This is a genomic window from Candidatus Limnocylindrus sp. (genome assembly GCF_040397215.1).
In the GTDB taxonomy this organism is placed as follows: domain Bacteria; phylum Chloroflexota; class Limnocylindria; order Limnocylindrales; family Limnocylindraceae; genus Limnocylindrus.
Genome location: NZ_JBBAWK010000004.1, coordinates 1 through 111,378, shown reverse-complemented (window position 1 = coordinate 111,378; position 111,378 = coordinate 1). Strand labels below are relative to the sequence as shown.

Genomic DNA, 111,378 nt, shown 5'->3' with positions numbered 1-111,378 from the left:
AAGGACGGCGGCATCAGCGGACCGCTGTGATCTATGAGTGACGAGCAGCGCCCAGTGACCTCCCTGCCGGTAGATCCGTCGCGCCAGACTGAGATTGACAAGCAGCGCGTGCCGATGGCTGCGCGACCGTACCGACTCCTCGCACTCGTGAAGCAAGACGCCGTCGTGCGCGTACAGAAGGAGCCAGATGACACGGTCTTGACCTGGCCACACCTCCTGACGATCGAGTTCTTGTCGGCGGTGGCGATGAGCATCTTTCTTCTGCTGCTTGGCCTCTTCATTAATGCCCCACTCGAAGAGCTCGCGAACCCGAACGTCACACCGGCCGTGGCGAAGGCGCCGTGGTACTTCTTGGGCCTGCAGGAGTTGCTCGCCTACTTCCACCCGACAGTTGCCGGTGCGCTTACCCCCGCCGCAGTGCTCATTGGCTCCGCCCTTATTCCGTATCTTGACCGCCGCAACATTCACAGCACGAAGCCATCAGAGCGCAAGCTTGAGGTCACCCTCTTCTCCGTGCTCTGGGCGGTTGGCCTTGCGGTGACCTTCATCGGCATCTTTTTCCGCGGCCCTGGCTACTCCTTCATCTTGCCGTGGTCGACCGGCTTCTTCTTCAGCTTGTGATCGGAGTGGCGCAGTGAGCCATTACAGCGTTGAGCCGAGCGACACGCCTAAGGCCCTCACCGCGCAAACTATCAAGGCGTTGCGCCACGAAGAGGTGAAGGGGATCTCGCGACGGCGACTCCTTCGAACATCGATTGGCGCAGGCTTCGGGCTCTGGTTACTGCAGGTGACCGCCGGCACACTAGGCTTCCTCTGGCCAAACCTTGAGGGTGGCTTTGGCGGCAAGATTCGCGTCGGGACACTGAAGTCGCTGATTGACGCCAACGCCGGACTCCCCATCAAAGATGGCTTCCCGGCTTACGTGCAGGATGCGCGCGCCTTCATCATGCTCGTCGATCCGAATCGCCAGGAGTTCGTCGCAGGGGAAGATCCAACAGGCGATGGCACCTCGTTGAATGTGCGTGCGTTGTATCAGCGCTGCCCACACCTCGGCTGCAAACCAAATCCCTGCATCAAGACCTATTGGCTCGAGTGCGCCTGCCACGGCAGTCGCTACGACCGACTCGGCACCAAGGCGCAGGGCCTCGGGCCCGCTCCACGTGGCATGGACCGCTTCGCATCGGTCGTCGATAAGGACGGCGTGCTCACCCTCGACACAGGCAAGATCAGCCTTGGCACGGTGCCGCTCGCGATTGGCACGCCAGGGATCGAGGCGCCACGCGCCGCTACGGGGTGCATCTAAATGAGCGAAGAGCAGCAGCTGCCAGTGCCGAGCGAAAAGGTGAGCACGCCGGTGCCACGCCTTTCGAGCCCGAGCCAGATTCAAGCGCATGGCCTCACCGCTGAGCGCGCCACCAAGATCGTCAACCAGAGCGGCTCCTCGCGCATGGCAGCCCTCCTCGGAATCGGCATCGTCACCCTCTTCATCATCGTCTATGCCTTCTACGACCAGGGCCTCCCCGGCGCCACGGGCTCATCGCGACTCGATACGGCGAAGCGCGAGCAGTACCTTGAAACGGTCAAGCGCGGCTACAACCTCTTTGAAGCGAACTGCGCCCGCTGCCACGGCGCACAGGGCCAGGGCGGGATTGGGCCAGTCCTCAACGACCAGGGGAAGCTGCTCGCCCACCTGACGCCGCAGTACCTCATGAATGTGCTCACCGTTGGCGGCCGCTACGTGTGTGGTAACGCCAACTCGCTCATGGGTGTGTGGGCCAACACCAATGGTGGCCCGCTGAACTACCGCGAGATTGAAGAGCTGATCGCGTGGGTCCGGGCAACTAATACCGACACCATCGAAGTGCGTGATCCAGCTACTGGCGAGATGGTCGAAGTCACGGGATGGCGAGATGCGGCCTACGCCCCCGCAGCCGACGCTACTCCCGTACCAGCCTGCTGGTCTGATGCGTTCGCGGTCTCACCAACGCCGACCGGGCCAGCGACCCCAACACCATCAATGGTCCCAGGCAGTAGCTACACGATCGTTGCGATGGGGGTGAAGTACGACCTCTCGGCCCTGGCGGTGGCGGCGGGTAAGGCATTCAGCATCGTGTTCGATAACCAAGATGCTGGCATCCCACACAACGTTGCCATCCACCAGGGCACCGCCATGGGGACCGAGGTCTTCAAGGGCGAGATTTTCCCTGGCATTGGCACGCGCACCTACAGCGTGCCAGCCCTCACTGCTGGAACGTACGTCTTTGTCTGCACCGTGCACCCAAACATGGTCGGCACGTTGACGGTGAAGTGATGAGCGGCAGCAACGATCCACGAGCACTCGGCCCAGGTGCTGTCCCGCCACGCCGCGTGCTCTTCGGCCTGCTCGATGCGAACGGTTGGGGCTGGGCCGGTGTGCGCTCCGTGCTCTGGACCCTCGTGATCATCTTGATGCTCGGCTACATCCCCGACCGCGCCTACTACCTGACAGTGTCACCGACGGTAGAACTCGGTCTGAACCTCGCGTCGCTGGTGAATATTTGCCCAGCCGAGGACGAGGGGCTCCCATGCCCAGCGCCCGCCGGCGCCCTGATCCCATGGAAGAGCGCCACCGAGGCCGATCTGCCAGGGGACGGCGTGGATGGTTCGCTCCTCCAGGCTGGCGCACACATTTACTACATCGGTGGCACGACGGGCACGGCGACGCGTGTGGCCAGCACCACCGTCTCTGTTGCGACGGTTGACGCTGCTGGGCTGAGTGCCTGGTCCGCCGGCACTCAACTTCCAGAGGCTCGCGCACATGCTGGCGTCGCCTTCTTCGCGGGCAAGGCGTACGTAATTGGCGGCGCATCAGACACCACAACTGCAACCGCATCTGTCTACGTGGGAACACCGGACGCAACCACAGGGCTTATCACAGCATGGGTGCGCCTCGACGCACTCGAGCTGCCAGCTGCGCGCGCTGGCGCATCGGTCACCGTTGTCTCTGACGGAATCGTTGTGCTTGGTGGCGAGGGGACTGACGGCTCACCAACCACAACCGTCTGGAAGGCGAAGCTCGGCGCCAGTGGCGAACTTGAGCCCTGGGCAACCTTCATGGAACTTTCAGCACCGCGTAGCTTTGCCGCGGCGGCGGTTGTTGGCGATTCGATCTATGTCTGGGGCGGGAAAGATGCGAGCGGCCCTGCCGCTGGTTCACTCCGCGGCGACATCGCCGTTGCGCCTCCGGCCCCAACTGGCCACAGCGCCCCAGTGGTGAACCCCGACGCCGAGGCGCAAGGCGACGCGGAGATCGGCACGATCTTCCGCTGGCGCGCAACGGAGGGTGACGGCAACCTGCCAACGCCACGTGACGGCGCCGCGATGTGGAGTGCCAACGGCACCCTCTACATTGCGGGTGGCACCACAGGCGGCACAGCAACTTCTAGTGTCCTCTGGGCGGCACCAGTTGCCGCAACGGGCATCACCGCCTGGACATCTGTTGAAATGAGCAACCTCCCAGCCGATGGTGCGCGCGTTGGCGCGAGCGGTGTCGTGATCGGCGCACACGCAATGCTGCTTGGCGGTGCTGATGCTACGGGCGTGTACAGCGCGGGCGCACTCACCGCTGGGACCTCACCGAAGGCACCGGTCTTCCGCGCGGGCCTCTTCGGTCTCACCGTTCCTGGCTTGGCACTCCAGGGCGAGATCGGCCAGCAGATCGGCTTCCTCTCGGCCGCTGGCGCCTGGACTCTCAACTTCGTGATCATGCTTGGGGCTGCCGTGGCGTATAGCCAGCGTGAGCGCTTCCGTGCGTGGGTCGGTGCAAAGCTTGGCCGCAAGGGCGCATCCGCTCGCTAGCCGCGCCCGCCACCGCCGTATACTTCCGCGAAACACCTGCCCGGGTGTGAAGTAGGAGGAAACATGAATACAGCAACCGCAAAGCGCCTCTTTGGTATCAACGCCCTGTTCGCATGGTTTGGTTATCTCGTGGCCGAGATCACCAATGTGCTTCAGCTCGTGCCACCAGAAGAGCGCTACGTCCCAGGCTCACACGCGTTCGGCGGCAGTGCCGATGGTCTGGCCGGTGCGATCGGTCGCGTCTTCGACTCGCACGGCTACTTCACCACCTGGTCCAACCTACTGGTGGCAGTCATCCTGACGATGCTCTACCGGAATCCACAGCGGGTTGGGCGCGTCTTTGATTGGTTGCGCAATACCGGGCTCCTCATGATCACCATGTCGATGGTGCTCTATCACCTGCTCCTTGCGGGCGGGGCGCACCCACAGGGCCCATACGCCGTCTCAAATCTCTTTGAGCACTACTTGACCCCGATCATCACGATTCTTGTCTGGGGTATTGCTGGGCCACGCGGTCGCTTCCCATTCGGCGACACGTTCCGCGTCTTTATCATTCCGATCGCCTACCTGGTCTACACCCTGGTGCATGGCGCACTCGCTTCGGTCTACCCATATCCGTTCTTTAACGTGGCTGAGCACGGTTATGAATTTGTACTTACTCAGATGGTCAAGATTATTGTGGAAGGGTACGTGGTCGCGCTGATCTTCTTCGGCGTTGGGAAGCTGCGCAGCCGCTGATCTGACCCGAAACGTTTGGTGAGCCGAGCGGGGTTCGAACCCGCGACCAAGGGTTTAAAAGACCCCTGCTCTACCGCTGAGCTACCGGCCCGCGCAGATTCTCCCACGGCGGCGCACGTTACGAGCCCCGGGCGTGGGAGAATAGGGTCATGAGGCGCTCATGGACGATTGACGCGGCGACAAAGGAGCTGGCCGGGCTGCGCCCGATCATCAGCCTCCTCCGTGACCAGCGCATCGAACTTGAACGCATGAAGGATGACCTGCTGCGCCTCCGCCGCCTTGAGCGCATGGGCGCCCTGCCTGGTGGCGCCGACCAGAATCAGCTGCAGCCGGTCGATCTCGACCCGGCCCTTCGCGACAAACTCGCGAGTAGCTCCGTGGTTGAGATGCGCATTCGGGCGGCGGTAGATCAGATGCAGGCGAGCGTCGATCGGGTCACCGGCCGCGGCGTTGAGCTGCGCGATATTGATCGCGGCCTCGTTGACTTTCCAGCGATCGCCTTCGGCCATCCGTTCCTGCTCTGCTGGGAGGAGGGGGATGGTGACGAGGTGCTCTTCGCCCACAACATGGGCGACGGATACGGTTCTCGCCTGCCGGTCGCGGAGTTCCTGCGCCGCCTCGCCGCATCCGCCGAATCCGAGCGCTAGTGAGCGATCTCCCGTTGACGCTCGCCCCCGCAGAGGCGGCAGCACTCCTCGAAGGACCCGACGCTCCGTTGATGATCGATGTTCGTGAAGAGTCGGAGTGGAACGAGATGCGCATCCCTGGTGCACTGCTGATTCCGCTCTCGCAGTTTGTGGCACGGCAAGACGAGATCCCCGCAGGTCGGGCGCTGATCATGCAGTGCCGCTCGGGGGGCCGCTCAGGTCAGGCGGCGCTGGCGCTACGCACCGCCGGCCGCGCCAACGTTGCGAACCTTGCGGGCGGCATTACCGATTGGGAGGCTGCAGGGCTCCCGATTGAATATGGGGAATAACCTGCGCATTTGACGGTTTGCCCCGCGCTGCCGATACTTCGCGAGCGGGGTGGAGCAGTGGCAGCTCGTCGGGCTCATAACCCGAAGGTCGGTGGTTCGAATCCATCCCCCGCAACCAACACAACACCAACCCCGTATCGGGGCACGCCCGCCTATGGACCGTCGGCGAAGGCGGCAATCTCTGCGACGCTGGTGAACGGCCCAACGCGGTAGTCGAGTACCACCCCGTTTGCGTCAAGGAGCAGGGTGAGGGGCGCGGCTCTCACTGGCACCTGCGCGGCAATGGCGCCATCGGCATCAATCAGCGTTACCCAGGTTGCGCCGAGCTCTGCCGCAGTGGCTGCTGCCGGCCCAATCGAATCCTTATAGAGAACACCGAGCACCGTGGCGCCAGGGGCGAAGCTTGCGGTGTAGTCGAAGAGGAGCGGAATCTCATCGCGGCAGGGGATGCACCAGCTCGCCCAGAAGTTCAGCAGGATGCGCTGGTCACCACTCGCCACGTCTGGCCAAGCGGTGATCGTGGTCGTCGGGTCGCTGAGGGGGTGTGCCTCACCGATGCGCATGGTACGGCCAAGCAGCGTGTCGCTGCTGGTAGCAGAGCCGCTGCAGCCGGCGATCAGGCTCGCAATGAGAAGGGCAAAAGCGGCGCGGCGGATGCGCGCCAGGCTGATCACTGAACGACGATCGCCCCGAGCATGTTGGGGTGCACCGTGCAAACGTAGACATACGTCGTGCCGGCGGTGAGGGCGGGCACGTCGTAGGTGCGCTCATCAAAACCGTTGAAGATCTCGCCCTGGTAGACCTCTGGACCAGCACCGGTGCCCTCGTGGATCGCGACGTTGTGCGGGATCCCCTCGTCCTTGTTGACGAAGCGAATCGTGAATGGCGCACCAGCTGGCACGGTGATTGTCGCTGTCTCATAGGCGACGAGCTTTGCGCAGATCGTGACAGTCGCCGTGCCGCCTTCGGCGCAGGCAACGGGCTCGCCGCTCGGCGAAGGGCTTGCGTCACTCCCACCGATGATGCCGACCTGGGAGCCAGCGAAGAAGAGGAAGGTAAAGCTGAAGAGGGCGATCGCAACTCGCGGTGTCTTTTGCGGAGTTGGATTAACAAGATGCCCCGTGCTGTCGGCTTCGGCGGTGGCACGATATTCGCGAGCTGCGTCAAGGAGCCAACCGACAAGCGCGAGCGCCGTCATGAGCATACCGAGGAGGGCAAACTCGAGTCCAATCGCAACACCGAAGAGCATTACCGCAGCGCCGGCGCTCACCAGGAGTGGTAGAAGTGATGGCGGCGGCAGATGGACACCCTCTGGTGGCCCGATCGGCGCCGCAGTGACTGGAAGTTCGTCAACGCGCAGCGCCATCGCTGAGCCTGCGCCAAGTGCGTCGTACTCGCGAACCGCTTCGCGGCCCCAGGCAACGAGTGCCAGGACGAAGAGGATCCCAGCGCCGGCGAGTGCTGGGCCGCCCAGTGCGACGGAGAAGAAGAGTGCGGCAGAGGCTGCGGAGATGAGGAACGGCGCGAGGCTTGGCCCTGGTAGGTGAACTCCCGCTGGCGCCTGCGGCTTACGAATCGGTATGCCGATACGACGCGGCCCTGCGCGACGGAAGCGCCAGAAGACCCAGCCGTAGAAGGCAACAACAAGGAAAAGAACGCCGAGCGGGATGAGCTTGATGAGTGCGCCCCAGTCAGGAGCGACGAATGGCCCAAGAAGTGAGATCACCCACTCAAGAAGGGAGCGGAGAAACTCCATGTCGAGGGGGTTCCCTTATCCGTCGGTGTTCATCGCGTGGATCAGGATCAGCGTCATCGTCGCCATGGCAATCCCGAGGGCGAATAGGAGCACGGCGCCCTGTAGGTCGTTGGAGACGAAGAGGTAGACGGCGCCGAGGAGCACGAAGAGGAGACCAAATGCGTAGGCGAACCTGTTCATTGTGCTCCCCCCTAACGCCCAAGTGGGCTGGTCGTACATGCTTGTGCGATTGTAGCGCCGCCCAAAAAACTACGAACTGGACGAAGATGCGGGTATGACGCACCTGTTGCTGGTCCCGACTCATGGGCCGACTCCGCCTGAGCTCTCACTCGGGGCGCTCCTCTATTGGGCCTGGCCACCAGTCGTTACGGTCGCAATCGCCGTGATTGGTCTGCTTTGGGCCCGTGCGATCCGCCAGGTGGCACGCGCACATCCCGGGAACCCGTATCCACGTCGCCGCACGCTCAGCCTGATCGCCGCCTTCGTCCTTATTCTCCTCGCGCTGCAGTCAGGTATCGAGCGCTACGACACCACCCTCTTCTCGGTGCACATGGTTCAGCACCTCATCCTGCTCTTCCCGGTGCCGATCCTGCTGCTGCAGGCCGGGCCAATGACACTCCTCCTGCGGGTCGCCTCGCCGCGATGGCGCGTGCGGATCCTCGCCATTTTGCAGAGCCGCGCCGTTGGGGTGATCAGCCACCCGCTCGTCGGCTGGACGCTCTTGGTTGCGGTGATGTGGGGGACGCACCTCTCCATGCTGTTTGAGGCGGCACTTGAGGAGCCACTTATTCACGATTTGGAGCATTCACTTTATTTAGGAACCGCCCTCCTCTTCTGGGCGCCGATCTTCTCGGTTGACCCGATCCGGCACCCCCTGCGCGGCGCTGGCGCACTGGTCTACCTCATTGCACAGATGCCGCAGAACAGCTTCCTCGGCGTGGCGATCATGTGGTCAACGACGCCGCTCTATCCGCACTACGTCACGCTGCAGCGCGCCTGGGGGCCATCGCCACTCGAGGATCAGCAGCTCGCCGGCGCGATCATGTGGCTCGTTGGCGACGGGCTTTTCTTGTTTGCGATCTTCGTCGTATTGGCCGCGCTGGCGAAGTTAGAGGATCGCCCCGAATCGCGATACGATGAGGCGCAGACGGCGGCTGCAATCGCGGAGATCCGTCGGCGAGAGGTGCTCCTGGCGGAGCGGAAGAGGAGTGAAGGGTGAGCGTGGCAATCGATCCGGTCTGCGGCATGGAGGTGACGATCGCCCCTGACGCCCTCACCGCCTCAATTGAAGTCGCGGGGCTCGCCGTTGCCGGCCAGGCCGACCGCCATCGCGGAGCACTCGACGTGAGCGCCCCTGGGCAGGAGCGCTTCTACTTTTGTGGGCGTGGCTGCCTCCTCGACTTCCAGGACGACCCCGCTCCGTTCCTTGACGCGGGATATCAGCCCTCGGGGATGTAGGGCAAGTCGGGCGGGAAGTGGTACCTTCTCGCGCACAGGTCTCCAGCAGGAGATAAGAGAGAGAGGAGCTCGCGACCATGACCTACGTTATTGCAGAACCGTGCATTGATGTACTTGACCAGTCGTGCGTCGCCGTCTGCCCCGTGGACTGCATCCACTTCGAAGAGGGGAACGATCGCAAGCTCTTCATCGACCCAGATGAGTGCATCGACTGCGGCGCCTGCGAGCCAGAGTGCCCAGTGAACTCAATCTTCCCGGCCGAGTCGGTACCGGCGCAGTGGTCTGGCTACATTCAGATCGACGCCGATTGGTACAAGGACAAGGCTGGCGCGCGCAGCGCCGTCGACACCGCCAAGCCGCGCTGAGGCGGGCGCCTTGAGCGCCGTCGCACCATTCTCCTGTTCGTGGTGCGGCCTCCCCGTATCCGCAACAACGCTTGAGGATCTCTCGGCGTGGACACTCCTCTGTGCCGCCTGCCTTGAGCGCGCACCCGGCCAGCCATACCTCAAAGCAAAACTAAAAGAGGGCTTGCGCCGACGCGCCGAAGGTTCACAGCCACCCGTCGGCATTCCACTCGCGTCGACACCGACACCAGCAGCGCCTGCAGTGAGCGGCGCACCCGATGCTGGTGAGAGCGGCGTGCCCGCGCGACTCGGACTCTTGCCACCACCACAGCACCCAGACGAACTGGAGGCGTGGTACCTGAATCGTGCGCCGTACGATCGCGGACCGCTCGGCGGTGCAACCTGGCAGGGGGAACTCGATCGCGCAGTGCTCTGGCTTGATGCACTCCCGTATGAAGGACGAATTGTGGAGCTTGGTGCCGGGATCGGATTCTGGACGGTGCTACTCGCCTCGCGCGGCGACACGAGCGCCTATGACGCGCGGGAGGATCGCCTAGAGCGCGCGCGCCGGCGACTGATCGCGCACGGCCTCACTGCGCATTTGCATCCCCGTGCGATCGACGCGGGCCCTGAGGGGGCTCCCGCCGGGCTCGTCGTGGTGCCGTTCGTGTTGAGCCAACTGGCCGCCGAACCGCGAGCGCGCATGATCGATGTGGCGTATGCGTGGTTAGCGCCAGGTGGACGAATTGCCGTGATCGATTTGGCCCCGCCGAACTTTGACCCGGCAACGTTGGAGCAGGCGGCGGGGGAGATTCTCGGCGCTCGATTTACTGATCGCAGCGCCGAAGTGCTCGGTCGACACCTCGTGCTGATCGAGGCGACGGCGCGTTAGCAGCCCTTACGGGTGCAGCGTGTGCGAGTCGAGGAGTCGGTTCAGGAGTTCCGGTAGCGCGCCCTTTGTGAGGCCCGCGGGGCGAATCGGTTCCCCATCTCCAATCGCGACTCCAATGATCGGGTCGTCGCTGTTGGCGCCTGTAGGAATCTCGAGCACAGCCGCGGCGGCAAGTTCCGCCAACTGTTCGGCTGGGAGCGTGACACGCTCGGTGTGCTCGCCGTGCGTCATGACGATGCGTCCATCGGCATAGATAAGCCCCTGCTCTTCCATGCCGTTCGACCAGCTGCGGGTGATGGTGTAGGCGGGGGTTCCTGTTGGCTCGGTCGCGCTGCTGCACGCCGCCAGGCTGGTGACGGCAACGAGGGTCAGGAGCAGCACGGTGGATCGCCTCATCATGCGATCATACCCGAAGGCAATTAGTCAAGGAGGAGACGATGGCAGGACGACGTGGTGGGGCAGAAGAGCTCCGCATCCTTGAGGCGCAGCTCGACCGCATGCGCGGCATGCTGGGCGCGTATTCGGAGCTCTTCTTTCGGCAGATCACCATCTGGGGTGTCGTGAGCCTGGTGCTCCTTGCGATCTCAGCGCTCAGCGATGGAGCACCTGTCGCAGTGCTCCTGCTCTTTGTCGTTCCCTTCACCTTTCTCGAGGCGGGCTACACCTTCTACTACACGGTGTTTGCGCGACGGCACGCAGAATTTTTAGAGCGCACCATCAACGCGCGGCTCGGTCGTGAAGTACTGGCGGTCCATCGGCTAGAGGCGGCCTACTTCTATGAACCCGACGCACCGAAGCTCTCGTTTCTCTCGTTTGGTCGGCTGAGCGGCTATGGCAGCGTCATGACGATCGGCTACTCCATCGCGGCGGCGCTTCTCTGGGGGGCGGGACTCGACGAGGGCCTCATCCAGGTGACAGCTGGGGGGATGCCCGTCGGCGTGCTTCTCGCCGGGGCGCTCTGGACCATCGGCGTCACCCTCTATCTGCTCTGGCACTTCCTCTCCCGCCGTGACGAGGAGCGCCTCTTGGCCGCCCTACGGGTCGCTTACCCAGATGCGGTAGTCTCGCGTGGACGCGCCCGGTCTGGGCGCTAACCGACCCACGGGCAGAGGAGTACGAGCGACGTGACCACCCCCGATTCGGGAGCGCAGCACGGCACGGTTACCGAGCTCGACCGCGTCACGATTCGCTTCGCCGGCGACTCCGGCGACGGGATGCAGTTGACCGGCTCGCAGTTCACCGCCACCACCGCGCTCTTCGGCAACGACGTCTCGACCCTCCCCGATTACCCCGCCGAGATCCGTGCACCAGCCGGCTCGCTGCCAGGTGTCTCAGGATTCCAGATCAGCTTCTCCAGCGGTGACATTCACACCCCGGGTGACCGCCCCGACGTGCTCGTCGCCATGAACCCAGCCGCGCTCAAGGTGAACCTTGGCGACCTGGTTCCAGGCGGCGCAATCATCGTGAACACGGACGCCTTCAATGAGATCAACCTGCGCAAGGCGGGCTTCACCGAAGATCCGCTGAAGAACCAGAGCCTGCAAGGGTTCAACCTCTACGAGATTCCAATGTCAACGATGGTTGCTGGTGTCTGCGAGGGTCTCGGCCTCAGCAGCAAGCAGGTTGAGCTCACCAAGAACTTCTTCGCCCTCGGCGTGATGTTCTGGCTCTACGAGCGTTCGATGGCGGGCACCGAGAAGTGGATCGCCGAGAAGTTCGCCGGCAAGGATGCGATCGCCGAGGCGAACCGTCGCGCACTGCATGCGGGCTACGCCTTCGGCGAAACGACCGAGATCTTCCACACGCACTACCGCGTCGCCGCAGCGCACCTACCACCAGGAACGTACCGCAACATCACCGGCAATGAGGCGACCGCCCTCGGCTTCGTCATGGCATCAAAGCTCGCCGAGCGCGACCTTTTCTTAGCCAGCTACCCGATCACGCCCGCCTCCGACATCCTGCATCAACTCTCGTCGTACAAGCACCTCGGCATTAAGACGGTGCAGTCCGAAGATGAGATTGCAGCGATCGGTGCCGCGGTTGGTGCGGCGTACGGCGGTGCGATGGGCATGACCACCACCTCGGGGCCAGGCATGGCGTTGAAGGCTGAGATGCTCGGCCTCGCCGTGATGGTTGAACTGCCACTCGTCGTCGTTGATGTGCAGCGCGCTGGTCCGTCGACAGGAATGCCAACGAAGACCGAGCAGGGCGACCTGCTGATGAGCATGTTCGGCCGCAATTCTGATTCGCCGATCCCAGTGGTAGCACCAGCAACTCCTGCCGAGTGCTTCACGATGGCGATTGAGGCGTGGCGCATCGCGCTGCACCACATGACGCCGGTCGTCTTCTTGAGTGATGCCTTCCTGGCCACGGGCGCCGAGCCGTGGAGCATTCCAAATGTCGCCGACCTGCCACCGATCAAGGTTGAGAACGCACCTGCCTCAGATAAGCCAGGCTTCCGCCCGTATCAGCGCGATCCTGAAACGCTGGCGCGCCCGTGGGCGGTGCCAGGAACCCCAGGCCTTGAGCACCGAATTGGTGGGCTCGAGAAGCTCGACGAGTTGGGCACCGTCAGCTACGACCCCGACAACCATCACCGCATGAACCTGCTGCGCGCCGAGAAGGTGGCGCGCGTCGCCCGCGACGCTCCGCCGACCGAAATCTACGGCGAGGCCACGGGCGATTTGCTGATCTTGGGCTGGGGCTCAACCTATGGGGCGATTCGTTCGGCGGTCGAGCGCCTGCAGTCGCGCGGCAAGCGCGTTAGCCACGCCCACCTGCGATACCTGAACCCACTCCCGAACGATCTCGATGCGATGCTGAAGAACTTCAAGCACGTGCTGATGCCCGAGCTCAATGCCGGCCAGCTACGCATGCTCATTCGCGCCAAGTACCTGGTCGACGCCGTGGGCTTCAACCTGGTGCGCGGCAAACCGTTCCAGATCGGTGAGATTGAGGCGAAGGCCGAGTCGATCCTCGGCGAGAGTGTGGAGGCCGCAAAGTGACCCAGTCTGTGCTCCCTGTGCTGACAAAGAAGGATTTCGAGTCCGATCAGGATGTTCGCTGGTGCCCAGGGTGCGGCGACTATTCGATCTTGGCGCAGACCCAGAAGACGATGCCCGACTTCGGCGTCGCCAAGGAGAAGATCGTCTTCATCTCTGGGATCGGCTGCTCGGGTCGCCTCCCGTACTACATGAACACCTACGGCTTCCATACGATCCACGGCCGTGCAGCAACCATCGCCACCGGCCTCAAGGCGGCGCGACCTGACCTGATGGTCTGGGTGATCACCGGTGATGGTGACGCTCTCTCCATCGGCGGCAACCACCTGATCCACGCCATGCGCCGCAACGTCGACATGAAGATGATCATGTTCAACAACCGCATCTACGGTCTCACTAAGGGTCAGGCCTCGCCAACCTCGCCGATGGGGAAGAAGACGAAGTCGACGCCGCTCGGCACCATCGAGACGCCGATCATTCCGCTCAACCTCGTCGCCGCCGCCGAGGCAAGCTTCATCGCGCGGTCGGTCGACACGCACTCCGAGCACCTGCAAGAGATGATGCATCGTGCTGGCGAGCACTCGGGTGCCGCCTTCCTCGAGGTGCTGCAGAACTGCAACATCTTCAACGATGGCGCATGGCGCGACTTCACCGACAAGTTGGTAAAAGAGGATCGCATGCTGGTGCTGAAGCACGGTGAGCCGATGATCTTCGGCGCGGAGAAGAACAAGGGGATTCGCCTCAACGGTCTACGACCAGAGGTCGTGACCATTGGCGAGAACGGCGTGAGCGTTGCCGACCTCTGGGTTCATGACGAGACCGACCCTGATGCCACACGCACGCAGATCTTGAGCCGCATGTGGTGGCCCGACTTCCCCGTACCGGTCGGCGTCTTCCGTCGCGTGCCACGCCCAACGCATGACCAGCTCCTCGTTGAGCAGATCGATGGAGCGAAGGCGGCGCGTGCCGCGAAGGGCCCCGTTGATCTGCAGAAGCTCCTCGCCTCAGGGGAGACCTGGACGGTCGAGTGACCGCGCCGCGCCTCTTGGTGCTGGCCGACGATCTGATCTGGTCGACTCGACTCGAAGGGCAGGGGCGCACCCTCGGCGCTGATGTCCAGCGATTTACAACGCCAGCACCCCTCCTTGCCGCCCTCGCCGCTCACCCCGCCACCCCCACCGACCTAGTGACAATCGACGCTACCGCCCGCGCCTACGACGCCGAGGCGGCGGTTCGGGAGGTGTCTACAACTGGGGCACGGGTCCTCGCCCTCGTGCAGCACGACGATCCTGAGGGTCGGGCGAGCCTGATCGCCGCAGGGGCGGTGCGCGCCATGCCGTACCGCGCCCTCTTTGAGCGCGGGCATGCGATCCTCGCAGGGCTACTCGATCTGCCGGTGCCACCGGCAACGAGTCCAGCGAGAGCAACTGAGGAGGGTGCATGAGCAACCGAAGCGCCGAGATTGACGCCGCCTACGCCGCCGCCACCCCAGGGCTTGGCGCCGGTCACGCCCTCGAGGCGAAGCTCATCGGCCCCGCCGCTTACGCTGCGCGACTCTCCGCCGCGTGTGACGCGGTGAACGACGCCGGCCTCGATGCGGTGCTGCTCGGCTTCGGCGCCGACATGCGCTATCTCACCGGCTACGCCGCACCGGCCCTCGAGCGACTCACCATGCTGGTGATTCCAGCGAACGGCGCTCCGACCCTGATCGTGCCGCGACTCGAAACAGGCATGGCTGGTGACGCCCCTGCGATGCGCGGTGGCCACGTGGCCCGCGTCCCCTTCGGCGAGACCGACGATCCGTTTGCACTTGTCGCAACAGCGGTGAAGGCTGGCGGCCGACCTGGCTCTGCTGCGCGCGGCGTGGCCGTCTCAGACCGACTCTGGTCAACCTTCTTGATCCGCATTGAGGCGGCACTGCGTGCCCACGGCGCCATCACCCAGACACAGCTGGCGTCGCATGTGATTGGCAAGTTGCGCATGGTGAAGTCGGCTGAAGAGGCGTCTCTGCTCCGCGGCGCAGGTCGCGCTGTGGACACCGTCGTGATGGCGATCACGAGCGGCAAGCTGCTTGGTCGCACCGAGAACGATGTGGCGCGCGAAGTGCGCGAGCGACTCACCGGTGCAGGGCACGAGGTCTCATCGTTCGCCATCGTTGGCTCGGGTCCGAACTCTGCCTCCCCACATCACGAGGCCTCGTCACGCGTAATCAACGCCGGCGACGCGATCGTGCTCGACATTGGTGGCGTCTTCGGCGGCTATGGCAGTGATACCACCCGAACTATTTGGGTCACCGGCCCGAACGGTGCGGTGCCGCCAACCGACGATTTCTTGCGCCGTTACGAGATCTTGAAGCGTTCCCACCAGGCGGCGATGGATCATGTTCGCCCAGGGGTGAGCTGCGAATCGGTCGACGCCGCCGCTCGCGCCGTGATTGACGCGGCAGGGGAGGGGGCTCGCTTCTTCCACCGCACCGGGCACGGGATCGGCCTCGAGGAGCACGAAGATCCGTACATCGTCGCGGGGAACACCACGAAGCTCGTCCCAGGCCACGCTTTCTCGATTGAGCCTGGTATCTACGTCGAGGGCGTCAACGGCGCCCGCATCGAAGACATCGTCCTCTGTGGCGACAGCGCAGTTGATGCACTAAATCACACGAAGCGTGATCTCTACGTGGTGGCCGGATGAGCGACGGTCCAGTCGCAAGCGCGCAGCAGCAGGTTCGCCAGGCGACGCCGGCGCAGGTGCGCCGCATCGCCAAGGCACGACCGTATGTGCCGCTGCATGACTTGCGAAGAACCTACGGACTCCCGGGTCATGAAGAGATCACCACGCGCATCGAGACGCCCGAAGGTCCGGCATGGATCGGCCTCCCAGAGCGCGAGGCACGCATCATCGAGAGCCTGGTGCGCGAAGGTGAGATCGCGCTGATCTTTGCCGACTCACCGCGAGCCCGCGTGGTGCTCGGCTTCCACAGCCTCACGCTGCACGCCTAAGCGTCGACCCCTTCGCCGCGCAACAGCGCGCGCTTGAAGGCAATCGGATCCGTTGCCCCAGGGCGCCAGCTGCTCCCCGCGCCACCACCGAATCCGCCAATGCCGGCCGAGGCCAGCACGCGATGGCAGGGGATCAGCACTGGCACACGGTTCTTGCCGAGCGCACCACCAACTGCGCGTGCGGCACGTGGCGACCCACTCGCTGCTGCTAGTTCGCCGTAGGTCACCGTTCTGCCGAGGCGCACTCCGGCGAGTGCGCGCAAGACGCGCTGCTCAAACTCGGTTGCCCACGAAAGGTCGGTTGCGGCAAGCCGCTCACGCGCACTGAGCTGCCCACGTAGCGCGGCGTTCAGGATGCGGTTCACCTCACGTGCACTGGTGATCGGCCCCGCTGCTCGGCGGCTCACCCCCGCGTCGGCGATAGGCGCAAATGGCGCTCGTGGGTCAAGGGCGATGGCGTAGATACGGCCGTTCTCCACCGCAACGGGGAGCGCTCCCCAGGGGCTAGACCACGCGTAAATCTGCATGCGCGCAGCCTAGCCGCAGGCACTTACCAATCAAATGAGGCGTATACTCCCCCTGAGTATGTTGACTGAGCCTGTTCCTGCGGCGCCAACCACCCCCGTGGCGGAGATTGCCCTCCCCGTCACCGGCATGACCTGCGCCTCGTGCGTGAACCGCGTGGAGCGATTCCTGAAGAAGGCCGACGGCGTGAGCGGGGCGAGCGTGAACCTTGCGACCTCGATGGCCACCATTCAATACGCGCCAGAGGCAACGGGCGTTGCCGATCTTGTTGCGGTCATTACCGCTGCGGGATACGAAGTGCCCGCCGCGGCACTCGCTCTCGCCGGACGCGAAGGGGATGCCGATGCACAGGAGGCGCGCGAGGCACTCGATGCTGAGCTTGTTGCCGCGCGCACCAAAGAGACGCGCGGACTGCTTCGTGACGGAATCATTGCCACCGCCTTTGGCTTCGGCGCAATGGTGCTGATGTTGCAGCCGTGGTTCTTCATCAGCATGGAGCGCATCAACTGGATCCTGATCGTGCCCTCCACCATCATTCAGTTCGCCGTTGGCTGGCGTTTCCACTCGCGCGCAGTGCGCGCACTGCGCCACGGCTCACTCACCATGGAGACACTCGTCAGCCTTGGCACCACAGCGGCATGGGGTTGGTCGGTGGCGATTACCCTCTTCCATTCGCAGCTGATGCGCGTTGGCATTCCCGCGCACGCAACGTGGGATGCGGCAGCACTCATTCTCGGCTTTGTCGCACTCGGTCGCTGGATGGAGGCACGCGCCAAGGAGCAGACAACCAGCGCGGTGCGCGGGATCCTGGCGCTGCAGCCAAAAGAGGCTGAACTACTTGCAACCGCCGACGCCCCAACCGCAATCACCATCGCCGTGAACAAGATCATTGCCGGTGACCTACTGCGGATTCGGCCTGGTGGTCGCATTCCCGTTGACGGCATCATCGTGAGTGGCCGCGCCGCCGTCGATGAATCGGCAATCACCGGTGAGTCACTCCCAGTGGAGCGCGGCCCAGGGAGCCGACTTGCCGCGGGCACGCTGCTGACCGATGCGTCAATCGTTATGCGCGCCACACAGGTTGGCGCCAACACCACGCTGGCACGCATCGTGGCCATGGTCGAGCGGGCGCAGGGGTCGAAGCCTGCGATTGCTCGTCTTGCTGATCGCATCTCCGAGGTGTTCGTTCCGGCCATCCTGTTGATCGCCGTGGCGACCTTTGTCGGCTGGTATCTGCTCGGAGCAGAGCCGCGCCTGGTGCGCGCCGTAGCCACCGCCATCGCCGTGCTCGTGGTCGCCTGCCCCTGCGCCATGGGCCTCGCCACCCCAACCGCCGTGATCGCCGGCACTGGTCGAGGCGCCGAGGCGGGAATCCTCGTGCGCGACGCCGCCATCCTCGAGGCGGCGGGGAAGCTGCGCGCCGTGGTCTGGGATAAGACCGGCACCCTCACCCTCGGCCAGCACGCCCTCGTCGGCCGACTCGCCCTCGCCACCGGTCCACTCGCTGGCGACACCGATCGCCTCTTGCAGATTGCCGCCGCAGTGGAGAGTCCATCGGAGCACCCACTCGCCCGCGCGATCGTGCGCGCCGCCGGCACGGTCGCAGCAAAGGCCACCGACTTTGTCATGCATGCCGGTCACGGCGTAAGCGCCAGCGTTGATGGCGCAGCTGTACGCATCGGCACTGAGGCATTCACCGCTACTACCAATCCTGAGCTGACCAGCTGGGCAACAGCAGAGGCGGCCGCTGGTCGCACACCGCTCTTCATCTCAATCAACGAAGAATCAGCCGGCGCACTTAGCCTCGCCGACACCGTTCGACCAGAGAGTGCCGCAGCGATTCGGGCCCTTACCGCGCGCGGCATTGAGTCGTGGATCATCAGCGGCGATCGCCAAGAGGTGGTGAACGTCATCGCCCGCGATCTCAACATTCCATCAGAGCGCGCCCGCGGCGGCATTCTCCCTGGCGGTAAGGGCGAGGCGATCGCTGAGATTCGACGCAGCGGCAGTGGACCCGTGGCAATGATTGGGGACGGCGTCAACGACGCCCCAGCGCTCGCCGCCGCTGACGTGGGCATCTCCATGGGTGGCGGCACCGAGATCGCCATTGACGCCTCAGCTGCAACGCTGAGCGGCGCCGACCCGCGCGGTGTGCCGCTCCTTGTGGACCTCGCACGCGCCACCACGCGCATCATCAAGCAGAACCTTGCCTGGGCCTTTGGCTACAACATCTTCCTGGTGCCACTCGCCGCCGGCCTCCTGCTTCCAACATTCGGAATTGGCCTTGACCCAGCACTCGCCGCTGCCGCAATGGGCGGATCGAGCGTGACGGTGGTGTTGAATGCCCTAAGGCTGCGAAGACTGCCGCTCGAGCGAGATCGGCTGAACTAGCACCCCCTGCTAGGATTTCTCGAGTTACTGATTGGCGCAAGTTTGGTCGGCAAACTGTCGTCTCTGCCGCAGGTGCACGTGACAGCCGAGTCAAAGCAAGGAGGTTCTCCGCCATGGGATACACCCTGATCACGGGGGGCTCTCGAGGTCTTGGTTTTGAGTGCGCCAAGGCGCTGCGGGCGAACGGCCAAACGGTGTTGCTGCTCGCAAAGGATGAACCGCGCCTGGCCGCAGCTGCCCAAAGCCTAGGGTGTGAGTACCAGAGTGTGGACCTCGCGGATCTCCAGGCTACCGAGCAAGCATTCACGGCGATCCTCGCCACGCGCGGTGCCCCCGACGTTCTGATCCTTGCGCACGGGGTGATGAGTGAAAAGTCCTCCAAAACCTTTGCCACCAACACTAGCGAGTGGCGCCGAGTGCTCTCAATTAATTTGGATTCTGTCTTTTGTACACTCAATATTCTTGCGAAGCCAATGGCTGAGGCGCGCCAGGGGCGAGTGGTTGTCTTCTCGGCGTGTCTTGGTCGCATGTCAGGACCAGGCAATGCAGGGGGATTGGTGCCGTACCGTGTGAGCAAGGCGGGGGTCAATGCACTCGTGCGCAACCTTGCGCATGAAACGCTCCATGGCAAGCGCGGCTTCCTGATCGACGCTGTCTGCCCGAATCACTCCCGAACCGATATGGGCGGGCCAACTGCACCACTCTCTGCCGAAGAGGGCGCAGATACGGCGATCTGGTTGGCAACCCGACCGTTCAACAGTGATGGCGCGTCCGATCAAGAGAGGTTGACCGGAGTGCTGTGGGAGGAGCGCCAGGTAATCCCATGGTGACCCCCCTCGGCCTAAAGAAGATCGATGCGACCGAGGACCCCCTCAAACTACTGGCCGAACACTTCGAGGGCCTCTATTCAGGGACGCTTGGCCTGAGCTCAATCAGCGGCGGGCAACAGGCGGCCGACAGGGCGCTCCAGCAGCTTGATATCAGGGGGTACGCCGACCGCCGCTCGCAAGTGCTTCCACGGGCGAATCGAGGCGCGAGCGTGCTCTCTCCATACATTCGTCACAACATGATCACGCTGCGCCAGGTCTATGACGCCGTACAGGGTGCACCAGCCAAAGATCGTGAGAAGTTTCGCGATGAGCTCTGGTGGCAGGAGTATGCGCGGCACCTCTACGCCCGCATTGGAGTGCGCCTCTTCGAGAACCTGCGCTTTGCCGCCAACTGGAGTGGCGAGGGGAACGGCTGGAATCGGGAGATGCTCTGCATCGACGAAGTTGTCTCTGAGCTCGAGGGGGATGGCTGGCTCGTCAATCAGACTCGCATGTGGCTGGCATCCCATTGGACGGTTCGCAATGGTGTTGGCTGGATCTCGGGCCAGGAGCGCATGCACCAAGAGCTCATCGATGGCTCCAGGGCCGCCAACCTGCTTGGATGGCAGTGGACGGTCGGTGCAGGCACTGGTAAGCCCTACGGCTTTGCAAAGTGGCAGGTGGACAAGCGAGCGCCAGGCATCTGTTCACGATGTCCGCTCAAGGCCAACTGCCCGATCGAGGAATTCCCGCGCGAGGTCCAACTAGAACAGCTCGAGCGAGATTCGCAGCTCGACAACGACCCTGACGTGCAGCGCACCACTGGGCCGATCACGCCCAGAATCCAACGCCCCGCAACGCATGTGCTCCTGACGATTGACTCTCTCGGACTGCAGGATCCAGCGCTTGTGGCCAATCCAACCTTGCCCGCGCTCTTTGTCTTCAATGAGAGTGCGCTGAGGAAGCTACAGCTGAGCGCGCGGCGAATTGGTTTCTATCTGCAGGCCCTTGGCGAGCTCAGTGCGCAGCGAGGTGTAGAGGCATACATCGGTGATCCCTATCAGTTTGCACAGGAGCACTCGGTAGCCGTGACCTTTGCGCCCGTTCCTTCGTTTAGGAAGTTCACGTCACTCGCTGAGGTGCACCCATATCCATGGCTGAGGCTGCCGGCTGCAGGATCAGTTCGGAGTTTCTCTTCATGGCGGCAGCAACTGCCGGCGTAGTTTGGAAGGTGCAATCACAGCCGATCTATAGGTGGGGGCACCGAGATCCCCATCGACGCGACAGCTGCAACGATGAGCGGCGCAGACTCGCGCGGCGTGCCGCTCCTTGTTGATCTCGCGCGTGCCACCACGCGCATCATCAAGCAGAACCTTGGCTGGGCCTTTGGTTACAACATCCTCCTCGTGCCACTCGCCGCGGGCCTCGCCCTCCCGGCCTTCGGCATTGGATTGGGTCCTGTTTTGGCCGCCGCCATGGACCTTTCCAGCGTCACTGTGGTAACAAACGCCCTGCGCCTTCGGCGCTTGAGGCTCACCGCTTAGCGTGTCCGAGGGCGGCGCCGCCCGCGGTCTTGGGGTATCTCCTCCACCCGTGTCGGAGCCCTATTGGAAGATTCCCTCACATTTGGTACCTTCCCACTACGCTGGATCGTGAAGGGGCAAGTTGCCACTAGGTCACAGCAGTAAGCGGACCTCCGCCCGCCGGGTTCGCCAGGAGGCGAACGAATGCGTACCTTACTGACCCGCAGCGTCACGCTGCTCGCGGTCCTCACCCTTGTCGCGGCGGGCTCGACTTCTGCTGTTGCCGCAAGTGGCAATCGTTATGTGCAAATCACGACTAGCGGAGACCACACCTGTGCCCTCACGGCACGAGGCCAGGCCTACTGCTGGGGATCTCAAGGTTCTTACAATGGCGACTTCGTTATGGTTCCGGCTGGCGCCCTTGGTGATGGCACCTTGAACAACTCCCTTGAGAACGGCCCGCAGGCGGTGATCGGTGGACTCAAGTTTGCCAGCATCAGTGCCGGCCAAGACCACACGTGCGCTCTGACCACCAAAGGGCGCGCCTACTGTTGGGGTGCTAACGGCGGTGCTAACGGCGACGGTCGGCTTGGGGATGGCACCACGACCGCATCCGGCGTCAATGGCCCACAGGCGGTGATCGGCGGACTCAAGTTTGTCAGCATCAGCGCCGGCGATCTGTTTACCTGCGCCGTCACAGCGCGGGGTAAGGCGTACTGTTGGGGTGCTAACGGCGGTGCTGACGGCGACGGTCGGCTTGGGGATGGCACCACGACCGCATCCGGCGTCAATGGCCCACAGGCGGTGATCGGCGGACTCAAGTTTGTCAGCATCAGCGCCGGCGACGATCATGCCTGCGCTTTGACTGCACATGGTGAGGCCTACTGCTGGGGCGCAAACAGCCAGGGTGAGCTCGGTGATGGCACCACGAACGACTCGTATGAGAACGGCCCGCAGAAAGTGATTGGCAACCATACGTTCGCCAGTCTGAACGTGAGCCGTGACGGGGGACACAATTTCACCTGCGCCTTGACTGTGAATGGTGAGGCCTACTGCTGGGGAGACAACGAAGACGGTCAGCTCGGTGATGGCACCACGAACGACTCGCATGAGAACGGCCCACAGGCGGTCATCGGTGGACTACGCTTTGCCAGCATCAACCCTGGCGAATCTCACACTTGTGCTCTTACCGCAAAGGGACGCGCCTACTGCTGGGGCTACAACGTCGACGGTCAGCTCGGTGATGGCACCACGAACGACTCCGATGAGAACGGCCCACAGGCGGTGATTGGTGGACTCAAGTTTGCCAGCGTTCGGGGCGGGGAGTCCCACACCTGTGCCCTCACGGCACGAGGCAAGGCCTACTGCTGGGGCTACAACAACGACGGTCAGCTCGGAGATGGCACCACGGACGCCTCCGACGAGAAGGGTCCGCAGGCTGTGCAATAGCGGCTAGATGGTTAACTCGTTCGGCCCGATTCGCCTTGTGCGGGTCGGGCCGAACTGTTTACTGTGTTCCGCGTCGAGAAGTTCGAAACGTTATGCGTGACGACGTGGCGGTGTGTGCACAGGGGTTGCTCTGTTGCGCCGTGGCTTATTAGCGAAGCTTTCCGAATAGCGCAGAGGCGTTCTGGCCGCCGAAGCCGAAGCCGTTGATCAGCACGCGGTCTTGGGGTATCTCCCCCACCCGCGTCGCAACCCCATTGGGAGACTCCCTCACATCTGGTGCCCTTCACGCACGCTGGACCGTAAGGGGCACGTTGCCGCCAGGTTCCAGCAAGTAGCGGACCTCCGCCCGCCGGGTTCGCCAGGAGGCGAACGAATGCGTACCTTACTGACCCGCAGCGTCACGCTGCTCGCGGTCCTCACCCTTGTCGCGGCTGGCGCGACTTCTGCTGATGCCGCCAGTCGGCGCTATGTGGCGCTTTCAGTGGGCTTTCAATTCTCTTGCGCGCTGACCGCGCGAGGAGACGCCTACTGCTGGGGTCACAATAACCGGGGCGAGCTTGGCAACGGGTCAACGAGTGCACATGTCTTGACCCCCGTCGCTGTCGCCGGAGGCCTGAAGTTCGCGAGCATTGGGGCGGGCGAGTCTCACACCTGCGGCCTCACCACTAATGGTCAAGCCTACTGCTGGGGAGATGGCCCTTACGGTGCGCTCGGCAATGGCTCAGCCCTCGAAGATCCAGATTCTGAAAGTTCTGTCCCCGTCGCCGTTGCTGGCGGCCTGAAGTTCGCGAGCCTTGAGGTAGGCGGCCAACACAGCTGCGGCCTTACTGCCCAGGGGCGTGCCTATTGCTGGGGCCGGAACCAATATGGACAACTCGGCGATAATGATGCAGAACTCGATGACAGCTCGGTGCCTGTCGCCGTTGCCGGCGGCCTGAAGTTCAGGGATCTCTCGCTCGGTTTCGGTCACACTAGCGCCCTATCGACACAAGGAAAAGCCTACGGCTGGGGCGAAAACTTTTACGGCACCTTCGGGAACGGCAATTTTACTAATTCCTCCGTTCCGACCCTCGCCATGGGTGGCGCGAAATACACCTCAATTGCTGGCAGTAGCCCCGAGTCATTCTCGCAGTGCTACGGGATGAGTTCCGGGAAGATGCAGTGCGTGGGGTACACCTCTGATGGGATGTTCCCAGAAAGCGTCTCAGCAACCCCTTGGCGAAATTTCACTCCGCAGACGATGGCGGTGCGTGGGGCGGTCTCCTATACGACAGGGGACTACCATATCTGTGCGCTCACCGATAGGGGCACAATCTATTGTTGGGGCGATAACGGCAACGGCAACCTTGGCAACGGCCAAGGCCCGACCGACAGCTCAGTCCCGGTGGCTGTGCAGTAACGGTTAGCTAGTTCAATCGTTCGGCCCGATCCGCCTCGTGCGGGTCGGGCCGAACTGTTTCCCGCGTGCTTAAAAGGCCGCTCTGTTGTGTGGTGAGTTACTAGCGGAGCTTCCCGAAGAGCGCTGAGGCGTTCTGGCCACCGAAGCCAAATCCGTTGATCAGCACGCGGTCCACTGGCTGATTCGTGCGCGCGGTGTGCGGCACATAGTCGAGGTCGCACTCTGGGTCTGGGGTGTCGAGGTTGATCGTTGGTGGCACGGTGCCCGTCTCGATTGCCTTGATGGCGGCGAGCCCGGCAACGGCGCCAGCGCCACCCAAGAGGTGGCCGACCATGCTCTTTGGGGAGCTGATCGGAATCTTGTAGGCGTGATCGCCAAGGGCGCGCTTGATCGCCTTCGTCTCGGTGAGGTCGTTGAGTGGGGTGCTGGTGCCGTGCGCCACGATGTAGCTGATATCGTCGATCACGGCGCCGCCATCGAGGATCGCCTTGGTCATGGAGCCTGCCGCGCCGCGGCCGGTTGGCTCCGGGGCGCTGATATGGAATGCGTCGGCGGTTGCACCGGCACCGAGCAGCTCGGCGCGAATCGTGGCGCCGCGCGCCTTGGCGTGGGCGAGCGACTCGACCACGAAGACTGCGCCACCCTCGCCGAAGACGAAGCCGTCGCGGTTCTTGTCGAACGGTCGGCTGGCGTGCGTTGGGTCATCGTTGCGCTTGCTGAGGGCGCCCATGTTGCTGAGGGCGGCGAAGGCCATCGGCAGGAGTGGTGCCTCGACGCCGCCGGCAACGACCACGTCGGCCTCGCCGCTGCGGATCAGGCGGAGTGCATCTTGAAAGGCGAGCACGCCCGTGGCGCAGGCGGCGGCCTGCGTGATCGCGGCGCCGGTGAGGCCGTACTTCATGCTGACCATGCAGGCGCCCATGCTTGGGCTGAGGGCGGGAATGGCGAAGGCGCTCACGAAGCGGCCACCCTTCTCGCGATACGCATCGCTCCCCATGGTGACCTGCTCGATGCCACCACCGCCGGTGTTGATGACCGTGGCGACGCGGTCGCGGCGCTCCGGCTCCCAGCTGGCGATGTCGGCGAGGCCAGCATGTTCGATGGCTTCGGTCGCGGCGGCGATCGCGAACTGCACGAAGCGGCTCATGCGGCGCGCCATCTTCATATCCATGGTGAGGAGCGGATCGAAGCCCTTCACCTCGGCGGCGATGCGCACGTCGTTTGGTGAGGCGTCGAAGTGGGTGATGAGGCCTGCACCTGAGCGTCCTGCGATCAGGCTCTCCCAGTACTCGCCGGCGCTATTGCCGATTGGCGTGATGGCGCCGTAGCCGGTGATGACCGCGCGCTGGGCATCGGTTCGTACTGGGGTGGTGCTCATGGCTCCTCCTACTTTCCGGTCCAGCGTCGCAACACGATGGCGCCATTATGCCCACCGAGCCCGACGTTGTTGCTCACCGCGGCGCGAATCTCGGCCGGGCGTGTTTCGAGGTTGACGTTCAGGTTACAGGCGGGATCGACGTTCTTCGTATGGAGCGTTCCCGGAATCACCTGGTGATGCAGCGAGAGGGTCGTGAATACCGCCTCAACCGCACCCGCGGCACCCATGAGGTGGCCGGTCAACGACTTCGTTGCTGAGATGGGAATCTCTGCCGCACGTGGCCCGAAGGAGGCGTGGAAGGCGAGCGCCTCGCGCTCATCGCCCACCGGCGTGCTGGTGCCGTGCGGATTGATCAGGTCAATCTCCGTTGAGTCGATCTTGCCGCGCTGCAGCGCCCACTTGATGGAGCGCGCCGAACCGGCGCCGCCCTCGATCGGCTGGATCATGTCGTGTGCATCGGCGGAGCTGCCGTAGCCAACAACCTCGGCGTAGATCGTGGCGCCGCGCGCTGTGGCTGATGCGAGATCCTCGACGATGAAGGCGCCCGCCCCTTCGCCAAGAACGAAGCCCGCGCGATCCACGTCGTACGGTCGGCAGGCCGATGCTGGCCCTTCGCCGTCGCGCGGGCTGGCAAGTCCGCGCATGTTCATGAAGCCAATGTGGGCCACCTCGATGAGGGGGTTCTCGGTGGAGCCGGCGATGACGGCGGTCACGTCGCCGCGCTTGATCGCCTCAGCCGCCTCGCCCAAGGCGTGCGTGCCGGTGGCGCAGGCGGAGACGACCGCCAGGTTGTGCCCCACGGCACCCGATTCGATAGCGATCATTCCTGAGGTGCTGTCAACGAGACCGTGGGCGATGAAGGTCGGGGCAACGGCGCGCGGCCCCTTCTCCTTCCAGCTCATCTGGTTCTCAATGAAGAGGCCCTGCCCACCGGCGCCCGAGCCGAAGACCACGCCGACCTCTTCGCGGTTCGCGTCGGTGATCTCGAGCCCCGAGTCGCGCAGGGCGGCCTTCGCCGCTGCAACGCCCCAATGGATCTCGGGGCCGGTGCGGCGAATCTGCTTGGCGTCGAGGAACTGGGTGACGTCAAAGTTCTTCACCTCGCCAGCAACCACGTATGGCGCGTAAGGGGTTGGGTCCCAGTGGGTGATCTGCGCGATGCCGCTGCGACCTTCGGTGAGTGATGTCCACACGTCGCCAACGGTGTTGCCGATCGGTGAGACGATGCCGAGTCCGGTGATAACGACGCGTCGGGTGTGATCTGGCTCGCGCATGCTGCTGCTCCTTCCCTCTTAGGCTGCTGGGGTTAATTCTTCAATGGAGAGGATCTCGGCGCCGTCGGCCGATGGGATGCGCTTGACGAGTCCGGCGAGCACACGACCCGAGCCGACCTCGATGTAGCGCTTCGTGCCAGCGGCCGCCATCGCATTCACCGCGGCGATCCAGTCAACACCACCGGTGAGGTGATTCGAGAGTTCGTCGCGTAGCTGCGCGGCGGTGGTGATGCGCGCGGCGGTGGCGTTGGCGAGCATCGGGGTCTTCGGATCGGCAATGGTCACGGCGGCGAGCGCCTCGCGCATGCCGGCGGCGGCCTCCTCCATCAGTGGTGAGTGGCTGGCGATGCTGACCTGCAGTCGCACGGCGCGCTTTGCGCCGGCGGCGCTTGCTGCGGCAACGGCCGCTTCGATGGCGGCGACTTCACCGGAGAGCACGATCTGCCCCGGCGAGTTGCGATTGGCGAAGACCAAGATGCCGAGCTTTGCGCCAGCGGCGATCACGTCGGCCTCGGCCCTCTCAGGAAGACCGAGGATGGCGGCCATGGCGCCGGGTCGTCCGCCACCCGATGCCTGCATCAGCTCGCCGCGTCGGCGCGCGAGTCGGACACCATCAGCAACGGAGAGTGCGCCCGCGGCGACCGCGGCGGCGTACTGGCCGGCCGAGTGTCCGGCGATCAGGATCGGCTCGTCGAGTGGGGTGTCTGCGGCTGCGGCGCGTTCGCGCGCGGCGGCAAGCATGGCGATGGAGATGGTGAGGATGGCGGGCTGTGCGACCTCGGTACGCTCGAGGGCCTCGACCGGGCCGGTCGCCATCAGCTGGCCGAGCGGCTGGCCAAGGGCGGCTTCAGCCTCAGCGAGCACGGCCCGCGCGGCGGGGGAGGCTGCGAGGGCGGCGGCACCCATGCCGACGCTCTGCGAGCCCTGCCCAGGGAAGATCCACGAGGTATTCGGTGACATGCGGGGAATCGTAGCCGCCCTGTTGGACCCGCTGCGCTAATGTATGCGCATATGCATACACCTCGCCGTAACCGAATTGCCGAGATAGCCAAGGCCGCCGAGGGGCTGCGCAGCCGTCTCCCCGCCGCAGTCCGCGTCGCCCGCGGTGAGATGGGGGAGAGCCCGCTCGACGAGGTGTCGCGACGCCGGCAGAGTCTCGGTGAGATCGGCGGTCGCATCGTCTCCATCCGTCGCCTCTGGCGCGAACTGGTGCTGTCTACAGCACAGCAACTTGCACCGAGCGAACTCTCGCTCGCGCAGGTCGCCGCGCTCTATCTACTCGCTGACGGGAAGCCGCGATCGGTAGGGGAGATCGCTCGAGACCTCGGCCGCTCGCATTCGGCGACCAGTCGCCTGGTCAGCTTCTTGCATGAGCGTCGCTATCTGCGCGCCGCGCCAACGAGTGATGCCCGCGTGCGTCGATCGCAGCTTGCTCCAAGCGGCGAAGCGCTCCTCACCTCCATTGATCGCGGTCGCGCGGAACAGTTTGTGGATCTGGTGCGACGACTACCGAAGGCGGAGCGTGGTCTGGTTGCTGCTGCTGTTGCCGCACTGGCAACGCGCGCGCCGGTTACTCCCCTGCGTACCCCATAGCCACGTCGTACAGCACCTCAACGCCCCAGGCGAGGGCCTCTTGTGAGACGCGCTCGTCGATGCCGTGGAATCGCTCCATGAAGCGCTCCTTCGGATCCAGCAGATACGGTGAGAATCCGTAGGTTGGAATCCCAGCTGGCACAGTGATCTTCGCGTCGGTCGCATACGGCGCGACGGCGGGCATCATGATCGCCTCACTGTCGCGTGTGCGAATCGCGGCGCTCGCAATGCCAAGGATCTCGTGATCCATCGGGTTGCTTACCGCGCCACCATATTCGATGAGGTCAAGCTTCACGAACGGTGCAAGGTCAGCACCGATGCGGTCGAGCATGTTGCGCTCTGCAGCTTCGCGCGTTGTCCCTGGCAGGATGCGGCTGTCAACGGTGAGGGTTGCTAATCCTGGCAACACGTTGGAGCGAATGCCTGAGGCAAGGATCGTTGGCGCGAACGTGTCGCGCAACACGGCGCGCAGCGCGCGCAGGAGCTCAGGGGCGCAGCCCGCGGCCGACGCTTCGGCATTGAGCTCCTTGGCGTCGTCAAAGGTCTTCTCGCTGAGGAGGCGCTCGAGGCGACCCATCGCCCCAGCTGGGAGGGCGGCACGCAGGGCGGTGAGGAGCGCCTCGTTCTCGGGCACGATCTGGACGGGGCCAGGCACTGAGACGCGCTCCACCACCTGGGCGGCGCGGAGCAGGGCGTTGTCGCTGTCGGGCATCGAGGCATGGCCCCAGCGCCCGCTGACGGTGATGGTGAATCGGGCGAAGCCCTTCTCGGCAACCTGCAGCGGGTAGATGCGCCGGCCGGCGGCGGTGATCGTCATGCCACCCGCCTCGGTGAGGCCAACCGCGGCGTCGAGCCAGTGCTTGCGGTCTTGGAGGACGAGGGCGATCCCCTCTAGGCCGCCCGTCTCTTCGTCGGCGGTGGCGGTGAGGATGATGTCGCGACGCAGGCCAGGGATCACATCCTTCGCCGGATTAAGTCCGGCGGCGCGAGCGCGCTCGCAGAGGAGTCGGATCACGCCGACCTGCACCGCTAAGGCGCCCTTCATGTCAACGGCGCCACGGCCCCAGATGTAGCCGTCCTTCACGACGCCTTCAAACGGATCAACTGTCCAGCCATCCTGGTTGGCGGGCACCACGTCGAGGTGGGCGAAGAGGAGGAGCGCGCCATCTTTTGGATCGCGTGGGTCGAGCTTCGGATTTGCAGCGGAGGCGCTGCCGCGCAGTCGCACGCTGACATTGCCGCGGTCGGGGATTGGCTCGAAGAACTCAGGCTCGAGGCCCTCACGGCGGAGCAGCTCAATCAGCACCTTGGCGGCGCGCGTCTCATTGCCTGGAGGGTTCACGCTCTCGGCGCGAATTAGCTTCACCAGATCGTCACCCGCCTCGGCGCCGATGCGCTTCAGTAGTGCGGCATCAACGGAGGCGGAGGGGAGGCCCTGCGGGAAGTGATCCGCGGCGGTTGCGGTGAAGCGCGAGGTGCCGCTCACTGGCCAACACCGGCGATCGTGAGGATGAGCTGCAAGATGAGTGCTCCAAGCGTGATGCCGACGATGGCGCCGACGATGAGTTTCACGCCGCGCCTACCGCTGCGCTCGTCGGCATCAGCCTTCGTCTGTTGTGCCTGCGTGAGTTGGTCGCCCCCCGGAATTGCTGGGGCGTCAAGGCCACGCAGGCCACCACGTGGGTCTCTCGGATCGATCGCCTTCGCTGCGCTCATCGGTCGGTTGATCCTTTCAGCGCCTTGGCGAGGCGCACCCCTGTGGTGATGGCGCCATCTGACGCACTGCTCACCAAGGCAGCGTACTTCGCCCAGACTCCGCCAGCGTAGTGTGGCGCGGGGGCGCGCCATACTGCGCGACGGGCCGCTAGCTCGCTCTCGGCGACCTCAATGCGCAGCTCGTGCGAGTCAACATCGATGGTGACGGTGTCGCCTTCATGAACGAGGGCGATCGGTCCGCCGAGCGCCGCCTCAGGAGCAATATGCGCCACCATAAAGCCGTGGGTTGCGCCAGAGAAGCGGCCGTCCGTAATGAGTGCGACCTCGTCGCCGAGCCCTTGCCCCACGAGTGCAGCGGTCACGGCGAGCATCTCGCGCATCCCTGGTCCGCCGACTGGCCCTTCGTAGCGAATCACCACGACGTCGCCCGCAACGATGCCGTTGGCGCGGATCGCGGCGAAGGCCGCCTCCTCGGAATCGAAGACGCGCGCCGGTCCGCTGTGATGTCGGCGCTCGTGTCCGGCGAGCTTCACGATCGCACCCTCAGGTGCGAGGCTGCCGCGCAGCACGGTGAGGCCACCCGTCTTTTTGATTGGGTTGTTGATCGGGCGAATCACATCTTGTCCGGCGCGCTCGTTCGCCTGCGATGCGATCTCGCCCATCGTTCGTCCGTCGACGCCCTGCTCGTTGAGGTGCAGCAGGCCGCCAGCGGCCAGTTCACGCAACACGAGCGCGATGCCACCAGCCTTATACAGATCGAGTGCGGCGTATGAGCCGCCTGGGATCAGGTTGCCGATGACGGGCGTTGATTCACCGAGTCGCTCAAAGGCTTCGATCTCGAGCGGCAGATCGAACTCGCGGGCGATGGCGAGTAGGTGCAGCACTGCGTTCGTTGAGCCGGCGGTTGCACCGACCGCGCGAATCGCATTCTCGAGCGCCTTGCCGGTGACGATGTCGCGCGGCTTTAGGTTCTTGCGCACCAGCTCCACGGCGATCTCGCCTGAGCGCTCGGCTGCGGCGATCTTGTCGGGGTCGGTGGCGGGGATGCCGTTGAGGCCGGCGGGGGAGAGGCCGATCACCTCGAGCGCCATGCTCATCGTGTTCGCGGTGAACTGGCCGCCACAGGCGCCCGCCCCTGGGCAGGCGGCGTTCTCGAGATCCCAGAGCTCCTCGGCGCTGATCTTCCCGGCGTTGTACGAGCCGACCGCTTCAAAGACGCTCTGCACCGTCACATCCTTCCCCTTATAGGTGCCTGGAAGGATCGTGCCGTTATATAGGACGAGTCCAGGAATATTCAGGCGGCCGAGCGCCATCGCGGCGCCAGGGCTGGTCTTATCGCAGCCAGTGAGGCAGACGATGCCGTCGAAGCTGTGCCCCGCAGAAACGAGCTCGATGGAGTCGGCGATGATCTCGCGCGAGATGAGCGAGGCCTTCATCCCCTCGGTGCCCATTGCCACGCCGTCGGAGACGGAGATGGTGCCGAACTCCATCGGCGTGCCACCGGCGCGCCGGATACCACGTTTCACCGCCTCGGCCAGCTCGCGCTGATTCAAGTTGCACGGCATCGTCTCGATCCAGGTGGTGGCAACGCCAATGATCGGCTTGGCGAGATCTTCGTCGGTGAAGCCGACCGCCTTCAACATTGCGCGCGCCGGTGCGCGGTCTGGGCCGTCGGTCATTGCGGCGGAGTGCCGCTTCGCTGGATCGCTCGCGCGGTCGTACGGGCTCTTGCTCATCGCGGTGCGTTTGGCTGCAGTGTGTTGATCGTTCCTGGGTGCCCCGTCTCGTGCGCCTCAATCTTGCCGCTCTGCGTGCGGATGTAGTCCAACTCATCAAGTCCGTCGAGCAGCATCTTCTGGCTGAAGGCGTCAATTGGGAACTGATGTGCAGTGCCATCGGGGGTCGTCAACGTCGCGGTTGCAAGTTCAATGGTCACCGTCGCCGCGAGGTCGTCCTTGGCGATCTGCATCAGCGTGCCGTGCAGCTCGGCGGGCAAGATGATCGGCAGGATTCCGTTCTTCAGTGCATTCGACTTAAAGATGTCGGCGAAGCTTGTTGCGAGGATCGCCTTTATGCCGAAGGCGCCAAGGGCCCACGGCGCATGCTCACGGCTGGAGCCGCCGCCGAAGTTGTCGCCCGCAACCAGGATGCCGTGGCCGGCGTAGCGCGGCTCGTCAATCACAAAGGGTGGGCTCTTCTTACTGCCGTCGGCCTCAAAGCGCCAGTCGTGGAAGAGGGCATCGGCGAGGCCCGCCTTGTCGATGACCTTCAGGTAGCGGGCGGGCACGATCTGGTCGGTGTCGACATTCTCGGCGGGGAGTGGCACGAGCCCGGTGGTGAGGGTGCCGACCCTTGGGGCGGCCATCAGCGGCTCATCCCTGGAAGCGTGCGTGGATCGGCGACGACGCCGGTGAGCGCGGTGGCCGCGGCGGTGAGTGGTGAAGCCAAGAAGGTGCGACCCCCCTTCCCCTGGCGCCCCTCAAAGTTGCGGTTCGAGGTGCTGATCGCGTACTCGCCTGGGGCGAGTTGGTCGCCATTCATGGCGATGCACATCGAGCAGCCCGCCTCGCGCCAATCGGCACCCGCGTCGCGGAAGATCTTGTCGAGCCCTTCGCGCTCCGCCTGTCGCTTCACGTCGGCAGATCCTGGCACCACCATCACACGCACCCCCTTCGCAATGGTCTGACCTTTCAGCACATTCGCGGCGAGGCGCAGGTCGCTGATGCGACCGTTGGTGCAGCTGCCAATAAAGACGGTGTTCACCGGTCGTCCGATGATGCTGTCGCCCGCGCGCAGATCCATGTACTCCAGCGCGCGGGTGAGTGCGCGTGCCGCGGCGGGGTCAGACTCGTCGGCCGGATTCGGAATCGTGCCGCTAATCGGCAGTCCCATCCCTGGGTTTGTGCCGTAGGTCACCATCGGCTCAAGGGTGTCAGCGTCGATGACGATCTCCTTGTCGTACGTTGCGCCATCGTCGCTCGTAAGTGTGCGCCAGCGCGCGACGGCGGCATCCCAATCGGCACCCTGTGGCGCGTGGCGTCGACCCTTCAAATAGGCGAAGGTCGTCTCGTCAGGGGCAACGAGACCGGCGCGAGCACCGCCCTCGATGCTCATGTTGCAGATCGTCATGCGCTCCTCCATGGAGAGAGCGCGAATCGCCGAGCCTGCATATTCAAAGACGTGCCCGGTGCCGCCGCCGACGCCGATGCGGGCGATCAGCGCCAGGATGATGTCCTTCGCCGATACCCCTGGTCGCAGCGTTCCATTGACGCGCACGAGATAGGTCTTCGGCTTGCGCTGCAAGAGGCATTGGGTGGCGAGGACCATCTCGACTTCACTGGTGCCGATACCAAAGGCCAGCGCGCCGAACGCACCGTGGGTCGCCGTGTGCGAGTCGCCACAGACGATGGTTGCGCCAGGCTGCGTCAGGCCGAGCTCTGGCCCAATAACGTGCACGATCCCCTGGTTCGGCGACTCCCAGCCGTGCAGGGGGACGCCGAACTCGGCGCAGTTCGCCTCGAGCTGCTTCACCTGGGCGGCGGCCATCTCATCGGCGATCGGCAGGTTGCGCGGGGTGGTTGGAATGGAGTGGTCGGCGGTGGCCACCGTGCGGTCAGGGCGGCGAACCTTCAGCCCGCGGGCGCGAAGGCCGGTAAAGGCCTGGGGGCTGGTGACCTCGTGCACGAGGTGTAGGTCGATCGCGAGGATGGCGGGCGCCCCCTCCTGCTCATCGACAACGTGCTCGTTCCAGATCTTCTCAATGATGGTCTTCGGCATAGAGCGAGCCTACCAGAGGGCGAAACTCACCCTAGCCCCGCGAGCCACCACTGAAGGAGAGGGTGAATGCGTGCCGACCAGGCGCGGGCAGCGTGGGATACTGCCGCCATGGAAGCGAAGGTATTTGGCCCACTCTTCTCGCGCGTCGGAATCCTTCCGGCGGTCGCCGCACAGGATGCCGCGGTCTTGTCGGCATGGGCTGACGCTGCGCTCGATGCCGGTGTGCCAGCGCTTGAACTCTTCCTGCGTGGCGAGGGGGCGGAGGCCGCGGTGACCGCAGCGATCGCCTCCCTACGCTCCAGCCACCCAACCCTCGCAGTGGGCGCGGGTAGCGTGTACGACGCCGCGACGGCGCAGCGCATGATCGATGCCGGTGCACGATTCCTCGTCTCGCCAATCACCGACCCCGCAACGGGCGCCGCCGCCACCGCCGCCGGGGTCGATTGGCTCCCCGGTGCCTTCACGCCAACCGAGATCGCCCTCGCCGAACGATCTGGCGCCACCTACGTGAAGCTCTTCCCCGCGGCGGCGATCAACGCTCCGGCATTTATTCGCGCAGCGTTGGCACCGAGCCCAACCAGCAAGATCGTGCCAACGAACGTAGGGCTCGACGAGATCGCCGCACTGGTGGCCGCTGGCGCCGCTGGATTCGGCGTTGGGCCGCGACTGCTCGACGGCGCTGATCCGCGCAGCGCAGCGGCGATCGCAGCTCGGTTGCGTGCCGCTCGCGTGGCCGCCGGACACCCCGCGTGATCGTCGACAACAGCGCTCTCCCAACCTACGACCGTAATGACGGAGCACTTCCCGCAAGTGTCGACCTCGTCGTTATTGGAGCAGGCGTTGCAGGTGCCGCGACCGCGTACTTTGCAGCACGCGCCGGACTCAAGGTGTTGGTGATTGAGCGCCGCAGCAGCATCGCATCGCTCACGACCGCCGCATCAACGGGCGCGTTTCGCTTGCAGCACGACAACGCCGATGAGCTTGCACTCGTACAAGAGGGCTTGGCCCTCTATCTGAACTTTGCCGAAGAGTCGGGGCTCACGGGATGGAACCTCGACATTCGTCAGCAGGGGTATCTCTTCTGCAGCCGCACCGAGGCGAGTGCTGCGAAGGGGCGAGAACTCGTTGCTCTGCAACGAACATTCGGCCTCACCGATGTGGAGCTGTTGAGCGGTGACGAGGCGCGTGCTCGCTGGACATATCTCTCTCCTGAGATTCGACAGGTGCGCTTCCGCGCGGGTGACGGATTCATTGATCAGGTGGCACTCACCCACGGATATGCGGCGGCGTCGTCACACGCGTCACACATTAGTGGCGCCAGTGGCTCTGGCCATGCCACCTATGCACTGGAGACAACCGTCACCGGATTCGTGCGGGATGCGAGCGGTGGCGTGACGGGGGTCACGACAAACCGGGGTGCGGTACATGCGCCGCAAACGGTGATCGCCGCCGGTCCGTGGAGTGGCGTCGTCGCCAAGCTCGCCGCTCTCGATCTGCCGATCGCGCCAACGATTCGCCAGAAGCTGGTCATGCCAAACCTGCCGGTGATCGATCAGTCGGGGCCGATGACGATCGATGATGAGACGGGATCGCACTGGCGACCGGCCCTCGCTGGGGCATTCGCGTTGCGCACCGACCCGACAACGCCCGTCGGTGAGCCGCTCCTTGAGGTGCCGACCGACGAGGCGATGGCTCACGCACTTCTCGATCCAGCATCACCAACATCGCTCGCCCTGCTGGCGCCCTTCTGGCGCGATGTCTGGCGCGACGGTCCGCCGGCGTGGCGCCTTCAGGCGGGACAATATGAATACACCCCAGATCATCGACCCTTCCTTGGGCCAACCGATCAGGCGGGGCTCTTCGTGAACACGGGCTACTCGGGTCACGGGGTCATGTGTAGCGCTGGCGGGGCCCGCCGCACTGTCGACCTGCTGCTAGGGCGCGCCGCAGCAGCCGAAGAGCCGCTCCGTGTGGGCCGACCGATGGCCTCGCGATCACGCGACGTTCTTTGATCGCCTACACAGGCTCTGGTAGGCTGCACCCATGACAAATGGCGCACTGCTCTTGACTCCAGTCTTCGGTACTCTCTTTGTGCTCTTCGGGGCCCTTATTGGGGGCATTAGCAACCTACTCGGGCTGCTTATTCAGCCCCGGCGGGGCTGAGGAGACCAGAGGCGCGGAGATACCGCCCGAAGGAAACTTCAGAGCCCCGCCAAAGAGGCGGGGTTTTTTATTAACGAAGTGAAGGGGGATCGATGACACAGGCAGGTCACGTACCAGGCGCAGGAACTCCGGCCGCGAGTGCTGCAGAGCGCGCGCGACGTGACATGTTGCGCGATGCCCGCATCACCGCTCGTGACGGCGTACGCCCACGCATCGGCGCCGACGCACTCTGCGAGGCGATCCTGCTGCAGGGGAGCGACACCATCTGGGGCTATCCAGGTGGCGTGATCCTGCCGCTCTATGACGTGCTCGTTGACCACCCCGAGCTGCGCCACATCTTGGTCCGTCACGAGCAGGCGGCCTCGCACGCTGCTGATGGCTACGCACGCGCCTCTGGCAACGTTGGAGTGTGCCTGGGCACCTCTGGCCCTGGTGCCACCAACCTCGTCACCGGCATTGGCACCGCAATGCTCGACTCCGTGCCGCTCGTGGTGATCACAGGGAACGTTCCAAACGCCCTCATCGGCAAGGACGCCTTCCAAGAGATCGACATCACCGGCATCACGCTGCCAATGACGAAGCACAACTATCTGGTGCGCAGCGCCGATGAGATTCCGCACGTGATTGCTGAGGCATTCCACCTTGCGCGTAGCGGACGACCTGGGCCGGTGCACGTTGACATCACCAAGGATGCGCTGATGGGCCAGACCACGGCAACGCACCCCTCGGCCGCCGATGTTGAGGCGGGGCTCCCTGGCTATAAGCCGAAGCTCGATGGTCATCCACGTCAGATCAAGCTGCTCGCGGGGGAGATCGCTGGTGCAAAGCGTCCGGTCATCCTTGCGGGGCATGGTGTGCTGATCGCTCATGCAGAACGCGAGCTGCTCGAGTTGGCCCGCGCGGCGCAGATTCCAATCACCTGGACTCTGCTCGGCATCGGCGTCATTGATGAAACCGACCCGCTCGCCTACGGCTACATGGGGATGCACGGCTGGAAGCATGTGAACCGTGCGATCCAGTCGGCTGATCTTCTGATCGGCATCGGCATGCGCTTCGATGACCGCGTGACGGGGAACGTGCGCACCTATGCGCCGAAGGCGAAGATCGTGCACATCGATATTGATCCGGCGGAGATCGGAAAGAACGTGGTTGCCGATCTGCCAATCGTGGGCGATGCGAAGCACGTGCTCGACGCGCTCCTCCCACTCATCACCAAGGTGGATCCAACCAATCGAGTCGACTACTTTGCCGAACTTGCAACGTGGCGCACCGAGAGCGAAGCCTCGTCGTGGCACGGCTCTGGCGGGTTCCGTGACGGGGTGCTCTCAGCCGACTTCGTTGTTGAGCGCGTTGCAGCAGGCTCAAACTTCGATGCCAACCTCACCGCCGACGTGGGCCAGAACCAGATGTGGGTCGCTCGCTACGGCGGATTCCGCCGTGCCAACTCGCACCTCTCATCGGGTGGACTCGGCACCATGGGCTTCGCCCTCCCCGCGGCAATGGGCGCCGCCGTTGCGGTACCAGACAAGGTCTCGTGGGCAATCGCTGGCGATGGTGGGTTCCAGATGACTTTGCAGGAGTTGGCAACCATCGTGCAAGAGCGCATCCCCGTAAAGATCGCGCTGATGGACAACAAGAAGCTCGGCATGATTCGCCAGTGGCAAGAGATCGTGTATGGCGGTAACTACCACTCCGAGGAGTTGGCGGGACCTGATTACCTGAAGTTGTGTGAGGCGTACGGCCTCCCTGCGTGGAAGGTCGCTAAGCCTGAGGAGGTTGATGCTGCGGTTGCCGCAGCGCTAGCCGCTGATGGCCCAGCGCTGATCTGGTTCGAGATCGCCGAGCGACAGAACGTTTACCCGATGATGCCGGCGGGGAAGGGTCTCTCCGACCTGATCGACAAGTGGGGCGATGACGGCGAAGACGCGACGGACGGGGCCAGCGGCCCGCGTGTGGACCCCACAGATCCGCAGAGCAGAGGCGCGAGGTGAGCACTGGCTCAACGGCGCGGTCTCTTCCAGGCTCGGGTGAGGAGCGTCGCCACCTGATCGTGGCAATCGTCAACAACAAGCCGGGTGTGCTGAACCGCGTGGCGAGCCTGATGCGCGCGCGTAACTTCAACATTGAGTCGCTCGCCGTCTCGGTGACGGAGCGCAGCGACACGTCGCGCATGACCCTCACGATCGTCGGCGATGAGGTGCACGTGGAGCAGGCTGCGAAGCAGCTCTACAAGCTGATCGATGTGCTGAAGGTGCAGGATGTGACCGACGAGTCGATCGTCGAGCACGAATTCGCCCTGATCAAGGTGCGCGCAACCAAGCGGACGCGTCCCGAGATTGTGAGCGTGGCGGAGATGCATCGCTCCAAGGTGGTCGACCTTGGTGATGAGGCGGTGATCGTCGAGGCGGTTGGGGACCCAACCGAGATCGACACGTTGGTCGAGCTCCTTCGGGAGTTCGGAATCAAGGAGCTGGTGCGAACCGGCTCAGTAGTGATGTCCCGCGGCAGCGGGTCAATTGAGGAGCAGGTGAAGCGATGAGCGTGAAGATGTACTACAGCGCCGAGGCGCCACTCGAGGCCCTGAAGGGTCAGGTCATCGCCGTGATCGGGTACGGCAGCCAGGGGCACGCCCACGCTCGCAACCTGAAGGAGTCGGGGCTCACCGTCATCATCGGTCTCAAGGAAGGCTCGAAGAGCCGCGCCGTTGCCGCCGCTGACGGCTTTGAGGTCTTCACCGCCGCCGAGGCGACGAAGCGTGCCGATGTGGTGATGATCGCCGCGCCAGACACGGCGCAGAAGGCTCTTTATGACAGCGAAATCGCAGGCAACTTGAAGAAGGGTGCACTGCTGCTGTTTGCTCACGGCTTCAATATTCATTTCGGTCGCATCAAGCCAGCCGAGGGAACCGATGTCGGCATGATCGCGCCGAAGGGGCCAGGCCACCTCGTGCGCTCCGTCTACGTATCCGGCGGCGGTGTGCCTGCGCTCTTCGCCGTTGGGCAAGAGGCGAGCGGCACTGCACGTGCTCGAGTCATGGCGTACGCCAACGGACTCGGCTGCACGCGCGCCGGAATCATGGAGACGACCTTCAAGGATGAGACCGAGAGCGATCTCTTCGGCGAACAGGCTGTGCTCTGCGGCGGCACCGCGCAACTCGTGAAGAGTGCGTGGGAGACGCTGGTTGAGGCTGGCTACGACCCAGAGCTCGCCTACTTCGAGACGATGCATGAGTTGAAGCTCATCGTCGACCTGATGTATCGCGGCGGACTCGACTTTATGCGCTTCTCTGTTTCTGACACCGCAGAGTGGGGCGACTACACGTCGGGCCCGCGCATCATTGATGCGTCGGTGAAGGCGCGCATGAAGGAGGTGCTCACCGAGATTCAGGATGGCACCTTCGCCAAGCGTTGGATTGCTGAAGATGAGGCGGGCCGTCCAGAGTACAAGCGCTTGCGCGCCGCAAACTCGGGCCACCCAATTGAGAAGGTCGGCAAGGCGCTGCGCCACCAGATGACCTTCTTGAATCCAGTCGAGGTCGACATGGATGGCGCACAGGGCGCCGCGGAGAAGGGCGCTGGCAAGTGAACGGGGCACCGGGCCCTGGCGTCGCCACCGGCGCCGTTCGCATCTTCGACACAACCCTGCGCGACGGTGAGCAGGCGCCTGGCGCCGGCCTCACCGTTGCCGAGAAACTGGAGGTTGCTCGACAACTCGCCAAGCTGAAGGTTGACGTCATTGAGGCGGGCTTCCCCGCAGCCTCTGAGGGCGACTTTGAGGCGGTGCGACAGATCGCCCTCGCCACGAAGGGGATCGGCATCGCCGCTCTTGCCCGCTGCAAGGATGGCGATCCGCAGCGTGCCATCGACGCGATCAAGGTGTCGGATCGACCACACCTGCATCTCTTTATCGCCACCTCCGACATTCACCTCACCTACAAGCTGCGCACCACGCGCGAGGCGGCACTCGCCGAAGCGGTGAAGTGGGTGAAGTACGCGCGCGAGAAGCTCGGTCGCGATGCTGAGGTGGAGTTCTCCGCCGAAGATGCGAGCCGCACCGATCACGACTACCTGCTGCAGGTATATGAGGCCGTGGTCGAGGCGGGCGCCTCAACGGTCAACATCCCTGACACGGTCGGCTACGCCATTCCGTCGGAGTACGCCGCGCTCACGAAGTTGGTGGTGGATCGCGTTGGACGCGATGCCACGATCAGCGTTCACTGCCACAACGATCTCGGCCTTGCGACCGCCAATACGTTGGCGGCGGTGCAGGCTGGTGCTCGTCAGGTTGAGGTAACGATCAACGGACTCGGCGAGCGTGCCGGCAACGCCTCACTCGAAGAGGTCGTGATGGCGCTGCGCACCCGACCAGGGCAGTTTGAGTCGCACAACATTCAAGTGCAGACGGAGCAGTTGACGTCGGCAAGCCGGCTCGTCTCGTATCTGACCGGATTTGCCGTGCAGCCGAACAAGGCGATCGTTGGCGCGAATGCATTCGCCCACGAGTCGGGAATCCATCAGGATGGTGTGCTGAAGAATCCGTTGACCTACGAGATCATGACGCCGCAGTCGGTTGGGCTGCTCGGCTCAAGCCTCACCATCGGCAAGCTCTCAGGTCGCCGTGGCCTGCAGGCAAAGTTTGCCGAGCTCGGTCACGACCTCAGCGGCGAGGCGCTCGATGCCCTCTACCGCGAGGCGATCGCCCTAGCCGATGTGAAGAAGGAGCTGACCGACGCCGACCTCCTTGCGCTCGTCGACAAGCGCGCCGCTACCGGTAGCGCCGCAACGATTGAGCTCCTGGACTGGAGCGTTGCCAGCTCGCGCGGCGGCGGTTCGTCGGGTCGCGTCGAGGTACGTGTGAACGGGGTCGAGGCTACGGCCGAGTCCACCGGCAACGGACCGGTAGATGCGCTCTATGAGGCGCTTGATAAGGCGGTGACCCCAACCCTCGGCTGGCGACCAATCCTCGCCGAGTACGAGATTCGTGCGGTCAGCGAGGGGGAGGATGCCCAGGGTCAGGTGACGGCGAAGTGTCGCCGCTCTACCGATCTTGATGCAGAGGGGAAGCCACTTCCGAACGTGCCGATCGTCACGGGGCAGGGCCTCTCCACGAACATCATCGATGCGTCACTCGTCGCCTACGTCTCTGCAGCGAACAAGCTCGCTGCGCTTGAGTCGGGGTCGGCAAGCGCGCCAACGAAGGGATCGCGCGAGGCGATGCAGTGAGCGAGACTCTAACGGCACCACTCTTCTCGGCGCTGCGCGACGGTGCTGCAGATCACCTGATCGTCACCATTCCAGGGGATGGAGTTGGCCCTGATGTGGTCGCAGCGGCGCGGCGCGTGCTCGATGCGGCAGGATCGAAGTTTGGCTTCAAGCTCGCCTGGCGCGAGATCTTGGCCGGTGGCTGCGCCATTGACGCGTACGGCGTTGCCGTTCGCGAAGAGGACCTGCTGGTTGCCGATACAGCCGACGCGCTGCTCCTTGGCGCCGTCGGCGGACCGAAGTGGGACAACCCGAACGGTACCGTCCGACCGGAGCAGGCGCTCTTCGCCTTCCGCACGCGCTACGAACTCTTCGCCAACCTGCGCCCAGTCACGATCTACCCAGAGCTCGCCGACGCTTCGCCGCTGAAGGCCGAGCGCCTGAAGGGCGTTGACATGCTGATGGTGCGCGAGCTCACCGGCGGTCTCTACTTCGGCAAGCCGTCGGGTGAAGAGGTAACGCCAACAGGGCGCCGCGCCGTCGACACGCTGCCGTATCACGAAGATGAGATTCACCGTGTCGCCGTGATCGCGTTTGAGTTGGCACGCACGCGACGAAAGTCGGTCACCTCAGTCGACAAGGCGAACGTCCTCTCCACCAGCCGACTCTGGCGCAAGGTCGTGACCGAGGTTGGCGCCGACTACCCAGACGTGAAGTTGGAGCATCGCCTTGTCGACTCCACCGCGATGCTGCTCGCCACCTGGCCAGCCACCTTTGATGTAGTTGTCACCGAGAACCTCTTCGGCGACATCCTCTCTGATGAGGCCGCCGTCCTCGCCGGCTCACTCGGCATGCTCCCCTCCGCCGCACTCGGTGCGCGACGTACCGCTCACGGCACCTTCGGCCTCTACGAGCCGATCCACGGATCCGCCCCCGACATTGCGGGGAAGAATCTGGCGAATCCGATCGGCACGATCCTCTCGGGGGCGATGCTGCTGCGCGAGTCGCTCGGCCGCGCCGATGCCGCCGCCGCCGTTGAGCAGGCGGTCGCCAACACCATCCGTATGGGCGTGCGCACCGCAGACCTTGCCTCAGGGCTCGACGCCGCTGGTGCCCGCGCCGCCGGCTTCACCCTTGCAGGCACCCGCGAGGCGACCGACGCCATCGTGGAGCAGCTGCTGAGCCTCAAGTGACAACCAGCGCCAGCGCCGCCGATCGGGAGCCGGTCCTCCTCTACGACACGACCCTTCGCGACGGCGTCCAGCGCGAGGGGCTGATCCTTTCACTGCAAGACAAGCTGCGCATCGCTCGTGCGCTCGACGAGTTCGGAATGCTGGCGATCGAAGGCGGTTGGCCAGGCTCCAATCCGAAGGACATTGAGTTCTTCGCCGCAGCGAAGAAGATTCGATGGGAGCGTGCACGACTCGCCGCGTTCGGCAGCACGCGCCACAAGTCGAATAAGCCTGGCGACGACGCCAACCTCAATGCACTCCTTGATGCCGAGACGCCGATCGTCACGATCTTCGGCAAGAGCTGGACGCTGCATGTGGAGGCGGTCCTCGAAGCGTCGCGCGTCGAGAACCTTGCGATGATCTCTGAGAGCGTCGCCTACATCGCTGAACGCGGGCGCGAGATGGTCTACGACGCCGAGCACTTCTTCGACGGCTTTGAGGCAGATCGTGACTACGCGCTCGATACCCTGCGCGCCGCACGCGACGCTGGTGCCTCAACGCTCGTCCTCTGTGACACCAATGGCGGCACACTCACCGGTCGCATGTCTGAGATCGTGAAGGATGCGCGCGCGACCCTTGCCGCCGACGCGGCGGCGAAAGAGATCGTGTGGGGGATCCACACGCATAACGACGCCGAGCTCGCGGTGGCGAATGCCCTTGCGGCGGTGGATGCTGGCGTGCGACACGTGCAGGCGACGATCAATGGCTACGGCGAGCGCGCCGGGAACGCCAATATGGTTTCCCTGCTCGCCAACCTCGCCCTAAAGACGCAGCACACCGTCGCCGGCGCCGGTCGTCTCGCCGATCTCTCGCACCTCTCCCACGAGGTGGCGGAGATTGCGAACCTCGCCCCCGACGATCATCAGCCGTACGTTGGCCGCTCTGCGTTCGCCCACAAGGGGGGTGTGCACGGTGCGGCACAGGTAAAGACGCCGCGTGCCTATCAACACATTGATCCAGCCCTGGTCGGCAACCGCGGGCGCCTCGTCGTCTCGGAGCTAGGCGGCAAGGCGAACACGGGGAGCCGCGCCGCCGAGCTTGGCGTGGAGCTCGCGAACTCGGGACTCGACTCAAAGACGCTCTCCACGCTCGTCAAGGAGATGGAGGCCGCTGGCGCAAGCTACGAGGGCGCCGAGGCATCGTTCCAATTGCTCGTGGAGCGCCACCGCCCCACCTACGTTGCCCCGTTCACCATCGTCGACTTTACCGTGATCGTGGAGCAGCGTGAAGGTGCGCCCGGGCGTGCCGAGGCCACCGTGCGCGTCGAGGTTGCGGGGGAGCGCCTCCACACCGCCGCCGACGGCAACGGCCCGGTGAACGCACTCGATCGCGCACTGCGCAAGGCGCTCGGCGCCTTCTATCCGCAGCTCGATGCGGTACATCTCGTTGACTACAAGGTGCGCATCCTCGACGGCTCGTCGGCGACTGGGGCGAAGACGCGTGTCGTCATTGACTCTGTCGCTGATGGCGAGTCGTGGTCGACCATGGGCGTCGGCGAGAACATCATCTCGGCGTCAGCGGCGGCCCTTGCCGACTCGCTGGAGTACGCACTGCGCCTGCAGGGCGGCGAGGTGTCACGTCGCTCAGAGCGCGACACGGTGAACGAGCAACCTTCATGAGCGAGGCGATCGCCTACGCCGGTGAGCCTGGCGCGTTCGCCGAGGATGCACTCCTCGCCTATTTCGGCGCTGCAGCCCCGTCGCTGGGCGTCTCTTCATTTGGTGACGTTCGCGGAGCCGTCCTTGGTGGGCGAGCGATCTACGGCGTGCTGCCAATTGAGAACCTGATCAATGGCACCGTGCGCGAGACGCTCGATCTTCTGCGCGACGGCGCACTCGAGATCGTTGGCGAAGTGGTGGTGCCCGTTTCGCTCGTCCTCGCCGCCCTTCCTGGTGTGATCCTTGAGCAAGTTGATCGCGTCTACAGTCACGCGCAGGCACTTGCTCAAGCCGAGGAGTTTCTGCGCAGTCGGCCCTGGGCACTCCTCACGACCTACAACACGGCGGGGGCCGGAGCGATGATTCACGAGCGGAGTGAGCGCGATGCCGCCGCTGTGCTCTCGCCACGCGCCGCAGTGATCCACGGACTCACCCCACTCACCGGTCCAATCGAAGGGGTGCAGGGGAATCGCACGCGCTTCTGGATCGTGCAGCGCGCGGGTGGGCCAGCACGACACGCCGAGGCCGGCCCAGCGCGCACCACACTCCTCGTCGGCCTGCGCAACGAGCCAGGCACGCTCCTCGCCGCACTGGCAGTGATTGCCAAGGCGGGCGTCAACATCAGCAAGTTGGAGTCACGCCCAAATCGGGTCGGGGAGTGGGAGTACATCTTCTGGCTTGACCTCGACGGCGCGGCCGACTCACCCGAGATATTTGGCGTGATGCAGGGGCTCGCCGACGTGACGCTGGAGCGCCGCATCCTCGGCAGTTACCCACGAGGCGAGGCGCTCTAATCACGCTGCGGCGCACGCCGCTAGACTCGCCCCATATGGAGCCGCAGAAGATCCTCGTCGCAGGCGCATGGGAGAGCTCGCCGAACCTCGTCGAGATTCGGTCGCCCTTCGACGGTCATCTGGTCGGTACGACCTACCTCGCCACGCCGGAACAGGTCGAACGCGCCGCCGCCGGGAGCGTCACCGGATTTACCGCGATGCGAGCGCTTGGCGCCTGGGAGCGTGGGGCAATCTTGCGCACCACCGCAGCAAAGATCACCGAGCGTCGCGAAGAACTGGCAGCCCTTCTCTCCGCCGAGGCGGGGAAGCCGATCCGCGATGCACGCGCAGAGATCGATCGTGGTGCGCTGACCTTCCGACTCGCTGCCGAAGAGGCGGAACGGATGATCGGCGAGACGATCCCGCTCGATCTGGCACCGGCGAGCAAGGGCCGCCTCGGCATCACGCAGCGATTTCCCGTTGGTCCAGTGCTTGGAATCAGCCCGTTCAACTTCCCGCTGAACCTTGCCGCCCATAAGGTTGCACCCGCCATTGCCGTTGGCTGCAGCATGGTGCTGAAGCCGCCGAGCGCCGACCCGTTGATCATGCTGAAGGTCGCGGAGATCCTCGTCGATGCTGGCCTCCCAGCTGGCGGGCTTAGTGTGATTCCAACCTCGCGTCCCGACGCGGATCGCCTGATTGAAGACGAGCGCTTCAAGGTGCTCTCGTTCACTGGGTCACCCACCGTTGGCTGGGCGCTGAAAGGGCGTGCGGGCAAGAAGCGCGTCATCCTTGAGCTCGGTGGCAATGCCGCCTGCATCGTAGATGCCACTGCAGATCTCTCGTGGGCGGTGAAGCGCTCGCTTGTTGGCTCATTCGCCTACGCCGGTCAGGTCTGCATCAGCGTGCAGCGCATCTTTGTACACGAGTCTGTGGCCGATGCCTTTGAGGAGCAGTTCGCCGCCGGTGCTGCGAAGCTGGTGCTCGGTGACCCGGCGAACGAGAAGACCAACCTCGGACCGCTCATCGATGATGGCGCCGCGGCGCGCACCGCGGAGTGGGTGAGCGAAGCGGTTGCATCTGGTGCGAAGGTGATTGCCGGCGGTGCCGCAGCAGACCCAAAGACCCCAAGACTCTTCGCCCCAACGATCTTGACGAACGTGCCGCGCGACGCGCGCATCTGCAGCGAAGAGGCCTTCGCCCCCGTAGTGATCATCGAACGCTTCAGCGACTTCTCAGCGGCCATTGCCGCGGTGAATGAGAGCCGCTTCGGACTGCAGTGCGGACTCTTCTCAAATGACCTGGCGCATGTTCGCGCTGCATTCGATCAGTTGGAGGTTGGTGGCGTCATAGTTAATGATGTGCCGACCTACCGCATCGACAACATGCCGTACGGCGGCGTGAAGGATTCCGGACTTGGTCGAGAGGGCGTGCGCTGGACGATGGACGAGATGACTGAGATCAAGCTGCTCGTTCTCGCCGACCCGCAGTAGCGGGGTTACCCGCCGAGTTCGTCGCCCCCTAGCGTTGAGATGCGGGCGAGCGCCTCACGTACCGCCCGTCGAGCGCGCTTGGCGCGCCGCTTCACGCGATCAATCTCTTGTGCGGCGAGCCGGATCAGGTCGCTGTGCTCGCCCTCCACGAGAATCTCGTGGTCGCGCAGGCCGTCGATGGGCGCCTGAACTTCGGGCGCTGACGTCGGTGTCGGGGGTGGAGTTGCCGCACGCCGCTCAGGGCGGAGCGGGGCAGCCGCTCGGCCGAGGAGTGCGGCAATCGCTCGCACCGCCTCTGGCGGCGCAGGCGTCTCCGTCGTCAGGAGTCGTGGGTCGGCGATTGACCTTATCGCAGCCTCTTTACGTTCGGCCATACACGTCCTCCTCGTTACTGTCGTACCTGTTGTCTCTCCATTCTCGCCGAAAGTGCCTTGGCGTGACGACGTCAACCATAGGTGGCGGATACGTGGGTGGAACGGGTGGTAGGCTCCAATCATGCCTGTTGAGTCTGTTGCGCGTTCACTCTCGTTCATCAACTGGGTGGTGGTGAGTAGCCTCGCAGGCGGGAGCCTGGCAGCCATCCTCCTCCTGACCCGCCGATCAGAGTCGACGCGCGGCTATCGGGGGTTCACTGTTTTTGCCGCCGGTGGCTGGTCCTTCCTTGCTTGGCTCGCAGACGGAGCACTTCCGATCCCCGCGGCAGATGCGCCGATCCATGCTGCTACCGCCGAGGTAGATGCGCTTCGAAGACTACTTTTGATCCTGGTCGCGTGCCTCGCCACACTCTGGATGCTTCGAATAGCGCGCGGTGGTGACGGTCGGCATGTCGGATTGATCACCGTTCTCACGGCGATCGCCGCGCAGCTAGTGGCGGCTGTTGGTTGGGCGCCATCGCCGCTAATGGCGGCGGCACTCGCGCTGCAACTACTCATCCTCTCCGTGGTCACTGGTGGCGCATTTGCGGCGATGATTCTTGCGCACTGGTATCTCGTCACACCGAAACTAGCGGAGGCGCCACTCCTTCTCCTGAGCCGAACGCTCGGTGTGGGGATCTCCGTGCAGATCGCCCTCTTTCTCGCCTGGCAGGCACTTGGATTGGGCGGCTTTGGTGCCGGGTGGGACTTCTTCGCCACCCTCCGGCTTGTGATCGGCCTGGTCTTTCCAGCGCTTCTCACGTATGCCGGCTGGCGCACTGCGAAGGCTCGGTCGATGGAGTCCGCGACGGGACTCCTCTACATCGATCTTGGTGCAGTCACGACGGGAACGATCCTTGCCGCGGGGCTCTTCTTCGGCGCTGGCATTCTCGTCTAACTCGGCACCCGCGCGCGGGGTGCGCTCGTGCGCTTCAGGAGTTAGGAGATCTTCTTGATGGTGTAGTTGATCTCGTTGCCGTTCGGCAGGGTAACGACGACCTTGTCGTTGACCTTGCGTCCGATCAGTGCCTTGCCGAGCGGGCTCTCGTTGGAGATCTTCGGCGGCTCACCACTCGGATCGGCCTCGGTAGAGCCAACGATCAGGTAGTCGTGGCTCTTGCGCTCGGCGGTCACGGTGACGGTGGAGCCGAGGGCAACCTCGTCGGTGCCGGCATGCTCGTCGATGATCTCGGCATTGCGCAGCTTCTCTTCGATCTCCAAGACCTTCCCCTCGATGAACGACTGCTCGTTCCGGGCGATCTCATAGTCGGCATTTTCGCGCAGGTCGCCCAACTCTTTCGCCGCCTTGATGCGCGCGATCACCGCTGGGCGCTGCGAATGGATCAGGTCATGCAGCTCGGCCTCGAGCGCAGCCTTCCCTGATTCCGTGAGGTAGACGGGTCCAACCATGCGGGGGAGTCTAGCCGTTCGCCGCCTGCGTGGCACCCTCGAGGCGCAGTGCGAGGGCCAGGATCGTCGTGAGCACGAGCATGGCCACCTGCGGGGCCAAAGGTCCCCCCGCCAGGATTAGGAGCACGGAGAGCCCCAGGCTCACGAGGATCTGGGCACGTGGGGTCCGACCCCCACCGACGGCTCGCACCACGATCGCCCCGATGAGGAGGAGGTCGAGCGCCCCGAGGGCGATTGTTGCGAACGAGGCGAAGGCCACGAGACGGTCGTACGTCCCCTCGGCTGGGATCGCCCCGCCCAGGAGGCCATAGGTCAGCGCCCCAGAGGCGATCAGGCCGACACCGCGAACGAACTCAGCGGTCGCCAAGGCGGCGTAGGTCACCAGCACCGATCCTCTCAACATGCAGAGGAGGGTAGCGCGAACGCGGCGGAGGCGACGCCGAGGGCGCATACTCGCCCCATGAGCAGATCGACACAACGCACAGCAACAGGGTCGCCCTAAAAGCTTGATGTTGTCATCTCTTCGCTCCTGCTGAACGCCGGCATCCTCCTCGCCCTGGTCACCTGGATCACGGCTAATCGGCTGGACCTCTTCTACTGGATCGGCAACGAGCAGCTGCGCACCGCCGCATCCATCTTGGCTGTGGGTGCCCCGGTCGCGGCTGTCGCCGCAGCTGCAGGTCGACTGAGTTCGCGCCTCCCCGTGGACCTTGGCACCGGCACACTCCTCGCGCTCATCGCGGCGCTCAGCACGGTGTTCACTGCAGCGGCCGTGCTGCGTTCAGTACTGCCGCTAGATGCAAGCTTCCTCGTGCGCCTGCTCCAAGAGGTTATCAACGCTGGAACAATTTTCCTGATGGCGCGCATCTTCGCTCGTCGCGCGCGACGGCTTCCCGACTGGATCAGCATTACTGGAGCGATCTTTGCTGTTGGGCTACTCCCTCTCGGTCTGCTCTCTCTCGGCGTCGAAACGCTTTCAACGTGGATCGGCGAGCCGCTCTCTCAAGAGGTGAATCCTCTCGCCGTTGTTTCCGCTGCAATGTACCTTGCAGCACTTCTGCCCGCGCTCTTCTTTGGGCGAGAGCTACTTCGCGCTGAATCGCCACGATTTCGCCCCGTCGAGCGCCGCTTCGTTGAGGTCTTCGCAGCTTTTGGTGTTGGTTCGCTCGCCGCGGTCTTAGTCCCGCGCGCAACAGCACAGCTCTATGACACGCTGCAGACCTGCACTGTCGAACCCTATGCCTGCGACCGCCTACCAGCGGAGTGGGTCATCATCGGCCTCCTGACTGGCTTTACCGCCTGGCGGCTTATTCGCAGCGCCGAACGCGCCAAGCAGCCGCTCCTCTGGATCGGTGCGCTCCCTCCCGTGTTGACGACCGCTATCGCGATCAACTGGTATCTCCCCGCAGGGCTCGGTGGGCTCCCGATCGCGGGGGCGCTGATCTCGATCGGCGGGATGCTCCTCTTGCGACGCGCTACGATGGCGACAGCGCCGCGCCCGCGGCGAGCATCGAGAGGGAGGTAGTACCCATGAGCGACGCCAAGAAGATCACCCTGTATGGCGCGGCCTGGTGCAGCGACTGCACGCGCTCCAAGGGCTACCTCGACGCACATCAGGTTCCCTATACCTATGTAGATGTGGACGCCGATGCGGCCGCCAAGGAGATGATTGAGACGTTGACCGGCGCGAAGTCAATCCCCGTGATCATCTTTGAGGATGGCTCGTACCTGATTGAGCCCTCCAATGCGGAGCTTGGCGCGAAGGCGGGCGTCCCTCAGAGCTAGCGCGCGGCGAGCGGTAGCTCGTCGAGGCTCGTTAGCACCAGGTCCGCAATCTCGGCTGCGCCCGTTGATGACGGCGCGCCAGGGAGCGGCACCACCACTACGCTCATCCCCGCCGCTTTGCCGGCGCGCGCGCCAGCCAGCGAATCTTCAATGGCGAGCGATCGCTCAGGCGCAATGTTGATGCGGCGACACGCCTCAAGGTAGACGTCGGGGAGCGGCTTGCCGCCAGCAACCTCATCGCAGCTGACGTACGTGTGCACGATGTCGGCAAGGCCGAGGAGTTCGATCAGCGTGGCGATGATGCTGCGCGGGCTCCCCGACGCAATCGCAACAGGGCCACGTGCGGCGGCGCGTCGCACAGCGGCAACTCCAGCTGGAATGACTTGTACGCGCCCGGAGCGATAAAGCCCCTCAAGGTGGTTGATGGTGCGCGTCGCAATCTCGTTGGCATCCGGATGACCAAGGATCTCGGCCATGGCGCCGCCCCACTGCTGCGTGTTCGCTCCATAGAAGCGATGGAAGTCCTCTTCGACGAGCCGACCGCCGACTTCGGCGGCGATGGCGAAGCGCGCCTCAGCCCAGAGTGGCTCGGTATCGCAGAGCACCCCGTCCAAATCGAAGACGACCCCGTCGGGGTTCAACACGTACGGCGGGAGGGTCTGATCTGCAGGCATAGGCGCAAGGGTAGCGGGGCGCGTACCCTACGCGCATGAGTCCTGTTATGCGAGAAGAGCCAAGCGCCTGGGGGGCACGCATTCGCGCCGCCGCCGCTAGTGGTGAACTTTCCGACCTCCCCTTTGTGCAACAGCCAGCCTGGGCCGCATCGAAAGCGCTCACCGGCTGGGAGTCGGTTCGCCTCGTGGCACAAGACGGTGCTGCATGGGCTGGCGCGCAGTTCCTGATCCAGCGACTCCCTGCCGGACTTGGCCGCATCGCCTACGCGCCACGCGGACCCATTGTTGTTGCGCCGAACGCGGAGCAGGCCGCGGCACTGCGCGCCGAACTCCTCGGTGGACTCTCCGAGCTGCGTAGTGACGGCGTCACGCTGGTACGCCTAGAGCCAGGTGAGAGTGCGCCGCTCCCCGATGAGGCCGATCAGGTCAACCCTGCCGATGCGCTGAGCGCCGACCTACGCGCGCCGTGGCTCGCTGCAGCATCAACCGCGCAAATCACACTGCATCGCGCACGACCGGTGCAGCCATCGACCAGTCGGCGAATTGATCTGACCACTGGAATGGAGAGCGTTCGCGCCGCCTGGCGCAGCAAGTGGCGGCAGTACGCGCGACATGCAACCGAGTCTGGCGTCACCGTGCGCGCCGTTGGCGCTGACGGTGCTGAGGCGCTCCACACGGCGATGTCATCAATTGCTGGGCGCACCGGGGTGAAGACGCGCAGCAGTGCTGCATTCGCGCACATCGTGAGTGCCTTCAACGGCGAGGCGGAGATCCTCATCGCCGAATCACCGTCGGGCGAAACGCTCGGCGCGCTCCTCGTAATCACCACGCCAACAACAACGACCGAGCTCTTCGGTGGCGCAACGAATGCTGGCAACGAGCTGCGCGCGCCAAATGCGCTCAAGGTCACCGCGATGGAGCGTGCCGTGGCGCGAGGGAGCGCCACCTACGACATGTGGGGGATCTCAACGCCGGGGATCGCGCACTTCAAGGCCGGTTGGGGTGGGGCACCGGTTGTCTACCCAGGTGCACTCGATGTGGATCTTGATCCGATTCGTGGGCCGCTCGTGCGCCTGGCGCTACGCCTGCGCGGATTCGGCGCTTAAGCTGAAGGGCGAGCCGTTCGGCTCGCCACCAGGGTGAGCAGGCCATTGGCCAGCACCAGACCCCAGATCAACTGCGGTGCTCCCGTCACGAGGAGGCCAAAGGCGCCGATAGCGCTAAGGAGCACCCCAAAAAGGAGCACCGCGCGACTCGAGCGTCGTGACCAGAGTGCTCGTGCAACCCAGAGCGGCGCGGCCCCTGCCAACCCGAGGGCAACCGTCGCAACCATGAGAAGGGCGAGGATCTGTCGCACCCACGCACCAAATTCCGGGAGGTTGTTCTGGTCGGCCAGGGTGGTGAGGATGACGGCGAAATCAATCTGGAACGTCTCCAAGATTGTGGCAACGTCGCTTCCGAGTTGGGCCGTAATCTGCGCACCGAGCGAGACCCAGGTTTGATCCGCGATATCAAAGGCTGCAATAGCAATGGCCACGAGACCAGCGAGGCCGGCGGCAATCAGCACAACTCCGAGCAGCGCATTACTGACGGCGGCGGCAATTTGCGCGATCCCGCGCGGAGTTTCCTTCGGCTCGTCCAACATGTAGCTCACTCGCCCCCCTTATACGGATAGGTGATCCAGCCATCGGCGAGCGCCGCGAAGAGGTCGGGGGCGCCAGGCACCTCGCTCTTGCTCGGCTTGTGATGAACGACGGCGGTGCGCACCGTAGCGCCTGCAGCGCGCGCGCGTTCCGCCACGAGGGCGAGGGTGCGGCCACTCTCCCAGACCTCATCCACGATCAGAATCGAGCGCCCCTTCAGTGATTCATCTGGTGGCATGCGTGTAATGGTCGGTTCTGGTCGCCGACCGGCGGCATCGTAGTGTTCGGCGACGGCAATGAGGAGGTCGCGAATGCCGAGCCGATAGGCGAGCATCGCTCCAGGCACCAGGCCGCCGCGGCTTATGGCAAGGATCGCTTCGGGGCGTTGATCTGCGGGGAGGGCTTGAATCTGCAGTGCGAGCGCCTCAACATGCCCGTTGAGCTCCTCCCATGTGAGGGCGACCGTCTCAGTGCTCACCTCAGCGGACGTGGTCGAGCGCCTGGCTGAAGTCGGCGATGATGTCGTTCACCGATTCAATACCGATGCTGATACGGAAGATTCCGCCGCGCTTTGGCATTGGGTAGACGAGTGTGTCGACCTCGCCGAGGCTCACACCCACGGCGCACATCTGCACGTGATCGCTGAAGGCGCGCATCGCGTCGAGCGGATCAACGCCGGCCGCCGCGCGTGGCTTGAATGAGAGCATGCCGCCCCACCCGTTGGTGAGCAGACGATCGGCGACCGCGCGATCTGGATGTGATGCGAGGCTCGGATGACGTACCCACTCGACCTTTTCGTGCCCCTCCAAGAACGCGGCAACTGCAGTGCCATTCGCCGAGGCGCGCTCCATGCGCAGTGGTAGGGTGCGCGCGCCGCGCGCGATCAGCCAGGAGTTAAATGGCGACGCCGCACCGCCGAGAAGATCGGTCTGGCGTCGGATCGGATCCACGAGTGCCTTGGAGCCAGCGGCAACGCCACCGAGCGCATCACCGTGGCCCGAGACCCACTTCGTGGTTGTCTGTAGCACCAGGTCCGCACCATGTTCCAGTGGGCGGAAGAGCACGGGGCTCAGGAAGGTGTTGTCGACCACCACAAGTGCACCGCCCGCGTGGGCAATCTTCGCGATTGCCGGGATGTCGGTGATGCGCATCCACGGGTTGGAGAGCCCCTCGCAGAAGATGATCTTGGTATTCGGCTTCATCGCCGCCTGTACCGCAGCGTGATCGGTGATGGGCACCGGTGTCACCTCAATGCCGCGGGAGGGGAAGTCTTCGGCGAAGAGGATCTGGCTGATGATGAAGAGGTCATCCGCAACAATGATGTGATCGCCGGACTTCAGGTGGGCGAGGAGCCCCGCGGCAATCGCCGACATGCCGGACGCAGAGGCGACCGCACTCTCGGCACCTTCGAGCTCGGCGAGCTTCTCTTCAAGTGCTGCCGTGGTGGGGTTATTGGTGCGCGTATAGAAGTAGCGTTTCGGCTCCCAAGCGAGCGCCCCGTCGACCGCTGCCTCCTTCTCGTCGGCCGTCTCGAAGGTGAAGGTCGCGGTCTGATAGATGGGGAGATTGTGGGCACGGGTCGTGGGGTCAGCGCTCTCACCGGCGTGGACCGCCAGGGTGTCAAGCGATGCGTTCTTGAGGGGCTTCTTGCCGTCTTTCGCCATGGCGAGATTGTAGGGGCTTGGAGCGGGAGACGAGGTTCGAACTCGCGACCTTCTGCTTGGGAAGCAGACGCTCTACCAACTGAGCTACTCCCGCGTGGGGGGTGAGGATAGCGTATGGGCCCGCCGTGCTGGCTCCGACAGGAAGGCGATACTCAAGCACCACGAGCCATGGGGGTGCCTCGCACGGGGGATCAGGTTCGCGTGGCGATCCGTTCGAGCTGCTGGGCAACAAAGAGGGTCGCCTCCAATGGTGCCGTGGTGTTTGCAGCGCCCTCTGTGATCAGAGCGAAGTCCTCGATCATGAGTTGGAAGGGGTCAACGGGTGCGAAAGTTTCCTCGACGCCAGCCAGGGTCAGAGCGCTCGGTGCGTGCCACGAGGTGAATGCCTCGCCCGTGGTGAAGTCAATCGTGGTGTCCGCGCCACTCACCTTAATGTGCTGCTCAGGAGATCGAGTGAAGGAGACGACCGACGTTGCGCTGATTGTTTTGTTGATCCGCGCCGTGAAGGAGGTCGTCATGTCAACGCCGCGTGCGCCAAGCTCCCGCTCGATCGTGTCGTAGTCGATCTGCGCCGTGTTTCCAGTCAGCGCCGACCAGAGATGCAGCTGATACGGGCCAAGGTCGAGCAGACTGCCACCACCCATCGCGGGGTCAAGGCGGTAGTTGTCGGGTGCATCCAGGACGAAGGAGAAGCCGGAGTCAATCGTGGTGATTGGACCGATTGCGCCACGTGCAACAAGCTCCGTGAGGCGGCGCATGCGGGGGTGCCACTTGAACCAGATCGCCTCCATCAACGTGCGCTGGCATTCGGTGGCGGTGGCGATCATGGCCTGGGCTTCACTTGCGGATGTGGCGAATGGCTTTTCGCAGAGCACGTGCTTGCCGGCTTTGAGCGCAGCGATCACCCACGCAGCGTGCAGGTGGTTCGGAAGGCTGATGTAGACCGCATCGACCTTTGGGTCGGCGAGGAGGGCGGTGTAGTCAGAGTAGGAAGTCGTGGCATTCAACGCTCGGGCTTTAGTGAGGTCGCGAGACGCCGCTGCCTGAAGGTGTGCACCTGGGCTGGTGTGAACGGCGGGAGCGAGCGCACGGGAGGCTACATAACCCGCGCCAATGAACCCCCAGCGAAGCGGTGCCATCTAGCGGCTGATGAGCGCGGGCCGAATAAGTGCACCGGAGGTCAGTGCGGACTCCTCGGCCGCCTGCATGATCGCAACGACATCGCGTGACTGCTCAGCGGTAACGGGCATTACTGTTCCGCTCTGCAGGTATGCGCCAACGCTTGTGTGGAATGACGTGGCTGGCCGATCCATGAGGGGAATTTGAGTGGCTGCACCATCCCTGTGCATCGTGATGATCGCTGGCAGATCGGCAACCGCGCCAGTCCCCGAAGTGTCCCAGTCGCCAACGATCGCCCCCTTGGTTCCAAGGACGTAGAACTTGGGCTTGCGCGCAGCGGCAAGGTCAGAATTGATGAAGGTTGCCTGCGCGTTTCCCTCGAAGTTGATGGTCACCTGCGCGTGGTCCGCATTCGTCGTGTGGTGCCAGACCCGCTTCTGATTGAGACCCGAAACGCTCTGAATCTTCGCAGGCACCACCGCCATGATCTGATCAATGAAGTGACTCCCCCAATCGAAGATCGCGCCACCTGAAACATCGGTCATCGAGTGCCATAGGGCGCACGGCTCGGAGTAACCGCCAACAAAACTTTCATAGGAGAACACCTCACCGATCTCTCCACGGTCAATCAGCGACTTCAAGGTGATGAAATCTCGGTCGTAGCGCCGATTCTGATAGACGACGAGCAGGAGTTGTTTGGCCTTGGCCAGAGCCATCAACTCATCGCACTGGTTAGTAGTTAGTGCCATCGGCTTCTCAAGAATGACGTTCAGGCCAAGCGTCAAGGCGCGCTGTGCCCACTTAAAGTGACTGTTTGGAGGCGTGGAGATCACGACAAGCTCGATCCCGGACCGTTCAAGCATCAGTTCGGCGTCGGTGAAGGTTTGAAGGTCGGGAGAGATTGCGAGGGCGGCGCTGATGCGATCCGGATTGGTGTCACAGACGGCGGTGAGGGTCAGCCCAGGCGCCGAGCGGATCGCGCGGTGATGCTCATCTCCGATCGCGCCGTAGGCGAGGAGCCCGACCTTGAATGTGGAGTCTGCCATTTGATGCTCCTTTCAGTGTTTGCGCAATTGTAGAGAAAGTGGGTTCTAGACGTGCGGTGGAGGGGTTGAAGGGAGCCAAGCGCGGGTAAATGTGAGTGCGAGACGCTACGCTCTGGGCATGGAGTTTGAGCACCGCTGGCTCGGAAGAATCGGCTACGACGAGGCGCATGCCCTGCAGCGCACACTGCTGGCCGAGCGGGCTGCGGGTCGCGGTCGCGACACCCTGCTCACGTTGGAACACGATCCCGTGATGACCCTGGGGCGTAACGCCGATCCGAGCCATCTACTGCTCTCTGAAGCCGACTACGTCGCGCGCGGCATCGCCGTGCGACACGTAGAGCGCGGTGGCGAGGTGACCTATCACGGCCCTGGGCATCTGGTGATGTATCCGGTCGTAGCGCTGCGCCAGAACGGAATTTCGCTGCGTGTGCACATTCGTGCACTCGAGGCTGCGCTGATTGCGGCGTGTGCGGCGTTCGATATCGCCGCAGAGCGCCGTGATGGCGCGCCCGGCTGCTGGGTGGGCGAGCGCAAGATTGGTGCGGTCGGCGTGCGCGTAGAGCGTGGTGTGGCCTGGCACGGCCTTGCGCTCAATGTTGGGCGGGACCTCGCGCCATTTGATTTGATCAATCCGTGTGGTCACGCCGGCATAGTTTCGACCTCGATTGCCCTGGAGCAAGATTGGGCGGCGACGGCGCGCGGCGAGCGTGATTCCATCGGTACCACGGCCCCTGATCTGCAAAGCGTTGCCGATCTCGTTGCCGCGGCGTACGACAGCGAACTTGCCGCGTACGGCACGAGCGCTAGCGTTCATGTGAACAGCGCAGTTCCTGCAGCTGCCGGGGGTTCACGATGAGCGGTGGTATCTGGGAGCTGCGTCGCGACGAGATCACCGGCTGGTGGTCGGCAACCGTCGTTGATCGCGAGTTTGAGCCGAAACGATTCCATGAGGCGCGCACATCTGGCGCTCGCGAAGCGGAGTGCACGAACTGTGCGCAGTCTGATGCCGCAGCGGTAACGCGACGCGTGCTGCGCCAAGGTGCATTCCACTCTGTGGGCACGCGCATGGATGCCGCCGCTGGGGAATCTGGATTCCTCACGCTGAGCGATGTGGACCGCGCGGGCTCGTGGTCAACCCTTATTGCGCCAGGCCGTGAACATGGCGAGCTCGATGAGGTGCCGGTGGCTGTGGTGTCGGCATTCTTGATGGCGATCCGAGATCACCTGCGCAGCGCGCGTGATCTTGGCGCAACCGCCTACATTCAATATGTTCGCAACGCAGGGGGTCAGGCGGGGGCGATGACCGATCACCTCTGCTTTGAGGCCTACGACCTGCCGCAGGTGCCGCACCGACTCGCCGAAGAGATTGGTGGCGCGGCGCGCCTCTCCATTCGCGCCGGCGGTTGCGCCTACTGTCACCTCGTTGCCGATGAGTCGCACGGCGGACGACGCATGCTCCATCGCGATCCGTTCGGCTTGGTCGTTGCCCCCTTTGCCAGCCGTTCGGCGTTTGAGACGTGGATCGTTCCGAACAACCACAGTGCCGACTTCGCCGACACCGATGCGGCGACGATCGCCGGATTCGCCAGCACCCTGCAGACCGCGGTCCGGGCACTACGGGCGATCGGCATGCCGCCATACAACCTGATTCTGCATACGGCGCCCCTGCGCGAGCGCGTCGATGGCACCTATCACTGGCACTGGGAGCTCCACCCGCGCCTCCGCCCGATCGGCGGGCTGGAACTCGCCTCAGGCATCCCCGTGGTGCCGATCTCCCCTGAGGAGGCGGTTGTGGAACTGCGCCGCGCCCTCGCCTAGCCACCCTGCTATCGTTCCGCAGCACCCGCAACGTGGTCGGCAGAGATCGGCCGGCGGGGCAAAGGAGTGGACCATGGCACGACAGGTGATGAACGCCGAAGAGATCCGCAGGGCACTGACCCGCATCTCCCATGAAATCATTGAGAAAGAGGGGACCGAAGGTCTCGTCGTCGTTGGCATTCAGCGCCGCGGCGTACCGCTTGCCAAGGTCATCGTTGAGGCGATCAAAGAGCACGAAGGCGTCACCGTTGAGTCGGGCACCCTCGACATCAGCTTCTATCGCGATGATCTTTCGACGATCGCCGTTGCCCCAGTGCACCGCGGCACATCGATCCCTGGAGACATCACTGGCAAGACGATCATATTGGTTGATGACGTGCTCTATACGGGTCGCACGATTCGCGCCGGCCTCGACGCACTTATCGACTACGGCCGACCGAAGGCGATCCGCCTCGTGGCGCTCATCGATCGCGGCCATCGCGAACTGCCTATTCGTGCCGATTATGTTGGAAAGAACATTCCAACGACGAGCGGAGAGGTCGTGCGCGTCTGCGTGCAGGAGATCGATGGTGAAGCGCTCGTTAAGGTGGAGTTGCTTGCGGAGCATCTCGCTGCGAACGATGCGGCCGCCAAGGAGAAGGGCTGAGCTGATCGCGTGACAAACAATCCGACGAGCCCGGAGACGATGCCTGAGTACAAGGGCGGCCCGTTGAATGCGGGTCGCGGCCCTGGCCTCGGCTGCTTCTGGATTCAGGCGGTGGCGCTCGTCATCGCAATGATCATGGCGCCGCTCTCTGCGGTGCTGAACTGGCCCGCCCCAATCGCGATTGGGCTCCTCTTCCTTGTGGTGATCCTCCTCCTCCTCGTGGGGCAGACCTCAATCTTCCTGCTGCGCCTCGTGGCCGCCGACCGGAAGGGGCGCCGCGCACCGATGCGGAGCACCACGAAGACGGTCGGGCAGATTGAGGATGATTCCAAGGGCGACACGGAGAGCAGCGGCGTGGGAGAATCCCGCTAATGCCAGTACTTGCCACCTACTTCTCGATTCGACGGGGGCGCGACCCCTTTTTTAAATTTTTCATGCGGACCCTCTTTCCGCGCACAGTGAAGGATTATGAGAAGAAGTTCGGCATCAAGTTCCTCGGCTGGTACAACGTGGCGCACGGCTGGGACTTCGACAACGTGATCATGTTTGATCTTCCCGACTACGGCACTCTCGACAAGCTCGAGGCCGACGAATCGTCACGCGCCCTCGGCCATCGCGCGGGCGAGTGGATGTTTGAGCGCCACCACTCAATGTTCCTTCGCGAGCGACTCTCTTCGGATCTGGAGTACACGGGCTGATGATCTTCGGTCGAAAGCCAAAGGTTGAAGTCGCTCCTGTTGAAGGGGTGCCCGTAATCTCGCAAGATGCCGTGCGCCGCTACGCCGATGCTGCTGAGGCGGCCGGATCCGAACGACTTCTCGCCATTGAGCACGCAACCGAGCGGCTAAGCCGCTACCTACGTGATCACCGCAACGTGCTTCAGACCGCGGGCCCACTAATCCTCGCGGGCACGGTTGACGCCGCAGAGCTCGTGTTGGAGCAGGAGGGTGGTTTCACCATGAGCTCAACCGATGCCGAGGGTGTGGCGTCAATGGACCGCATGAGCATCTCTGAAGTGGTGGAGCTCTGGGGCGCCGCTGATCTCTACGACCGAATCGAAGCGGCACTGCGTGCAGCTGCTGGACTCGCGCCACGACCAACCGGTGCGATCGTGGCGGGCCTCGGCGTGGCCGGGGACGACCGCGCGTCGGTCTGATTCGCGATGGGCAGCACGCCCGTCGCCGGTGAACTTCTCGCGATTGGCGAACTAGCCCCCGGACGCATCGCCCTTGAGTTTCGCGCCCCAAACCTGATCGCTGCACTGCGCCCAGGCCACGCGCTGCACCTTGTACGTCCAGAGTCTGGAGGCTACCGCGTGCGGCGCGTTGCCCCTGTCTCTCGCGTCGACCTCATTCGTGGGAGCGTTGAGGTTGCGCTGCAGCCACGAGCTGATGGCGGCCAAGACGCACTCGCAGGGCTGCGCGTCGGCGACGTGATCGAGCTGATCGGACCGATCGGGCAGCCGATCCTCCTTAACAAGGCCACGATGCGGCTGCTGCTCATTGCTGACGGCGAAGGGTTCGCCTGGGTGCGCGCGCTAGCGATCGCCGCAACGAGTGCCGGCATCAGTGTGACGATGCTCCAGCAGGCGGAGACGGCGGCTGACCTGCCGCCAGCCAGCCTCCTCCCCGACGTCGTGGAGATTGTGGTCGCCACGAGCGATGGCAGCATCGGCCACCGCGGCACCGTCGCTGACCTGCTCTCCGAGTACGTCTCCTGGGCGGATCAGGCGGTCGTCGCAGGTGCCACCGACATTCGATCCGCTGCAACATCTGCCGCCCTTCGCCGACGCACCGCAGATCGCACAACGGCAAGTGGCAAGCCTGCGCGCGCACGCATCGCGCCCGCTGGTGATCGTGCGCCGTGGCTCCAGGCGCTGCTGGCACACGAGATTGGCTGTGGCATTGGCGCCTGTGGTGGCTGCACCGTTGCAACGCGCACTGGCCAGGTGCGCCTCTGCCGCGAAGGGCCAGCAGTGGACGCAACTGGCTACGCATCAAAGGGTGGTGCATAAGTGCCTCCACGCAAGCGCACAAAGGTGGCCGCGCCGCGCGCGACCCGAACCGCGCAGGTGGCGGAGCAGGTGAACGAGCGGATCAATCCGCTCACCGTTGACCTTGCCGTCACCCTTAGCACCGAGCACCCGCTACGACTGGAGCGACCGATCGTTGTCGCCAGTGGTCCTCTCGGCTTTGGCAACGAGGCAGGCGGCGCGATTGATCTACGAGAAGTTGGCCTCTTCGTTGTGCGCGGTATCTCGCTGCGGCCACGATTTGGCGGCTTGATGCCGCGACTAGTGGAGGTTCCTGGCGGCGTGATGCATGCGGTGAACCGTGAAAACCCCGGTGCTGATGAGGTGATCGATCGACACGGTGCAAGTTGGCGCTCGGCGCCGTGCGCGGTTGCCCTTTCCCTCGTCGCCACGTCGGTAAAGGAGCTTGCGCAGCTGATCGCGCGGGTTGAGCGGCGCGCCGACGAGCTCGGCATTGCTGCGCTTGAGATTGATCTCACCGCCCCGTGTGATGGCCTTGATGGCGCCCGATGGGAGTCGTCGGCGGATGAGGCGCTGCGCCTGATTGATACGGCGCGCGGTGCGACCGATCGACCCCTCATCGCGAAAGTCTCGTCAGCGGCGAGTGAGCTCCGCCGTTTGGCAAGCGAGTCGATCGATGCGGGGATTGATGTTCTCTCGGTGAGTGGATCACCGCATGGCTTTCTCCCCGATCGCGCACGTCGTGGCCCAGCCTTGGCGGCAGGTATCGGTGAGCTCTCTGGGCCGCTGGTACGCCCGGCCGCACTCGCAGCGATCGCTGAGGCGGCGAGTGGTGCGGGCGCACCGATCATTGGCGGGGGAGGCATCGGCTCGCCAGCCGACGCCCTCGATACCTTCGCCGCTGGCGCAAGCGCGGTGAGTCTCGGGACCGCACTCTGGGCAGATCCACGACTCCCTGGAGCGGTGGGCGATTCGCTCCGACGTGCGGTGGCTGCCCGTGGCGAGACCAACGTTCTCGCGCTGCGTGGCAGCGCGCTAGGCTCTCGCCATGAGTGAACCACTTCGCCCACTGCGCGAGTTGCTGACGCCGCCCTCCGGCTACCCCGCCGCCCCAGTCGATCCGCGCGATCGCGCAGCAACAGCCCAGCGCATTGAGGGCCTGCTGCTCGCCACTGGCGCGCTGCAGCGTGGCCACTTCCTGCTTAGGAGCGGACGGCACGGCGACCAGTACCTCGAAAAGTGGTCGCTCTTACAACATCCATCTGCCGCTGCAGAGATCACGCACGCACTCGCCGTGCAGAGCCTCGAGAGCGTTGAGGCGCTTGGTGGCGACATCGACCTCGTCGTTGGGCCAGCCACTGGCGGAGTACTACTGGCGTATGAGGTTGGCCGGCTCCTCGGGGTGCGCGGACTCTTCGCTGAGGAGGTGCGTGGCACAGTCGGAGCTACACGACGCGAGTTCCGTCGCGGCTTTCAGATTCCACCGCGCGCACGCGTGCTCTTGGTTGACGACATTCTGACCACTGGCGGATCGCTACAAGCACTTCTTCCGCCGCTCTACGCCGCGGGTGCCCATCCGATCGCCGCCGCTGTTATTGCGAGTCGCACGCCGGGGCTCACGCAAATCGACGCTGAGGGACGTGAACCGATTCCGCTGATCGCCGGGATCACGCTGAACCTGCCGACGTATGAGCCAGTCGACTGCCCACTTTGTGCGTCGGGAGAGCCGATCGGCGCCCCTGGGAATAGCGGCCGCTAGCTAGTTCGCGGCGAGTTCGGCAAGCGCCGCGTCGATCTCTGCGGGGCTAATGATTCCCTCATAGGAGCGGAGGATGCGCCCGTCGCGTCCGACGGTGAAGATCCACGGCTCGACCGGAAGCTGCCATGCGTCTACAACGCTGGTTGGCTGCAGTCCACCTCCGGTTGCAAGGACCGGAATCAAGCGCGTGCCGTTCCAACTCATCTGATATGGCTCCACATGAATGACCACGACCCCTGGGTGTCGATCTGCCGCGGCTTTCAAGATCGTGAGCGTTGGCCCGCACGCCTGCGACACACAGAATGCTGGCGAGGCGAAGGCGATCAGGAAGGGAGTCCCCGTTGCGAGAAGCTCAGCTGCGGAGTGCGAATAGAAGGCGGCACGCGGATCGGGGTCGGTGGAGATCCCCGCCACTCCGTGTGGGTCGGTGGCAGCAATCGGTGTTGCGACGGTTGGCGCCTTGTTGCCAGGGCGCGGCGCAATGCTGGCTGACTGCACGATTGAGGTGACGCGGATCAGCACGGCTGCTCCACCGGCGTCGGTGCCGCTGATGACGAGGCCGATCTCACGCGCGCCAACGGGGATCTCGGTGGTGCCGATAAAGAAGCCGCGAACGTTGGTGATCGCCCAGGCGAAGGGGAGCGGCGACGCAGCTGCCAGTGGCGTGCAACCGTCGGTGGTGATGTCAAAGACTTCGCTCTTGAGCGTCCAGGCCGGAGAGCCGAGCGGGAAGCTGGCGCTGTCGACGAGACCGAGGATGAGTCGCGTCGCACCAGGGGCGAGGTCACTGTTCGCCAACAGGGGGAGTGGTCCAGTGGAGGTCGCCTGACCGGCAGCGGGCCAGGCATCGGTGCAGCCGTTCCTGGCGCTATCGCCCGCGCTGGCGCTTGGGGTGGGGGTTGACCCGCCGCACGCAACAAGAGCGGCGCAGAGGGAGGCGAGAACGGCGCTTCGCAATACCTTCTTCACACACCCACTCTATCCCACGTTTCCGAGGGTCGGCGTACCATCTGCGTATGAAGAGTTTCCGCACAACGCTGCGTCTACTACTTGGCGCGACTATTGGCCTCGTGGTCGTCGGCGTCATCGTTCGGGCAACTGAGTCTGGAATGGGCTGCCCAGACTGGCCCCTCTGCTACGGGCAGATCATTCCGCCAACCACTGACTCGGGAGACGTCATCGCCTATAAGGCGTGGCTCGAGTGGATCCACCGCACGATCGCGGCGGTGATCGGCCTAATCGCCTTGGCATTGGTGTTCTTCGCGCTGCGCAACCTCAAGGGTCGCCGATCACTCCAGGGGGCCTCGGTCGCCCTGCTCGCACTCGTTCTCTTCCAGGCATGGCTCGGGCGCCAAACGGTCCTGGAGTCCAACTCGGGCGTCTCTGTGACTGCACACCTCGCCACGGCGATGGCATTCGTCGGGTTGCAAGTCTGGGTGCTCGCTCGAAGCGGGTACGCCGAGACCCTCGCCGGTATCCGTCGCGCAAGCGGGAGCGTTGTGGCGCCGATCGTTGCCGCGGGGGGTATCTACGCGCTGCTCCTCTTCGGCTCGAACGTGACGGGCACCGATACTGGCCTGCTCTACCCCGATTGGCCACTCATGGGCGGCACCCTCTTCCCGCCAATCACTGCACTCTCAACACCGATGATTGCGCACCGGTACGCGACCGCGATCGTTGCGCTCATCCTGGTCTCAGCGCTCTGGATCGTGCTCCGCGAGAAGGGGAGCTCGGTGCGCGTGCGTCAATTACTGACCTACGCCACAGCCACATTTGCCATGCAATGCCTCATCGGCGCGGCGCAAATCTTCACCAAGCTCGCACCATGGACGCAGACGCTGCATGTCGCACTGGCCACCATGATCTGGATTTTGACCGTCGGCGCCGCATCGATTGCACTGCTTGAGGGGCGTTCCGCAGGGGGTGGCTTGGCGAGTCAATCAACACGCAGGCCACAAACCAGCCGGGAGACAGTTTCTGCCTATATCGCGCTGATCAAACCGCGCATCGTTGAGCTGCTGCTGATCACCACGATTCCCGCGATGCTCCTTGCAGCACATGGCTTTCCACCACTGACGATGATCGCCGCCACGCTCGTTGGCGGCACGCTCAGTGCCGCGAGCGCCAACGTCTTTAACTGCATCATTGACGCGGACATCGATGCGCAGATGGCGCGTACCGCTGCACGCCCGCTCGTCACCGGCCGAATCAGCGTTGGGGCGGCGCTCCTCTTTGCAAGCATCCTTGGCGTCGCAAGCTTCATCTTCCTGGCACTCACGACAACGATCATGGCGGCGTTTATTTCGCTCCTCGCGATCGCCTTCTACGTGCTGATCTATACGCTGATCCTGAAGCGCTCAACCCCGCAGAACATCGTGATCGGTGGAGCGGCGGGTGCCCTTCCGCCGGTGATCGGCTGGGCCGCAGTCACGGGTGATATCTCGCTGGTACCGATCCTCCTCTTCGCCCTCGTCTTCTACTGGACGCCGCCACACTTCTGGGCGCTCGCACTCCGAATTGGTCCCGACTACGCCGCCGCAGGGGTGCCGATGCTCCCCGTTACCGCCGGACCAGTGGAGACGGCGCGGCAGATTTGGCTCTATACGATCCTTCTCGTGGCAATGAGCCTGATGCTCTGGGCGGTGGCCGGGATGGGTCTCGTCTACCTAGCGGTTGCCGTCGTCGGCGGCGGGATCTTCTTGCTCCGCGCTTGGCGCCTGCGTAGTGATGTGCTCGGCGACGGACTACTGCGTGGCGCAACGCGCCTCTATCGCTTCTCGATCAGCTACCTCACCCTGATCTTCGCCGCGATCGCGATCGACTCAATCCTGCCGCGCTAGCGGCGCGACCTTAGCGTCGATCGGCCGCCGCAGCCTGTCGCTTCGCGCGACCGCCGCGATCGAGTCTGCCGAGCCAGAACTGCACCTGCGGCCCAATGGTGAAGGCGAACCAGATCGTGCCGAAGCCGAAGGTGCCACCGAGCACGATCCCCAAGATGCCCACGACGACCTCGATGGCGGTGCGCATCTTCCAGATCGGCTGGCCGGTGCGGTGGTGGAGCCCGGTCATCAGGCCATCGCGTGGCCCAGGGCCGTTGCCGCTGCCGATGTAAATACCTGAGCCGATGCCAACGATGGCTGTGCCGGCGATCGCCAGCGCGCCAGCGAGCAGTGGTTGCGCGGCGACCTCTGCGGCCGAAGGGAGGCCAGCGAGGGCGAGGAGGGCAATCTCCACGTTCATCACCCAGCCGATGATCACGATGTTGCTCAGGGTTCCCAGGCCAGGGCGCTGGCGGAGTGGAATCCAGAGCAGCAGCACGAAGATGCCGCTCAACTGCGCAGCGGTGCCGATCTGAATGCCGAGCTGCTTGCTCAGCCCTTGGTGCAGGATCTCCCACGATGGAAGGCCGACCCCGGCGGCGAGCATCATGACGAGGCCCGTGGCGAAGACCACCTGACCGGCGATGGATTGAGGGAAGCGCTTCAGCGCATCGGCGGTGATCGCCTGCGAGAGCCAGTTGCTGCGCGGTGTGGTCATGCGGTTCCCCTTACTGCGGCGTGGCTGCCGCGCGGCGAAGGCGGTCCGCGATTGCCGAACCGAGGCCGCCCTCAGGATAGGGGGCGGCGATGATTCTCGCGGCGGGTGCTGCACGGCTGACCAATACGGCCTCAAGTTCATGCAGTCGCTCGAAGAGGTGGGCGGCGGCGGCGACCGGATCCAGCGTCTCAGAGAGCGCAGCGCTCGCATGAACGGTTGCCCCTGCAGCCGCGGCGAGCGCCTCCAGGCGCGTGAGGGTCGCGCGATCTGGTGCGAGGAGTGCGCACGCCGTAACGCCAGCAGGGAACGTCGTTGTTATCAAAAGAAGCGGGACCATCGGCGCGTAGTGCGACTCAGTCATACCGGGCGCCTGGAGTGGCACGCCAGGTTGTGCCGTTGGTGCCGCAGCGGCGATGCCGCCGTGATCGGCGAGCACGCGTGTGAGTTCTTCAAGCGGGATGCCGCCGTGTCGCAGGAGTCGTGCCGGCCCATCGGCATCAAGCGCGACCACGCTCGACTCAACGCCAATCTCCGTTGCCTCGCCGAGCAGCACGGCGTCAATGCGTCCATCGAGCTGTTCGAGCACATGGTCGGCGGTGGTGGGCGAGAGGCGACCGAAGCGATTCGCGCTTGGTGCAGCAATCGGCGTTCCCGCCGCGCGAATCAGTGCCAGCGCCGTCTCGTGTCGCGGCAGGCGCACGCCAACGGTATCGAGCCCGGCGCGCGTCAGGCCAGGAACCTCAGGTCGCGCCGCGGCAACGATCGTGAGTGCTCCTGGCCAGAAGGCATCTGCAAGAAGTGTGATGCGCGGATCGGCGAGCGCAGCGTCGGTGAAGAGGTGGGTTAGATCGGCGCGATCGGCGATGTGCACGATGAGCGGGTCAAAGGTTGGGCGACCCTTCGCCTCAAAGATGCGCGCGACCGCTGGCGCATCAAACGCGCTCGCTCCGAGTCCGTAGACCGTCTCGGTGGGGAAGGCGACGAGGCCGCCAGCCCAAATGATCGCCGCGGCACGCGGCATTGACTCGGCGGCGGAGTGTGGCGTTCGTGCGCGCAGGCGTTCGGTGATCACGCCGGTCGCGCCACGTCAATCATCAGCGCGGCGTGATCCGATGGCGACTCACCCTTGCGTCCGTCACGGTCCACACCGCTGCTCACGATCGCACCAGCGCGTGGCTCAACGAGCAGGTGATCGATGCGCATGCCCCAGCCGCGATGGAAGGCGCCGCCGCGGTAGTCCCACCAGGTGAACGGTGCGCGCTCCCCATCTGGGGCGACGTCTTGCGCCGCGTCAACCAGGCCCAAGTCAACCAGAGCGTTCCAGGCGTCGCGTTCCCGTGGGGTGACATGCGTCGCGCCAACGAGCGCCGCTGGATCCCACACGTCAGCATCGGTTGGAGCCACATTGAAATCACCACCCAGGAGTAGCGGAGCAGGCTCGGCGATGCGCTCTGCCGACCAGGCGCGCAGTGCGCCGTACCAGTGCAGCTTGGCGTAGAAGTGTGGCGCGTCGACCTCGCGACCGTTTGGCGCGTAGACCGATGCAACGCGAAGGCCACCACAGACGGCGCTGATGAGTCGTGGCTCACTGAGAAGGTCGGGGAGTGTGGCGTCGCCTCCCTGCGGCGCATAGTCGGCGATGCTCTCCTGCACCTCACTGAGGCCATGTCGCGATGCGATCAGCACCCCGTTGCGCCCGCCGGCACCGAGGGCGGCAACTTGGTAGGAACGCGTCGAGAAGAGCCCTTCTGGAATCTGGGATGGGTCGCACTTCGTCTCCTGCAGCAGCACGATGTCTGGCTGTGTTGCATCGAGCCAGGCGGCGACCCGCTCAGCGCGGGCGCGAAGGCCGTTGACGTTCCAGGTGGCGATGCGCAGGGTGGGCGCTGTCATGGGTGTCCCAGACGTTAGGAGCGAGGCCCGCGCAAGATCGCGCCGATGATCCCCGCGTCGAGTGGCGCACCCGCCTCGCCGGTGGGATCTGACTCTTCGGTGATGGGCTGCAGCCCGAGTGTGGTGAGCGCTGCGATCGCAGCTGGTAGCTGCGCGTCGGGGACGCCGAGATGGAGTGAACCATCTGACTCTGGTGCTCCCATTATCCCGTCAACGGCGATACCGGCCGCGGCAAGCGCGGAGGTAACGGCGGCAAGGCTGCCGACCTTCGGGGAGACTGCAACGGTAAACCAGGCGCTCATGCGCCAATCATAGGGGTGGAGCTGCGCCGACGGGTGCGATCCGGGCGCACCCCCAGAGGGGTACGCCCGGAGCCATTTACAGTTCGGCTGGTGCGGCCTGTGCTCCGCTACGGAGTGGGATCTCCTCGATCAGCGCTGCGGCAACCAACGCCACGAGGCTGGCCGCCGCGGAGAGCCAGAAGATTGAGCCGATCGCATCGGCAATGCCCGCCTTAATCGCCGTGAAGAAGGCGTCAAGGTACTGCACAGGGATCAGGCTGATCAGGGCCTGGTCAAACTTCCCACCAACATTGGTCAGCTGCGAAAGATTGCCACCGATGGCAGTGAAGAACGGGGTAAAGGTGCCCGCCGGAGCCGCCTTCGCCAACTCTGCTGGGATGGTGGTCGTAAGCTGCCCTCCGAAGTAGGAGCCAACCAGCGCCAAGCCTACCGACCCGCCGACCTGGCGGAAGAAGGTGAGGTTTGACGTTGCTACGCCGAGGAACTTAAATGGCACGGCGTTCTGCACCACGATCGTGAATACCGACAGGGTTGGCCCAACGCCGAGTCCGGCGAGGAACATCCAGAGGCGCAGAAGCCATGGATCGGTATCCGCCTTGATGTTCGTCAGCAGCACAGATGCTGCGGCAACGAGCACAATGGCTCCAAGGATCAGCGTCTTATACCGTCCACTTCGCGCAACGATTAATCCAGCCGCGACCGAGCTGACGATTACTCCCAACAGGAGTGGCAGCGTGGCGTAGCCCGAATTCGTTGCAGTTTCGCCGAGCACTGTCTGGAAATAGCGCGGCAAGAAGATGATTGAGGCGAAGAATCCGATAGAGGCGAAGAACGAGGCCGCAGCGGCAGCCGCAAATGTGCGGTTTCGGAAGAGCTCGAGCGGAATGATCGGCTCTTCGACCTTTGCCTCAATGAAGAAGAACAGGCCAAGGAGTGCGAGTCCAAGCGAGATCAGACCTGCAACCTCTGGGGTTGCGAAGGCGTTGGTCTGTACGTTAGTTAGGCCAATGAGCACCGGGATTATGCCGGCGGCAAAGACTAGGGCGCCCAAGAAGTCGATCTTCTGGTTCGCGCGACCCTTGATCGTTGGCAGCTCGATTAAAATGATCGCGATGCTGATTAGGCCGATCGGCAGGTTCACGTAGAAGATCAGGTGCCAGCTGAATGTATCGGTGAGCCATCCACCGAGCGCTGGACCAATGAGGCTTGCGATTCCAAAGACTGCGCCGAAGAGCCCCTGGTAGCGACCACGCTCCTTTGCCGAGTAGAGGTCACCAATTGTGGCAAGGGCAATTGGGAAGAGCGCACCGGCGCCGAGTCCCTGGATTCCGCGGAAGATGATCAGCTGCTCAATGTTCTGCGAAAGGCCGGAGAGCGCCGAGCCGACAAGGAAGAGGCTAACTCCAATAAGGAGGAGCGGCTTGCGGCCATACATGTCGGAGAGCTTGCCGTAGATCGGCACCGTGACGGTGCTGGCCAGTAGGTAGATCGTGACGACCCAGGTGTAGAGGTTTGCACCGCTCAAGTCGGTGATGATCCTAGGCAGGGCGGTGCCGACGATCGTCTGGTCGAGCGCACCCAAGAAGAGGGCGAGCATGATTGCGACGACAATCCCTTGCTTGGCGCGCTTGGAAAGATCTGCTCCCGCTGGTGCAGGTGCCGGTTTCGCGGCTGTGCTTATCTTCGCCGCGACAGGGCGACGAGACTTTGCTGTGGCCATTGAGTAACCCTCCATGACGCGCCGTCAGGTTTCCGACGATATTTCGCGTTGCAACTATCCTACCCCGCACCGCATTTACCTGCTGAGCGCTAGGGTTCCCCTATGCAGATTGCCGTGGTCATTGAGGGGCAGATGAACCTGTCGTACGCGCAGCAGCTCGCTGCCGCCCAGCGCGCGGAGGTGGTCGGCATCAGCGGCTTCTTCCGCACCGATCATTACCAGTCATTTCCAGGTTCCGACGACCAGGCAACCACCGACGCCTGGAGCGTGTTGGCGGGGATCGCACGCGAAACGAAATCAATCACCCTCGGCACACTGGTCAGCCCCGTCACCTTCCGGGCGCCGGGCGAGTTCGCCAAGGTGGTCGCCACGGTGCAAGAGATGGCGGGGCGACAAATCCATGCCGGCCTCGGTACCGGCTGGCATGAGTCGGAACACCGCCGCTACGGCTTCCCGTTCCCTGAGATGCCCAGACGTGCGGAGATGCTCGAAGAGCAGCTCGAAATTGTGCGCGGCCTCTGGGCCGGGTCTGACGGTTGGTCGTTCAGCGGCAAACACTACAACGTGAGTGACGCCCTCTTCCGTCCGAAGCCCTCACCAGTGCCATGGATAATCACGGGCGGCGAAGGCTCGCCGCGCGGCATGCGCATTGCCGCGAAGTTCTCCGACGAGTTCAACCTCACCTCGTCTACCCCTGAGACTGCCCGCGAGAAGTTCGCGCAACTTGATGCCACGTGTGTCGCAGCAGGCCGAGCGCCAGAGAGCCTCGCGCGCTCCGCGATGACGGGGGCGATGATCGGCCGAACCGAGCCTGAATATCTCGAGAAGTTGCGCGGCTTCATGTCGCGCATTGGCGCTGCTGGTGATCCCGAGGAGTATCTCGCACCACGTCGTGCGCGATGGCTGGTTGGCACCCCAGATCAGGCGTTGCTGCAGATGCGCGCCTTCCGCGACACGGGTGCGAGCCGGCTCATGGTGCAGCACATGGATCCCACCGAAACGGCCTCACTCGATCTTTTGGCAGAGCTGCACGCGCAGCTCTAGCGCGGGCGCTTAGCGCGCAGCGGGAATTAGCCCCCTGCGGCCGCGCGGCCCAATGCGATAGACCACCCTGCCGCGGAGTGCGCTGAGCGGCTGTGCGCCGTCATGACGAGAGTCGCGTGAGAGCGCTGCATTATCACCTAGGAGCCAGAGACCCGATACGCCCGGGGGCGGGGGTGCGACGCGCTTCACTTCAAAACGACCCACGCGTGCAACGATCACCACGCTGCCGATCGGCGGTGCACCGCGGAGGCCAGGGAGGCCCTTGGGGCCTGCTGGAAGCACAAGGAGCCGGTCCCCCGGACGGAGGGCCGGCTCCATTGAGCATTCAGCAACATCAGCGACCCAGATCCGTCCGGGTCGATCAAGCACAGTGGCGCGTTACGCTTTTGACGCGACGAACGTAGCGGCGAATGCCTCGGTCGCAGCGACAAGCTCTGCCGCTGCAGCCGCATCAACGTTCTGCTTATTCTTGGATGCCAACTTCAGCAGCTTCCAGACCTGATCGTGCAGGTCTGGGAACTTTGCCAAGTGCTCAGGCTTGAAGTAGTCGGACCAGATGACCTGGACCTCGCGCTTCACCTTCTCGGAGTGCTCCTCTTTGATGGTGATGCAGCGCACGAGCTTGTTACGCGTGGCGCTGTCGGTCACCTCGATCTGGCCGATCAGCTCGACCATGCGTGCGACCGTCTTGGCGGCAACCACCGCACTTGACGGGTCGTAGATGCCACACGGCACATCGCAGTGCGCATGGACGGTGACGGGAGTGAACTCGGCGAATAGGTTACGCATGAAACTCTCCTCTCTACTTAACAAATACGGAAACGGCCACGTTGAGTAGCGCCAGCACGCCGATCGCATGATAGGTGCTCGCTGCAATGGATACGTCCTTACGACGTGGCCACGCAAGCAGCAAGATCACCGCCGCTACGGCAATCTTAATGCCGTACTTCGTGTGATTCACTGGATCAGTACCCATCTCGGCGATCCCAATCAGCAGTACGCCAGTCAGGAACTGGAGCAGGGTGCCATGGGTAATGCCCGCCGAAAGGCGCTTCGGTGAGTTTGATAAGCCGGCGAAGTAGCCGCCCACGATTGCGGCCATCCCGAGTAGGTGAATGAAGACGAGGACGAGCTGGGCGGTCTCCATGGATTCCCCTTTCTGCTGAGCGGCCATGGTAGCCGCCCCTCTGTACGGTAGCGGACTGTGCGGCGCGCGACGAGCCTCGGTCGTGGGGGGTGGGAGCGTGTAGGGTTTCACGATATGAGTGAACGAAAGGTCCGGGCGTACAGCTCGTACAGCCGAGACGCCCTGATCCCACCTGCAGCGGGTGAGGGGGTTGCGTGGCTTGGGCGTCAGCCTTGGGCCCATGCGAGTCTTGCCTACCGCGCCCTGCGCCTCACCCTGCGCGTGGTGCTCGGTGCGTTTGGGATGCGCGTTCGAGCCGTGGGGCTAGACCGCCTCGCCACCTCTGGGCCGCGCATCCTCGTTGGCGCCCCGCATCGTCGCTACTACGAAGCGTTCGCGCTAGGCATCGTCGCCCCCGCAGCGCCGCGGATCTGGTGGCTCGGCCTCGGCCCATTCATCGTTGGTCGCGGTCGCGTCCGCTCCGCGCTGCTGCGGCGACTCGGTGGCCTCCTCCCGGTGTGGCGTGGCACGAGTGGTATCGAGACGCACCTGAATGCGGCGACTGCCGTCTTCGCCGCTGGCGCCCACTATGGCGTGATGCCCGAGGGTGGAACCGGCGGGCCGACAGATCGCTTCGCCGAGTTTCGCCCAGGGGCGGCGATTATCGCCATGCGGACCAGGGTGCTGGTCGTGCCTGTGATCTTTCGATTCCACAATCGCAGGTTCGGCCTCCCGAGCGTTGAGGTGATCGCACTCGACGACACCTCGCCATGCACTGATCAACCGGCCCCAGAGGCGGGGAGCCGAGAGGAGTTGACCTTCGCTGCAGCTTGGAGCGAAGCGCTTGCCGACCGTATGGAGAAGATCTGGCGCGACGGGGTAGGATCGCCGTCATGAGCGCTGCCGTTTGCCCCTTTATTGCGACGGGTGCAGACTCCTCCAAGCGATCGTCAGGGCCGAGTGCGGCGCACTCTTGTTTCGCAACGCGCCCCGCAGAGCCGATTAACCTGCAGCGGCAGAGTGAGATCTGCCTCACCCCAACATTTACCGCCTGCCCAATCTTTCTCGCGTGGGCCTCGCGCGAGGCGGCGCAAACGATCGATGCCCCCGCCCCCCAGCCACTCCCGTTCGGTACCCCCGCGGCAAGTGCGCCAGTTGATCTCGCTGCGGCGGCCCTCGGCATCGATGAAGTAAGCGGCGCGTACGACGAACTCCCTGAGGGGAGCATCTGGTCAACGGCGCCGGTCGCTGGTGCGCCAAACTTCGCACTGAGCCCCACCGAAGAGGAGCGCGTCCGGGTCGTTCCGCTGTACAAGCGCCGCTCGATGGATGACGAAGCACCACGTGCCGCACTGCGGCTCCCGAAGATCCTGGGGGGAACACGCGGCGCCGCTGCGCTGCTCATTCTTGCTGCGGCGATCCTCTTCACGCTACCGACGATGCTGAAGGGGGTGAATGGTTTCATCGCCGGTGTCACCGCAACGCCAACGCCGAGCGCCGCACCGTCCAGTAACGTCAGCCCATCGACGACGCCAACACCGACACCAGAGTCGCTGATATATCGTGTGAAATCGGGCGACTCTCTCAGCAAAATCGCGGGGGTCTATCAGATTAGTATTGACGTGATTTTAAGCGCAAATCCGGCGATTGATCGCAAGAAACTCACGATATTTGTGGGGCAAGAGCTGATCATCTCGCAGGTAATTCCCGACGTGGTGTCGTCACCGAGCCCGTAACGGGCGAGGGTATTAGCGGTCGCGCGGCGAGAAGTTGATCGCGGTGATCTTGCCAGCTTCAACCTTGATCGTCGCGTCAATCTTGCTGCTCTTGGATCCGGGTCGAACGACCAAGATGTCGCACTCAACCTGATGGCCAGTATCCTTGACTTCGCCTGGGATCATGCGCAGCCCCTTGTCGGCGCGCAGGAACCAGCCGCCAACGCGTTCGTGTCCCTTCAACAGTTGAACGCTGTCGGCGACGTGCACGCGCATCTCGACGCGTTCGTCCATGAGCTTGAGAGCACCTACGCGGTCATCCGCGTTCAGCAGCTCAAAGAAGGCGTCGGTTGTGTCTTCTGCACCCATGTGCTGATGGTACCCTGCCGACGATGATTGATGCCCTCGACGCCGCCGGCCTCCTCGCCCGCTTCGCGGCGCTGCACCCCGTTGCCGCAACGGGGATGGGGATCCATGACTACGACGGATCGTGGGGTGAGCATGGCCCTGCGGGTCGCGCGGCGCGGCTGGACTGGTGTGACCGCGAAGAGGGGCGTCTGGTTGCCATCCCGGCAGCAAACCTCAGCGCCGACGATCTCTGCGATCGCGACCTGGCCCTTGGCACGATTCGCGCGATCCGGTTCGAGCTACAGGAGGTGCAGCCTGAGGCGTGGGATCCCCTCCATACCGTCTCGGTCATTGGCGGTGGGCTCTTCCCACTGATCGCTCGTGGCTTCGGTACGGCAGAGCGCCGCGCTGAGGATCTTGCGGGTCGACTCACGCAGATACCCGCCCTGCTCGATGCCGCCGTTGCTAACCTCACTGGCCTCCCTGAACTGCGGGTGCCCGCCGACGACGGCGCGCCGCGCCGTGGGGGAGATCTCCCACCTACGGGCACGGTTACGCTCCCAGCGCGGCCAGTCAGTCGCCTCCATACCGAAACGGCGATCGCACAGGCACCGGGCATCGCCGAGCTCGCCGAGCTCGGGGTAACGACCTACGGCGAGGCGCTCCGTGGCCCAGCCGATGCGGCCATCGCGGCCACAAGCCGGTTCATTGAGCGACTGCAGCGCGAGGTCCTCCCGAAGAGCTCTGGCGAGGGGCGTTACGGCGCCGCACTCTACGACCGTGCCTTGCGCCACACCCTCTTCGGATCACACGACCGTGCCGCAATTGCAGCAAAGGGGGAGCAGGAGTTCGCCGCGGTGCGCGCGCGCATGATCTCGATCGCCCAGCGCATTGCATCAGAGTGGCTCGGCGACAGAGCGACCGCAGCACGCAGCGGTGATCGCTCAACCCTCGTCGCGGAGGTGCTCCACGCGATTGGTGGCGATCACTGCGCCCCCGAAGAGATGTTGGATCGATCGCGCGCCGAAACCGCACGCTGTGAGGCATTCATTCAACGCACGGGGCTGGTTGACCTACCGAGAGAGCCGCTCGAGATCATGTGGACGCCGCTCTTCTTGCGCGCCTATGCCGGAGCCTTCCTTGATGCGCCAGGCCCACTCGATCGCGGTGAGAAGAGCTTCTTCTACGTAACGCCAGCCCCCGATGATGCGACGCCCGAACAGGTTGAGTCGAAGATGCGCGAAGACAACAACCGTATGTTGGCGCTACTTGCCATCCATGAAGCGATCCCAGGTCACTACCTACAACTTGCCGCTGCGAATCAGACGCCGCGCCCGCTGCGCGCCGCCTTCGGCTCTGGCGTCTTCGCCGAAGGGTGGGCGGTCTACGTCACGCAGGTGATGATTGATGAGGGGTTCGGTGACGGCGACCTGGCGCTTGAGCTGGTGCACTGGAAGTTCTATCTCCGTTGTATTGCCAATGCGCTCCTTGACGCGGGCATTCATGCCGATGACCGAGATGAGGCGTGGGCGCTCAACTTGATGGTTGACCAGAGCTGGCAAGAGGAGGCGGAGGCGAAGGCGAAGTATCTGCGCGCGCGTCTCACCTCTACGCAGCTCCCAACCTACTTTGTCGGGTCAATGGGGTGCTGGGAGGTTGAGGATCGCGCACGGCGTGCCGCGGGCGGCCCAGTCGCGCATGTTGACGGCGCAGACCTGCCAGGGAGCCGCGTTGAGACGCCAGGCTTCTCGCGGCCGAAGCATTTGCGCGCGGTGCTCTCGCACGGCACGCCACCGATCCAGCTCCTCGAACGACTCCTCGGCCTCGCCGAGTACTAGCGCCCGCCGCGCCCCTGTCGCTCGGCATCGGTCTCGGGGTACGAGACTGGTGCGGAGAGCGCTGCGGTTGCCGCCGCTGAGTAGGCCGTATCGGCTGGGCTCGACGAGCCCTTGACCGTGACCGACTTCGCGCCAACTGGCGGCTGCTCCGTTGCTGGCAGGATCGAGCGGCCGGGAAGCCGATGCTCAAGCTTCACCGTCACGTCGTAGTCCTCGCAGATGTCGAGGAATGGATCTGGATCCATCATGTCGGGCGACTTGACTCCAGCGCCACCCCAGACGCCTTCGGCGATCAGCTCCATTGCCATGATGGGCATCACGCCGGTCTGCCAGGCGACTGGCTGCAGGTTGTAGCGACCCATCGTCTCCGCGGCATCACACACCTGATAGTGGAACGTTTCGCGTGGGCGGCCATCCTTTGTGCCGCTGACCAGCGTTCCAACGATCGCACGACCGATCATGCTCTTACCGAGCGTTGATGGGTCAGGCGAGAGAGCGGCGATCACGTCGCGCGGTGCAACTTGGACGCCCTTCACGTTAATTGGGTTCTTGCCGTCGAGCCCGAGTCGGTGCAGCAGCTGCAGCGTCTCAATGAAGTCGGCGCCGAGCGCGTACTTAAACGTGATCACGTCGGCCTTCATGCTGCGTGGCAGCTGCACGATCTCTTCATGCTCGACGTTCACGCACATCACGGGGCCAACCCCTTCAGGGAAGACGAAGTCCTCTGGCTCGCTGAATGGCTCGCGCACTTCGATCTTGCCGTTACGCCATACGATCGGCGGATTCAGGCACTCCTCAATGACGGTCCAGAGGCTGAAGACCGTCGCAAACGGGTAGCCCTCAATGCGCAGGTCGCCACCGTCGCGCACGTGAACCGCAGAGATGTCGTCGAAGGTCCACTTCTTGGCGTAGGCGGCAAAGATGTTGGAGAGGCCCGGGTCCATCCCCATGCCGATGAGCGCCAACTTGCCGCGGTTCTCCCAGAGCTTCTTGCGCTCCTCCTGATATGCGCCGAGCATCACTCCTGGAACGGTGAATGGGTTCTGCACATCGGGTATCGAGAGGCTTGTCGCCATGTCGATGTAGTGCACGCCAGCCTCAAGGGCGGCGTCGAACACTGCAGGAACGAAGCGGGGGTCAACGGCGTTCAAAACGAGGTCCGCCTTGGAGCTCGCGATGAGCTCCTTCAGCTGCGCCGCGTTCCCCGCATCAACCTGGGCAACCTTGTACCCAGCGCCGACCGCATCGGCGACCGTGCGTGCACGGTCAAGTGAGTAGTCCGCAAGGGTGAGGGTGCCGAGCCACTTCTTTCCCTTGATCAGGTGGGCGATTGCCTCGCCGACGGTGCCCGTACCAACTACCAGAACGTTCATCGTTCAGTGCCTTTCACGCGGGGGCCCAGGAAGCCGGGCTGCACCCACACCAGGGGAGTCCTCAGAGGGCTCAACCCAGTTGCTCATCGCAGCCTACGCCTACCCCCCGGGGGGTCGTCAAACAGCCCGGAGTTCGTGCGGGGAGTGGTCGTATACTGATCTTAGGCGACACATGCCGCCACAGGTGTAGTTGAAGGAGTGTCCAATGGACCCAATCATTCTCATCGTCGTACTTGTGGTCGTCGGCCTGGTGGTCGCCTCCTCCTACAACGGACTCGTCTCTGGTCGCAATCGCGTGAAAGAGGCGCTCGGCCAGATTCAGGTGCAGCTCAAGCGCCGCTACGACCTGATCCCAAATCTTGTTGATGCAGTCAAGGGGCAGATGGGCTTCGAAAAAGGCGTTCTCGAGAGCGTCACGAAGGCACGCGCCGCTGCGGTGAGCGCTGGCGCAAGCGGTGATACCGCTAGACAGGCGAAGGCCGACAACATGTTGACCGGCTCGCTGCGCACCCTCTTCGCCAACGTCGAGGCATACCCAACGCTGAAGTCGAATGAGAATGTGATTCAGTTGCAGGAGCAGCTGACGTCTACAGAGAACCAGATTGGCTTTAGCCGACAGCACTACAACGCCACCGTTCTCTCTTACAACAACGCCATTCAAACCTTCCCTGGGGTGCTCTTTGCGCGCGCGTTCGGCTTTGCCGCCAGCGAGTTCTTCGACGCCCCTGATTCCGAGGAGGCCGTTCCGAAGGTCAACCTCTCCTAGTCGGCAACGGTCGACGCGATGGCAACCTTTTATGACCTTGCGGCGGAGAATCGACGAAAGTCGCTCCTCCTCGTCCTGATCGTAGTGGCGATCCTCGCCGCCTTCGGGGCGAGCGCAGGGATCGCGTTGAGTGGCAGCGTTGACGGTGGCATCCCCTTCGCCCTCGGCGCGTTCGTCCTCGGCTTCTTCCTCACGCTCGGCGCATATTTCAGTGGCGACAAGGCGGTGCTTGCCGCCGCCGGCGCCAAGGAGCTCGACCCTGCGGCCGGTCGAGAGGAACGCGAACTCGACAACATCGTGAACGAGCTCTGTCTCGCGGCGAACATGCCGAAGCCGAAGGTGTACACCATCGAAGACACGGCGCTGAACGCGTTCGCCACGGGGCGCGATCCGGAGCACGCAAGCATCGCCGTGACCGAAGGGCTCATGCGCACGCTTGACCGCGAAGAGATGAGCGGCGTGATCGCCCACGAGCTCTCGCACGTGCGCAACTTTGACATTCGCTACGGGCTGCTCGTGGCCGCCCTGGTCGGATCACTGGCGCTGCTAAGTGACCTCGTAATGCGCTGGGCGTTTTGGGGCGGCGGTCGCCGACGTAGTAACGACCGCGAAGGTGGCAATGCGCTACAAGCGATTTTCATCGTTCTCACCATTGTGCTCGCTATCCTTGCACCGATAGCCGCGCGGCTGGTTCAGCTTGCTGTCTCGCGCCAGCGCGAATATCTGGCCGACGCTTCGGGTGTCGAGCTGACGCGTAACCCGGCTGGGTTAGAGCGCGCGCTCGCCAAGTTAGCTGGCGATAAGGAGGTCCTCGAGGTTGCGACGAAGGCCACGGCGCACCTGTACATCATCAATCCGGTTAAGCACTTTGAAGAGCGGTCAGGCGGCTTCCTCGCGACGCATCCGCCGCTTGTTGACCGCATCAATCGACTTCGTGCCCTGCGCCGAGCGAAACCACTCGAGTCGGTGACCGAGGCCTAGTCGCAAAACTCCGAATCCAAGGCGGTCTGCCCCCTGGGTTACAGGGGCGGATCAGATCACCCCGACCGCAAGGCCAACCTAGAGACCCTGGCGGTCGTCGTAGTCATCCAAGCCGCCTCCTTGCTATTGTGAGCGTCGTGCGGGAGTAGCTCAGTTGGTAGAGCACTTGCCTTCCAAGCAAGATGTCGCGAGTTCGAACCTCGTCTCCCGCTCCAACCCCTTGTTTGTGGTCAGGCGTGCGTGTCGTCGATGATTGCGCGTGAAACCCGCTTTGCCACCGCCAGGATCGTGACCATCGGGTTCACGCCGAGCGCCGTAGGAAAGAGCGAACCGTCGGCCACATAGAGACTCTTGATCAGGCCCCCGTTCGGATCACCTGGGCGAGGCCGCGGGGTGGATCGAACGCGGCCCCACGGATCGCAGACGTGGTCGTTCGAGTCTGATCCCATACGCGCCGTGCCCATCTGGTGCGCAGAGAAGACGGTGCCGCGGTTCGGGGCGAAGTCGAAGCGATGCAGTCGCCGCAGGTAGACCTCCAGCGCCTCGTTCCCTTCGCTGCGGCGCCAGCTCATTGGTGGCGAGCCGGCGGCGATCACCTCGCTGGCACCAGCCGCCTCGGCGATACGCGACATGGAACGGAGTGCATGGCGAAGTCCGCGCTCATCCCGCGGCGTGGTGCAGTAGTTGATTTCGGCAAAGCCGGTACGGCTCGCCGTGACGCTGCCGCCAGCATCATCCTTCACAATGGCCAAGAAGGGGGCGATGTATCGGCTCAACTTCATGAGGCGTTCATGTTCGGCGCGCGAGGTCCACGGAATGCCGAGGGCGAGGAGGCCAGGGTGCCCAGGGGCGCTCTCGATGATGTAGCCGTTTCGCTCTTCATCAGGATCAATGAAGCGTGAGCTCTTCACCGCCTGCATCGTGCCGCTCCACATCTCGACTGGCTCATCGAAGACGCCCGCAACCAGACTGACCGGATGCAGTCGAAGGTTCTTGCCGATGGCGGGATGGGTGAGGCCGCTGCGCTGCAGCAGCACTGGTGTGCGGAGTGCACCACCCGAAACCACCACAGTCTTCGCGATGATCTCAAGGGTGCGAGGTGTGCCAGCGCGCGTGCCGAGCGTCGTAATTGCACCCGTCGCCGTGCCGTTCTCAATGACAAGGCGCTCCGCCTTACAGTCGGGCAAGATGCGCGCACCGTTGGCGGCCGCCTGCGCCAAATGGAGGCGAAGTGATGATTGCTTTGATCCCGTCTTGCAGCCGAATGGGCAGGTTCCGCAGTCGCTGCACTCGGCGCGGTTGACCTGAAGCCGCTCGCTGCTCCAGCCGAGCTTCTCGGCGCCGCGAATGATCGCCGCATCCTTGAGCGGCACATTCTGGGATTCCTTCGCGCCGATCTCCTTCATTACCGCGTCAAGGTCACCTCCGAACTCACCTCCAGCGGCACCGGTGACGCCGTGTTCGCCCTCCCACTCCTCGCGCACCCGCTCGGGAGTAGGGATTGAGGCCATCCAGTTCACCGTGGTGCCGCCACCAACGGTTCCGCCGGCAAGGATCGCGATGTGTGCATCAGCCGTAGCGGTGAAACCAGAGTCGAGATAGAGGCGCTCGTAGGCGTCGCGCTCTTTTGTTGGGAAGGTTGCCTCGGTATATAGGCCGCCCGCCTCAATGATGAGCACCTCATGACCTGCGGCGGAAAGGTCACGCGCAATGCTCCCGCCACCGGCGCCGGAGCCGATCACCAAGACGTCGACGGCGAGGCGCTCCGCAGCGCCTGGGTCAAATGGGGTGATCTGTGTGACGTTGGCGGTTGTGGGATTTGGTGTTGGGTTGTAGCCGAGAGCGCTCAGTCGCGTGCGCACCAGTTCATCGGCCGGCTCATCGGCATCCGAGTAGGCGATGAAGGAGAGGAGTTTACGGAAGACGGCGGCGCCGCTTCGGAGCATTGGGACGGGATGCTGGACCCAGCGGCGCAGAAACTCGTCTCGCCGAGTTGCTTTCAGCGTGCCGAATCGCGCCAGGCGTCCGCCAATCAGTAGGCTGCCAATGCGCGTGTCGAGAAGGTTGAGGACCAGCCGCAGCTGGCCATGGAGGGCCGGGTCGACCACCTTGGCGATTGCCGTCTCGGCGGCCGCCGCGCGAGCAGCACCACCGCCGGCGACGAACCCCTCCGCTAGGGCGGCAAGGGTGCGGCGCTGCGCGTCATTGAACACGCCCACTGCTGGGGCTGGCGCTGGCGTCGGAGCGGCGTTCTTTACAGTAGACATGCCGCATATATTGCATCTTTCTGCGTGCGGCGGGAGACGGAGGCGCGCCGCTGGGGTACGATCGGCACCGTTGGCGCGTGGCCAAGCGGTAAGGCACCTGCCTCTGGAGCAGGGGATCCTAGGTTCGAATCCTAGCGCGCCAGCCAACTCTCCCAGTTCGGGCAGAACCGTTACGATGCCCGCATGAGCAGCACACGCGTCCTCTTCCTCTGCACGCATAACAGCGCACGCTCGCAGATCGCAGAGGCGCTCCTTCGCTCGCGTGGACGCGGCGCCTTCGAGGTTGAGAGTGCCGGCACCGAGGCGACGCTGGTTCGCCCCCATGCCCTTACCGTGCTGAACGAGATCGGTATTGATGCCTCTGCCCAGACCAGCAAGACGCTTCACCAGTTCCTTGACGAGACATTCGACTACGTGATTACCGTCTGTGACGCTGCGAACGACGCCTGCCCCATCTTCCCCAATGGCGGACAGCGCGAGCACTGGTCGCTGCCAGACCCCTCAAAGGTGGGAGGGAGCGAAGAGCGTCAGCTGGAAGCGTATCGCGAAGTGCGCGACGATTTGGAGATCCGCATCATGGAGTTCATCCGCCAGGTTGGGGCGAGCGCAACGAGCTAGCGGCGACCTCGCTGCAGGCGAATCATCTGCGCCTTGGCGATCAAATCGCGCGGGAAGTCGAGCAGGATCGGTTCGTAGCCGAGCGGGATCTCCATGTGGAGCCCAGCCTTTGTGAGCTTTCGCACCAGGCTCAACTTATCCATCTCGTCGGGGGCAACGAAGCTGACCGCCTCACCGAGTGCGCCAGCGCGACCGGTGCGGCCGATTCGATGCACGTAATCCTCGGGGTCGAATGGAAGCTCGTAGTTGATGACCGCAGGGAGTGCCTCAATGTCAAGGCCGCGCGCAGCGACGTCGGTGGCGACCATGACGCGCGCCTCGCCCGCCTTGAACGCGGCAAGGGCGCGGTTGCGCTGCTTTTGATCCTTGTCGCCGTGAATCTCGACTACGGAGTGCCCATCGCGATGCAGGAAGTCGCCGAGGCGGTTGGCTTCAACTTTTCGGTTCACGAAGACGAGCGCCTGCTCCCACGGCTTGGTGCGCAGTAGGTCGCTGAGCAGCTGTCGTCGGCGTCGATCATCGACGGCCATGATCACCTGGCGAACGTTCTCGTTCGTCTGGTTGCGTCGCGCGACTTCGACGGTAATCGGGTCGCGGAGGAAGTCCTGCGCCAGGGCGCGAATCGGTTCAGAGAAGGTTGCCGAGAAGAGGAGGCTTTGGCGCTGCTTTGGGATGAGCGCAAGGATGCGCTTCAGGTCGGGCATGAAGCCCATGTCGAGCATGCGGTCGGCCTCGTCAAGCACCAAGATCGACACCTGCGAGAGGTTGACTGTCTTGGAGTTTGCATGGTCGAGGAGTCGACCCGGGGTAGCGATGAGAATCTCGAGCCCCGCGAGCAGCATCTTCTGCTGAGGCGGCATCGGTACGCCGCCGTAGACCACACCACTTCGCAGTGGCAGGTGTCGACCGTAGGTCGCGGCGCTCTCGGAGATCTGCACCGCAAGCTCCCGTGTCGGCGTGAGGACCAGCGCACGCACTGGATGCCGCGCCGGGCTCGGCGACGACGATGCCAGCGGCTTCAGGAGCTGCAGGATCGGCAGCACGAAGGCCGCAGTCTTCCCTGTGCCAGTCTGAGCAGCGCCGAGAAGGTCGCGCCCTTGCAGCACGTACGGGATCGCTTGCGCCTGGATCGGGGTCGGTTCGGTGTACCCCTCGTCGGCGACGGCTCGTAGGAGTTCGGGAGCAAGTCCTAGTTCAGAAAAATCGGGCATCAGTGAGGCAAGCGTACCCGAGAGCGGCGCGAAGGGTGCGATGATCAGAGAGATGAAAGAGAGGACAACGCTCCTTGGTGGTCTCGCGCCAGCGCAACCCCTCGCCGCCCGGATGCGCCCAGCGACCCTCGATGAGGTGGTTGGTCAGGGTGCGCTGGTCGGGCCAGGCGCACCACTTCGACGACTCTTGGAGCGTGGCGAGGCACCTTCACTCCTACTTTGGGGGCCACCCGGGAGTGGCAAATCGACACTCGCCGCCGTGATCGCCGCATCGCTGAAGGCGGTCCCCACGAGCCTCTCCGCGACGAGCGATGGCGTGGCCGAGGTCCGCAAGGCGGTCGCCGCGGCGATCGAGCGTCGTGAACACGGCGAGCAGACACTCCTCTTCATTGACGAGCTACACCGCTTCTCGCGCACACAGCAGGATGCCCTGCTGCCGCATGTGGAGGCGGGCACGATCATCTTGGTCGGCGCCACAACAGAGCCGCCACCGCGCGCGATCTCGCCGGCGCTCCTCTCACGCATGCGCACCTTCCGCCTGGCTCCGCTCAGCAGCGACGAGCTTGAGACGCTGTTAGACCGGGCGCTCAACGATGCGCGTGGCCTTAACGGCGCGGTACAGGTTGATGCCGATGCGCGCCGCCAGTTGGTCGGCTACGCATCGGGTGATGCGCGTCGACTACTTACGCTGCTCGAGATGGCGGCCCTCATGACGACAGACGGCAAGGAGATCACGCCGCGCGAAGTGCTCCTCGCTGCACAAGACCGGAGCCTGCCGTACGACCAGTCTGGCGTCACCTCAGCGCTGATCAAGAGCATTCGCGGCAACGATCCCGACGCAGCGATCTGGTGGCTCGCGACAGCGCTCGAGGGTGGCGAGGATCCACGCGTCATTGCGCGCCGACTGCTCGTCTCCGCATCGGAGGATGTGGGCAACGCTGATCCCGCAGCGCTCCCGCTTGCCGCGGCTGCAGCACAGGTCGTCGAGCTCGCCGGATCGCCAGAGTGTGATTGGGCACTTGCGCAAGCGGTCACCTATCTCGCCTCCGCGCCGAAGTCGCCACGTGCCGGTGAGGCACTCGCTGCGGCGCGTGAGCAGATCGCCGCCAGCGGCCAACTGCCAGTCCCTGGCCATTTGCGCGCGTCGGCGAAGACGTATCAGTCACCACACGCGGCCGGTGAACCGTTTGACATCGATCAGGAGTATCTGCCGCGCGAGATTGCAACAAAGCGCTTCTATGCGCCGTCTGGGAGTGGTGCAGAGGCAGAGTTGCGCGATCGCATTGCCGCACTGCGCGCCGCGCGCGCCGAGGGGAAGAAGTCTTAGGCGAGTCCGTGCGCGAGCAGGAGCTCGCGGTTCGCCAAGATCTCGCTCGTTGATCCGTCCGCCACGATCACGCCGCGATCCACCACGATGCTGCGCGGGAAGGTGGCTCGCGCCAACTCAAGGTCATGGGTGCTGACGATGAGTGTCTGCGTGAGTGACTGCAACAGCTCAATGAGCTCACGTCGCCCGCGCGGGTCGAGGCCAGCAGAAGGCTCATCAAAGACCAAGATGCTCGGGTTCATTGCGAGTACGGTGGCAAGGGCTACACGCTTGCGCTGACCAATAGAGAGGCGCATCGGCGCACGCTGAGCCAGGTCGAGTGCGCCAACTGCGGCAAGGGCGACCTCTACGCGATCGTGAATTGCGCCCGGGGTCAGGCCCATGTGAGTGGGGCCAAACGCAACGTCGTCCCAGACCGTTGGGCTGAAGAGCTGATCATCGGGGTCTTGAAAGACGAGTCCCACCTCGGCACGCACACGGCCGATCGTCTCGTTCGACACCTGCGCTCCCGCAACATGCACGGTGCCGTGGGTTGGTCGGTGGATGCCGTTGAGGTGCAGCATCAGGGTGCTCTTCCCCGCACCATTCGGCCCTAAGAGCGCAATCTTCTCGCCCCCAGCGATCGCCAGATCGATGCCGCGCAGCGCCTCGGTTCCATCGGGGTAGCGGAAGTGCAGATGAGAGATCGCGATGGTGCCGTCGCCGGTTGGCGCGGGCGCCACATCGTGGGCGTGCTCATGGCCATGGCTGTGCGGCAGCGGTGCCCCTGGATGCGTATGTGGGTGTTCGTGCTGATCCGTCATTCGGTCAGCCTACAGGCGGGGCAGCAGCGCGCCGGCGAGGGTCAGGGAGAGCACAAGGGCGAGCACGCCGATCACCTTAATCGTTAGGCGCGGGTCGGCGACGGGCAGGGTGCCGATAGAGAGCGAGCCAGTCGCACCGCGCGAGGTGGCGGCCTCTTCAATGCGCTGCGCTCGGGAGTAGGCGCGCAAGAAGAGCGAGCCGACCAAGTTCCCTGTCGTTCGCGCACGCCACGAGATGCTGCCGCCGATTCGCTCTCGACCAGTGCCCACCGGGCTCGCGGAGCGCGCGGTGCGCGCGCGGAGCATGCGTCGCGCCTCATCACGAAGGAGCTCGAGGTAGCGAATCGTGAGGCCAGCACTGGTCGCAATCGCGTCAGGAAGCTTCATGCGGCGAAGCGCCGTGACGATGGTCGGGGCATCGGCGTAGGTGATGAGCACGATGGAGGCCTGCACGCTGACCCAAGCCTTTAGCACTGCAGTAAGCGCAATCCGTAGTCCCGCCCCAGAGATGCTGAGTGAGAGCGGGCCGATTGCACCGCTCCACAGGAGTTCATCGGTGCGCAGGAAGATGACCGGTATTGCTGCGAGAACAAATGGGAGCGCAATCCCTCCGCGTCGCGCGAGCCGCAACGGCGAGATACCGACGTAGGCACCCGCAGTGATCACCACAAACCAACTAAACGCGATGGCCACGTAGGCACCCATCGGCAGAAGGGCGATGCTAAGAACGAAGAGGAGTGCAGCGATTACTGCGGCACGCGCATCGCGACCGCCCGGCGTAGTGCGGCTCATCTTTTATCCGATTGCGACGCTGCCAGCCGGCTCAGCCCAAAGAGGAGACCAGCAATGGCGACTGCACCGATGAGTGCTGCGATGATCGTGGACGCCGTGCCGTTGAGTCCAGGGATGGCGTAGCCGGCGAACAGTTTGAACGGTGCACCAGCTTGGAAGTGTGAGAAGCCAAGTGCCTGCGCGACAGAGTTCAGTCCATCAGGATTCGTCGACGCGAAGAGTGTCGCGAGCCCAATAACGACGAAGGTGGCGCCGAAACCCGCAACGGCGCGCCGTAGGATGGAGTGCTGCACGGTAGACCTCTCGCCCAGCAGGTCTGGCGCAGTGGTGGCGATGAAGGTCAGCGCAGCAATGGTGATCAGCGCTTCGCCAACGCCGATCAGCGCATGCACGCTCAGCATCGCGGGGAGTCCCACGGAGACATTCGTCGTGCCCGACAGTCCCAATTCGAGTGTGGTTACGCCAGCTCCGGCCATCACGGAGAGCCAGCCGGCAACGCCAGCGGCGCCAATGCGAGCGCTGCGTCCATTACCAAGTGTGAGCGCGAGAGCTCGGGCAAAAAGGGTGCCCCCCAACGTGCCGATGATCCCCATATTGAAGATGTTGGCGCCGAGAGCGAGCAGGCCACCGTCCTGAAAGAGGAGCGCCTGCACACCGATGACCGTCGTCATCACGATCGTGCTGGCCCACGGTCCAAGCAGATAGCCGGCGAGTACACCGCCGAGGAGATGTCCGCTCGTGCCTGCGGCGACGGGGAAGTTAAACATCTGGGCGGCGAAGATGAACGCGCCGACAAGGCCCATCAGGATCGGTCGGCCGGCCGCACCCGCTGTATCGCGGCTCGCCGCTAATCGACGCAGGGCGATCCCAACGATCACTGCCGTGAGGAGCCAGAGGGCGAGCGCCAACTGCGGCGCCAGGAAACCGTCGGGGAGGTGCATCGTATGAATCACAGTTCGAGTCTATCGCAATACGTTGCAATAAGGATTCCCGTATCCTCCCTGAGATGAAGCCCACGCCCGATCCACAAGGAAGCCTCGCCACCCGCCTTCAGGCGGCGGTGCAGGGGCGCGGCCAACGTTGGACCGAGCAGCGGCAGCTGATCGCCGACGTGCTGGCCGCCTCCGACGGCCACGCGACCGGTGCCGAGCTGGTGGAGCGCGTGCGAACGGCAGATCCCTCGGCGACCCCCTCAACGGTCTATCGCACGCTTGATCTCCTCGAAGAGCTGGGGTTCGCTAGCCACCACCATGGCGCCGACGGCCGCGAGACTTACCACCTCGAGGTAGTAGTTGCGCACGGTCACGTGCACTGCCAGGGGTGCGGTGCCGAGGTGGAGCTTGATGCCGCCGCAGCGAAGCCGATCCTTGCTGCGATCGAGCGGGTCACCGGCTATGCCGCCGACCTCGACCACCTCTCACTCCAAGGGCGCTGCCCCTCCTGCCGAGCCGCCGCCGCGCGGTAGACTCAGCGGGATGGCGCGCCGCATGCGCGCTCCAAAGTAAGGATGGACCCATGGCTGAGAAATTGAAGATCACGTACGCCACCCTGAACGACTCCAATGAGGAGATCCATATTGGGTACGAGGCAGGCCTCGCGCAGGCTCGCGCCATGATGGGCGGCACATACGGCAACTTCATTAACGGCAGCTGGTCCACCGCAGGCGACACCTTCGTCAAGAAGTCGCCAATCGACGGCAGCGTTGTTGGCACCTTCAGTAAGGGCGACCGCAACACCGCCAAGGCGGCCATCGCTGCAGCAAAGGCGGCGTTCCCAGCCTGGTCGAAGCGGCCATGGCAGGAGCGCGTTGCCCTGATTCGCGCGGCGGCTGAGCTGATCAGCGAGCGACAGTTCCTCTACTCCGCACTCCTCTCTATTGAGGTTGGCAAGAACCGTCTCGAGGCACTCGGCGACGTCGAAGAGACCGCCGACTTCTTCCGCATCTACGCCAGTGAGGTTGAGCGCAACAAGGGCTACATCCACACCATGGGGAACCTTGGTGATGCAAAGGTCGAAACGACCACCGTCCTCAAGCCGTACGGCGTCTGGGCGGTGATCAGCCCGTTCAACTTCCCCTTCGCCCTGATGGGCGGTCCAGTTGGTGCGGCACTCGTTGCCGGCAACTCGGTTGTGCTGAAGCCTTCGTCAGAGGCGCCGCTCTCGGCGGTGCTGCTCGCACAAGCGATTAGCGATGCAGGAATTCCTGCCGGTGTTTTCAACATGGTGATGGGGCCAGGCGAAAGTGTTGGCGCAGAACTGCAGGAGAACCACGACGTATCCGGCATCACCTTCACTGGCTCAGCCGAGGTGGGCATGCAGGTCTACCGATCATTCGCCAAGAACTATCCGAAGCCCGTCATTGTTGAGATGGGCGGAAAGAACCCAACGATCATCTCAAGGCACGCGGATCTCGAGAAGGCGGCCGAAGGGGTCCTTCGTTCGGCGTTCGGTCTCGGTGGGCAAAAGTGCTCGGCGAATAGCCGCGTCTACATTGAAGCGTCAGTGCATGACGAATTCGTGAAGCACCTCGTAGAGAAGACGAAGGCGCTGAAGGTCGGCGACCCAACGGTGCGCGGCGTCTTCCTTGGCCCAATCATCAACCAGCGCTCGGTCGACACCTTTATGCGGGCCTGTGACGAGGCGAAGCGTGATGGAACGATCGAGGTCGGCGGCGGCCGCCTGACCGATGGCGATCTCGCCAAGGGCTTCTACGTCGCACCGACCGTGGTGACGGGGCTCCCAGCAACGCACCGCCTCTTTACGGACGAGCTCTTCACGCCGTTCGTTGCGGTGGCGAAGATCGCCTCGTTCGAAGAGGGGATCACCCTCGCCAACGAGAGCGAGTACGCCCTGACCGCCGGTTGCTACACCGAGGACGAGGCCGAGATCAAGACCTTCCTCGACACCATTGATGGTGGCGTGATCTACGTGAACCGCCGTGTCGGCGCCACGACCGGTGCATGGCCGATGGTCCAGCCGTTCGGCGGCTGGAAGAAGTCGGGCACGACAGGGAAGTCGGGTGGCGGCCTCTATTACGTTCCGCAGTACCTGCGTGAGCAGAGCCAGACAATCGTCCGCTAAACGGGGGAAATCCTCGTATACACTCCGCATAGAAAGCATCCATAGGAGGGACACCATGACGATCGCCGAGAAGCCTGCAACCTGGCCAGCCACGCTGCCGCACCTCGTCACCAAGGTGCCCGGCCCAAGGGCTCTCGCCCAGGTAGCCGCCGACCAAGCGGTCGTCTCTGGAAGCCTGCCTCGTGCCTATCCGTTTGCACCAGTCCGCGGTTTCGGGATGGGTGTTGAGGATCAGGACGGGAACGTCTTCCTCGACTTCTGCGCCGGCATCGCCGTGAACTCGACGGGCCACTGTCATCCACGCGTGGTGGACGCGATCGTGCAGCAGGCGCAGCGCCTCTTGCACTACAGCGCCTCTGACTTCTACGAGCAGCGCTACCAGGAGCTCGCCTCGGCGCTCGCCGCATCGGCACCATGGAAGGGGCCATCAAAGGTCCTCCTACAGAACTCAGGAACCGAAGCGGTCGAGGCTTCCATCAAGTTGGCGCGTTACATGAGTGGCCGCCAGTGGATCGTTGGTTTCGTTGGCGGCTTTCACGGACGAACCCTTGGCGCACTGACGCTGACAAATTCCAAGGCGAAGTATCACGCCCACTTTGGCCCACTTGCACCAGGCTTCTTGCACGTGCCATTCGGCAGTGAGGGCCTCGACGAGCTTGAGGAGCGCATCATTGCGCGCACCATCCCTGGCGACGAGATTGCCGCATTCGTGGTTGAGCCGGTTCAAGGTGAGGGTGGTTATATCGTCCCCGACAAGGACTTCTTCCCACGACTGAAGGCGATCGCCGACAAGTACTGCATTGCCATCGTTGTTGACGAGGTGCAATCAGGCATTGGTCGCACTGGCAAGATGTGGGCAATTGAAAACTTCGGCATCGAGCCCGACATCATCGCTGCGGCGAAGGGTCTCGGTTCAGGGATGCCAATCGGCGCCGTTGTTGCCAAAGAGCACTGGATGCGCTGGAAGCCAGGCTCGCACGGTTCAACCTTTGGCGGCAATCCAGTCGCTGCAGCGGCGGCTATCGCCACCCTGGAAGTGATTCGCGATGAGAACCTGATGCAGAACGCGATCGACCGCGGCGCACAAGCGCTCAAGGGGCTGCGCGCCGGCCTTGCCGGAAATAAGCACGTCACCGACATTCGTGGCATCGGCCTGATGATCGGCGTCGACTTCACCGATGCCGATATCGCTGGCGAGGTTGAGGTTGAGGCGTTTGAGCGCGGCCTTCTCGTGCTGACCTGTGGCGACCGCGGCGTGCGCATGAGCCCTCCACTCGTTGTGAACGAAGCTGAAATAGATACGGCCGTTCGCATCTTCTCTGAAGCCGCAGCCGCAGTCGCCGCACGGCATTGAGCGAGCGCCCATGCGCGGGCACCAGCCGCCAGGCGCAGGGGTAAGCAGGTGAGCACCTCGAAACTCGTCGATATGCGCACAGCAATCGCCGCGCATGTGCACGACGGCGATACGGTGGCAATCGAAGGATTCACCCACTGCATCTCGTTTGCAGCGGGGCACGAGATCATTCGACAGAGGCGACGCAACCTGACGCTGGCGCGCATGACGCCCGATCTCGTGTACGACCAGATGGTCGCTGCAGGCTGCGCCAAGAAGTTGATCTTCAGCTGGCTGGGCAATCCTGGCGTCGGTTCGCTGCATGCGATTCGTCGACGCACGGAGCCAGCCGCGCTCGCCCCCGGCGAATCACTCCTTGAGATCGAGGAGTACAGCCATCACGGCATGGTCGGTCGCTATGTGGCGGGCGCGCACCGCCTCCCGTTCTACCCGCTGCGCAGCTACTCCGAGAGCGACCTGCCGAGGGTGAATCCGCTGATTCGCACCGTACAGAGCCCGTTTGGTGGTGAAGAGGTCTACGCCGTGCCGCCGCTCAACCCCGACGTGACGATCATCCATGCCCAGCGCGCCGACGCTGAGGGGAACGTACAGATGTGGGGCCTACTCGGCTGCCAGAAGGAGGCGGCATTCGCTGCGAAGCGCGTGATCGCCGTTGTTGAAGAGATCGTGCCAACCAGTGTGATCCGCGCCGATCCGAATCGCACCATTGCTCCTGGGCTGATCGTGAGCGCCGTAGTGTGCGAACCGTTCGGTGCGCACCCGTCGTACGTGCAAGGTTCGTACGATCGCGACAATGCCTTCTATCGCGAATGGGACACAATCAGCCGCGATGCCGCCGCCACCGAGGCGTGGCTGCAGGAGTGGGTCTACGGCGTAAAGGATCGCGCCGCCTACGTGGCGAAGTTCGGTGGCGACTACTTCAAGGGGCTCACCCCAACGAGTGCCCCATCTGGTTCGGTTGACTACGGAGACTACCGATGAGCGCGCAGCGTCCGGCGAGCAAGAGCGAGTTGATGGTCGTCGCCTCTGCGCACGCCCTGACCGGAAAGCGCGTCTGCTTCGTGGGGGTGGGCCTCCCGAACATCGCCGTGAACCTCGCCAAGCGCACCGTCGCACCAGAGATGGAGCTGGTCTACGAGGCGGGCGTCTTCGGCGCAAATCCCGCACGACTTCCACTCTCGATTGGTGACCCAACGATCGTGACCGGCTCCACCGCCACCGTCTCCATGCACGACCTCTTCGGCCTCTACCTGCAGGGGGGTCGCATCGATGTGGGCTTCCTCGGCGGCGCGCAGATCGATCGATTCGGCAACTTGAACACGACGGTGATCGGCGACTACGCGGCACCGAAGACGCGCCTCCCTGGGTCGGGTGGCGCATGCGAGATCGCGATCAACGCCAAAGAGATTCTGGTGATCATGCGCCAGAGCACGCGCAGCTTTGTGAAGGAGCTCGACTTCCGCACCTCGCCTGGCAATCTTGGCGGCGCCGTCGCGGCGGCGAAGACGCGCGCGGCGCAGGGCTGGGGCGGCAGTGGACCATCGGGCGTTATCACCGATCTCGGCGTTTATGGATTCGACGACGACGGTGAGATGGCGCTGCGCAGCCTGCATCCGGGCGCAACCCTTGATGAGGTGCGTGCATCGATCGGTTGGGAGATCCGCATCCCGCAGAGCTTCCCCGCCACGCCGACGCCGACCGACGAGGAGCTGCGCCTGATCCGCGAAGAGCTCGACCCGACCGGGGCATACGTCTCGTGAGTAGCGGCAAGATCTTCAGCCGCGGCGGTCCCGCGCTCCCCATCGCCGCCTCTGGTGATGGTGCCTACATCTCCGACACGTCGGGGCGTCGCTACCTCGATGCCGCAGGCGGCGCCATTGTGGTGGGGATCGGCCACGGCCGACGCGCCGTTGCCGACGCCGCAGCGGCAGAGATGGCAAAGATCGCCTACGCCCACGGGAGCGCCTTCACCGCCGAGGCGCTCGACGCCTGGGCGAGTGAGATTTGTCCACTTCTACCAATGAAAGACCCGTCGCTCTATCCGGTCTCTGGCGGTTCGGAGGCTGCGGAGACGGCGCTCAAGATGGTGCGCGCCTACTGGCTGGCGCAGGGTGAACCCAATCGCACCGTGGTGGTGAGCCGCTGGGGGAGTTATCACGGCAACACCCTTGGTGCCCTCGACCTCTCCGGCCGCACTGGTTTGCGCCGACCGTATGAGCCTTGGCTCGGGCGCTTTGAGCATGTCTCGGCCCCGTATTCGTATCGTGCTGGTCTCGACGGCGCCAACGCGATTGCCAGCGGCGCCGAGGCGGTCGCCGAACTTGACGCGCTGCTAAGCCGCGTTGGCCCAGGACGCATCGCCGCCTTCGTTGCCGAGCCGATCGTTGGCGCAACGCTCGCCGCCGCCGTCCCACCCGACGACTACTGGCCAGCGGTCAGCGCCTGGTGCGCGCGCAACAAGGTGCTGCTCATTGCCGATGAGGTGATGACTGGATTCGGCAGAACTGGAACCTGGTTCGGCGTGAATCACTGGGACCTGCAGCCGGACCTGCTGCTCGCCGCAAAGGGAGTCACGAGTGGCTATTGGCCGTTCGGCTTTGTTGCAGCAGCCGGACACGTAGCTGAGCCGATCTTGGCGAGCGGCTTCGTCCACGGCTTCACGTATAGCCACTCGATTCCTGGAGCCGCCGTCGCGCGCTCCGTGCTGAAGATTCTGCGCGACGAGAACCTGATCGAGGCCTCGGCGACCCGAGGCGCCAAGCTACGCGCGGCACTCGAAGCAGAGCTCGTTGATGATCCGTGGGTCGGCGAGATTCGCGGGCGTGGACTTCTGCTCGGGATTGAACTGGTTGCCGACCGCGCTAATAAGGCGCCGCACGCGCGTGCCAAGCGCGTCACCGAGCGCGTGATCGCGCACGCCAAGAACGCTGCCGATGTCGGCCTGCTGCTCTATAGCGCCACAGGCCAGGCCAACGGCGTCGACGGCGACCAAATTGTGATCGGTCCACCGTTCGTCATTGGCGACGATGAGATTGCGCGCATCGCGCGCGGGACCGCCGCAGCGATCCGCGCGGCGCGCGACGAGGCTTAGGCGTTAATCGAGAGGGTGATCTCGACGTTCCCTGCCAGCGCTGCTGAAATCGGGCAGCCGCCCTTCGCCCCTTCAGCAAGCTCTGCAAACTTCGCAGCATCAAGGCCCGGAACATCACCCTTCAAGGCGAGTGCAGACTTCGTCACGCGCCAACCCGCCTCGACCTTCTCGAAGGTTACTGTCGCTGAAACGTCGAGCTGCATTGCTGGAGTTTCGTTGCGCGCGAGGCCGCCAGAGAGCGCCATCGCGAAGCAAGATGCGTGAGCTGCGGCGAGCAACTCTTCTGGGGAGGTTGATCCGTCATGTGCCTCTGATCGTCGCGGCCAACTCACGGGCAGCGTGCCGATTGCACCGCTCTCAAACGAGGTGATGGCCCCAGAGCCCTCGAGGAGTGAGCCGTTCCATGTGGCGGTCGCCGTTCGCGTGGTCATGATTAACCCCCCTTAATAGGTTTTTAGCCCCGCAGCATCATCGGCGGGATTCCGCGATACTACGCCTGTTGGCAGTTGTTGCCCACTTCAATCGGCGAAATAGAGGGGGACTCCATGTTTTTCCTTACGAAGCTCGCGGTCGCTCGACGCAGCGTGACCATTCTCATCGCACTCGCAGTCTTCGGCGGGGGCGTAGCGAGCTGGGGGAGCCTCAAGCAGGAGCTGCTTCCAAACATTGACTTCCCAATCATCACCGTGATCGCACCATACCCAGGCGCAGGCACCGCCGACGTCGCCGAGCAGGTGGCGGCGCCAATTGAGGCCGCTGTCGCCTCAGTTGCGGGTATCGAGTCTCTCCGATCTGTTTCAACGACCGGGCTCGGCTTCGTTTCGGCCCAGTTCGCCTACGGGAGCGACGTAAAAGAGATCGTGCGCCAGATTCAGGCTGCGATCGATAGTTCGCGCCTGCCCTCGGGAGTCACCCCAATCGTTCGCAATTTCAACATCAACTCGGCTGCCGTCGTCATCGCCACCCTCACCCCAAAGGGCGATACGACCCTGATGGGGCTGGCAACGCTTGCGCAGAGCGAGCTAATGCCGAGCCTCCGCGGCATCACCGGAATCTCCGCGGCAGATCTCTCGGGTGGCAGTGAGACCCAGGCCTACATTCAACTTGACGCCGCAAAGCTCGCCGCTACGGGCGTCAGCATGTCGCAGGTCCAAGGCCTGATTCAGGCGAACAACTTGACCTATCCGGGTGGTCAACTCCCAACGGGCAGCACCCTCGTGCCCGTGTCGGCCACTGGGCGCTTCACCTCGGTTGCCGACCTTGAGAACCTCATCGTTGGGGGCGGGGTCACGCCAGCGGGCCAGCCATACGCCGTATTCCTGAAAAATGTTGCGACTGTATCACTCGCCGAGGTGCACACCACGGGCTGGTCCGAGACGAACGGTACCCCTGGCCTGACCATCAGCGTGAGCAAGTCGGCTGATGCCAATACGGTCACCACCGCCCAGGAATCGATTGCCGCCATTGAGAAGTTTGCCGAGGCGCACTCGGCCCAGATGAAGCAGTCGGTCGTCACCAACGCATCAATCTTTATCCTTGATTCCATTGACTCGCTCTTGCGGGAGGGTGGCCTTGGTGCCGCCTTCGCCGTTATCGTCATCTTCGTCTTCCTGCTGAACCTGCGATCGACCATCGTTGCCGCGGTGAGCATTCCGCTGAGCGTCTTGGCGGCGATCATCCTCATGTCAACGACTGGCATCACGATCAACATCATGACCCTCGGTGGTCTCGCCGTTGCGGTCGGCCGCGTCGTCGACGACTCCATCGTGGTCCTGGAGAACATCTACCGACATCGCAGCCAAGGGGAGCCGATCGGCGAAGCGGTGCTCAACGGCACGCGTGAGGTTGCCTCGGCGATCACCAGCTCGACCATCACGACGATCGCGGTCTTCCTGCCGCTCGGGGTCGTGGGCGGCCTGATCAGCCAGTTCTTCCTCCCATTCGCACTCACCGTCACCTATGCCCTACTCGCGTCGCTGGTCGTTGCGTTAACAGTGATCCCAGTGCTTGCCTACTTCTTGGTGAAGGTTAAGGGCTCCAAGGCAACGATTCCGTACGCGGTCGACACTGACCGTGAAGAGGTCTCAATCTGGGGTCGTATTTATCTACCAATCCTCGGCCTTGCCCTGCGCCGCCGCGCCACGAAGCTCATGACCCTACTGATCGCGTTCAGCCTCTTCCTAGGGGCCACATCGCTCGTGAGTGCGATCCCAACGCAGTTCCTGAACAGTGGTAGCGACAAGGTGTTGACCATCACGGTGAACCCACCAATCGGCACCTCAACTGACCGCGTGCTCACACGGAGCCGCGCAGCGTACGAGATTCTTGCCAAGGACCTATCTGTTGAGTTGGTAACGACCTCAATCCCAAGCGCAGACGCAACTGGCACACAGACGCTCGTCGCTGCCACGACGGGGCGAGCACCAAATGCTGCACGAATGACGGTGCGGCTCACCGCCGATTCGAGCCTTGCAGAGGCGAAGACCCGCTTCGCGAATGAGCTCGCCGCTGTTGGCACCCAGGGCTGGACCGTTACGGTGGAAGAGGTCGGATTTGCCGCCGGCTCCAACGCCATATCAGTGATCGTCACCGGTGATCGTGCCACTGAAGTTGAGGCCGCATCAGACCTCCTCGTCACAACGCTCGCCGCAAATGGCGATCTCGCAAATGTGAAGAGTGACCTGGTAAAGGCTGGCCGCCAGATTGAGATCACCGTCAACCCATCAGCGGCCGCGATGGCCGGCCTCTCAGCGGCGCAGGTTGCTGGTGAGGTACGAAATCTCCTGGTTGGATCGCAGCTCGGGCAGATCAGCATTGATGGCTCAAAGGTGAACCTCTCCATCAAGATCGACAGCGGCTCCGTCAACGACATCACCCAACTTGGTGCCTACCTGGTGGGTGTTACGAAGAAGGTGCCGCTCAGCAGCATCGCAACAATCGAAGAGCTCTCCGTACCGTCGAGCATTACGCGTATCGACCAGGCGCTCGCCGCAAACGTGACTGGTGAGATTGCTGTTGCCGACACGGGCGCCGTGAACACCGCCGTGAAGACAGCGGTTACCGATCTGCAGGACACAGGGAAGTTGAGCAAGGTCAGCGTGCGTCTCGCGGGCGTGACAGAGCAGCAGAACGCTTCGTTCAGCGGCCTCTTCACCGCGATGGCCGTTGCCATCCTGCTCGTCTACCTGACCATGGTGTTGGTCTTCAACTCGCTTGTTGATCCGCTCGTGATCATGTTCAGCCTGCCACTCGCCGTGATTGGTGCCTTCCCGGCACTCCTGATCACGAATCGCCCGATCGGCATCTCTGCGCTCATCGGCTTCCTGATGCTCATCGGCATCGTGGTCACGAATGCCATCGTGCTGCTCGACCGCGTCGAGCAGCTACGCCACGAGGGGGTCCCTACGAGGGATGCCCTTCTGCGCGCGGGCGCAACACGCGTGCGCCCGATCCTGATGACGGCGGTCGCCACGATCTTGGCGCTCCTGCCGCTCGCAGCAGGGCCGAGCGAAGGGTCGATCATCGCCGCCGAGCTCGGCACGGTGGTGATTGGCGGACTCCTCTCATCGACGCTGCTCACCCTGCTCGTAGTGCCAGTGGTGTACAGCCTCATTGACGGGCTCAAGGAGAGCCTCTCGCGCGGTAAGCGGGCGAAGGCCGCGTAATCGGGGTGCCAAGCCAATCCTGATAGGATTACTAAGGATTACCCCGTAGGGTCGAGCAGGGAAAAGGAGGCTCCATGACGATCGCCAAGGAGACGGTTCGCGATGAACGGGAGCAGTACGCCTTTCACGACGACATCACCTACCTGCGCGAGACGAAGGCCGGCCTAACCGAGGCCACGGTTCGGGAGATCTCCGAGACGAAAGACGAGCCAGCCTGGATGCTGGAGTACCGCCTCCGCGCCTACAAGCACTTTGAAGCCCGTGCGATGCCGATGTGGGGTGGCGACCTCACGAAGCTCGACTTCTCGAAGATCGTCTACTACCGCAAGCCATCCGAGCGCGAAGAGAAGTCGTGGGACGACGTTCCTGACCAGATCAAGAAGACCTTCGAGCGACTCGGCATCCCTGAAGCGGAGCGCAAGTTCCTCTCGGGCGTTGGCGCGCAGTACGACTCCGAAGTGGTCTACCACTCCGTTCGAGAAGACTTGCAGAAGCTCGGCGTCGTCTTCATGGGTACCGACCAGGGGATGAAGGAGTACCCAGAGATCTTCAAGAAGTACTTTGGCACCGTTATTCCAGCAGAAGACAACAAGTTTGCCGCCCTCAATTCGGCCGTCTGGTCGGGTGGCTCGTTCGTCTATGTGCCAAAGGGCGTCGAGGTACCGCTCCCACTGCAGGCCTACTTCCGCATCAACGGACAGAACACCGGACAGTTCGAGCGCACCCTGATCGTTGTCGACGAAGGCGCGAGCCTTCACTATATCGAGGGCTGCACCGCGCCAAACTGGGCAACCGACTCGCTGCACGTCGCCGTTGTCGAGGTGATTGCACTGCCCGGCGCAAAGGTCCGCTACACGACCATTCAGAACTGGTCGAACGATGTCTACAACCTGGTGACGAAGCGGGCGCACGCGCACGCTGGTGCCACCGTTGAGTGGATCGATGCCAACACGGGCGCACAGCTCACCATGAAGTACCCAGGCATCTACCTGCTTGGCGAGAAGGCGCACGCCGAAATCGTCTCTGTCGCTGTCGCCTCAAAGGGTCAGCGTCAAGACACCGGCGCGAAGGCGATTCACCTTGCGCCGAACACCACCAGCCGCATTGTGGGCAAGTCGGTCTGCAAGGACGGCGGCGTGGCAACGTACCGCGGTACCGTTCGCGTGGCGCCTGGCGCAACTGGAGTGACCACCAGCGTGCGCTGCGATGCGCTGATCCTCGATGAGGGGAGCCGCTCCGAGACCTATCCATACATCGATATCCAAGAAGACGACACCTCGATGAGCCACGAGGCGACGGTCGGGCGTGTTTCCGATGATCAGATCTTCTATCTGATGAGCCGAGGGATGACGGAGAACGAGGCAACGAATCTGATCGTGCAGGGCTTTCTTGAAGTCTTCACCAAGGAATTGCCGATGGAGTACGCCCTTGAGTTCAATCGCCTGATTCGACTCGAGATGGAGGGGGCCCTCGGGTGACCCGTCGCGCTCTCGCTGATCTCCCACTCGAGTGGGCAACCACTGACATGATCACCACGCTAAGCCCAGGAGGCGCTGGCTTAGCTGAGCGCGCGGCGGCACTCGCCGCGTTCCACGCCCTGCCAACGGAGTCAAACCTGCTCTTCACCGGATACGTTGACTTGCGAGCGGCAGAGGTGGAGCGCGCCGCGCCCGCCGTCCTACCGCAGGAGATCCGAGAACTTCCCGCCGCTGCGCTGCCAGTGGGCGCCGCTGCAGTCATTGAAATCTCAAGCGCAGGTGTTGCCGCCTACCTCGGTGCGGAGGCAACCGCCGCTGGTCTGAGCGCCACGCCGCTCAGTCCATACACGCCGATGGGTGGCGCCAGCGAGGACCGCACCGCCGCGCTCGTCGCCGCACTCTGGAACACCGGCGTCTCGATCATGCTCAACGCTGGTCGCCTGAGCGCACCGATCGTGATTCGCGTCGTCGCCCCAGAGTCTGGCTCCTCACTTCTTGCCCGCATCGCCGTGCAGCTTGGCGATGGCGCACAGGCCTCGATCGTCGAAGAGATCAGCGGCAGCGCCGCCGTGCCCGGCGTCGCAACCTCACTCTTGGCGATCAGTAGCGAGATCACGCTCGGCGCCCGCTCATCATTGGCGCTCTCATCCATTCAAGACCTTCCTGAAGACCGCGCCTATGTGACGGTCCGTCGCCATACCTTTGGCGAGAAGGCGCAGTTGCAGCTCACCGTGGCGCAGGTTGGCGCACGGCTGGTGCGCGGGCGCATCGATCACCTCCTATCGGGCGATGGATCTGGCGTTCGCCAGGTTGAGGTGGTTTTTGGCGCAGGTGATCAGATTCACGACCTCACCACCTACAGCTTGCACTCCGGCCAGAAGACGGTTGGCGACCTTTTGGCGAAGGGTGTGTTTGCTGGAAACGCGCGCGGCTACATCAAGGGGGTCACGACGATACCGCGCAGCGGGCGTGGCACGAACTCCTACCTCGGTGAGTTCGGCATGCTCCTCTCGAAGACAGCGCGCAGCGTTGCGATCCCATCGCTCTGGATCGACCAGCCCGACTGTGAGCGCGCGGCGCACGGGAGCTCCGTTGGACCAATCGATCCCGCCCAGATCTTCTACCTCCGCTCGCGCGGGCTGACCGATGCCGAAGCGCGCCGCACCATCGTGATGGGATTCCTCGAGCCCGTTGTCGCTGCACTCCCACTCGATGCCGACGCTGAGCGCCTGCGCGAGGTGCTTGCTGCGAAGCTCGATGCTGCGTTGGCGAAGCAGCCTGCGGCGCTCGCCTCCTAACCGGCGCAGATGCCAGCAGAGCGCCTCTTCCCCGCAGTCGAACTTCCTGACGGCACGATGCGCCTTGCGTGGCCAGGTGGCGCGGCGATCTTGGTGGTGAATCGTGGCGGCAAGCTGTTAGCGGTCGACGGCGTTTGCACCCACGAGTATTGCGAGCTGGATCGCGGCTTCCTCTCGCCAACCACCGTTGACCGGCCCACGGTGACCTGCCCCCTGCACCTCTCGCGATTTGACCTTGAGAGTGGGAAGCCGCTCGATCCACCGGCTGAGATTCCGCTCGGGGTTCACGTGGTGAGCGTCGACGATCAGGGGTGGGTGGTGCTTCAGACCTAGCCCTGCGCAGCGCGCTACGATGGGGGCGACGCGCACCAAATGCGCAAGAGGGGAGCCCCAATGCAAGAGATCAAGGATCGCGCCGCAAGCATCGCTGGCCTGGCCTTAGAGCGCGACGCAATCTTCTTGTACGACGCCCTCGCCAAGATCGAGAAGGATCCTGCGCGGCGCAGCGCCTTTGAACGCATCGCCACCAGCGAGCGCCGTCACGCCGCTATCTGGGAGGCGAAGCTCCTCAGCCTCGGCGAGCAGGTGCCTGCCAGCAAGCGCCCAAGTTGGCGCGTGCGCCAAATCACTCTCCTTGCTCGCCTCTTCGGCACACGTGCTGTGAGTGAAATGGTCAAGGCGCTCGAAGGGTACGAAGAGGAGATTTACAGCACTCATAGCGACGTGGCAGAGGTCACTGATATTGCCGCCGATGAGGTGAAGCACGCCGACATCTGGCGCGAACTTGATGCTGGAAAGAGCGAGGGTGCCTATCGAACTGCGCTCGCTGAGATGAAGGCCCGCGAGCCGTGGCACCGAGCTGGCAACAGCGGCACGCTGCGAGCAACCATCTTCGGCGTCTCCGATGGCCTTGTCTCTAACGCCGCCTTGGTGATGGGCATCGCGGGGGCGACCACGGCTAGCAGCCAGGGTGGCTTCGTGGTGCTTGCTGGTGTCGCAGGCCTCCTTGCCGGTGCATTCAGCATGGGGGCAGGTGAGTACGTATCGATGCGCAGCCAGACTGAGCTCCTTGAACGCCAGATTGAACTGGAGCGCGCAGAGCTTGAGGCGATGCCCGAAGAGGAGGAGGCTGAGATCGCAGCGATCTATAAGGCACGCGGCTTCTCCGATGACGAAGCAAAATTGATTGCCAAGCGCCTGATGGTTGATCCGAAGATTGCACTTGAGACGCTTGTGCGCGAAGAGCTCGGCCTAGACCCAGAGGAGCTTGGATCACCTTGGGGTGCATCCATCGGGTCGTTTTTCGCCTTTGCGATCGGCGCATTCGTGCCGCTCTTGCCGTTCATCCTACTAAACGGTTCCACCGCACTCTTGATCAGCATCGCCTTGACGGCGGCCTCGCTCTTCAGTGTCGGTGCCGCAGTGAGCCTGTTGACTGGCAAGTCAGCGATTTATACTGGACTACGTCAGCTCGCCATCGGTGCCGCAGCGGCAGCAATTACCTACGCTGTTGGATCGCTGATCGGAGTCAACGTCTAGATGTTGCCGCTGCCGCCAGACTCCATCCTGGTGGCGATCGGCCCACTTGTCATTCGCTGGTACGGCTTGCTGTATGCCGTGGGCCTGCTGGTTGCCTATCGCTTTATGGTGCGCGAGGCGCGTCGTCGCTCGTTAAACGAGAAGCTCATCCTCGACGGCCTCATCATCATCTCGATTGCGGCACTTGCAGGAGGCCGCCTCTATCACGTGATTGATGCGTGGGACCGCCTCTATGCGTCGAATCCCTTTGCCGCGATCATCCCGCCGTATGAGGGGCTCGGCGCTCCAGGCGGACTCATCACGGGAGCAATCGCCCTCGTGGTGATCTTGCGCCGCTGGCGCCAAGAGCCGTGGGGCTGGGTTGACGTTGCTGGCCCGGCGATCCTGGTGATGCAGGCTATTGCGCGCTGGGGGAACTGGTTCAACCAGGAGCTCTACGGCGCACCAACTGATCTTCCTTGGGGACTCGCGATTGACTGCGCCCATCGAGCGATCAGCGTCTCCTGCGCAACGATCGGCGACGCGGCAACGTTCCATCCGCTCTTCCTTTACGAGTCGCTATCGGGGCTTGTGGGCGCACTGATTCTCCCCGCGCTCGGGCAGCGGCTCAAGGGGCACCTGCTCCCTGGCATGATCGGCCTCGGCGCCGTCGCCTGGTACAGCGTGACCCGCCTCGCCCTTGAGGGGCTTCGACTGGAGAACTGGAAGGTGGGTGGCATTGCGACCGCCTACTTCGTGATGGGGGCGGTCTTACTGGCCACCCTGATGGTCGCCTTCGTGCGCCTGCGAACCGCTACCCCCGCTAAGAAGCGGCGCCAGCGGTAGGATCAGCGTGCTCGGCGACACCGTCGGTAGAGGAGGGCTCATGGCAAGGATTCAGCGTCGCAAGGTCACCGTTATTGGCGCAGGGAACGTTGGCGCCACAACTGCACAGCGCATCGCTGAATCCGGGCTCGCCGATGTCGTCCTAATTGACATCGTTGAGGGGCTTCCGCAGGGGAAGGGGCTCGACCTTGCCGAGGCGGCTCCGATCGTGGGTCACGACGCCCACATCTTCGGCACCAACAACTACGACGACACGGCGAACTCCGATGTGATCGTGGTCACCAGCGGCATCGCCCGTAAGCCAGGGATGAGCCGCGACGATCTGCTGAACACCAACGCTGGCATTGTGCGCAGCGTTGTAACCGAGTCAACGAAGCGTTCTCCTGACGCCATCTTGGTTGTCGTCACCAATCCGCTCGATGCGATGTGCCATGTGGCAATGAGGGCCTCGGGCTTTCCGAAGCACCGGGTGATCGGCATGGCCGGCACCCTCGACTCCGCGCGCTATCGCACCTTCATCGCGCAGGAGGCTGGTGTGAGCGTTGAGGATGTGCGGGCGTTCGTGCTCGGCGGCCACGGTGACACGATGGTTCCACTGCCGCGCTACTCATCGATCGGCGGCATTCCGCTTCCAGAGTTCCTCGCCGCGGATCGCATTGAGGCGATCGTCAAGCGCACCCGCAGCGGTGGCGCGGAGATCGTTGAGCTTCTAAAGACCGGCTCGGCTTACTACGCGCCAGCGGCCGCCACGTTTGAAGTGGTGGAGAGCATCCTGCTCGATCGCCATCGGTTGATTCCATGTGCCGCGCTCATGGAGGGCGAATACGGCGTGAATGGACTCTACGTTGGGGTCCCTGTGGTGATTGGCGGGAACGGCATCGAGAGGATCATTGAGATCACGCTCACGGCTGATGAGTCGGCCGCCTTCCAGCGCTCCGCAGATGCGGTGAAAGAGCTCGTCGATCTGCTCTAGCGCCGACGGCGCTCTCGATTAGAACCAGCGAGCGGTAATCACCTTCTTCGTGGTGTAGAACTCCACCCCATCGCGACCGGTCGCGTGCAGGTCGCCGAAGAAGCTCTTACGGCGGCCGCTGAACGGGAAGAAGGCCATTGGGGCGGCAACACCCACATTCACGCCGAGCATCCCCGAGGTTGCCTTGCGCTTGAACTCGCGCGCCGCAGAGCCGGAGGCGGTGTAGATGCTCGCGGCATTGCCGTACTCGTTCGTCTCGGCCATCAGGCGGAGCGCCTCATCAAGGCCCTTGGCGTAGAGCACGGAGAGGACCGGCCCGAAAAGCTCCTCGCGTGCGAGTGGCGACGTTGGTGCGATCTCAAGCAGCGTTGGGCCAACGAAGTAGCCCTGTGCAGGGCCGGTGCCGCGTCCGTCACGCAGCATCTTGGCACCAGCGGCGACCCCTTCGTCGACCAGTCGATGAATGCGCTCGCGCGCCTCGCCGCGAATCACGGGGCCGAGCGAGATACCAGCATCAAGGCCGAATCCCATCTTGATCGTGTCGGCGTGTTCAAGGAGTCGCGGCAGCATACGTTCGCGCGCCTCACCAACAAGGGTGAGCACTGAGCCTGCGAGGCAGCGCTGCCCCGCATTGCCGAAGGCAGACTCCGCGATGTTCGGCACGCTCTGGTCGAGCACCGCGTCGGGCATGGCGATGATGTGGTTCTTGGCGCCACCGAGCGCCTGCACGCGCTTGCCACTCTTCGCTGCCGTCTCATAGACGATGCGCGCCACGCGCTCAGAGCCAACAAAGCTGATCGCGTCGACGCCTGGGCTCGTGATGAGGCCGGTGACCGTCTCGACGGCGCCGTGCACGAGTCCCACCACGCCCGCCGGAATGCCGGCCTCTTCGCAGATCTCGATGATGCGCTGCGCCGAGATTGGGGTGCGCTCGGATGGCTTCAAGATGAAGGAGTTACCGCAGGCGATCGCGAGTGGCAGCATCCACATGGGAACCATGAAGGGGAAGTTGAACGGGGTGATGCCGGCGACGACACCAACAGGGAAGCGCACCATCTCGGAGTCGATGCCGCGCGAGACCTGGTCGAGGCTCTGGCCCATAAGGAGCGTTGGAGCGCCACAGGCAAAGTCAACGACCTCAATGCCGCGGCGCACCTCGCCGGTGGCATCGCTCAGCACCTTCCCGTTCTCGGTCGTGACGAGCTTGGCGAGCGCCTCGCGGTTGTCGAGCATCGCCTCGCGCAGCTTAAAGAGGTAGCCGGCACGCTCCGGTGGCGGCATCTCGCCCCACTCGAAGGCTGCGGCGCGGGCGGCATCGACGGCAGCCTGTACGTCGGCGGCATTGGAGAGGGGCACGTAGGCGAGGGGGGCCTCGGTTGCCGGGTTTGGCACCACCAGCCGCTCGCTCGAAGAGGAGGCGACCCAGTGCCCGTTGATGAAGTTTTTTAGGGTTGCCGGGGCGCTCTGTGCGGCCAAGCTCTCAATCGTTGTTGCCATGGCGAGATTCTCGCTGATCCGCGCCCCGAGCGCAGCCCACGGCGTGATTGTCTCGCGCCACGCACCACCAGAAGGGGGGTATCCTGAGGGGTAAGAGGGCGCGCCTGCGCCTAACCGGCGGGAGGGACCATGAGCGCAGCCAAGAGAACCCCAATGAGTGGGCCAGAGATGGTGGCCCTCTCGAAGCGTCACACCATGACCGAATGGTCTGCGCAGGCTGCAGCGAACCCTATTCCAATTGCCCGCGCGAAGGGCTCCTGGTTCTGGACCCCCGAAGAGGAGAAGTTCCTCGACTTCAACAGCCAGTTGATGTGCACCAACATCGGCCACGGCGATGAGCGTGTGCTGAAGGCCATCACAGATCAGGCGGCCCTCCTCGCCTACGCGAACCCATTTATGGCAACGGAGCCACGCGCCCGACTCGGCGCGAAGCTCGCCGAGATCTGCCCTGGTGATATCGACGCCTTCTTCTTCACCAACGGCGGCGCCGAAGCGGTCGAGAACGCCTTCCGCATCGCGCGCCTCTACACAGGTCGTCACAAGATCGCCGCACGCTATCGCTCGTATCACGGCGGAACCTCTGGAGCGCTCAGCGCAACAGGCGACCCGCGTCGCTGGTTCGCGGAGCCCGGCATGCCTGGCATCTTCCGCATCCCAGACTTCCACGAATTCGGCGCTGCAGAGCCACGACCCGCTGCTGATGTACTTGCGGAGACCGAGAAGATCATTCGCTTCGAAGGGCCGCAGACCGTTGCCGCGATTATTGTCGAGCCGGTTGTGGGCACCAATGGCATCCTCATTCCGCCCGATGGCTATATGCAGGGCCTGCGTGACATCTGCGACCGCCACGGCATTCTGCTGATTGCCGATGAGGTGATGGCCGGATTCGGCCGAACAGGGAAGTGGTTCGCCATTGACCACTCAGGCGTCGTGCCCGACATGATCACCATGGCGAAGGGTTTGACCAGCGCCTATGTGGCACTGGGTGCACTTGGCATGCGACGACCGATCGCCGATCACTTCGCCGAGAAGGTGTTCGGTGGAGGGTTGACCTACAACAGCCATCCGCTCGCCTGCGCGACTGCCCTCGCCACCATCGAGGTCTACGAGGAGGACGACCTGATCACCCGCGCCGCAACGATGGGAAAGACGCTCCGTGCGCATCACGAGCGGATGAAGGCGAAGCACCCCTGCGTCGGTCCAATTCGAAACATTGGCTTGTTCGGAATCATTGAACTCGTGCGCGATCCGAAGACGCAAGAGCCGATCGCGGCGTTCAATACGAGCGCACCAGAGATGGCGGCGCTCGGAGCGCTCTTCCGGAAGAACGGCCTCTATACAATCGTGCGATGGAATGGATTCTTCACGAATCCACCGCTCATCATCACGAACGAAGAGCTCGACTTTGCGTTTGATGTGATCGACCGCGGCCTGACAGAGGTTGACAAGGCCCTCGGGCTGGCATGAGCGACGCTCGCGTCGGCGAGGGAGTGCCACCACCGGTGATTACGGTGGTGCAGCGCGGCCAGATCACCGAGTCGGCACACCGCGGCGATGTGGTCGTGGTGGGCATCGGAGGTCACTTGGCTGCAAGCGTCGGAGAGCCAGATCGACTGATCTCTTTGCGGAGCTCCGTGAAGCCCTTTACCGCAGTGGCGGTGCTCGCCGCAGCAGACGAGGCCGGTCTCACGCTCGACGACGAGATGATCGCACTCGCCTCGGCGAGCCATGCGGGAGCGGACGAGCACACGGCGGTGGCGCAGCGCATGGTTGACATCTTCGGGCTGAACCCAGCACACCTCGTACATGGCCGTCCGCAGAGCTCGCGTGGTGGCAGCGGTGAGCTGCTCGCGCACATGTGCTCTGGGCAGCACCTCTCACTCTTGCTGCTGGCGAAGGCACGTGGATTCGATCCGATTGGGTATGACGCCTTTGATCACCCCGTGCAGCGCGAGCTGCGCACCGTGGTTGGTGAGCTGCTGAGCGTTGACCTACAGGCGGCTCCATGGGGGATTGATGGCTGTGCGATCCCCACCTCGGCGATCCCACTTCGCGCGGCGGCTGAGGGGGCGCGGCGCTGGGCCACCCCGCACGACCCACTCGTACCAGAGCGCTACCGCGCGCTGCTTGAGCGCGTTCGGTTCGCCGCCGTCAGCCACCCGCGCCTCATCTCTGGGGCAGGCTCTCTCGATACCGATCTCATTCGTGGCGGCGAGGGTCTCGTTGTGGCGAAGCAAGGCGCTGAGGGGCTCTGCCTCGTTGGCCTGCCGGGCTATGGCATCGCGGTGCGCACCGAGGATGGTGATGCTGCGGCACGCGCTGGGCGCGTCGCGACCGTAGCCGTACTTGCGGCGATCGGTGCCAGCGTCGCCGCAGCCACATCGCTCGAGGCGCATCGCATCGTGAACCTTGCCGATCCGCGGGGCGGCGCAGCACTCGCCACGGTATCTCCAGCAGCATCGCTTTCGCTGCTTAAGGTTTCGTAGGCCATGTCAGCAGCGAAAATGCGCGTAGAAGTGGCGTGGCGAGTACTTGGTCTCCCTGCTCGGCCATCTGCACTTGCCATCAAGATCTCCTTCCGCCGATTAGCAAAGTCAACGCATCCTGATGCAATTGGGGGTGGTGAGGCGACGACTTTGCAGTTCGCGCGGATCACAGAGGCGCATGAGGTTGCACTCGCAGACGCGATTGCCGCGGGACGACTCGTTGGGCCCGGTCGTGATCAGCCAGCAAATCGCCCAACACCGGCGCCTCGCCGTGCAGCGCAGCCGCCGCGACCGAAGTCTGGCGCACAACCGACAGCGAGTGCACGTCCCGGCTCCACGACATATGACGGAGCGACGGAGGAGGAACCGGTCTGGGATGGAGCCGCCTGGGTTGGCGCGGACTCGGGCACGTACTGGACCGTCAATCCGCGCGAGTATGCCGACCCTCGCAAGCATGGCCCCGAGTATCGAGCCCGAGGAAAACGACCTGTTCGGCGAACGCCGCGCGAACGCACGCAAGCGGAACCTGTTGCGCGACCTCAGAGAGCAGGTACACGTGGCGTGGAACGAACTACCTCACTCGCCGTTGGCGCAGCCTCGCTCGTTCTCATTGCGGTGCTGGTGAGCGGCTCACTTCGCCTGCTCGCGGCTGCGGCCCTCTTTGCACTCCTCGCGTTTGCGGCCGTGAGCCGGCGTCGTAGGTAGGATCAGGGCTATGGCAACCACACGTCGAGCAGCTATCACAGCGGCGGCGCAGGAGTACCTGCTCGCCTTCCGCAGCCACAGCGACGATGAGGGGGTCACCCCGTCACTCGTCGCGAAGGATCTCGAGGTCAGCAAGCAGGCGGCCGCTGAGATGTTCCGCCGACTCGCCGATGACCGACTGATCGCGCCGTGCAGCGGGCATGCGCGGCTCTGGAAACTCACCACGTCAGGCGAGAGCGCCGCCGATGCCGTCTTCCGCCGGCACGCGCTTCTAGAGTGGCTACTGACGGGCGTCGTCGGTATGCCGTGGGCGGCGGCCGATGTAGAGGCGCGACGACTGCACTCATCGATCTCGCCCGAGTTTGAGACGCGCCTCGATGAGATGCTCGGCCATCCGCAGACTTGCCCGCACGGGAATCCGATCGATCGGGCAACCGAAGCTCGGCGCCCGAAGGGGGAGCCACTCGCATCACTCGAGGCGGGTGAGGCGGCCACGATCTATCGCGTTACCGAGGCGGCCGAGGCTGACGCCGCACTGCTCAGCTACCTCGAGGCACGTGGGCTCGTCCCTGGCGCAAAGATCACCGTCCTCTCTCGGAGCGCATCGCTGGATTCGCTCACGCTGGATGGGCCGATCGGTCGAGCCTCACTTGGCCTCCGTCCCGCTGCGCTCGTGCACGTCATACGCGGTGCCGTTGATGCTGCCCTCTTCCACCAGATTCCGGTCCGACCATGAGTGACGTCGTGCGCGTTCGCATTGCGCCGAGCCCAACAGGGCCGTTCCACATCGGTACGGCGCGAACAGCGCTCTTCAACCTGCTCTTCGCACGTCGCCATGGCGGCACCTACATCGTGCGCGTCGAAGACACGGACACGGCTCGCTCCACCAAGGAGTTTGAGGCGGACATCCTTGCTGGTCTTGCCTGGCTCGGCCTTGCCGCCGACGAGGGGGTGGTTGCGGAGGGGGAGCGTGGTGAAAGTGGCCCTTACAGACAATCTGAGCGCAGTGAGCGATACACCGCTGTAGCAAATGAGCTGCGCGCTAAGGGGCTGACCTACCCCTGCTTCTGCACCCCAGGCGATCTCGACGCAGAGCGCAAGGCTCGTGAAGCCGCCAAGCTGCCGCCGCGCTACTCCGGACGCTGTTCCGCGATCCCTGCCGAAACCTCAGCCGCCCGTATCGCAGCAGGTGAGTCGGCGGCCCTGCGGTTCCGAATTAAGCCTGGCGTGGTCGTAATTGAAGATCTTGTCCGCGGGCGAGTGGAGATTGACAGTGACGCGCTGGGTGGCGACCTGGTGATCTTGCGCGCCGACGGCACGCCGCTCTATCACTTCACCGTTGTGGTCGACGATGCCGACATGGGGATCACCCATGTCATTCGCGGCGAAGATCACCTCTCCAACACGCCGAAGCACATCCTCCTCTTTGAGGCGCTCGGCGTGCCGCTGCCGAAGTTTGCCCACCTGCCGCTGATCCTGAATCCAGACCGAACGAAGATGAGCAAGCGCAAGAGCCAGACCGCCCTCGTCGACTATCGGGCTGAGGGCTTCCTGGTTGAGGCGCTGATCAACTTCCTGGCACTGCTCGGCTGGTCAACGGGGAGCGAAGATGAGGTGCTCTCCATTGACGAGCTTCAGGAGCGGTTCAACCTCGAGCATGTGCAGAAGGCCGGCGCGGTGTTTGACCGCACCCGACTGGAGTGGCTCAACGGCCAATGGATTCGACGGCTGAGCAACGAGGAGCTGCTCGTGCGACTACGCCCCTTCTACGAGAGTGCTGCAGTTGACGGCACGTTGCAGCGAGCGGCCTCCGATGCGGAAATAGTCGCCCTCATCCCGTTGATTCGAGATCGCATTCCGCTCCTCTCGTCGGCTGTGGCGCTCACCGACTTCCTCTTCGCCACGGCGTTGGAGCACGATCGTGCCGCGCTGGTACCGAAGCGTTGGGATGCTGCCACCACCCTGCAGGCGCTTGCAGCGGCGCGCCCGCTGATCGCTGAGACGATTGGCGAGGGCGAACAACCCCTCCTTGATGCTGAAGATTCGCTCGAGGCGCAGCTCCGGGCGCTGGCCGAGTCGTCGGGCTGGAAGTCGGGCGACCTTTTCATGGCCCTTCGCGTTGCGGTGACGGGGCGAACGGCAACACCACCACTTTTTGACAGCATGCGCCTCCTCGGTCGCACTCGCGTGCTGGCGCACCTCGACGCCGCCATCGCACTGGTGAGTGGCAACTAGCGTTTACATGGCGATAACACCCTCCCGTCAGAGTTTCGCCGTGGCTGAACAACCGATCAAAATCCTGCTGGTTGAAGATGAGCGGGCTCTTCGTGAAGCGCTTGCCGATGCGCTGTCGAGTGAAGGGTTCGTTGTCACCCAGGCTGAGACTGGCGCTGTAGGGCTCGCCGCCTTTCGCGCCGCTCCACCAGATCTGATCCTGCTCGACCTGATGCTCCCCGAGATGGGTGGCATCGAGGTCTGCCGTTCGATTCGCAGCAGCTCCCAGGTGCCGATCATCATGGTCACAGCAAAGGCATCTGAGGCCGATCGCGTTAGTGGCCTTGACCTTGGCGCCGATGACTATGTGACGAAGCCGTTCTCGTCGCGCGAGCTGATTGCGCGCATTCGCGCCGTGCTTCGCCGCGCTGAGGCTGATCCGAGCCCCGCGGCCCAGGGTGCCCGTCTTCGCGTCGGCGAGGCGGAGGTTGACCTCGAGGGGCAACGAGTGCTGCGCGACGGCGCGGTGGTGCACCTCAAGCCGAAGGCCTTCCAGCTGTTGGCGTTCCTCATTGAGAACACGGGTCGTGTGTATACCCGCGAGCAGCTCCTCGACAAGGTGTGGGGCTACGACTATGCCGGCGAAACACGCACGGTAGACGTGCACATGCACGCCCTGCGCCAGGCCATGGAGGCGATCCCAGCCGAGCCGGTGGCCCTCCAGACCGTTCGCGGGATCGGCTACGTCCTCCGCCGCCCAGCCTGATCCACACACTCCTCCTGAACGAGAGCCCCGCGCGCGGGTAGGATTGACCACATGCGCATGAGTGAACTCTTCTTTACGACCCTCCGGGAGGACCCCGCCGACGTGGAGATGCCCTCGCATCGGCTCCTGCTCCGTGCCGGGTACATTCGGCCGCTCGGTGCCGGAATCTACTCGCTCCTCCCACTCGGCATGCGCGTCAATATGCGCGTCACCCAGGTGATCCGTGAAGAGATGAATGCGATCGGCGCCCAGGAGATGCTGATGCCGGTCGTGCATCCCGCCGACCTGTGGCGCGAGACGGGGCGCTACGACCAGATCGGCCCAGAGATGGGCCGCTTCAACGATCGCGGTGGCCGCGACATGGTCCTGGCGATGACGCACGAGGAGGTCGTGACCGACCTGCTGCGCAAGCTGATCAACTC

114 protein-coding genes, 5 tRNA genes and 1 pseudogene are annotated in these 111,378 nt (G+C 63.9%); 79 read left to right on the top strand and 41 right to left on the bottom strand.

Annotated features, from left to right (window positions below):
* Positions 1-33: 33 nt before the first annotated feature.
* The 5 genes from AC3LCN_RS02500 (at position 34) to AC3LCN_RS02480 (ending at position 4,575) form a co-directional block, all read left to right on the top strand.
* On the top strand, positions 34-621 hold the full coding sequence (locus tag AC3LCN_RS02500) for a cytochrome b family protein (protein WP_488648510.1): 588 nt from the start codon (positions 34-36) through the stop codon (positions 619-621).
* A 13-nt stretch (positions 622-634) separates the two neighbouring features.
* Positions 635-1,303, top strand: a complete 669-nt coding sequence (locus AC3LCN_RS02495; RefSeq protein WP_488648509.1) for a QcrA and Rieske domain-containing protein — start codon at positions 635-637, stop codon at positions 1,301-1,303.
* Positions 1,304-2,311: a cupredoxin domain-containing protein gene (locus tag AC3LCN_RS02490; RefSeq protein WP_488648508.1), complete on the top strand. Its 1,008-nt coding sequence runs from the start codon at positions 1,304-1,306 to the stop codon at positions 2,309-2,311.
* A complete protein-coding gene (locus AC3LCN_RS02485) occupies positions 2,311-3,837 on the top strand; it encodes a Kelch repeat-containing protein (protein ID WP_488648507.1) in 1,527 nt (508 codons plus the stop codon). Before AC3LCN_RS02490 ends, AC3LCN_RS02485 begins: the two co-directional genes overlap by 1 nt.
* Positions 3,838-3,900: 63 nt before the next feature.
* Positions 3,901-4,575, top strand: a complete 675-nt coding sequence (locus AC3LCN_RS02480) for a Pr6Pr family membrane protein (RefSeq protein ID WP_488648506.1) — start codon at positions 3,901-3,903, stop codon at positions 4,573-4,575.
* Positions 4,576-4,591: 16 nt separating this feature from the next.
* On the opposite strand, the gene AC3LCN_RS02475 is transcribed toward AC3LCN_RS02480, so the two are convergent.
* Positions 4,592-4,666: transfer RNA gene (locus AC3LCN_RS02475), tRNA-Lys, on the bottom strand.
* A gap of 58 nt (positions 4,667-4,724) precedes the next feature.
* Between AC3LCN_RS02475 and AC3LCN_RS02470 the strand changes: the two genes are divergently transcribed.
* The 3 genes from AC3LCN_RS02470 to AC3LCN_RS02460 all read left to right on the top strand — a co-directional run bounded on the left by AC3LCN_RS02470 (position 4,725) and on the right by AC3LCN_RS02460 (position 5,669).
* Positions 4,725-5,222: a DUF2203 family protein gene (locus tag AC3LCN_RS02470; protein WP_488648505.1), complete on the top strand. Its 498-nt coding sequence runs from the start codon at positions 4,725-4,727 to the stop codon at positions 5,220-5,222.
* Positions 5,222-5,551 (top strand): rhodanese-like domain-containing protein, encoded by a 330-nt coding sequence (locus tag AC3LCN_RS02465; protein WP_488648504.1) that lies wholly within the window; start codon positions 5,222-5,224, stop codon positions 5,549-5,551. The genes AC3LCN_RS02470 and AC3LCN_RS02465 overlap by 1 nt, the downstream gene beginning before the upstream one ends.
* 43 nt (positions 5,552-5,594) lie before the next feature.
* Positions 5,595-5,669 (top strand) — tRNA-Met (locus AC3LCN_RS02460).
* A 34-nt stretch (positions 5,670-5,703) separates the two neighbouring features.
* Here the strand turns inward: AC3LCN_RS02460 and AC3LCN_RS02455 are convergent.
* The 3 genes from AC3LCN_RS02455 to AC3LCN_RS02445 are packed head-to-tail and all read right to left on the bottom strand — an operon-like array spanning position 5,704 to position 7,487.
* A complete protein-coding gene (locus AC3LCN_RS02455) occupies positions 5,704-6,225 on the bottom strand; it encodes a TlpA family protein disulfide reductase (RefSeq protein WP_488648503.1) in 522 nt (173 codons plus the stop codon).
* Positions 6,222-7,307, bottom strand: a complete 1,086-nt coding sequence (locus tag AC3LCN_RS02450) for a cupredoxin domain-containing protein (RefSeq protein ID WP_488648502.1) — start codon at positions 7,305-7,307, stop codon at positions 6,222-6,224. Before AC3LCN_RS02450 ends, AC3LCN_RS02455 begins: the two co-directional genes overlap by 4 nt.
* Before the next feature lie 15 nt (positions 7,308-7,322).
* Entirely contained in the window at positions 7,323-7,487 is a 165-nt protein-coding gene (locus tag AC3LCN_RS02445) for a hypothetical protein (RefSeq protein ID WP_488648501.1), read from the bottom strand.
* 94 nt (positions 7,488-7,581) lie between these two features.
* On the opposite strand from AC3LCN_RS02445, the gene AC3LCN_RS02440 reads away from it, so the two are divergent.
* From AC3LCN_RS02440 to AC3LCN_RS02425, 4 genes are all read left to right on the top strand, one after another.
* A complete protein-coding gene (locus AC3LCN_RS02440; RefSeq protein ID WP_488648500.1) occupies positions 7,582-8,526 on the top strand; it encodes a cytochrome c oxidase assembly protein in 945 nt (314 codons plus the stop codon).
* The gene (locus AC3LCN_RS02435) at positions 8,523-8,765 is read left to right on the top strand and encodes a hypothetical protein (protein WP_488648499.1); all 243 of its coding nucleotides are present in this window, start codon (positions 8,523-8,525) and stop codon (positions 8,763-8,765) included. The genes AC3LCN_RS02440 and AC3LCN_RS02435 overlap by 4 nt, the downstream gene beginning before the upstream one ends.
* Before the next feature lie 77 nt (positions 8,766-8,842).
* Entirely contained in the window at positions 8,843-9,130 is a 288-nt protein-coding gene (locus AC3LCN_RS02430; RefSeq protein WP_488648498.1) for a 4Fe-4S dicluster domain-containing protein, read from the top strand.
* 10 nt (positions 9,131-9,140) lie between these two features.
* Positions 9,141-10,001 (top strand): class I SAM-dependent methyltransferase, encoded by an 861-nt coding sequence (locus AC3LCN_RS02425; RefSeq protein WP_488648497.1) that lies wholly within the window; start codon positions 9,141-9,143, stop codon positions 9,999-10,001.
* A gap of 6 nt (positions 10,002-10,007) precedes the next feature.
* Here the strand turns inward: AC3LCN_RS02425 and AC3LCN_RS02420 are convergent, their stop codons facing one another.
* Positions 10,008-10,397, bottom strand: coding sequence for a hypothetical protein (locus AC3LCN_RS02420; protein WP_488648496.1), 390 nt, complete (start codon positions 10,395-10,397; stop codon positions 10,008-10,010).
* Positions 10,398-10,438: 41 nt separating this feature from the next.
* Here AC3LCN_RS02420 and AC3LCN_RS02415 point away from each other — a divergent pair, with 41 nt between their 5' ends.
* The 6 genes from AC3LCN_RS02415 to AC3LCN_RS02390 are packed head-to-tail and all read left to right on the top strand — an operon-like array spanning position 10,439 to position 15,999.
* Positions 10,439-11,095 (top strand): hypothetical protein, encoded by a 657-nt coding sequence (locus AC3LCN_RS02415; protein ID WP_488648495.1) that lies wholly within the window; start codon positions 10,439-10,441, stop codon positions 11,093-11,095.
* A 30-nt stretch (positions 11,096-11,125) separates the two neighbouring features.
* Positions 11,126-13,006, top strand: coding sequence for a 2-oxoacid:acceptor oxidoreductase subunit alpha (locus tag AC3LCN_RS02410; protein WP_488648494.1), 1,881 nt, complete (start codon positions 11,126-11,128; stop codon positions 13,004-13,006).
* Positions 13,003-14,034, top strand: coding sequence for a 2-oxoacid:ferredoxin oxidoreductase subunit beta (locus AC3LCN_RS02405; protein ID WP_488648493.1), 1,032 nt, complete (start codon positions 13,003-13,005; stop codon positions 14,032-14,034). The genes AC3LCN_RS02410 and AC3LCN_RS02405 overlap by 4 nt, the downstream gene beginning before the upstream one ends.
* A complete protein-coding gene (locus AC3LCN_RS02400; protein WP_488648492.1) occupies positions 14,031-14,447 on the top strand; it encodes a hypothetical protein in 417 nt (138 codons plus the stop codon). Before AC3LCN_RS02405 ends, AC3LCN_RS02400 begins: the two co-directional genes overlap by 4 nt.
* On the top strand, positions 14,444-15,691 hold the full coding sequence (locus AC3LCN_RS02395; protein WP_488648491.1) for a M24 family metallopeptidase: 1,248 nt from the start codon (positions 14,444-14,446) through the stop codon (positions 15,689-15,691). Before AC3LCN_RS02400 ends, AC3LCN_RS02395 begins: the two co-directional genes overlap by 4 nt.
* Positions 15,688-15,999 carry a hypothetical protein gene (locus AC3LCN_RS02390; protein ID WP_488648490.1) on the top strand — a complete coding sequence of 104 codons (312 nt, stop codon included), beginning with the start codon at positions 15,688-15,690 and terminating at the stop codon, positions 15,997-15,999. Before AC3LCN_RS02395 ends, AC3LCN_RS02390 begins: the two co-directional genes overlap by 4 nt.
* Here the strand turns inward: AC3LCN_RS02390 and AC3LCN_RS02385 are convergent.
* Positions 15,996-16,526: a methylated-DNA--[protein]-cysteine S-methyltransferase gene (locus AC3LCN_RS02385; RefSeq protein ID WP_488648489.1), complete on the bottom strand. Its 531-nt coding sequence runs from the start codon at positions 16,524-16,526 to the stop codon at positions 15,996-15,998. The genes AC3LCN_RS02390 and AC3LCN_RS02385 overlap by 4 nt on opposite strands.
* A gap of 58 nt (positions 16,527-16,584) precedes the next feature.
* Here AC3LCN_RS02385 and AC3LCN_RS02380 point away from each other — a divergent pair, with 58 nt between their 5' ends.
* The 6 genes from AC3LCN_RS02380 (at position 16,585) to AC3LCN_RS02355 (ending at position 24,095) form a co-directional block, all read left to right on the top strand.
* Positions 16,585-18,915, top strand: a complete 2,331-nt coding sequence (locus AC3LCN_RS02380) for a heavy metal translocating P-type ATPase (RefSeq protein WP_488648488.1) — start codon at positions 16,585-16,587, stop codon at positions 18,913-18,915.
* Between the two features lie 113 nt (positions 18,916-19,028).
* Positions 19,029-19,745: an SDR family NAD(P)-dependent oxidoreductase gene (locus tag AC3LCN_RS02375; RefSeq protein WP_488648487.1), complete on the top strand. Its 717-nt coding sequence runs from the start codon at positions 19,029-19,031 to the stop codon at positions 19,743-19,745.
* The gene (locus AC3LCN_RS02370; RefSeq protein ID WP_488648486.1) at positions 19,739-20,947 is read left to right on the top strand and encodes an FAD-binding domain-containing protein; all 1,209 of its coding nucleotides are present in this window, start codon (positions 19,739-19,741) and stop codon (positions 20,945-20,947) included. The genes AC3LCN_RS02375 and AC3LCN_RS02370 overlap by 7 nt, the downstream gene beginning before the upstream one ends.
* A 72-nt stretch (positions 20,948-21,019) precedes the next feature.
* Positions 21,020-21,268 (top strand): hypothetical protein, encoded by a 249-nt coding sequence (locus AC3LCN_RS02365; RefSeq protein WP_488648485.1) that lies wholly within the window; start codon positions 21,020-21,022, stop codon positions 21,266-21,268.
* 183 nt (positions 21,269-21,451) lie between these two features.
* Positions 21,452-22,696 (top strand): RCC1 domain-containing protein, encoded by a 1,245-nt coding sequence (locus AC3LCN_RS02360; RefSeq protein ID WP_488648484.1) that lies wholly within the window; start codon positions 21,452-21,454, stop codon positions 22,694-22,696.
* Between the two features lie 373 nt (positions 22,697-23,069).
* Positions 23,070-24,095: an RCC1 domain-containing protein gene (locus AC3LCN_RS02355; protein ID WP_488648483.1), complete on the top strand. Its 1,026-nt coding sequence runs from the start codon at positions 23,070-23,072 to the stop codon at positions 24,093-24,095.
* 100 nt (positions 24,096-24,195) lie between these two features.
* On the opposite strand, the gene fabF is transcribed toward AC3LCN_RS02355, so the two are convergent.
* Genes fabF through fabD form a run of 3 tightly spaced genes read right to left on the bottom strand, consistent with a single transcriptional unit; the run spans position 24,196 to position 27,707 of the window.
* Positions 24,196-25,473, bottom strand: a complete 1,278-nt coding sequence (gene fabF, locus AC3LCN_RS02350; protein ID WP_488648482.1) for a beta-ketoacyl-ACP synthase II — start codon at positions 25,471-25,473, stop codon at positions 24,196-24,198.
* An 8-nt stretch (positions 25,474-25,481) separates the two neighbouring features.
* On the bottom strand, positions 25,482-26,747 hold the full coding sequence (locus AC3LCN_RS02345; protein WP_488648481.1) for a beta-ketoacyl-[acyl-carrier-protein] synthase family protein: 1,266 nt from the start codon (positions 26,745-26,747) through the stop codon (positions 25,482-25,484).
* An 18-nt stretch (positions 26,748-26,765) separates the two neighbouring features.
* Entirely contained in the window at positions 26,766-27,707 is a 942-nt protein-coding gene (gene fabD / locus AC3LCN_RS02340; RefSeq protein WP_488648480.1) for an ACP S-malonyltransferase, read from the bottom strand.
* Positions 27,708-27,746: 39 nt separating this feature from the next.
* On the opposite strand from fabD, the gene AC3LCN_RS02335 reads away from it, so the two are divergent.
* Complete coding sequence (locus tag AC3LCN_RS02335) at positions 27,747-28,340, top strand: MarR family winged helix-turn-helix transcriptional regulator (RefSeq protein WP_488648479.1); 594 nt, start codon at positions 27,747-27,749, stop codon at positions 28,338-28,340.
* Here AC3LCN_RS02335 and AC3LCN_RS02330 read toward each other — a convergent pair.
* The 5 genes from AC3LCN_RS02330 to leuC are packed head-to-tail and all read right to left on the bottom strand — an operon-like array spanning position 28,318 to position 33,833.
* The gene (locus AC3LCN_RS02330; protein WP_488648478.1) at positions 28,318-29,826 is read right to left on the bottom strand and encodes a M20/M25/M40 family metallo-hydrolase; all 1,509 of its coding nucleotides are present in this window, start codon (positions 29,824-29,826) and stop codon (positions 28,318-28,320) included. The genes AC3LCN_RS02335 and AC3LCN_RS02330 overlap by 23 nt on opposite strands.
* Positions 29,823-30,056, bottom strand: coding sequence for a hypothetical protein (locus AC3LCN_RS02325; RefSeq protein WP_488648477.1), 234 nt, complete (start codon positions 30,054-30,056; stop codon positions 29,823-29,825). The genes AC3LCN_RS02330 and AC3LCN_RS02325 overlap by 4 nt, the downstream gene beginning before the upstream one ends.
* A complete protein-coding gene (gene ilvD, locus AC3LCN_RS02320) occupies positions 30,053-31,792 on the bottom strand; it encodes a dihydroxy-acid dehydratase (RefSeq protein WP_488648476.1) in 1,740 nt (579 codons plus the stop codon). Before ilvD ends, AC3LCN_RS02325 begins: the two co-directional genes overlap by 4 nt.
* Positions 31,789-32,421, bottom strand: a complete 633-nt coding sequence (gene leuD, locus AC3LCN_RS02315) for a 3-isopropylmalate dehydratase small subunit (RefSeq protein WP_488648475.1) — start codon at positions 32,419-32,421, stop codon at positions 31,789-31,791. Before leuD ends, ilvD begins: the two co-directional genes overlap by 4 nt.
* Positions 32,421-33,833, bottom strand: coding sequence for a 3-isopropylmalate dehydratase large subunit (gene leuC / locus AC3LCN_RS02310; RefSeq protein WP_488648474.1), 1,413 nt, complete (start codon positions 33,831-33,833; stop codon positions 32,421-32,423). Before leuC ends, leuD begins: the two co-directional genes overlap by 1 nt.
* 66 nt (positions 33,834-33,899) lie before the next feature.
* Between leuC and AC3LCN_RS02305 the strand changes: the two genes are divergently transcribed.
* From AC3LCN_RS02305 to AC3LCN_RS02260, 10 genes are all read left to right on the top strand, one after another.
* Entirely contained in the window at positions 33,900-34,586 is a 687-nt protein-coding gene (locus tag AC3LCN_RS02305) for a 2-dehydro-3-deoxyphosphogluconate aldolase (protein ID WP_488648473.1), read from the top strand.
* A complete protein-coding gene (locus AC3LCN_RS02300) occupies positions 34,583-35,845 on the top strand; it encodes an NAD(P)/FAD-dependent oxidoreductase (protein ID WP_488648472.1) in 1,263 nt (420 codons plus the stop codon). The genes AC3LCN_RS02305 and AC3LCN_RS02300 overlap by 4 nt, the downstream gene beginning before the upstream one ends.
* 315 nt (positions 35,846-36,160) lie before the next feature.
* Complete coding sequence (ilvB, locus tag AC3LCN_RS02295) at positions 36,161-37,987, top strand: biosynthetic-type acetolactate synthase large subunit (protein ID WP_488648515.1); 1,827 nt, start codon at positions 36,161-36,163, stop codon at positions 37,985-37,987.
* On the top strand, positions 37,984-38,535 hold the full coding sequence (gene ilvN, locus AC3LCN_RS02290) for an acetolactate synthase small subunit (RefSeq protein ID WP_488648471.1): 552 nt from the start codon (positions 37,984-37,986) through the stop codon (positions 38,533-38,535). Before ilvB ends, ilvN begins: the two co-directional genes overlap by 4 nt.
* Positions 38,532-39,581: a ketol-acid reductoisomerase gene (ilvC, locus tag AC3LCN_RS02285; RefSeq protein WP_488648470.1), complete on the top strand. Its 1,050-nt coding sequence runs from the start codon at positions 38,532-38,534 to the stop codon at positions 39,579-39,581. The genes ilvN and ilvC overlap by 4 nt, the downstream gene beginning before the upstream one ends.
* Complete coding sequence (locus AC3LCN_RS02280) at positions 39,578-41,218, top strand: 2-isopropylmalate synthase (RefSeq protein ID WP_488648469.1); 1,641 nt, start codon at positions 39,578-39,580, stop codon at positions 41,216-41,218. The genes ilvC and AC3LCN_RS02280 overlap by 4 nt, the downstream gene beginning before the upstream one ends.
* Positions 41,219-41,274: 56 nt before the next feature.
* Positions 41,275-42,390: a 3-isopropylmalate dehydrogenase gene (gene leuB / locus AC3LCN_RS02275; protein ID WP_488648514.1), complete on the top strand. Its 1,116-nt coding sequence runs from the start codon at positions 41,275-41,277 to the stop codon at positions 42,388-42,390.
* On the top strand, positions 42,387-44,048 hold the full coding sequence (gene cimA / locus AC3LCN_RS02270; RefSeq protein ID WP_488648468.1) for a citramalate synthase: 1,662 nt from the start codon (positions 42,387-42,389) through the stop codon (positions 44,046-44,048). Before leuB ends, cimA begins: the two co-directional genes overlap by 4 nt.
* Positions 44,045-44,881: a prephenate dehydratase gene (locus AC3LCN_RS02265; protein WP_488648467.1), complete on the top strand. Its 837-nt coding sequence runs from the start codon at positions 44,045-44,047 to the stop codon at positions 44,879-44,881. The genes cimA and AC3LCN_RS02265 overlap by 4 nt, the downstream gene beginning before the upstream one ends.
* Positions 44,882-44,916: 35 nt before the next feature.
* Entirely contained in the window at positions 44,917-46,353 is a 1,437-nt protein-coding gene (locus AC3LCN_RS02260) for an aldehyde dehydrogenase family protein (RefSeq protein ID WP_488648466.1), read from the top strand.
* Between the two features lie 5 nt (positions 46,354-46,358).
* On the opposite strand, the gene AC3LCN_RS02255 is transcribed toward AC3LCN_RS02260, so the two are convergent.
* The gene (locus AC3LCN_RS02255) at positions 46,359-46,727 is read right to left on the bottom strand and encodes a hypothetical protein (protein WP_488648465.1); all 369 of its coding nucleotides are present in this window, start codon (positions 46,725-46,727) and stop codon (positions 46,359-46,361) included.
* Positions 46,728-46,848: 121 nt separating this feature from the next.
* On the opposite strand from AC3LCN_RS02255, the gene AC3LCN_RS02250 reads away from it, so the two are divergent.
* Positions 46,849-47,664 (top strand): hypothetical protein, encoded by an 816-nt coding sequence (locus AC3LCN_RS02250; RefSeq protein WP_488648464.1) that lies wholly within the window; start codon positions 46,849-46,851, stop codon positions 47,662-47,664.
* 41 nt (positions 47,665-47,705) lie between these two features.
* Here AC3LCN_RS02250 and greA read toward each other — a convergent pair whose 3' ends face one another.
* Together greA and AC3LCN_RS02240 are read right to left on the bottom strand one after the other, a co-directional pair.
* Positions 47,706-48,176, bottom strand: a complete 471-nt coding sequence (greA, locus tag AC3LCN_RS02245; RefSeq protein ID WP_488648463.1) for a transcription elongation factor GreA — start codon at positions 48,174-48,176, stop codon at positions 47,706-47,708.
* Positions 48,177-48,186: 10 nt separating this feature from the next.
* Complete coding sequence (locus tag AC3LCN_RS02240) at positions 48,187-48,579, bottom strand: hypothetical protein (protein WP_488648462.1); 393 nt, start codon at positions 48,577-48,579, stop codon at positions 48,187-48,189.
* A gap of 240 nt (positions 48,580-48,819) precedes the next feature.
* Here AC3LCN_RS02240 and AC3LCN_RS02235 point away from each other — a divergent pair, with 240 nt between their 5' ends.
* Together AC3LCN_RS02235 and AC3LCN_RS02230 are read left to right on the top strand one after the other, a co-directional pair.
* Positions 48,820-49,701, top strand: a complete 882-nt coding sequence (locus tag AC3LCN_RS02235; RefSeq protein ID WP_488648461.1) for a hypothetical protein — start codon at positions 48,820-48,822, stop codon at positions 49,699-49,701.
* 5 nt (positions 49,702-49,706) lie between these two features.
* Complete coding sequence (locus AC3LCN_RS02230; protein WP_488648460.1) at positions 49,707-49,961, top strand: glutaredoxin family protein; 255 nt, start codon at positions 49,707-49,709, stop codon at positions 49,959-49,961.
* Here the strand turns inward: AC3LCN_RS02230 and AC3LCN_RS02225 are convergent.
* Positions 49,958-50,635 (bottom strand): HAD family hydrolase, encoded by a 678-nt coding sequence (locus tag AC3LCN_RS02225; protein ID WP_488648459.1) that lies wholly within the window; start codon positions 50,633-50,635, stop codon positions 49,958-49,960. The two genes, AC3LCN_RS02230 and AC3LCN_RS02225, sit on opposite strands and share 4 nt — an antisense overlap.
* Before the next feature lie 35 nt (positions 50,636-50,670).
* Here AC3LCN_RS02225 and AC3LCN_RS02220 point away from each other — a divergent pair, with 35 nt between their 5' ends.
* Positions 50,671-51,741: a lipid II:glycine glycyltransferase FemX gene (locus AC3LCN_RS02220; protein ID WP_488648458.1), complete on the top strand. Its 1,071-nt coding sequence runs from the start codon at positions 50,671-50,673 to the stop codon at positions 51,739-51,741.
* Here AC3LCN_RS02220 and AC3LCN_RS02215 read toward each other — a convergent pair.
* The 6 genes from AC3LCN_RS02215 to AC3LCN_RS02190 all read right to left on the bottom strand — a co-directional run bounded on the left by AC3LCN_RS02215 (position 51,738) and on the right by AC3LCN_RS02190 (position 56,107).
* Positions 51,738-52,289 carry a hypothetical protein gene (locus AC3LCN_RS02215; protein WP_488648457.1) on the bottom strand — a complete coding sequence of 184 codons (552 nt, stop codon included), beginning with the start codon at positions 52,287-52,289 and terminating at the stop codon, positions 51,738-51,740. The genes AC3LCN_RS02220 and AC3LCN_RS02215 overlap by 4 nt on opposite strands.
* Positions 52,286-52,756: a phosphoribosyltransferase gene (locus tag AC3LCN_RS02210; RefSeq protein WP_488648456.1), complete on the bottom strand. Its 471-nt coding sequence runs from the start codon at positions 52,754-52,756 to the stop codon at positions 52,286-52,288. Before AC3LCN_RS02210 ends, AC3LCN_RS02215 begins: the two co-directional genes overlap by 4 nt.
* A gap of 1 nt (position 52,757) precedes the next feature.
* Positions 52,758-53,942 carry a trans-sulfuration enzyme family protein gene (locus AC3LCN_RS02205; protein WP_488648455.1) on the bottom strand — a complete coding sequence of 395 codons (1,185 nt, stop codon included), beginning with the start codon at positions 53,940-53,942 and terminating at the stop codon, positions 52,758-52,760.
* 18 nt (positions 53,943-53,960) lie between these two features.
* Positions 53,961-54,036, bottom strand: a tRNA-Gly gene (locus AC3LCN_RS02200).
* 97 nt (positions 54,037-54,133) lie between these two features.
* Entirely contained in the window at positions 54,134-55,081 is a 948-nt protein-coding gene (locus AC3LCN_RS02195; RefSeq protein ID WP_488648454.1) for a Gfo/Idh/MocA family protein, read from the bottom strand.
* Positions 55,082-56,107 (bottom strand): Gfo/Idh/MocA family protein, encoded by a 1,026-nt coding sequence (locus AC3LCN_RS02190; RefSeq protein ID WP_488648453.1) that lies wholly within the window; start codon positions 56,105-56,107, stop codon positions 55,082-55,084.
* 118 nt (positions 56,108-56,225) lie between these two features.
* Here AC3LCN_RS02190 and lipB point away from each other — a divergent pair, with 118 nt between their 5' ends.
* The 9 genes from lipB to AC3LCN_RS02145 all read left to right on the top strand — a co-directional run bounded on the left by lipB (position 56,226) and on the right by AC3LCN_RS02145 (position 62,323).
* The gene (gene lipB / locus AC3LCN_RS02185) at positions 56,226-56,963 is read left to right on the top strand and encodes a lipoyl(octanoyl) transferase LipB (protein WP_488648452.1); all 738 of its coding nucleotides are present in this window, start codon (positions 56,226-56,228) and stop codon (positions 56,961-56,963) included.
* On the top strand, positions 56,960-57,925 hold the full coding sequence (locus tag AC3LCN_RS02180) for a hypothetical protein (RefSeq protein ID WP_488648451.1): 966 nt from the start codon (positions 56,960-56,962) through the stop codon (positions 57,923-57,925). Before lipB ends, AC3LCN_RS02180 begins: the two co-directional genes overlap by 4 nt.
* Positions 57,926-57,998: 73 nt before the next feature.
* A complete protein-coding gene (gene pyrR / locus AC3LCN_RS02175; RefSeq protein WP_488648450.1) occupies positions 57,999-58,571 on the top strand; it encodes a bifunctional pyr operon transcriptional regulator/uracil phosphoribosyltransferase PyrR in 573 nt (190 codons plus the stop codon).
* 39 nt (positions 58,572-58,610) lie between these two features.
* Complete coding sequence (locus tag AC3LCN_RS02170; RefSeq protein WP_488648449.1) at positions 58,611-58,943, top strand: hypothetical protein; 333 nt, start codon at positions 58,611-58,613, stop codon at positions 58,941-58,943.
* A complete protein-coding gene (locus tag AC3LCN_RS02165) occupies positions 58,943-59,269 on the top strand; it encodes a hypothetical protein (protein ID WP_488648448.1) in 327 nt (108 codons plus the stop codon). Before AC3LCN_RS02170 ends, AC3LCN_RS02165 begins: the two co-directional genes overlap by 1 nt.
* A complete protein-coding gene (locus AC3LCN_RS02160) occupies positions 59,269-59,727 on the top strand; it encodes a hypothetical protein (protein ID WP_488648447.1) in 459 nt (152 codons plus the stop codon). The genes AC3LCN_RS02165 and AC3LCN_RS02160 overlap by 1 nt, the downstream gene beginning before the upstream one ends.
* Positions 59,728-59,733: 6 nt before the next feature.
* Positions 59,734-60,585 (top strand): iron-sulfur cluster-binding protein, encoded by an 852-nt coding sequence (locus tag AC3LCN_RS02155; protein WP_488648446.1) that lies wholly within the window; start codon positions 59,734-59,736, stop codon positions 60,583-60,585.
* Positions 60,586-61,620: a beta/alpha barrel domain-containing protein gene (locus AC3LCN_RS02150; RefSeq protein WP_488648445.1), complete on the top strand. Its 1,035-nt coding sequence runs from the start codon at positions 60,586-60,588 to the stop codon at positions 61,618-61,620.
* Complete coding sequence (locus tag AC3LCN_RS02145) at positions 61,613-62,323, top strand: phosphoribosyltransferase family protein (protein WP_488648444.1); 711 nt, start codon at positions 61,613-61,615, stop codon at positions 62,321-62,323. The genes AC3LCN_RS02150 and AC3LCN_RS02145 overlap by 8 nt, the downstream gene beginning before the upstream one ends.
* Here the strand turns inward: AC3LCN_RS02145 and AC3LCN_RS02140 are convergent, their stop codons facing one another.
* Entirely contained in the window at positions 62,324-63,292 is a 969-nt protein-coding gene (locus tag AC3LCN_RS02140; protein ID WP_488648443.1) for a hypothetical protein, read from the bottom strand.
* Between the two features lie 47 nt (positions 63,293-63,339).
* Between AC3LCN_RS02140 and AC3LCN_RS02135 the strand changes: the two genes are divergently transcribed.
* Positions 63,340-65,163 (top strand): heme o synthase, encoded by a 1,824-nt coding sequence (locus AC3LCN_RS02135; protein ID WP_488648442.1) that lies wholly within the window; start codon positions 63,340-63,342, stop codon positions 65,161-65,163.
* Between the two features lie 10 nt (positions 65,164-65,173).
* Here AC3LCN_RS02135 and AC3LCN_RS02130 read toward each other — a convergent pair whose 3' ends face one another.
* The 5 genes from AC3LCN_RS02130 to AC3LCN_RS02110 form a co-directional block, all read right to left on the bottom strand.
* The gene (locus AC3LCN_RS02130; RefSeq protein WP_488648441.1) at positions 65,174-65,860 is read right to left on the bottom strand and encodes a YczE/YyaS/YitT family protein; all 687 of its coding nucleotides are present in this window, start codon (positions 65,858-65,860) and stop codon (positions 65,174-65,176) included.
* A gap of 10 nt (positions 65,861-65,870) precedes the next feature.
* Positions 65,871-66,932 (bottom strand): L-threonylcarbamoyladenylate synthase, encoded by a 1,062-nt coding sequence (locus tag AC3LCN_RS02125; RefSeq protein ID WP_488648440.1) that lies wholly within the window; start codon positions 66,930-66,932, stop codon positions 65,871-65,873.
* Positions 66,929-67,738, bottom strand: coding sequence for an exodeoxyribonuclease III (locus tag AC3LCN_RS02120; RefSeq protein ID WP_488648513.1), 810 nt, complete (start codon positions 67,736-67,738; stop codon positions 66,929-66,931). Before AC3LCN_RS02120 ends, AC3LCN_RS02125 begins: the two co-directional genes overlap by 4 nt.
* A 29-nt stretch (positions 67,739-67,767) precedes the next feature.
* On the bottom strand, positions 67,768-68,055 hold the full coding sequence (locus tag AC3LCN_RS02115; RefSeq protein WP_488648439.1) for a hypothetical protein: 288 nt from the start codon (positions 68,053-68,055) through the stop codon (positions 67,768-67,770).
* A gap of 76 nt (positions 68,056-68,131) precedes the next feature.
* Positions 68,132-69,775 carry an MDR family MFS transporter gene (locus AC3LCN_RS02110; RefSeq protein ID WP_488648438.1) on the bottom strand — a complete coding sequence of 548 codons (1,644 nt, stop codon included), beginning with the start codon at positions 69,773-69,775 and terminating at the stop codon, positions 68,132-68,134.
* A 102-nt stretch (positions 69,776-69,877) separates the two neighbouring features.
* Between AC3LCN_RS02110 and AC3LCN_RS02105 the strand changes: the two genes are divergently transcribed.
* Positions 69,878-70,819: an LLM class flavin-dependent oxidoreductase gene (locus AC3LCN_RS02105; RefSeq protein WP_488648437.1), complete on the top strand. Its 942-nt coding sequence runs from the start codon at positions 69,878-69,880 to the stop codon at positions 70,817-70,819.
* A 378-nt stretch (positions 70,820-71,197) separates the two neighbouring features.
* Here the strand turns inward: AC3LCN_RS02105 and sodN are convergent, their stop codons facing one another.
* The gene (gene sodN / locus AC3LCN_RS02100) at positions 71,198-71,608 is read right to left on the bottom strand and encodes a superoxide dismutase, Ni (RefSeq protein WP_488648436.1); all 411 of its coding nucleotides are present in this window, start codon (positions 71,606-71,608) and stop codon (positions 71,198-71,200) included.
* A gap of 13 nt (positions 71,609-71,621) precedes the next feature.
* Positions 71,622-71,993: a hypothetical protein gene (locus AC3LCN_RS02095; protein ID WP_488648435.1), complete on the bottom strand. Its 372-nt coding sequence runs from the start codon at positions 71,991-71,993 to the stop codon at positions 71,622-71,624.
* Between the two features lie 87 nt (positions 71,994-72,080).
* On the opposite strand from AC3LCN_RS02095, the gene AC3LCN_RS02090 reads away from it, so the two are divergent.
* Positions 72,081-72,842, top strand: a complete 762-nt coding sequence (locus tag AC3LCN_RS02090; protein WP_488648434.1) for a lysophospholipid acyltransferase family protein — start codon at positions 72,081-72,083, stop codon at positions 72,840-72,842.
* Positions 72,839-73,681 (top strand): LysM peptidoglycan-binding domain-containing protein, encoded by an 843-nt coding sequence (locus AC3LCN_RS02085; protein WP_488648433.1) that lies wholly within the window; start codon positions 72,839-72,841, stop codon positions 73,679-73,681. Before AC3LCN_RS02090 ends, AC3LCN_RS02085 begins: the two co-directional genes overlap by 4 nt.
* 12 nt (positions 73,682-73,693) lie before the next feature.
* Here the strand turns inward: AC3LCN_RS02085 and AC3LCN_RS02080 are convergent, their stop codons facing one another.
* Positions 73,694-74,029 carry a hypothetical protein gene (locus AC3LCN_RS02080; RefSeq protein ID WP_488648432.1) on the bottom strand — a complete coding sequence of 112 codons (336 nt, stop codon included), beginning with the start codon at positions 74,027-74,029 and terminating at the stop codon, positions 73,694-73,696.
* A 23-nt stretch (positions 74,030-74,052) separates the two neighbouring features.
* Here AC3LCN_RS02080 and AC3LCN_RS02075 point away from each other — a divergent pair, with 23 nt between their 5' ends.
* Positions 74,053-75,846 (top strand): DUF885 domain-containing protein, encoded by a 1,794-nt coding sequence (locus AC3LCN_RS02075; protein WP_488648431.1) that lies wholly within the window; start codon positions 74,053-74,055, stop codon positions 75,844-75,846.
* On the opposite strand, the gene AC3LCN_RS02070 is transcribed toward AC3LCN_RS02075, so the two are convergent.
* Positions 75,843-77,219 carry a saccharopine dehydrogenase family protein gene (locus tag AC3LCN_RS02070; protein ID WP_488648430.1) on the bottom strand — a complete coding sequence of 459 codons (1,377 nt, stop codon included), beginning with the start codon at positions 77,217-77,219 and terminating at the stop codon, positions 75,843-75,845. The genes AC3LCN_RS02075 and AC3LCN_RS02070 overlap by 4 nt on opposite strands.
* A 205-nt stretch (positions 77,220-77,424) precedes the next feature.
* Between AC3LCN_RS02070 and AC3LCN_RS02065 the strand changes: the two genes are divergently transcribed.
* The 3 genes from AC3LCN_RS02065 to AC3LCN_RS02055 all read left to right on the top strand — a co-directional run bounded on the left by AC3LCN_RS02065 (position 77,425) and on the right by AC3LCN_RS02055 (position 79,181).
* A complete protein-coding gene (locus AC3LCN_RS02065; protein ID WP_488648429.1) occupies positions 77,425-77,985 on the top strand; it encodes a LemA family protein in 561 nt (186 codons plus the stop codon).
* Between the two features lie 18 nt (positions 77,986-78,003).
* A complete protein-coding gene (locus AC3LCN_RS02060) occupies positions 78,004-78,966 on the top strand; it encodes a M48 family metalloprotease (RefSeq protein ID WP_488648428.1) in 963 nt (320 codons plus the stop codon).
* A gap of 139 nt (positions 78,967-79,105) precedes the next feature.
* A tRNA-Gly gene (locus AC3LCN_RS02055) sits at positions 79,106-79,181 on the top strand.
* A gap of 15 nt (positions 79,182-79,196) precedes the next feature.
* On the opposite strand, the gene AC3LCN_RS02050 is transcribed toward AC3LCN_RS02055, so the two are convergent.
* Positions 79,197-81,233, bottom strand: coding sequence for a GMC family oxidoreductase N-terminal domain-containing protein (locus AC3LCN_RS02050; protein ID WP_488648427.1), 2,037 nt, complete (start codon positions 81,231-81,233; stop codon positions 79,197-79,199).
* Positions 81,234-81,304: 71 nt separating this feature from the next.
* On the opposite strand from AC3LCN_RS02050, the gene AC3LCN_RS02045 reads away from it, so the two are divergent.
* Positions 81,305-81,379, top strand: a tRNA-Gln gene (locus AC3LCN_RS02045).
* 37 nt (positions 81,380-81,416) lie between these two features.
* Complete coding sequence (locus AC3LCN_RS02040; protein ID WP_488648426.1) at positions 81,417-81,851, top strand: arsenate reductase ArsC; 435 nt, start codon at positions 81,417-81,419, stop codon at positions 81,849-81,851.
* Here the strand turns inward: AC3LCN_RS02040 and AC3LCN_RS02035 are convergent.
* On the bottom strand, positions 81,848-83,062 hold the full coding sequence (locus tag AC3LCN_RS02035) for a DEAD/DEAH box helicase (RefSeq protein ID WP_488648425.1): 1,215 nt from the start codon (positions 83,060-83,062) through the stop codon (positions 81,848-81,850). The two genes, AC3LCN_RS02040 and AC3LCN_RS02035, sit on opposite strands and share 4 nt — an antisense overlap.
* Before the next feature lie 52 nt (positions 83,063-83,114).
* Between AC3LCN_RS02035 and AC3LCN_RS02030 the strand changes: the two genes are divergently transcribed.
* Positions 83,115-84,389 (top strand): replication-associated recombination protein A, encoded by a 1,275-nt coding sequence (locus tag AC3LCN_RS02030; protein WP_488648424.1) that lies wholly within the window; start codon positions 83,115-83,117, stop codon positions 84,387-84,389.
* Here the strand turns inward: AC3LCN_RS02030 and AC3LCN_RS02025 are convergent.
* From AC3LCN_RS02025 to AC3LCN_RS02015, 3 genes are read right to left on the bottom strand one after another with little or no spacing between them, the layout of a single operon-like run.
* The gene (locus AC3LCN_RS02025; protein WP_488648423.1) at positions 84,386-85,192 is read right to left on the bottom strand and encodes an energy-coupling factor ABC transporter ATP-binding protein; all 807 of its coding nucleotides are present in this window, start codon (positions 85,190-85,192) and stop codon (positions 84,386-84,388) included. The genes AC3LCN_RS02030 and AC3LCN_RS02025 overlap by 4 nt on opposite strands.
* A 9-nt stretch (positions 85,193-85,201) precedes the next feature.
* Positions 85,202-85,984: an energy-coupling factor transporter transmembrane component T gene (locus AC3LCN_RS02020; protein WP_488648422.1), complete on the bottom strand. Its 783-nt coding sequence runs from the start codon at positions 85,982-85,984 to the stop codon at positions 85,202-85,204.
* Positions 85,981-86,937, bottom strand: coding sequence for an energy-coupling factor ABC transporter permease (locus tag AC3LCN_RS02015; protein ID WP_488648421.1), 957 nt, complete (start codon positions 86,935-86,937; stop codon positions 85,981-85,983). The genes AC3LCN_RS02020 and AC3LCN_RS02015 overlap by 4 nt, the downstream gene beginning before the upstream one ends.
* Positions 86,938-86,990: 53 nt before the next feature.
* Here AC3LCN_RS02015 and AC3LCN_RS02010 point away from each other — a divergent pair, with 53 nt between their 5' ends.
* The 6 genes from AC3LCN_RS02010 to AC3LCN_RS01985 all read left to right on the top strand — a co-directional run bounded on the left by AC3LCN_RS02010 (position 86,991) and on the right by AC3LCN_RS01985 (position 93,510).
* The gene (locus AC3LCN_RS02010) at positions 86,991-87,449 is read left to right on the top strand and encodes a Fur family transcriptional regulator (RefSeq protein WP_488648420.1); all 459 of its coding nucleotides are present in this window, start codon (positions 86,991-86,993) and stop codon (positions 87,447-87,449) included.
* A 50-nt stretch (positions 87,450-87,499) separates the two neighbouring features.
* Positions 87,500-89,065, top strand: a complete 1,566-nt coding sequence (locus AC3LCN_RS02005) for an aldehyde dehydrogenase family protein (RefSeq protein WP_488648419.1) — start codon at positions 87,500-87,502, stop codon at positions 89,063-89,065.
* 55 nt (positions 89,066-89,120) lie between these two features.
* A complete protein-coding gene (locus AC3LCN_RS02000; protein ID WP_488648418.1) occupies positions 89,121-90,419 on the top strand; it encodes an aminotransferase class III-fold pyridoxal phosphate-dependent enzyme in 1,299 nt (432 codons plus the stop codon).
* Positions 90,420-90,491: 72 nt separating this feature from the next.
* Positions 90,492-91,400 carry a CoA transferase subunit A gene (locus tag AC3LCN_RS01995; protein ID WP_488648512.1) on the top strand — a complete coding sequence of 303 codons (909 nt, stop codon included), beginning with the start codon at positions 90,492-90,494 and terminating at the stop codon, positions 91,398-91,400.
* Positions 91,397-92,179, top strand: a complete 783-nt coding sequence (locus tag AC3LCN_RS01990) for a CoA-transferase subunit beta (RefSeq protein WP_488648417.1) — start codon at positions 91,397-91,399, stop codon at positions 92,177-92,179. The genes AC3LCN_RS01995 and AC3LCN_RS01990 overlap by 4 nt, the downstream gene beginning before the upstream one ends.
* Positions 92,176-93,510: an aminotransferase family protein gene (locus tag AC3LCN_RS01985; RefSeq protein ID WP_488648416.1), complete on the top strand. Its 1,335-nt coding sequence runs from the start codon at positions 92,176-92,178 to the stop codon at positions 93,508-93,510. The genes AC3LCN_RS01990 and AC3LCN_RS01985 overlap by 4 nt, the downstream gene beginning before the upstream one ends.
* Here the strand turns inward: AC3LCN_RS01985 and AC3LCN_RS01980 are convergent.
* Positions 93,507-93,941 carry an OsmC family peroxiredoxin gene (locus AC3LCN_RS01980; RefSeq protein ID WP_488648415.1) on the bottom strand — a complete coding sequence of 145 codons (435 nt, stop codon included), beginning with the start codon at positions 93,939-93,941 and terminating at the stop codon, positions 93,507-93,509. The genes AC3LCN_RS01985 and AC3LCN_RS01980 overlap by 4 nt on opposite strands.
* A gap of 114 nt (positions 93,942-94,055) precedes the next feature.
* Between AC3LCN_RS01980 and AC3LCN_RS01975 the strand changes: the two genes are divergently transcribed.
* From AC3LCN_RS01975 to mdh, 7 genes are all read left to right on the top strand, one after another.
* Entirely contained in the window at positions 94,056-97,175 is a 3,120-nt protein-coding gene (locus AC3LCN_RS01975; RefSeq protein WP_488648414.1) for an efflux RND transporter permease subunit, read from the top strand.
* 80 nt (positions 97,176-97,255) lie between these two features.
* The gene (gene sufB / locus AC3LCN_RS01970; protein ID WP_488648511.1) at positions 97,256-98,653 is read left to right on the top strand and encodes a Fe-S cluster assembly protein SufB; all 1,398 of its coding nucleotides are present in this window, start codon (positions 97,256-97,258) and stop codon (positions 98,651-98,653) included.
* A complete protein-coding gene (locus AC3LCN_RS01965; RefSeq protein WP_488648413.1) occupies positions 98,650-99,951 on the top strand; it encodes a SufD family Fe-S cluster assembly protein in 1,302 nt (433 codons plus the stop codon). The genes sufB and AC3LCN_RS01965 overlap by 4 nt, the downstream gene beginning before the upstream one ends.
* Positions 99,952-99,960: 9 nt before the next feature.
* Positions 99,961-100,284, top strand: a complete 324-nt coding sequence (locus AC3LCN_RS01960) for a Rieske (2Fe-2S) protein (RefSeq protein ID WP_488648412.1) — start codon at positions 99,961-99,963, stop codon at positions 100,282-100,284.
* Positions 100,285-100,323: 39 nt separating this feature from the next.
* Positions 100,324-101,490 (top strand): VIT1/CCC1 transporter family protein, encoded by a 1,167-nt coding sequence (locus AC3LCN_RS01955; protein ID WP_488648411.1) that lies wholly within the window; start codon positions 100,324-100,326, stop codon positions 101,488-101,490.
* Positions 101,491-102,315: a prolipoprotein diacylglyceryl transferase gene (gene lgt / locus AC3LCN_RS01950; protein WP_488648410.1), complete on the top strand. Its 825-nt coding sequence runs from the start codon at positions 101,491-101,493 to the stop codon at positions 102,313-102,315. It begins immediately after the preceding gene.
* A 40-nt stretch (positions 102,316-102,355) separates the two neighbouring features.
* Positions 102,356-103,288: a malate dehydrogenase gene (mdh, locus tag AC3LCN_RS01945; protein ID WP_488648409.1), complete on the top strand. Its 933-nt coding sequence runs from the start codon at positions 102,356-102,358 to the stop codon at positions 103,286-103,288.
* Between the two features lie 18 nt (positions 103,289-103,306).
* Here mdh and AC3LCN_RS01940 read toward each other — a convergent pair whose 3' ends face one another.
* A complete protein-coding gene (locus AC3LCN_RS01940; protein WP_488648408.1) occupies positions 103,307-104,785 on the bottom strand; it encodes a CoA-acylating methylmalonate-semialdehyde dehydrogenase in 1,479 nt (492 codons plus the stop codon).
* A gap of 129 nt (positions 104,786-104,914) precedes the next feature.
* Here AC3LCN_RS01940 and AC3LCN_RS01935 point away from each other — a divergent pair, with 129 nt between their 5' ends.
* The 7 genes and pseudogenes from AC3LCN_RS01935 to AC3LCN_RS01905 form a co-directional block, all read left to right on the top strand.
* Complete coding sequence (locus AC3LCN_RS01935) at positions 104,915-106,252, top strand: aminotransferase class III-fold pyridoxal phosphate-dependent enzyme (protein ID WP_488648407.1); 1,338 nt, start codon at positions 104,915-104,917, stop codon at positions 106,250-106,252.
* Positions 106,249-107,271 (top strand): asparaginase, encoded by a 1,023-nt coding sequence (locus tag AC3LCN_RS01930; RefSeq protein ID WP_488648406.1) that lies wholly within the window; start codon positions 106,249-106,251, stop codon positions 107,269-107,271. Before AC3LCN_RS01935 ends, AC3LCN_RS01930 begins: the two co-directional genes overlap by 4 nt.
* Before the next feature lie 3 nt (positions 107,272-107,274).
* Entirely contained in the window at positions 107,275-107,976 is a 702-nt protein-coding gene (locus AC3LCN_RS01925) for a J domain-containing protein (RefSeq protein WP_488648405.1), read from the top strand.
* Positions 107,977-107,986: 10 nt separating this feature from the next.
* The gene (locus AC3LCN_RS01920) at positions 107,987-108,712 is read left to right on the top strand and encodes a metal-dependent transcriptional regulator (RefSeq protein ID WP_488648404.1); all 726 of its coding nucleotides are present in this window, start codon (positions 107,987-107,989) and stop codon (positions 108,710-108,712) included.
* Positions 108,709-110,211, top strand: a complete 1,503-nt coding sequence (gltX, locus tag AC3LCN_RS01915) for a glutamate--tRNA ligase (RefSeq protein WP_488648403.1) — start codon at positions 108,709-108,711, stop codon at positions 110,209-110,211. Before AC3LCN_RS01920 ends, gltX begins: the two co-directional genes overlap by 4 nt.
* A gap of 40 nt (positions 110,212-110,251) precedes the next feature.
* Positions 110,252-110,956, top strand: coding sequence for a response regulator (locus tag AC3LCN_RS01910; protein ID WP_488648402.1), 705 nt, complete (start codon positions 110,252-110,254; stop codon positions 110,954-110,956).
* A 57-nt stretch (positions 110,957-111,013) separates the two neighbouring features.
* Positions 111,014-111,378: pseudogene (locus AC3LCN_RS01905) on the top strand (proline--tRNA ligase); the annotation flags it as partial.

Coding starts and splice junctions, on each gene's coding strand:
- AC3LCN_RS02470 (WP_488648505.1), top strand. CDS start 4,725: ATGAGGCGCTCATGGACGATTGACGCGGCGACAAAGGAGCTGGCCGGG.
- AC3LCN_RS02060 (WP_488648428.1), top strand. CDS start 78,004: ATGGCAACCTTTTATGACCTTGCGGCGGAGAATCGACGAAAGTCGCTC.
- AC3LCN_RS01975 (WP_488648414.1), top strand. CDS start 94,056: ATGTTTTTCCTTACGAAGCTCGCGGTCGCTCGACGCAGCGTGACCATT.
- fabF (WP_488648482.1), bottom strand. CDS start 25,473: ATGAGCACCACCCCAGTACGAACCGATGCCCAGCGCGCGGTCATCACC.
- AC3LCN_RS02005 (WP_488648419.1), top strand. CDS start 87,500: ATGGCTGAGAAATTGAAGATCACGTACGCCACCCTGAACGACTCCAAT.
- AC3LCN_RS02480 (WP_488648506.1), top strand. CDS start 3,901: ATGAATACAGCAACCGCAAAGCGCCTCTTTGGTATCAACGCCCTGTTC.
- AC3LCN_RS02010 (WP_488648420.1), top strand. CDS start 86,991: ATGAAGCCCACGCCCGATCCACAAGGAAGCCTCGCCACCCGCCTTCAG.
- AC3LCN_RS02115 (WP_488648439.1), bottom strand. CDS start 68,055: ATGAGCGCCTGGTTTACCGTTGCAGTCTCCCCGAAGGTCGGCAGCCTT.
- AC3LCN_RS02305 (WP_488648473.1), top strand. CDS start 33,900: ATGCGTGCCGACCAGGCGCGGGCAGCGTGGGATACTGCCGCCATGGAA.
- AC3LCN_RS02020 (WP_488648422.1), bottom strand. CDS start 85,984: ATGAGCCGCACTACGCCGGGCGGTCGCGATGCGCGTGCCGCAGTAATC.
- AC3LCN_RS02345 (WP_488648481.1), bottom strand. CDS start 26,747: ATGCGCGAGCCAGATCACACCCGACGCGTCGTTATCACCGGACTCGGC.
- AC3LCN_RS02335 (WP_488648479.1), top strand. CDS start 27,747: ATGTATGCGCATATGCATACACCTCGCCGTAACCGAATTGCCGAGATA.
- AC3LCN_RS02205 (WP_488648455.1), bottom strand. CDS start 53,942: ATGGCGAAAGACGGCAAGAAGCCCCTCAAGAACGCATCGCTTGACACC.
- AC3LCN_RS02085 (WP_488648433.1), top strand. CDS start 72,839: ATGAGCGCTGCCGTTTGCCCCTTTATTGCGACGGGTGCAGACTCCTCC.
- AC3LCN_RS02220 (WP_488648458.1), top strand. CDS start 50,671: ATGAGTCCTGTTATGCGAGAAGAGCCAAGCGCCTGGGGGGCACGCATT.
- ilvD (WP_488648476.1), bottom strand. CDS start 31,792: ATGAGCAAGAGCCCGTACGACCGCGCGAGCGATCCAGCGAAGCGGCAC.
- AC3LCN_RS02160 (WP_488648447.1), top strand. CDS start 59,269: ATGATCTTCGGTCGAAAGCCAAAGGTTGAAGTCGCTCCTGTTGAAGGG.
- AC3LCN_RS02260 (WP_488648466.1), top strand. CDS start 44,917: ATGGAGCCGCAGAAGATCCTCGTCGCAGGCGCATGGGAGAGCTCGCCG.
- AC3LCN_RS02485 (WP_488648507.1), top strand. CDS start 2,311: ATGAGCGGCAGCAACGATCCACGAGCACTCGGCCCAGGTGCTGTCCCG.
- AC3LCN_RS02000 (WP_488648418.1), top strand. CDS start 89,121: ATGACGATCGCCGAGAAGCCTGCAACCTGGCCAGCCACGCTGCCGCAC.
- AC3LCN_RS02415 (WP_488648495.1), top strand. CDS start 10,439: ATGGCAGGACGACGTGGTGGGGCAGAAGAGCTCCGCATCCTTGAGGCG.
- AC3LCN_RS02250 (WP_488648464.1), top strand. CDS start 46,849: ATGCCTGTTGAGTCTGTTGCGCGTTCACTCTCGTTCATCAACTGGGTG.
- ilvC (WP_488648470.1), top strand. CDS start 38,532: ATGAGCGTGAAGATGTACTACAGCGCCGAGGCGCCACTCGAGGCCCTG.
- lgt (WP_488648410.1), top strand. CDS start 101,491: ATGTTGCCGCTGCCGCCAGACTCCATCCTGGTGGCGATCGGCCCACTT.
- AC3LCN_RS02070 (WP_488648430.1), bottom strand. CDS start 77,219: ATGAACGTTCTGGTAGTTGGTACGGGCACCGTCGGCGAGGCAATCGCC.
- AC3LCN_RS02155 (WP_488648446.1), top strand. CDS start 59,734: ATGGGCAGCACGCCCGTCGCCGGTGAACTTCTCGCGATTGGCGAACTA.
- AC3LCN_RS02490 (WP_488648508.1), top strand. CDS start 1,304: ATGAGCGAAGAGCAGCAGCTGCCAGTGCCGAGCGAAAAGGTGAGCACG.
- greA (WP_488648463.1), bottom strand. CDS start 48,176: ATGGTTGGACCCGTCTACCTCACGGAATCAGGGAAGGCTGCGCTCGAG.
- AC3LCN_RS02050 (WP_488648427.1), bottom strand. CDS start 81,233: ATGTCTACTGTAAAGAACGCCGCTCCGACGCCAGCGCCAGCCCCAGCA.
- ilvB (WP_488648515.1), top strand. CDS start 36,161: ATGTTGCGCGATGCCCGCATCACCGCTCGTGACGGCGTACGCCCACGC.
- AC3LCN_RS02370 (WP_488648486.1), top strand. CDS start 19,739: ATGGTGACCCCCCTCGGCCTAAAGAAGATCGATGCGACCGAGGACCCC.
- AC3LCN_RS02265 (WP_488648467.1), top strand. CDS start 44,045: ATGAGCGAGGCGATCGCCTACGCCGGTGAGCCTGGCGCGTTCGCCGAG.
- sodN (WP_488648436.1), bottom strand. CDS start 71,608: ATGCGTAACCTATTCGCCGAGTTCACTCCCGTCACCGTCCATGCGCAC.
- AC3LCN_RS02390 (WP_488648490.1), top strand. CDS start 15,688: ATGAGCGACGGTCCAGTCGCAAGCGCGCAGCAGCAGGTTCGCCAGGCG.
- AC3LCN_RS02255 (WP_488648465.1), bottom strand. CDS start 46,727: ATGGCCGAACGTAAAGAGGCTGCGATAAGGTCAATCGCCGACCCACGA.
- AC3LCN_RS01955 (WP_488648411.1), top strand. CDS start 100,324: ATGCGCAAGAGGGGAGCCCCAATGCAAGAGATCAAGGATCGCGCCGCA.
- AC3LCN_RS01980 (WP_488648415.1), bottom strand. CDS start 93,941: ATGACCACGCGAACGGCGACCGCCACATGGAACGGCTCACTCCTCGAG.
- AC3LCN_RS02440 (WP_488648500.1), top strand. CDS start 7,582: ATGACGCACCTGTTGCTGGTCCCGACTCATGGGCCGACTCCGCCTGAG.
- AC3LCN_RS02240 (WP_488648462.1), bottom strand. CDS start 48,579: ATGTTGAGAGGATCGGTGCTGGTGACCTACGCCGCCTTGGCGACCGCT.
- AC3LCN_RS02225 (WP_488648459.1), bottom strand. CDS start 50,635: ATGCCTGCAGATCAGACCCTCCCGCCGTACGTGTTGAACCCCGACGGG.
- AC3LCN_RS02430 (WP_488648498.1), top strand. CDS start 8,843: ATGACCTACGTTATTGCAGAACCGTGCATTGATGTACTTGACCAGTCG.
- AC3LCN_RS02090 (WP_488648434.1), top strand. CDS start 72,081: ATGAGTGAACGAAAGGTCCGGGCGTACAGCTCGTACAGCCGAGACGCC.
- AC3LCN_RS02355 (WP_488648483.1), top strand. CDS start 23,070: ATGCGTACCTTACTGACCCGCAGCGTCACGCTGCTCGCGGTCCTCACC.
- AC3LCN_RS02230 (WP_488648460.1), top strand. CDS start 49,707: ATGAGCGACGCCAAGAAGATCACCCTGTATGGCGCGGCCTGGTGCAGC.
- AC3LCN_RS02360 (WP_488648484.1), top strand. CDS start 21,452: ATGCGTACCTTACTGACCCGCAGCGTCACGCTGCTCGCGGTCCTCACC.
- AC3LCN_RS02195 (WP_488648454.1), bottom strand. CDS start 55,081: ATGGCACCGCTTCGCTGGGGGTTCATTGGCGCGGGTTATGTAGCCTCC.
- mdh (WP_488648409.1), top strand. CDS start 102,356: ATGGCAAGGATTCAGCGTCGCAAGGTCACCGTTATTGGCGCAGGGAAC.
- AC3LCN_RS01930 (WP_488648406.1), top strand. CDS start 106,249: ATGAGCGACGCTCGCGTCGGCGAGGGAGTGCCACCACCGGTGATTACG.
- AC3LCN_RS02385 (WP_488648489.1), bottom strand. CDS start 16,526: ATGCAGATTTACGCGTGGTCTAGCCCCTGGGGAGCGCTCCCCGTTGCG.
- AC3LCN_RS02380 (WP_488648488.1), top strand. CDS start 16,585: ATGTTGACTGAGCCTGTTCCTGCGGCGCCAACCACCCCCGTGGCGGAG.
- AC3LCN_RS02375 (WP_488648487.1), top strand. CDS start 19,029: ATGGGATACACCCTGATCACGGGGGGCTCTCGAGGTCTTGGTTTTGAG.
- AC3LCN_RS02420 (WP_488648496.1), bottom strand. CDS start 10,397: ATGAGGCGATCCACCGTGCTGCTCCTGACCCTCGTTGCCGTCACCAGC.
- AC3LCN_RS02080 (WP_488648432.1), bottom strand. CDS start 74,029: ATGGGTGCAGAAGACACAACCGACGCCTTCTTTGAGCTGCTGAACGCG.
- AC3LCN_RS02190 (WP_488648453.1), bottom strand. CDS start 56,107: ATGGCAGACTCCACATTCAAGGTCGGGCTCCTCGCCTACGGCGCGATC.
- AC3LCN_RS02325 (WP_488648477.1), bottom strand. CDS start 30,056: ATGAGCGCAGCGAAGGCGATCGATCCGAGAGACCCACGTGGTGGCCTG.
- gltX (WP_488648403.1), top strand. CDS start 108,709: ATGAGTGACGTCGTGCGCGTTCGCATTGCGCCGAGCCCAACAGGGCCG.
- AC3LCN_RS02135 (WP_488648442.1), top strand. CDS start 63,340: ATGAAGAGTTTCCGCACAACGCTGCGTCTACTACTTGGCGCGACTATT.
- AC3LCN_RS02395 (WP_488648491.1), top strand. CDS start 14,444: ATGAGCAACCGAAGCGCCGAGATTGACGCCGCCTACGCCGCCGCCACC.
- AC3LCN_RS01960 (WP_488648412.1), top strand. CDS start 99,961: ATGCCAGCAGAGCGCCTCTTCCCCGCAGTCGAACTTCCTGACGGCACG.
- leuC (WP_488648474.1), bottom strand. CDS start 33,833: ATGCCGAAGACCATCATTGAGAAGATCTGGAACGAGCACGTTGTCGAT.
- AC3LCN_RS02130 (WP_488648441.1), bottom strand. CDS start 65,860: ATGACCACACCGCGCAGCAACTGGCTCTCGCAGGCGATCACCGCCGAT.
- AC3LCN_RS02110 (WP_488648438.1), bottom strand. CDS start 69,775: ATGGCCACAGCAAAGTCTCGTCGCCCTGTCGCGGCGAAGATAAGCACA.
- AC3LCN_RS01990 (WP_488648417.1), top strand. CDS start 91,397: ATGAGCGCGCAGCGTCCGGCGAGCAAGAGCGAGTTGATGGTCGTCGCC.
- AC3LCN_RS02165 (WP_488648448.1), top strand. CDS start 58,943: ATGCCAGTACTTGCCACCTACTTCTCGATTCGACGGGGGCGCGACCCC.
- AC3LCN_RS02145 (WP_488648444.1), top strand. CDS start 61,613: ATGAGTGAACCACTTCGCCCACTGCGCGAGTTGCTGACGCCGCCCTCC.
- pyrR (WP_488648450.1), top strand. CDS start 57,999: ATGGCACGACAGGTGATGAACGCCGAAGAGATCCGCAGGGCACTGACC.
- AC3LCN_RS02025 (WP_488648423.1), bottom strand. CDS start 85,192: ATGACGGATCAGCACGAACACCCACATACGCATCCAGGGGCACCGCTG.
- lipB (WP_488648452.1), top strand. CDS start 56,226: ATGGAGTTTGAGCACCGCTGGCTCGGAAGAATCGGCTACGACGAGGCG.
- AC3LCN_RS02170 (WP_488648449.1), top strand. CDS start 58,611: ATGCCTGAGTACAAGGGCGGCCCGTTGAATGCGGGTCGCGGCCCTGGC.
- leuD (WP_488648475.1), bottom strand. CDS start 32,421: ATGGCCGCCCCAAGGGTCGGCACCCTCACCACCGGGCTCGTGCCACTC.
- AC3LCN_RS02035 (WP_488648425.1), bottom strand. CDS start 83,062: ATGCCCGATTTTTCTGAACTAGGACTTGCTCCCGAACTCCTACGAGCC.
- AC3LCN_RS02075 (WP_488648431.1), top strand. CDS start 74,053: ATGATTGATGCCCTCGACGCCGCCGGCCTCCTCGCCCGCTTCGCGGCG.
- AC3LCN_RS02065 (WP_488648429.1), top strand. CDS start 77,425: ATGGACCCAATCATTCTCATCGTCGTACTTGTGGTCGTCGGCCTGGTG.
- AC3LCN_RS01940 (WP_488648408.1), bottom strand. CDS start 104,785: ATGGCAACAACGATTGAGAGCTTGGCCGCACAGAGCGCCCCGGCAACC.
- AC3LCN_RS02040 (WP_488648426.1), top strand. CDS start 81,417: ATGAGCAGCACACGCGTCCTCTTCCTCTGCACGCATAACAGCGCACGC.
- fabD (WP_488648480.1), bottom strand. CDS start 27,707: ATGTCACCGAATACCTCGTGGATCTTCCCTGGGCAGGGCTCGCAGAGC.
- AC3LCN_RS01925 (WP_488648405.1), top strand. CDS start 107,275: ATGTCAGCAGCGAAAATGCGCGTAGAAGTGGCGTGGCGAGTACTTGGT.
- AC3LCN_RS02095 (WP_488648435.1), bottom strand. CDS start 71,993: ATGGCCGCTCAGCAGAAAGGGGAATCCATGGAGACCGCCCAGCTCGTC.
- AC3LCN_RS02030 (WP_488648424.1), top strand. CDS start 83,115: ATGAAAGAGAGGACAACGCTCCTTGGTGGTCTCGCGCCAGCGCAACCC.
- AC3LCN_RS02450 (WP_488648502.1), bottom strand. CDS start 7,307: ATGGAGTTTCTCCGCTCCCTTCTTGAGTGGGTGATCTCACTTCTTGGG.
- AC3LCN_RS02500 (WP_488648510.1), top strand. CDS start 34: ATGAGTGACGAGCAGCGCCCAGTGACCTCCCTGCCGGTAGATCCGTCG.
- AC3LCN_RS01920 (WP_488648404.1), top strand. CDS start 107,987: ATGGCAACCACACGTCGAGCAGCTATCACAGCGGCGGCGCAGGAGTAC.
- AC3LCN_RS02180 (WP_488648451.1), top strand. CDS start 56,960: ATGAGCGGTGGTATCTGGGAGCTGCGTCGCGACGAGATCACCGGCTGG.
- AC3LCN_RS01935 (WP_488648407.1), top strand. CDS start 104,915: ATGAGCGCAGCCAAGAGAACCCCAATGAGTGGGCCAGAGATGGTGGCC.
- AC3LCN_RS02365 (WP_488648485.1), top strand. CDS start 21,020: ATGAGCGGCGCAGACTCGCGCGGCGTGCCGCTCCTTGTTGATCTCGCG.
- AC3LCN_RS02105 (WP_488648437.1), top strand. CDS start 69,878: ATGCAGATTGCCGTGGTCATTGAGGGGCAGATGAACCTGTCGTACGCG.
- AC3LCN_RS02445 (WP_488648501.1), bottom strand. CDS start 7,487: ATGAACAGGTTCGCCTACGCATTTGGTCTCCTCTTCGTGCTCCTCGGC.
- AC3LCN_RS01995 (WP_488648512.1), top strand. CDS start 90,492: ATGCGCACAGCAATCGCCGCGCATGTGCACGACGGCGATACGGTGGCA.